A 115,343-nucleotide genomic window follows, 5' to 3' on the forward strand; every position below is an offset into this window, starting at 1 on the left:
TGTTGCCCCTAGGGCGTTTAAGCGGCTTTGCACCGATTGCACAGTAATCTGCGCTTGTCGGTAAGCATTTTCTGCCCGTTGGTAATCCTGCTTGGCGGAAATGCCCTGTGACCATAACTGCTGTTCACGTTGATAATCTTGACGTGCCAAATCCAAACTGGCTTGAGCCATCCGCAAATTGGCCTGTTGATCAATCAGTTCTGGGACGGACAGTACAGCTAAGGTTTGTCCTTTTTGTACGTTTTGACCAAGTTCAACATTCACCTGTTCCACATGCCCACCAAAGTTTGGCGAAATATGTGCTTGCTGATCGGTATTAACCACAAGCTTTCCAGGCAGAACGGTAACTTGAGACACCACGCCTTGTTGAGCTGAAGCGATTTGAATGCCTTGCTCTGTCAGTTGCTGTGCCGTCAGTTGAATTTCACCTTCCTCGGCATGTCCTTTTTCTGCCTCGGGTTCATCAGCATGTTCAGATTCTTCATGCGCATGTTCATCAGTGGTTGTATCTTTCGAGCTAAACCAAATTCCAACAGCGATGAGAAATGTAATGAGGAGCAAAAGCCCAATCATCAATGGCTGTGATATTTTTCCAAATTGGTTTTTTAGTTGCATATTATTGTGCTCCGCCAAGGATGAGGTCTTGTATTTGTGCGATTGAATTTTTACTGATTTGGCTATAAGCATCTGAACTACTGATCTGCTCATAGCTAGTACCGAGGCTGAGTGCTTCTGCGCTCAATGCAGTCTGCCAAGCTTGACGTAATAACTGCAACTGCCCAAGGCGTATGCTTTGCAGCTGTAAGTTGGCTTGTTGAATGTCGGTAATGGACAGCTTTCCCGCTTTAAAACCTTGCAGCGTGCGGACTTGCACTTGTTCTGCCAAAGACGTTTGTTGACTCATCGAACTAAACTGTTTATTTAGTCCTTTGAGTTCATGCATGGCATTGGCGATATCTAAAATTTGCTGTTTTAACTCACGCTGTTGCTGCTGATTCAACAGGCTTTGCTGACGCTGGGCCATCGGAATGCTGTATTGCTGACGGTTAAAAATATTCAGCGGAATATCCACGCCGACACCTAATGTGGTATCGCTACTTTCATTCGGTGCTTGGCTCCGTTTCATGCCGACATTTAAGGTCGGATTGGGACGTGCCTGCACTTTTAAACTTTCAATGTTTAAATTGGACTGTTGAATGTTCAGTGCATATAGCTTTTCCAACCAACCTTCAGCAATATAGCGCTGTACTGTGGCATCGCTTTGATCTGGCCATGGCATTGAGGTCGCATTGAGTTGAATATCGGCTTTGGTTTCGCCCCAAAGGTTTGAGAGTTGACGCTGTGCTACTTGTTCTGACAGTACCGCTTGTTGGTATAAGCGCTGCATATCCAAACTTTCGATTTGCGCACGTTCATAGTCAACCAAAGCAATACTGCCCGCCTGATAACGTTTTTTGGCACTGTCTAAATTGTTTTGACTCACTTTGAGTTGTGCTGCGTACAGCGATTTTTCAACTTGTGCCAAAGCCAACTGAGACCATGCAAATTTCACCACCAATTGGCTTTGTGCTGTCCACAGTTGTTGTTGTAACTGTCCTTGTTGCTGCGCTGTTTCTGCGAGTTTTTGATTAAGCTTACGCTGTCCAAAAACATCTAAGGGCTGACTGATGGCAATACTGAGCTCTTGATTGGTATTTGAACCCAAACCATCTTGATTGATATTTAAGCTAGGATTTTGCCATAGGCCACTGTTTTTGATGTTCAGCTCTGAAATGCTTTGACGCTGTTGCCCAATGTCGCTTTGGTTTTGATAGCGCTCTACTTTTGCTAAAGCTTCATCCAAAGTCTTGATCGGTTCGGCAAAACTCCATTGCATTGCGGCTGTTGTTATGCCCACAGCAAGGGCTTGGCGTATAAACGCCTTAAATTGATTCGACATGTTTTTTCCCACTAATTTTTAGAAGAAGTGGTGGGAAATGTTTTAGGCTACCCCACCATTAGCGGGGAAAGTTCAGGAGGAGGATGTTGCCCCAATAAATCAGGGGCTTGATAGGCATTGTGCCAAAAAAACTGCGGACGCTCACGAACTTCAAACGCGAGCGGCATTTGATAGTTTATTTCTTTCGGAATAATCAAATGTGCCATTGAAGGCAAATGATCTTGATGGTCTTGATGGTCTTCACCCAATTCAAACTGATCATTTGCCGTTTGAGTATGGCTATCGGCACTGCTTTGCTGGTGTGCCTTATCATCAGACACACACAAGGTGGTTTGATGATGCCCAAAATGAAAATTTTGTTGCGTCACGACTTGAGTTTTTTGTTCTTCATGGACGCAAAAAGCTGCCGCCACGTTCCAAAGACTTTGGAACATGAATAAAGCAACTAAGACGCTAATCCACGTGGTAGAACGCATAATGTCGTACTGAAATAAAGTGACGCTATTGTAAAGCCTAGACTAAGTCTAAGGTCAAGTCTTTTTTAATGACTATGTTCATGTTGGTGTGGATGGCATTCATCTTCTTCAATCTGCAAAGTCACTTGCGTAATCCCATGCTCATGCCCCAATAACTCCACAGCTTGGTGGTATAAAGCTCTCTGATCTACATCAGGTGCAATCAAATGCGCTGTTAAATGCACATTCTTAGAGGTAATGGCCCAAACTTTAAGCTGGTGAATACCTTGTACACCCTCTAAAGCCAGCAAATCATTGCGTAAAGATTCGATATCAATTTCACTTGGTACACCTTCGAGCAAAATATTGATACTTTGTTTCAGTAGCACCCAAGTTCTAGGTAAGACCCAAAAGCCAATCAACACCGCAATAACGGTATCTACCCACATCCAACCTGTGAAATAAATCACCAGTGCGCCAATGATCACACCCACAGAGCCCAAGGCATCACTGAGCACTTCAAGATAAGCCCCTTTCACATTTAAGCTGTCTTGACTGCTCGACACCAAAATCTTCATTGAAATCAGGTTAATGATTAAACCCAGAACCGCAACAACCAACATACCCAAGCTTTGAATTTCAGGTGGCTGACTAAAACGCTGATAGGCTTCATATAAAATGTAAATGGCTACCACAAACAACATCATGGCATTAAACAAAGCTGCCAAGATTTCAAACCGTTGATAGCCAAAAGTACGTTTATCATCGGCAGGTTTTTGCCCAATTTTGATGGCTGCTAAAGCAATCGCTAAAGCAGCGGCATCGGTAAACATATGCGCTGCATCGGACAGTAAGGCCAAGCTTTGCGTGATAAATCCTGCGACCACTTCTACAATTAAGAAGGTAAACGTCAGGGCAAGTGCGATGGTTAATTTCTTGGCATTTTTTGCAGTCACTTCAACATGACTGTGATCATGGTTATGAGAACCACTCATGTAGGACTCCTTATCATTTTATTTAACGGAATGCTTTAGCATTGAAATCGAAGCTTTTTTTAATTTAAAAATTACTCGATTTAGTATACTCGGTTAAAACAATAAAATCATCTTTCATGTGAATACGTCTTTATTTACGGCGTTTTTTCCCTGTCAAAAAGCTCATGGCCTGCGTATAGCCTGTTGGTGTAATACGCTGTACCAGATCGATAATTTTGGCATCTGTTCCAATTAAGACACGGCGCTCATCTTTTTTTACAGCCTTTAAAATGGCCTGTGCTGCCACATCTGGCGGGGTTTTAAGCATTTTATTGAAAGAACGGCTAGCACGCTCTGGGTTCATACCCAGCGCACGAATACTGTCACTCATTCGAGCACTATTGGCAATATTGGTACGTATCCCACCCGGGTGAACACAAGTTGCACTGACACCACAGTTTTCTAGGTCTAGTTCTTGGCGTAGTGCCTCGGTAAAACCACGGACAGCAAACTTTGTCGCATTATAGGCACTCTGAGTAGGTTGAGCAGTGAGCCCAAATAGACTTGAAATATTCACAATATGCCCAGAGCCACTTTGTTTTAAGTAGGGTAAAAAAGCTTTGGTTCCATACACCACACCCCAAAAGTTGATGTTGAAAATCCACTCGGCATCTTCATAGCTCAGACCTTCAACAGTACTCGCTAACGCGACCCCTGCATTATTAAAAACTAAATTGACCTGCCCGAAATCCTGCTCACACTGCTTTGCCCAATCCTCTACTGCTTTACGGTCTGAAACGTTCAGTTTTGTGAGCGTGACTGAAACAGGATAATCTTTGACGTGGTTTAAGGTTTCCGCCAAACCTTGTTCATTGAGATCACTGAGTGCCAAATGTGTACCTTGTTTAGCCAGTTGAATCGCCAACTGCTGCCCAATGCCTGAACCTGCGCCTGTGATCGCTGCCACTTTATTTTCAAAATTTTTCATAATGCTCTCTAAATATCGTTTTAAACTTAAACGCCATGCTGAAGGTTCAAGTACTTTAGTTCTACGCAGACAAGGTCTATTTTAGTTAATGTACAAAAATTACAGTCATGAATGAAATGATCATTTCTAATGATTCAGTATGTATAAAATTCATGAGTGGTATTTTAAATATAAGATCATTTTTAATTTTCTTGTATTTTCAAGTGATAGGACTCTGAAAACAAGTTACTGATATCTACATAGTGTGTCACATAGGCTTTAGACTATAACAGTCCTGAGCAATTCTGCTTCATCTGTTATATTTTTTTAATCTTGTTTTTGTACCTGTTTCATCAGTCGTTTGCTTTACATAATGTACTCATCACCTCAGTTGAGTGCAGTAACCATGAAAGATCTAGACTCAAAAAAACCAGCAAAATATGCAGATAGTTCAATTTCAGATAAAGCATTTAAAAACATGATTATCTGGTTCGCGATTTACTGTGGGCTTTTTTGTATAGGTGTGATTTTCTTTGTCGGTGCAGATCAAAACTACCTTCTTCAATAAGAATCTGAAGTTTGCTGCACTAATATCAACATCTAAATTCGGGCCTCAAAATTAAACTCCACGAGAAAATACACTTTGGAGATTAAACCTAGACATGGGTTTAATCTCTATTTTTTTGAGTTGAAGACTAGTAAAACGGCAGTTACATTACATTTTGAATGGTTAATGTCATTACAAATGAATGACAGGGGCTGTGTAAAGATCAGACTTCAAGCCCAAATCACTAAAAATGCAGCAACCACCACCAATACAATACCGAGATGTTCAGCACGTGCCAGCTTTTCTTTAAAGAAGTAGGCTGAAATCAACATACTAAAAATAATCTCAACCTGCCCCAAAGTTTTTACAATGGGCACTGACTGCATACTCATGGCACTAAACCAACCCAGTGACGCCAAAAAACTACATAAGCTGACACGAAATGTAAGTCCAATACGCTGCCACATGGCCCATAATGTTGCACGGCGAAATATACCCAAATACATTAAAAGTAAACAGCACTGTGTCCCAATCACCATTAAGAGCACCCAAGCTGCACGGTGAATAAACGGTAAATTATCTAGTTCTAAACTGGCCTCACGTACCAAGAGCGAGGTAATGGCAAAACATAAACCACTACCGATACCTATACACAAGGTTTGCACCGAAAAATCAGAAAAGTCCCGCCCTTTGGACATTAAAAAAACTGCGAAGCCTCCGACAGCAACCCCAAACCAGCCTAAAAGGCTTAAATGATCGGATAAAAAGAGCACGGCAATAATCGCGGCAAGTACTGCTTCACTTTTAGCAAGACCCACTCCAATTGCATAATTTTTTTGCTTAAAAAGCTGAACCATCAATGCTGTTGCTGCAATTTGGCTCAACGCCGCAATAAGCACATAGATAGCAAAACGGAGATTGAAATGGACGGACTCTGTCACAGGTTGGAAATGGTAAAGGCAACTGATGTAAATCAGTGCTAAAGGTAAAGCAAAGATGAACCGCGCTAGAGTCACTCCATAAACATCTACAGTAGTACTGAGTTGCTTTTGAAAAGCGTTGCGCCAAGCCTGCATGAAAGCGGCCATAAGCGTAAAAAGAATCCATGTTATTGTCATCAAGTACTCTATATACAGTTACTTACCTCACATAATGTAACCCGTTGATGGCAGCACATGTGCTTTATTTTCATGACTTATTCTTATGTGACAAATAACTTAAGTTCTGACGAAACTTCGACTATTGCATGACTTTCGCAACATTTCCTCAAAACTGAGTATCGAGCAAAACATAAAAAGCCGAAGGGGTTATCCTTCGGCTTCTATGTGAAATTTCACTTCGATCTATACATATCAAAGTGAAAACGGGTTATCACTTAAAGTATTAGAAGTTATAAATCGCAACCAAGTTCACACGGTTGTCTTCACCTTTTTTACTACCATTTGCCGCAGGTGCAAACGCTTCACGCTCACCGTAGACATACTCTACGCCAAGGCTAACAGGCTGAACTGGGCTATAGAATAAATTACCCCATGCCTGCCATAAGTTTTTATTGATTTTGGTATCATCAGCTACAGCATCAAGGTAGTCCTGATTTTTATCAAAAGTCATATAACCATAAGCCAAAGTACCACGTAATTTGTCATTAAACTTCTGTGTTAAACCGACAGTAATTGAGTAAAACTCACTTTGTTCAATACTTGTGCCTGTTGCAACTACGCCAGGGTTAGTAAAGGATACAAAGCTGCTATCGCCTTTAACATGGTAGTAGTCGGCTTTCACAGAAGTCACAGGGGTGATGTCAAATTTGGCACCAACACCTACGCCATACGCCCACTCTTCTTGATTTTGAATGCGTTTTTCATGCGCCATTGCACGCCCACTGACTGAAAGTGCATCATTAAACTTATGATTCAGTCGTCCTGTAAATGCTGGCATACGTTGGCTCATGCTGGCATCTTTCGGGTCTTCCACTGCCGCGACTAAGTTAGTATTTGGCGTAAATTTATGGGTATAACGCACTTGAGGTGTACGTTTAATTGAAGCACCCACATAAGCCAAAGCATCAATCGTTTCAGGGATGTAGTCTGGAGTCGCAAAGTTTGACCACGTTTGACCAATTAACCAGTTACCATAGTTTAAATACGCATGACGAATACGTAAATTATCAAGGTTTGCGCCGCCTAAAAAGTCGACCTCAATTTTGGCATTTAAGTTCTGATCGGCGACTGGCGCTTTAAAGTCCAAACCTAATCGCGTTGCTGAAAGGGTTGATCTTAAGCGATCGCTATTTTCAGCATTTCCTTCTAAAGGCACGCTATTGATTTGGTTATAGGGCATATCACGAGAGCCACCTTCGGCCTGATACGATGCGTCCGCGCGAACATTACCGTATAAGTTGAACTCTGCCCCACCTTTGGTCAAACCTAAACCCGTTTTTTCAACCGTTTTTGGCGTCGTCAACACTTGACGTTCAACAGCGCTCAATTGAACAGCTTGCTGCTGTTGTTGCTGAGTATTCTGTTGAAGCATTTGTTTTAACGCATTAATTTCATTTCTAAGTTGCTCAATCTCTGTCGTCGTATTGCTTTGTGCATGTAATGCTGCACTGCTTAACATCGATAAAGTGACAACTAAAGCGTTCTTCTTAAATTGTTTCATTTAACACGGGTCCTGTGTATTTAAGTCTGTCCTGACTTTTACTCTTTAATATTTAGCTCTCTTTTTCATCGCTGTTTTCTAACGCAATGCATTTCTTTTAATACTTTAAAATGAAACTTTTTATCGCATTAAAAATCGCGTTAAAAAACAACTTCTAAAAAGCAAATTGATTTTAACAATTCATACAGTTTTTGAAATGAGCCTACTACTAATGCACTAGACTCATGGGTTCAATATTATTTAATTGGATGTCGATTTAACTGCATCAAACACTTGTTTTGATTTGGTTTTTTCACCATCTACAGACACTTTCAAGTTGACCATAAACACTGCCAAAGCCGCAATTACACCAGGTATCGCAATCACGAGAAAATTCATTTGATGTGGCAACTCAAAAGTTAATAATGCACCTGTTAATACTGGTCCAACAATTGCGCCAATGCGTCCTATGCCTGAAGCCCAGCCCATACCTGTAGAGCGCACCGCAGTTGGATAGAACTGTGCAACAAAGGTATACAGTAGAATTTGTGAACCAATGGTTGCTGCGCCCGCAATTGCAATTAAACCGTACAGCACCATTTGTGGACTGTTGAAACCAAGTAGAATTAGTGCAATAGCACCCACGGTGAACATCGTCGTTAAAACTGGTTTTAAGTGGAAACGGTCTGCGAGCGCACCACCGCCAATCGCTCCAACCATACCGCCAATATTTAAAGCAAATAAGAAAATCATACTCGCACCAAGCGAATAACCTGCTTGAATCATTAGTTTTGGTAACCAGCTTCCAAGCGCATAGACCATGAGTAAGCACATAAAGAATGCCACCCAAAACATCATGGTGCTAAAGGTACGGCCTTGTTGGAACAATGCTTTTAATGGAGCATCATCACCAGCAACAGGTTCGTTGAGCTTAAATGTCGTTTCTGGCTGAATCGCTTGCTCAGGTGCAATTTTTTGCACAATTTCACGGACTTTTTCAGTTTCACCCTTTTTAGTCAGGAACATTAAAGACTCAGGTAAAAACTTCCAAAGAATCGGTAAAGCCAGAAATGGAATGATGGCGATATAGAACATGATTTTCCAACCATAGTCTGTTACCAACCATGCACCCAGTAAGGCTGATGTCATGCCACCAATAGCATAACCACTGAACATAACCGCAACGAGTGTGCTACGAATACGCTTCGGAGCATATTCAGTCATGAGTGCGACCACGTTTGGCATCACCCCGCCAATGCCAAGTCCCGCAAGAAAACGTAAAATCCCAAACTCAATAGGATTGCTTGCAAATGCGCCTAGAAAGGTGAAGCCACTAAAAATAGCCACACAAATCATAATGGTCTTTTTACGGCCTAGTTTGTCAGACAACGTCCCAAAGCTCATTGCACCGAACATCATGCCAAACAAAGCTGTACTCGCAAGTAAGCCTGCTTGTACTGCACTGAGTCCCCACTCTTGCATTAGAAGTGGCAACGCCACACCATAGATGACTAAATCATAACCGTCAAAAATAATAATCAGTAGACACCAAATGAGTACACTCCAATGAAAGGGCGTAAATTTGGCTTCATCGACCACCGTGTTGATGTTAACTGGATTTGTATTCACTTTAAGCCTCCTGCTTGCGAATGTTTGTTGCTGTGCACATTGCAGCAAAAGTAGCTTTCTTGTCCAAAACCGAATAACTCTATATTTATACCTTTAAGGTCGGTTAAGGTTTTTATTGTTTTAAATGAATTGCTTATATAAGCCATAATTTCAGTGAGAGACAGAAAATAAGCAAAACCAAGCGAAAATGACTATAAAAAAGCCATCCCCAAGGATGGCTGTAATGGCTCTATTTAAAATGTAGACGTTAAAAGTATCGTGAAATTTAAATCCCCAAGCTTAGATAAATGCACGGTCATATTTGATCGCTTCAAGGTCATAGACCTGGTAAATACAATCAAATAATGAACGAATGTCCTCGCTTTCATCCATGGAACGAATAGCCAGGAAAATGGGGCTAGTCGCTGCATCATCTAAGATTGGAATATAGTTCAAATGCGGCAGTTGAATGGTTCGTGCACTTTCTGGAACCACACAGATTCCTTCTCCAGCGGCAACTAACCCCAGTGCCAACTGTATTTCACGGACTTCTTTTAAATGTTTAGGTTCCAGCCCGTATTCTGAAAACAACCCTTGGACTTGGGTAGAAAAGTTTGGCTTGGGATGACTTGGATAAAGAAATAAGTTTTGATCGACCAAATCCGACAGGTAAATGCCTTGTTTTTGCGCTGTCAAAGGATGACTAGAATGTGCCGCTAACATCAACGGTTCTTCACGCAGTAAAACCCGACGCACAGCAGGATCTGAAATACGTAAGCGTCCAAAACCAACATCAATCCGCCCTTCTTTTAAGGCTTGAATTTGGTCTTTGGTACTCATTTCAATCAATTCGATTTTTAAATGCGGCTGCTGTTGGCGAAATAAATACACAATTTTAGGCAATAACCCATATAACAACGATCCCACAAAGCCCATGGTCACCGTTTTTTCAACCAAGCCTACACGCTGTGTCATGGCTTTGACTTCTTCGGCATTAGACAAAAGTTTAACCGCATGTTGATAGAAGAATTGCCCTGCTTCTGTGGTCTTGAGTGGACGGCTGCCACGTTCAAATAATTGCACCCCCAATTCAGCCTCCAGATTTTGTATCTGGCGGCTTAAAGGAGGCTGTGCAATGAATAATTTTTCAGCAGCTTTGGTAAAACTCTGCTCTTCTACAACAGCTACGTAGTAGCGGAGGTGTCTCAATTCCATGACTATTTATACCTTTAAGATATATTAAAATGCTAATTTGATCTTCGACAGTTCATATTTATTCTTTTAAGGTATATCACATCAGGTACACAACGCAAGGCTGCGCAGAGTTAAGATGTATAAATCTATAGAAACCTTACTCGTCGAAATCCCCACTATTCGCCCACACAAAATGGCGGTAGCGACTATGCAAACGCAAACGCTTGTCTTGGTGAAAATCAGCACTGAAGATGGCTTTGTCGGTTGGGGTGAAGCGACAACGATTGGTGGACTTGGCTACGGTGAAGAAAGTCCAGAAAGCATTAAGACCAATATTGAAACTTATTTTGCACCTTTATTGAAATCCCTTAAAGCTCCAAACATCGCACAAACCATGCGTGCTTTGAAAAAGAGCATTAATGGTAACCGTTTTGCCAAATGCGCAATTCAAACCGCCCTGCTAGATATCCAAGCACAACGTTTAGATTTACCCCTGTCTGAAGTATTGGGTGGGCGTTTGCGTGACAGCTTATCTGTGCTCTGGGTATTGGCATCTGGTGATACTGAAAAAGATATTGCTGAAGCTCAAAAAATGATTGAGGCAAAACGCCACAATATTTTCAAACTTAAAATTGGTTCACGCCGTGTAGAAGAAGATGTTGAACATGTTCTTGCGATTAAACAAGCACTGGGTTCAGACATTTCCATCCGTGTTGATGTGAACCGTGCCTGGTCTGAGCTAGATGCGATTAAAGGCATTCAACTGCTACAAAATGGTGGTATTGATCTGATTGAACAGCCGTGTGCGATTGACAACATTGATGCGATGCAGCGTTTAACACGACGTTTTGATCTTGCCATCATGGCGGATGAATCGCTCATGGGACCAAGCTCAGCCTACCGTTTAGCCAAAACCAATGCGGCCTCTGTTTTTGCAGTGAAAGTGGCTCAGTCTGGTGGATTAATTGAAGGTCATGAAGTCGCGAAGATTGCCAACTTAGCCGGTATAGATTTGTATGGTGGAACCATGCTTGAAGGTGCAGTCGGCACGATTGCTTCGGCACATTTGTTCTCGACCTTTGAAAATTTAGCTTATGGCACCGAGCTATTCGGCCCACTGCTGTTAACCCAAGATATTTTAAAAACCCCACTTCAATACACTAACTTCGCTTTGCATTTACCTCAAGGCAAAGGACTCGGTATTGAGTTAGATGAAAACAAGATTGATCAGCTGCGCCGCGCTTAAGCGACGTCTTAACCGTTTAGGAGTTATACATGCTTTTTCACGTACGTATGGATGTAAACATTCCACTGGATATGCCTGCTGAAACTGCCAGTGAAATTAAAGCAGTCGAAAAAGCATATTCGCAAGAGCTACAAGCTCAAGGCAAATGGCGACATATTTGGCGCATTACAGGTCAGTACTCAAACATCAGCATTTTTGATGTAGACAGCAATGAAGAGCTACACAACCTTTTGCAAGGTTTACCCCTGTACCCGTATATGAACATTGAAGTGATGCCTTTGAACCGACATCCATCGTCTATTCGCGAAGATGATCGCTAATTTAAAAAGATTTAATGCAGTTTAATCACTGGAACGTAATGAGTAATCCAGTGAAAGAAATTAACAAGGAGCGTGGCAGCTAGCTTTTCAACCTATTCATAAAGCCAGCCACCACACAGCAAACATACTTAAGGAGCAATAGTATGAATCGTCAACAGATTGATGCACTAGTCAAAACAATGAATGTGGATACAGCAACAGGCCCTGTAGACGCACGTACTCAACAAATTGTAGTTCGCCTATTGGGTGACTTATTCCAAGCAATTGAAGACTTAGATTTGAGTCAAACTGAAGTTTGGAAAGGCCTAGAATACTTTACGGATGCAGGCCAAGCCAACGAACTCGGGTTACTTGCAGCGGGGCTTGGCCTTGAGCACTACCTCGACTTACGTGCAGACGAAGCCGATGCCAAAGCAGGCATTACAGGCGGAACACCACGTACTATCGAAGGTCCTTTATATGTAGCTGGCGCACCTGAATCAGTTGGTTTTGCACGTATGGATGATGGTTCTGAAGAAGGCAAAATTCCGACTTTAATTATTGAAGGGACAGTGACTGATACTGATGGTCAGATTATTGAAGGTGCAAAAGTTGAAGTTTGGCATGCCAATAGCTTAGGTAATTACTCTTTCTTCGATAAGTCCCAATCAGACTTCAATCTACGTCGTTCAATCATTAGCGATCAAGATGGTAAATACATTGCGCTCACCACGATGCCTGTCGGTTACGGTTGCCCACCAGAAGGGACAACTCAATTTGTATTGAACAAGTTAGGCCGTCACGGTAACCGCCCTTCGCACGTACATTACTTTGTATCTGCGCCAGGCTACCGCAAGTTAACCACCCAATTCAACATTGAGGGTGACCAATACCTGTGGGATGACTTTGCATTTGCAACCCGTGAAGGCTTAGTGGCTACCGCTGTCGATATTACCGATGAGGCTGAAATTGCGCGCCGTGGTTTAACAGGTCCATTCAAACACATTCAATTCAATGTTGAACTGGTGAAAGACCAAGCGGCTGCACCATCAACTGAAGTTGAGCGTCGTCGCGCTAGCGCTTAATTACCCTTGGAACCGAAATAGCCACTGCAAAGTTGCATTTCGGGGACTTCCTCACTTTTGGAAAGTCGGAGAACGGACATGCCACGTATCCCAGTTATTAATACTAGCCATCTCGATCGTATCGATGAATTACTTGTCGACAACTTTGAAACAGGCGAATTCAAACTTCATCGTTCAGTGTTTACTGATCAAGCCCTTTTTGACCTAGAAATGAAGTATATCTTCGAGGGTAACTGGGTTTACTTGGCACATGAAAGCCAAATTCCAAATAACAATGACTATTACACGACGTATATTGGCCGTCAGCCTATTCTGATTGCACGTAACCGTAATGGTGAACTCAATGCCATGATCAATGCCTGTTCACACCGTGGTGCACAGCTTTGTCGTAATAAACGTGGCAATAAAGCAACCTATACATGCCCTTTCCACGGTTGGACATTTAACAACTCTGGCAAACTTTTAAAAGTTAAAGATCCAGCAGATGCAGGTTATTCAGACTGTTTTAACCATGAAGGTTCACATGATCTGAAAAAAGTTGCACGTTTTGGCAACTATAAAGGTTTCTTGTTCGGTAGCTTAAATCCAGATGTCCCCTCTTTAGAAGAATACTTAGGCGAAACCAGCAAAATCATTGACATGATTGTGGATCAGTCTGAACAAGGTCTTGAAGTTTTACGTGGCGCGTCTACCTACACTTATGAAGGCAACTGGAAACTCACTGCAGAAAATGGTGCAGATGGTTATCACGTTTCTGCGGTGCACTGGAACTATGCAGCGACCACCCAACAACGTAAAGAAAAACAAGCGGGTGACAACATCCGTGCTATGAGCGCAGGCGCTTGGGGTAAACAAGGCGGTGGTTCATACGGTTTTGACAATGGTCACATGCTGCTTTGGACACAATGGGCCAACCCAGAAGACCGTCCAAACTTCCCGAAAGCCAACGAATACTCTGAAAAATTTGGCGAAGCAATGTCGAAGTGGATGATTGAGCGCTCACGCAACCTTTGTCTTTATCCAAATGTCTATTTGATGGATCAATTCGGTTCTCAAATTCGTGTACTGCGCCCAATTTCAGTCAATAAAACTGAAGTCACGATTTACTGTATTGCCCTTGTAGGCGAAAACGCGGAAGCACGTACACGCCGTATTCGCCAATATGAAGACTTCTTCAATGCCTCAGGTATGGCTACACCAGATGATTTAGAAGAATTCCGTGCATGCCAAGCAGGTTACGCAGGCATTGAACTGGAATGGAATGATATGTGCCGCGGTTCAAAACATTGGATTCATGGCCCAGATGATGCTGCCAATGAAATTGATCTAAAACCAAAACTTTCAGGTGTGAAAACTGAAGATGAAGGCCTCTACCTTGCACAGCACCAACACTGGTTAGACATGATGAAAATTGCAATTGCCAATGAAAAGGCATTGGCTGTTGAAACTGCAAATGAACAAGGAGAAGTGGCATGAATGCTCCTACAACACTCAACACCGTTAGTATCGAACAAGTCAGTCAGTTTCTATATCAAGAAGCGCGTTTTTTAGATGATGAGCAATGGGATGATTGGCTTGCATGTTATGCCCCTTCTGCATCATTTTGGATGCCTGCATGGGATGACGACGATACCCTGACTACAGATCCGCAGTCTGAAATTTCACTGATTTACTACCCAGACCGCCAAGGTTTAGAAGACCGTGTGTTCCGGATTAAAACTGAACGCTCTTCTGCGACCATGCCAGACACACGTACTTGTCACAATGTGAACAATATCGAAGTGATTGAGCGTGATGGCGACAAAGTTACCGTCCGTTTTAACTGGAATACGCTGAGCTTCCGCTACAAAACCAGTTATAGCTACTTTGGTATGTCGCGTTATGAAATCGACTTTTCAGGTGAAAAACCACAAATTTTAAGTAAATACGTGGTACTGAAAAACGATTACATCAACCAAGTGATTGATGTTTATCACCTCTAAGTTTTAGCCACACATCCTTAGTATGCTTTCAGCCAAATGGAGTTTTGGCTGAAAGTTCCAAGTTTCAACGTTTTTAAAGGATATTCAGCCATGTCAAACCACAATGTTGCACTTCAATTTGAAGATGGCGTAACGCGTTTTATTACCGTGACTCAAGGTGAGTCTTTATCAGATGCCGCTTACCGCCAAAAAATTAACATTCCGCTAGACTGCCGTGATGGTGCATGTGGGACTTGCCGTGCATTTTGCGAATCTGGTAGTTATGACATGCCTGAAGAGACGTATATTGAAGATGCGTTAACACCAGAAGAAGCGGAACAAGGCTATATTTTGGCTTGCCAATGCCGTCCAAGCTCGGATGCCGTATTCCAAATTCAAGCTTCATCTGAAGTCTGCAAAACCGAAATTCATCAGTATCAAGGCACTTTAGTCGCTGTTGAAAACTTATCAGAATCGACCATTACTTTTGATATTCAGCTTGATGAAGGTCAACCTGACATTCACTTCCTTGCTGGTCAATATGTCAACGTCGGAATTCCAGAGACAGCAGAAACTCGTTCCTATTCATTTAGCTCGAAACCGGGCAACCGTTTAACTGGCTTTGTGGTACGTAATGTGCCGAATGGCAAAATGAGTAGCTTTTTAAGTAGTGCTGCCAAAACTGGCGACAAAATGACCTTTACAGGTCCATTTGGTAGCTTCTACCTGCGTAATGTGGTTCGTCCTGTTGTCATGCTTGCGGGAGGTACAGGTATTGCCCCTTTTATGTCTATGCTACAGATTTTAGAAGAAAAAGGCGCTGAACACCCTGTTCGTTTGGTGTTTGGTGTCACCAATGACTTCGACTTAGTTGCTTTAGAACAACTGGATGCACTTCAAGCTAAACTCCCATGGTTTGAATACCGTACTGTGGTTGCAAGTCCAGACTCTGCGCATGAGCGTAAAGGTTATGTGACTGGGCACATTGACAATGAATGGCTCAATGGCGGTGATGTTGATGTCTACCTTTGTGGTCCTGTCCCTATGGTTGATGCCGTTCGTGGTTGGTTAGATAGCGAAGGTGTAAAACCTGCAAACTTCCTGTTTGAAAAATTCTCTGCAAACTGATTGGGGCCACTTATCATGTCTGATCGTCAAAGATTTTTAAACAAAGTCGTGATTGTGACTGGTGCCGCTCAAGGCATTGGTCGCGGTGTTGCACTCCAAGTGGCGGATGAAGGTGCGCAAGTTGTCTTAGCCGACTTATCTGACTATGTCGATGAAACATTAGCAGAAATTGAAGCACATCAAGGCGATGCAATAACAGTCAAAACCAACCTTGAAACCTTCGCAGGTGCTCAAAGTGTTGTAGACAAAGCACTTGAAGTCTATGGCCGTGTCGATGTGCTCATCAATAACGTCGGCGGTGCAATTTGGATGAAACCTTTTGAAGAGTTTTCTGAAGAAGAAATCATCAAAGAAGTAAATCGTTCATTATTTCCAACGCTGTGGTGTTGTCGTGCTGTTTTACCTGAAATGATTAAAAATCAGAAAGGTACGATTGTAAATGTGTCTTCTATAGCGACTCGTGGCATTAACCGTGTGCCTTATTCGGCATCCAAAGGTGGGGTTAATGCCCTTACTGCATCACTTGCTTTTGAGCATGCCAAAGATGGGATCCGAGTGAATGCAGTTGCGACAGGTGGAACCGAAGCGCCGCCGCGTAAAGTGCCACGTAATGCAAATCCACTGTCTGAAAATGAAAAGTCGTGGATGCAACAAGTGGTCGATCAAACTATTGATCGTAGTTTTATGAACCGTTATGGCACGATTCAGGAACAAGTGAATGCGATTGTATTCCTTGCTTCAGATGATTCGTCATATATGACAGGTACAGTTGTTCCTGTCGGCGGTGGCGATCAAGGTTAATTGATTGTTACATTATTTTATATACAGGATCATGTCTGCATGGAGGCAAATGAATGGCTACCCTGTTTAAAACTTTGAAAGAAGATTGGTCTATTTCAGCCACTGTCGCAGGATTTTTGGCCGTGCTGATTTCCTATTCAGGACCACTCATTATCTTCTTTCAGGCTGCGCAACAAGCTCAGGTTTCCCCGGCCATGATGATTTCATGGATTTGGGGTATTTCTATTGGAGCAGCCGTGGCAGGAATCTTTCTTTCCATTAAGTTCAAAGTCCCTGTGATTACCGCATGGTCTGCGCCAGGTACGGCTTTATTGGTCACCCTGTTCCCGAATATTAGTCTGAATGAAGCTGTAGCCGCTTATATTACCTCAGCCGTGGTGATTTTTCTGATCGGGATCAGTGGTTACTTCGATAAATTATTGAAATGGATTCCGCAGTCAGTAGCCGCTGGAATGATGGCAGGTATTCTATTTCAGTTTGGTTTAGGTCTATTTAGTGCCACTAACAGCATGCCGATTATTGTGTTTAGCATGCTGTTTGTCTTTTTAGTCGCAAAACGAATTTCACCGCGTTATAGCATGCTTTGGGTACTGCTTTCAGGTGTGGCCTTGAGCTTTGGGCTTGGTGAAATGAATGCGGTGAGTTTAGATTTCCAACTTGCTATTCCTCAGTTCATTAGCCCTGAATGGACTTGGCACTCAACCTTAAACCTTGCCCTGCCTTTGATTTTAGTCAGCCTGACAGGACAGTTTTTACCGGGCATGGCCATCATGAAACTGAGCGGTTATGACATGCCTGCCAAGCCGATTATCACCACCACCAGTATTGCGTCTTTAGCTGTTGCATGTGTCGGCGGTATCACCATTGTTTTAGCGTCAATTACGGCTGCACTGTGTATGGGCAAAGATGCGCATGAGTTAAAAGAAAAGCGTTATATCGCAGGCGTTGCTAACGGCATTTTCTATATTTTAGGTGGTTTGTTTGCAGGCAGTATCGTTCTGCTCTTCAGCTTGCTACCGAAAGAGCTTGTTGCTGCTTTGGCTGGCTTGGCTTTATTAGGTGCAATTTCAACCAATATCGCTGTAGCCATGAAAGATGAATCTCAACGAGATTCCGCACTCATTACCTTTTTAGCTACAGCTTCAGGTATGCACTTTTTAGGTCTAAGTTCCGTTTTTTGGGGCATCGTTATTGGTTTAACTGCGCATCTAATTTTAAGTAAACGTAGTCCTGATATTTCAGCTTTAGCTTCAACTCCAAGCTCAAATCCAAGTTCCAAAAGTTAATAGGTACGCTGTGCCTAGGACAATATTATGATTGATAAAAGTTCAGCTTCTTTAACAGAAGCACTTTCGCAAATAAAGGATGGTTCCACCATCATGATTGGTGGTTTTGGTACCGCAGGACAACCTGCTGAACTGATCGATGGCTTAATTCAACTCGGCATTAAAGACCTCACCATCGTTAGCAACAATGCTGGTAATGGCGACTATGGTTTAGCCAAGCTACTCAAAGCGGGTGCTGTGAAAAAAGTCATCTGTTCGTTTCCGCGTCAGTCCGACTCTTGGGTCTTCGATGAACTCTATCGTGCAGGCAAAATCGAATTGGAACTGGTGCCTCAAGGCAACTTGGCTTGTCGTATTCAAGCCGCAGGTATGGGACTTGGTGCAGTGTTTACCCCCACTGGCTACGGTACCTTATTGGCTGAAGGCAAAGAAACCCGTCACATCGACGGGAAAGATTATGTGTTGGAATATCCAATCAAAGCCGACTTCGCTTTGATTAAAGCACAACAAGGCGACCGTTGGGGTAACTTGGTCTACCGCAAATCGGCACGTAACTTCGGCCCGATTATGGCCATGGCCGCAGGTGTAACCATTGCACAAGTGTCTGAAGTGGTGGACTTGGGTGAATTAGACCCTGAACACATCATCACCGCAGGTATTTTTGTTCAACACGTGGTACAGGTTCAACCTGAACCTGTTGCTGTGTAATCGGGAGAATATCATGAGCTATCAAAAACTCAGCCGTAACCAAATTGCAGAACGTGTCGCACAAGATATTCCAGATGGTGCTTATGTCAATTTAGGCATCGGTTTACCGACCAAGATTGCCAGTTACCTGCCAAGTGACAAAGACGTGTTCTTACATTCTGAAAATGGCTTATTGGCTTTTGGTCCACCACCTGAAAAAGGTCAAGAAGACCCTGAACTGATCAATGCAGGTAAAGAATATGTGACCATGCTGCAAGGTGGTGCCTTTTTCCATCATGGGGATTCTTTTGCCATGATGCGTGGTGGTCACTTAGATATCGCAGTATTAGGTGCCTTCCAAGTGGCAGCCAATGGTGACTTGGCCAATTGGCATACAGGTGCGCCTGATGCGATTCCCGCTGTCGGTGGTGCGATGGACTTAGCCGTTGGTGCCAAGAAAGTGTTTATCACCACCGACCATGTGACCAAACAAGGTGAACCAAAGATTGTGGCTGAACTGAGCTACCCAGCAACAGGTTTGAAATGTGTTGATCGCATCTACACCGACTTGTGTGTGATTGATGTCACCGCAGACGGTTTAAAAGTGATTGAGAAAGTCCACGGCTTAAGCTTTGCAGAATTGCAGGCAATGACCGGTGCAACTTTAGTGGATGCGACACTGTAAATTTCAGAAAAATTTGCTAGAGCTTATAGTCATCAACAACCTGTCGAGCGCTTTAAAAGTATTGTTTTTGCAACAGCAGTGGAAAATTGCTGTGAGTGAACAGGTTTTGTTGATGACAACGTTTTTGGTCACTTTTTTAAAAAAGTGACGAGAACGAGCTACTTCTATTTGACTGAACACGGTAAGACTCCGTCGTGACTAGATACAGTTGATCTGTCAGCAGAGTCCCGTTTTAAAGGACAAGATTAAAAATGAAAAATGCTTATATCATCGATGCCATCCGTACCCCATTCGGCCGTTATGCAGGTGGACTCGCTCCAGTGCGTGCCGATGACTTGGGCGCAGTGCCGATTCAAGCCTTAATACAACGTAATCCAAGCGTAGATTGGAGCCAAGTCGATGACGTGATTTACGGCTGTGCCAACCAAGCGGGTGAAGACAACCGTAATGTCGGACGTATGTCAGCATTGTTGGCAGGTTTACCAGTTGAAGTCCCAGCCACGACCGTAAACCGTTTATGTGGTTCATCCCTAGATGCCATTGCGATGGCAGCCCGTGCAATTAAAGCCGGCGAAGCAGATTTAATCATCGCAGGTGGCGTCGAAAGTATGTCTCGTGCACCTTTTGTCATGGGTAAATCAGAAACCGCTTATGGCCGTAGCCAGAAGATTGAAGACACCACTATGGGCTGGCGTTTTATTAATCCTAAGCTCAAAGCGATGTATGGTGTAGAGACCATGCCGCAAACCGCGGAGAACGTGGCACAACAATTTAATATTGATCGAGCCGATCAAGACCAGTTTGCCTTGGCGAGTCAACAGCGCACCGCAACCGCGCAAGCTCAAGGCTTTTTTACGCATGAGATCATCCCTGTGAATATTCCACAGCGTAAGGGTGATCCGATTGTGGTCGACACGGATGAACATCCACGTGCATCAACCACCTTGGAAGCTTTGGCAAAACTGAAGCCAGTCGTGACAGCAGAAGGCACCGTCACTGCAGGAAACGCATCAGGCATCAATGACGGTGCGGCTGCTGTACTGATTGCTTCAGAACAAGCGATTCAAGTGTACCAGCTTAAACCGCGTGCCAAAATCATTGCTTCAACAGCAGTGGGTGTAGAACCGCGCATCATGGGCTTTGCACCAGCACCTGCCATCAAAAAGTTACTCAAACAAGCCAATCTCACAATCGAGGAGATGGATGTGATTGAACTGAATGAAGCTTTTGCGGCACAAGCACTGGCCGTTACACGTGACCTAGGTCTAGCGGATGACACCACACAAGTGAATCCGAATGGTGGTGCGATTGCGATTGGTCATCCACTCGGTGCTTCAGGGGCACGTTTGGTGACAACTGCATTGAATCAATTGGAACAAACCGGTGGCACTTATGCCCTGTGTTCAATGTGTATTGGTGTTGGTCAAGGCATTGCCATGATTATTCAGCGGGTTTAACCCTTCTTCTGATCTGACGTGGTGTTTTTGCTCATAACACTTTTTGCTGATAACAACAGTGGAAACACTCAAAATTTTTAATGAATTAAGGAAAAGCATATGCCAAGTTTTACTTCAAATAATGCCGAAATTCACTATCAAACTTTTGGTGACCCAAAAAATCCCGCGATCGTTTTTTCAAACTCGCTAGGCACGAACTTCAACATGTGGAAACCACAAATTACTTTTTTCCAGAAAAATTATTTTGTGATTTGCTATGACACTCGCGGGCATGGCCGGTCTTCTGCGCCTCAAGGGCCTTATGATATTGAACAACTTGGTCTAGACCTGATCCATTTACTGGATCATTTAAACATTGAGAAAGCCATTTTTTGCGGTATCTCAATGGGCGGACTTACAGGTCAGTGGTTAGTCATTCATAAACCTGAACGTTTTCACCGTGCCATTGTATGTAATACCTCTGCCAAAATTGGCAATGAACAGGCATGGAATGATCGCGCATCATTAGTACGCACCCAAGGTTTAGAACCCATTGCATCAACGGCTGCGAGCCGTTGGTTTACCGAACCCTTTATCCAAAGCAACGCAGCAACTGTAGCAGCGCTTTCAAACGACTTAGGTGCTGGCAGCCCAGAAGGTTATGCGAGTTGTTGTGAAGCTTTGGCTAAAGCGGATTTACGTGAAAAACTCGAAAGTATTTACGTGCCTTTACTTGTTATTGCAGGGCGTAAAGACCCCGTAACAACAGTCTCAGATGCACAGTACATGGTGAATCACATCCGAAGTAGTGCCCTATTTGAAATCGATGCCTCTCATATTTCAAATATCGAACAGCCCAAAGCCTTCAATCAGGCCATCTTAGACTTTATTGCTTAATGATCTAGGTCTGAACTCAAAACAGCCCTACATGGGCTGTTTTTTTCGTACCTATCTAAAGAAAGCGATAGGAATGCTTAAAACTCATTATTAAAAATATGCTGGCTTTGGTTCATTCTATTTTTCCTCTTAAAATCATCAAAACTCAAAAATTGTATATAAAACAAACTGAAATTATTATGATTTCAAAATCATATCTTCAGAATTTCACTTATTGCCAATCCTAAACTCACTAGATCCCATCATGTATAGCCACATCTACCCAGTTAAAATGAGCAAAATAGCCAATCGTTTTGTTTTATAAATTTTCTCGCACAGCAAAAGCCAATACTCAACAAGAGGATATTTTTTCAGTACATTCCACTACTCAGCAATTTTTCTACAGTTTTTTGCTTATTTAACGGCAAAATTTTTCAGTGAAGAGGATGCTGAAAAACACCGTTAGAAACCTGAATTTTCCTTTTACTGTTTCAAGTTTTTCAGTTTTTTTCTAAAAGATCATGGCATCAGCTAAATAGACCTTAACAACAGACAAAAATGTCTATATACATTTCAACGTAACAAGTTGATGTTTTAATTGATGAAAGTGATATTTTTCAAGTTCAATATTGATCCAATAAAGCTGAGAAGCTGTATTGATCATGGTCGTCCAGCCAGCCAAAAGAGCTGGAATAAATTGATCAGATAATGCACATATACAAACCATATCAGACTTTAGTTTTATTTTGATATACAGTTTAGTCATATAAGAATTGATCTAGATCTGATGTAGCGTGAGCTACCGACTAAGAAGTCTGAGTTGCCCTCTTTTCAAGACTTGAGTTGTACCTGTGGCATAAAACGAAAACAAATCTGCTGCTTTTAGTCAATTTGGCTTACAATGTAAAAAAGAGTAATAATCCGAAAATTTGTAATCTTTTAACATTGCCAATTCCTTGCAAAATTTACATTATATTGCCGAAGTTTGGCACTAAGCATCTACGTCAATTCAAACAAACTATAAAAAAAATGTAGAACTTTATGCCATAATACGCAAACTTTGCAGCCATCTTGCAAAGATATATTGCAATTTATAAATGGAGCAAGCTAAATGAGTTCGACCATTTTGGTTATTCATGGACCGAATCTAAATTTGCTAGGAAAGCGCGAACCAGAAGTATATGGTTCTCTAACGCTGAACGACATCAATCAGCAACTCATTGCACAAGCTGAAAATGCTTCAATTTCTCTCGACACTTTCCAAAGTAATTGGGAAGGTGCCATTGTTGACCGTATTCATCAAGCCCAAGCGGATGGCGTCCAATTTATTATTATTAACCCTGCTGCACTCACGCATACCTCTGTTGCTCTACGTGATGCCCTGCTTGGTGTAGCCATCCCATTTATTGAAGTTCATTTATCAAATGTTCATGCGCGCGAAGCGTTTAGACATCATTCATATTTATCAGATAAAGCCGTTGGCGTTATTTGTGGCTTAGGTGCTCAAGGTTATAGCGCTGCGCTCAATTACGCTCTCACTAAAATTCAACCCTCTACGCAATCATAATTAGGAATACTGTCACATGGATATTCGTAAAATCAAGAAACTCATCGACCTGATGATTGAATCTGACTTACAAGCGATTGAAGTTAAAGAAGGCGATCAATCGATTGCACTGACTCGTCGTAGTCCAGTTGTTGCAGCTGGTGCTCCTGTTGCTATGGCAGCTCCTGTTGCTCAAGCTCCAGCGGCTAAAGCACCACGTGGTGCTGTAGAAACTTCTCCAATGGTTGGTGTGTTCTACGCGGCTCCAAGCCCAGGTGAAGCGCCATTTGTTAAAGTCGGTCAAACCATCACTGCTGGTGAAACACTTGGTATTATCGAAGCAATGAAAATCATGAACCCGATTGAAGCAACGCAAAGCGGCGTGGTTGAAGAAATTTTAGTGAAAAACGGCGAAGTGATCCAATTCGGTCAACCATTATTCCGCTACCGCGCGTAATAGACGGGGACTTATAATGTTGCAAAAAGTTTTAATTGCAAACCGTGGTGAAATTGCCCTGCGCATCACCCGTGCCTGCAAAACTTTAGGGATTAAGACTGTAGGAATCTATTCAGATGCCGACAAAGACTTAATGCACCTACGTTTTGTAGACGAAGCAGTATGTATTGGACCGGGTGCGAGCAGTGAAAGCTACTTGAACATTCCTGCCATTATTACAGCGGCTGAAATTTCAGGTGCAGATGCCATTCACCCAGGTTATGGCTTCTTATCAGAAAATGCTGAATTTGCTGAAATTGTAGAAAACTCAGGTTTTATTTTTATTGGACCACGCCCTGAACACATCCGTTTGATGGGTAACAAAGTTTCTGCGATTACTGCAATGCGTAAAGCAGGTGTTCCAACTGTACCGGGTTCTGCAAATGCGGTTACACCGCAAAATGCACTGGCTGAAGCTAAAGAAATTGGTTTCCCATTGATCGTGAAAGCTGCCTCTGGTGGTGGTGGTCGTGGTATGCGTATTGTAGAACGTGTCGACACCCTGCTTGAATCCGTTCAAGCCGCACAGCGTGATGCTGAAATGTGGTTTGGCGATGACACGGTGTATATGGAACGTTTTCTACAAACACCTCGTCACGTTGAAGTTCAAGTTCTTGCTGACGGTAATGGCCATGCGATTCATCTCTATGACCGCGACTGCTCTTTACAGCGTCGCCATCAAAAAGTGTTAGAAGAAGCGCCTGCGCCAAACTTACCTGAACAAGCACGTGCTGACATTTTAGAAGCTTGCGTAAATGCTTGTAAATTAATGCAGTACCGTGGTGCAGGTACATTCGAGTTTTTGTTTGAAGATGGTGAATTCTTCTTTATTGAGATGAATACACGTGTTCAAGTTGAACACCCTGTAACTGAAATGGTGACAGGTATTGACATTATTGAACAACAGCTCCGCATTGCTGGTGGCTTAGGTCTTGAAATTGAACAAGATCAAGTTGAAGTCAAAGGTCATGCGATTGAATGCCGTATCAATGCTGAAGATCCAACGACCTTCTTACCATCACCAGGTAAAATTGAGAATTTTTATGTGCCAGGTGGTGCAGGTATTCGTCTTGATTCACATATCTATCAAGGCTATAGCATTCCGCCATACTATGACTCGATGATTGCGAAGCTGATCGCACACGGTAAGGATCGTAAAACATCACTTGCTCGCATGCGTCAAGCGCTTGATGAAATGATTCTGACCGGTATTAAAACCAATATTCCATTGCATAAAGATTTGATTCTTCAAGATGAAAAATTCTGTGAACAAGCAATGGATATTCACTACCTTGAAAAGCATTTGTTAAAGCAAATTGAAGGAAATCAAGATAAATAATTGTCTTGATTCTTAAATAAAAAACCGCGATAAATCGCGGTTTTTTATTTATAAAAGAATTAATTAAGGCAGCACACGACGTAGTGTTGCAAAACATTGTTGTGCTTTATCATTGGCACAAAAATTAATGGTCGATGGACTTTGCCATTTCACAAAATACTGAGACATTTCACCAGTCTGATCTTCTTGAGACCCAGAACAATCCACTTGGTTATTGTCAAATTTGACCTGTAAAATCAAAGCAGGCAGTTGTACATTTTTATCGGTAGATGGCTGGTAATCATAAATTCCCGTGGACCATTCTTCCCCACTTTTAATCACAACATCACTATTACTTTTAAAATTATAGTATTCAACGCATTTACGATTATTTGGAATTTCCATTCCCCATAAGCCCACAATTTCAGGGCGAGTCGTTACACGAATATTATTTTGATTTGATGCTTGAGTATCCTCAGCCTGACTTGGTGTATTTGCCATAAGCACTGATGAAGTTAACATGAATAACATGCCGAGTAATGTTTTTTTCATACAAGCCATAATGTTTTTAAGCGTCTCACTAAATTAGCATATTTTGATTCAAAACATCATTTTATAACCATTTCATAACAATCTATTTTTTGTTATGGGTTGCAATCTTAATTTAACAAAACGATTTATTGTCAGTACTAGATAAATTCTCCTTTCAGAATCGAAAAAAGACCGCTTAAGCAGTCTTTTTTGTATTTCTTGATATTTGAGTTTAGGCTACAGGTGCCAGTGTAAACAGCACCTGACCTGTTTTTACCGTTTGCCCTTTTGCAATGGTAATGGCTTCAACCTTCATCCGCTCAGGTGCAATAATGGGAATTTCAATTTTCATGGCTTCAATCACGGCCAAAGTTGCCCCTTCTTCCACAATGTCTCCAGAGGTACATTCAATTTTCCAAATAGAACCCGGCATATGCGACTCTACTGCACAACCACCTTCAGGAATTTGAATTTCACTGTCATCTAAAACAGCATCTAGGCTTTCAGAAACATGTTCAGCCAAACCAGCCTCATGCCAGCGACGGCGTTCCTCTTCAAAGTTCGCTTGCTGTACCGCTTTAAAACTCGAAATGGATGCCGCATTTTCAATGAGGAAGTCATTATATTCTTTTAGGTTTAAAACCCCATCTTCTACGTGAAGCTTTAAGCGCCCCGCTTTAAAGTCTTCCCGCATTTGCATCAGTTCTGTTTCAGACACTTCATAAAATTTAATTTGATCAAAGAAGCGCAGTAGCCATGGTTTTCCTTGTTCAAAGTCTGGATTTTTGCGGTAACGACTCCACATTTGGGTTGTACGCCCAACAAACTGATAACCGCCCGGGCCTTCCATACCATAGACACACATATATGCGCCACCAATACCGACTGCATTTTCAGGCGTCCATGTACGTGCAGGATTATATTTAGTAGTCACTAAACGATGACGTGGGTCCAGCGGCGTTGCCACAGGTGCCCCCAAGTACACATCTCCCAAGCCCATCACCAAATAATTGGTGCTGAATACGATATCCTTCACTGCTTGCTTTGAGTCTAGCCCATTGATACGACGAATAAACTCAACATTGTCAGGACACCACGGCGCATCTGGACGTACTGTTTGCATATAACGTTCAGTCGCCAACTGAGTTTGCGAATCTTCCCAAGCCAAAGGCAAATAGACTGTGCGCGACGGGACTTCCATTGCGGTCACATCAGGCAATTCACTTTCTGCATGCTGTAAAAGGTCCAATAAATGTTTTTGATCTAGCACCAATGAATCAAAATGAATTTGCAGCGAACGAATACCCGGTGTTAAGTCTATAATCCCTTCTATACTTTGATCTTTGACCCATTGCATTAAAGCATGAATACGGAAACGTAAATTGAGGTCTAGAACCAACTCTCCATATTCAACCAGTAAATAACTGTTCCCTGCGGGACGATAAATCACATCAGGTCTAACGTTCTCACCTTTTTGGGCCGCTAAAACTGCATCTGAGAGGGTTTCCATTTCAGCATGAAAGCTTGGAGAAAATTCTACATTTTCAGTCGTATCTGCGGTTAACGCTGCGCTATATTTTTGATTCAATACTTGTGCTTGATCATAAGAAATTGGGATAAATTTAACTTTATCACCCGCTTTGAGCTGACCAATTTTCCATAGTTCTGAGCTGACCACCACCGCAGGACAAACAAAACCGCCTAAGCTTGGACCATCAGGCCCTAAAATAATTGGCATATCTCCAGTGAAATCAATCGCGCCAATGGCATAAGCATTATCATGAATATTCGAAGGATGTAGTCCTGCCTCACCACCATCGGTACGTGCCCATTCAGGTTTTTCACCGACTAAACGAATGCCTGTACGACTTGAGTTAAAGTGAATTTCAAATTCTTGCTCAAAGAAGCGCTCAATATCGCGTTTGGTGAAAAAGTCGGGCGCTCCATGTGGTCCATACATCACTGCAATTTGCCAAGTCTGGCTAAAGCTCGGCACCTGCGCTGCACCAAGTGCAACGGTTTCTACTGAAGTATAAGCCGTAATGGGCAACATATCTCCAATGAGTAAATTCCGTCCTGCATGACCACCAAACTGACCTAAAGTAAAAGTCGCTTGCGAGCCTAAATAGGCAGGTACATTGAATCCGCCTTTAATACCAATATAACTGCGACAACCTGTGGTGATTTTACCTGTTTTAAGAATTTGCCCTTTTTTAACATTAAGGGTCTGCCACATGGCAACGTCGACACCATCCAATGTCGCAAGCATGTCGCCACCCGTAATCACGATTTGGCTGTCACAATGGAATTTTAAAGTTGGGCCTTGTAATGTACATTCGAGCCCTGCGGTATTAAATGGATTTCCCAATAGTTGATTAGCAACATTTAACGATAGTGGATCAATCGCACCTGATGGTGGCACTCCAACATCCCAGTACCCCAAACGACCATTGACGTCTTGTATTGACGTTTGAATACCAGACTGTAATACCTCAACTTTTTGGGTTTTCCACTCAAAAGTATTTAAGAAACGTGTAGTCTGTGTCCCTGCTTTAAACACTTCACAGTCAATAATATTTTGTAAATACTCAAGATTGGTTTCAATTCCTGCCACTGAGGTTTTTGCCAAAGTATCGCTCATGGCCTGAATTGCACTTTCACGGTTTTCGTGAGTCACAATGATTTTGGCAATCATTGGATCATAAAAGGAAGACACGTTTGAACCTGTTTCTACCCATGTTTCATTACGCGCTTGCGGATCAAACTCGACATAAGTCAATAACCCAGCACTGGGTTGAAAATTCTTAATTGGATCTTCAGCATATAAACGGACTTGGATCGAATGGCCTTTAGGTGCAAGTGTATCTGTTGGCGCAGTCCAGTCACCGCTACCTAAAGTAACCATCCATTCCACAAGGTCTACACCAAACACTTGTTCAGTCACGCCATGTTCAACTTGTAGACGTGTATTCACCTCTAAGAAATAGAATTGCTGGGTGTCAGTATCCATCACAAATTCAACCGTACCTGCCGAACGGTAATTTACTGACTGCATCAGTTGAACCGCAATACCCTGAATATAAGTACGTTGTTCAGCATTTAAATGTGGTGCTGGAGTCTCCTCGATTACTTTCTGGTTACGGCGCTGTACTGAACAGTCCCGCTCTCCCAAAGCCAGAACCAAACCTTGGCCATCACCAAAAATTTGGACTTCAATATGACGCGCATTTTCCACAAACTTTTCTAAATACAAACCTGCATCTTTAAAGTTCGCTTGTGCCAAATAAGATACCGTTGCATAAGCATCTTTAAGCTCTGCTTCATTCCACACCAATCGCATACCAATACCGCCACCACCTGCGGTACTTTTCAGCATCAAGGGATAACCGATACGATTCGCCTCTACCAGTGCTTCCGCTTCATCTGCTAAAAGTTGGCTCCCCGGTAACAATGGCACGTTCGCCTGAATGGCTAGTTCACGCGCAGTATGCTTTAAGCCAAAACTCCGCATTTGCGCTGAATTCGGCCCTAGAAACACAATGCCCTGTGACTCACACAAATCACAAAACTTCACATTTTCAGACAAGAAACCATAGCCTGGATGAATGGCTTCAGCACCCGTTTCTTTCGCGACCTGTAAAATTTTTTCAATATTTAGATAACTTTGGCTGGCTGGACTATCACCAATAAATACCGCTTCATCGGCTAACGTTACATGTAAGGAATCACGGTCTGCTTCTGAATACACCGCAACAGACTGAATGCCTAAATTCTTTAATGTACGAATTACTCGGCAGGCAATTGCCCCACGGTTGGCGATGAGAACTTTTTTAAACATGCTGCTTACTCCTTGCCTTCACGTACAATCAGTTGAATTTGGGTCGGGTTATAGGCATTACAGGGGTTGTTCAGCTGTGGGCAGTTAGAAATCAGCACGATGAGATCCATCTCTGCTTGAATTTCAACATATTTACCCGGCGCCGATATTCCATCGTCAAACTTGAGATGCCCATCACTGCTCACGGGAACATTCATAAAGAAGTTAATATTCGGCCCAATATGACGAACATTTAGTCCATGCTTTTTCGCGATTGGGTGCAAAGCTAAAGCTGTCATAAAGTTATTACGGCAACTGTGCATCGGAAATGTGTCGTGTGCATAACGTACGGTGTTACTTTCACATGAACAAGCACCGCCTAAGGTGTCATGGCGACCACAGTTATCATCATGGATCGTGGCGATTTTGTTGCCATAGTTGGTATATAGAGCTGTGCCTTTTTCTAGATAAATCTGCTGATTAATGGCTAGAGTATCGGTTGCGCTGTAACGTTCTTCAGGATTGCTCGCAGAAATCAATAAAGTATCGACTGCTTGGTTGCCTTCGAGGTCAATAATGCGGAAATACTGCCCTTTCTGGACTTCACACATCCATGCCTCACCCGCTGGACAGACTTCATTTAAAACGGTTTGATCAAATGCTTGTAAACTGGTCATATGTATTCTCCTCGGGCTTAAGCAGCATCAAATGCGTAATAACGTGCGTTGTTTTGAAAACCGCGTTGGTTTTGTGGGCATGAATCACGACAAATATCGTGTGTTGCTAAAGCGGAGGCTTTGAATAAGCGCATTTTAATATCGGCAGGCTGATACTTTGCTGCTTGGCTCAAACCATGTGGCGCAGCAGATAAGAACACCAGACAGTCCATCTCAAAACGCAGTTCAATAGTTTGATGGGTATTATCGACATCGATATAAGATAAGTTGCCTGCATCATCAGGGCGAACTTTAGAGAATAGGTTGACCGTAGCTGACAGGTCGGCTTGACCTAATGAGAACTTGGTCATTTCAAGTAACAGGCTGTCGCGTCCACTTCGAAACATCTCATTTCGCGTATCTTGAAAAGTTTGAGTGCCGAATTGTTTTTGGATCTGTTCTGTGCGACTCGGACCACATAAGGCATCATTCCAACCATGATCATCGTGAACAATTGAAGCCATAACCCGACCTAAGTCCGAATACAACACATGCCCTGTACTTAGAAATGCCGTATGTTGTGCCTTTAGGCTATCTGGCATATTAAAACGTTCGAGCTTATTTTCGCTGTTGACACAGAAAAGAGAAACGTTGGCTTGTGCCCCCAAGGCTTTAAACTGTAAGACTGTGCCGCGTTGAATACGTCCAGACCAGTGATGCCCACCCGGTAAAAGTTCAGTCCATAGTGCGTTATCGTCGTGATAAGTTATTGTGCTCATGCGCTTCTGCCTAAATCGTAACTGTTTACCTCCCGGGCTTTTATCCCTCCGTGTAGCTCTTTCGAACCGTGAACTCTCGGTCGCAGACATACATAAAATAGATATGTATCGGAACCCTAGATCACTCTTTCAGATTAGATGATGCAAAGGCTGTGCCAATTTAGTATTACGATTTTTAAACTTCGTAATACTATTTATGAGCAATAAATGGGCACTTTAGATTTCAAGCACGCATATTTTTGCTATGCGCACTAAAAAGCATCAAACTTTAAGAATTACTTCATTAAAATTTCATGGAACATGTGACGCAGCCACTGATGACTGGTTTTGTGATGACAAGACATATGCCAATACTGCTTCACCCCATAACTTGGGAAGGCAATTGGTGCATTAAAGATTTTTAAATTGCCACGTGAAAGCAGCACTTCACTTAAATAATACGGGACTGTCGCAATCGCGTCGGTTTCTTGTACCACCAAGCCTACCCCTAAATAGCTCGGTAAACGCATTAAAATGTCACGTTTTAGTTCTAAATTGAGCAGTTCGTTTTCAATATGGTAATGTCCCATGCCTGCATCAATATCGATATGTGACTCAGCCAAGTACTGCGCTGTGCTGATACAGTCACCTGTCAAACGCGGATGATCTTTGGCGGCAATCACCACATAATACTGCTCAAACAGTTGCTGTTGATAAAAGCCATTTTCCAATTGTGGTAAAAAACCCAGCGCCAAATCAATCTCACCATTTGCCATTTGATAACTGGTTTCAGAGGTGATCGGACGGATATTCAAACGAATATGCGGCGCATGTTTCTTTAAGTATTGCGAAATTTTCGGCAACAACACCAAATGCGAAACATCGGTCATGGCCAAACTAAACTGTTGCTGCGAAGTGGCTTGGTCAAAATCAATCGTAAAGTTATTGATGATTTCAACCTTGTTTAAAGCCTCACTGACCAATGGAAATAATTGTTTCGACAGCTCAGTCGGCACCATTTCATTGCCAATCCGTAAAAATAGCGGATCATTATAATGTTGGCGAATTTTATTCAGAATGTTACTCACCGTCGGTTGACTCATTTCTAAATGATCAGCCGCCAGTGACACACTTTTAAACTTATAAACGTAAAAAAAGATACTGAGTAATTTACAGTCCAGTTCAAACACGAAAAAAATGTTCCTTATATGTATGTGATGGTAGACGATCCATCATCTACCCATTATAGCGATGATCCAATGCTCAAAACTTACTTTTACAGGCATCTAGGTCTAATATCAGACATTTCAGCAATAAAAGCACATTAATTATACCTTTAGCTGTACTGAACAATCGATGCTTTCCCTGAAAAGTTATGACGCATGATCTGCATGTATTTTACAAAATAAAAAAGGCCCGAATCAATCGAACCTTTGATGAAATCAACCATGCCGAATTATAGCTATTTAAATCATTTTCTTCACAGGCATAGCTAAGGATATTACAGCTTTAGTCTAGCAGCTCGACAGCAATAGCAGTCGCCTCACCACCACCGATACATAAAGCAGCTACACCCTTTTTCCCACCAGTACGTTTCAAAGCATGCAGTAAAGTCACGATAATACGTGAACCAGATGAACCCAATGGATGACCAAGTGCACAAGCGCCACCATTCACATTGACTTTAGCAGGGTCTAAATGAAAACTATCAATGGCAAGCATTGTGACCATCGCAAATGCTTCATTGACTTCCCACAGATCTACATCACCCGCAGACCAGCCTGCTTTGGCTAAAACTTTCTCAATGGCACCTACAGGGGCAATGGTGAACTCAGATGGATGCTGGGAATTACTTGCATAAGCCACAACTTTTGCCAATGGCTTAAGACCACGTGCGTCAGCAACTTCGGATGAAGTTACAACCAATGCCGAAGCACCATCCGAAATAGAACTCGAATTTGCCGCGGTAATCGTGCCGTCTTTTTTAAATGCCGGACGTAAAGTTGGAATTTTATCCACTTTGGCATTGAGCGGCTGTTCATCCTGATCAACCACAACATCGCCTTTACGGCTACTTACCGTCACAGGCACGATTTCATCTTTAAAGAAACCACCTTGAATCGCAGCAACCGCTTTATTTAAAGAACCAATGGCATACTGATCTTGCTGCTCACGGGTATAGCCTTTTTTATCTGCCATTTCTTGAGCAAGTACACCCATCGACAAACCTGTTTCAGCATCTTCTAAACCTTCTTGGAACATGTGATCGGTGGTTTTACCATGTCCCATACGGTAACCCGCGCGTGCTTTTTCAAGTAAGTACGGCGCATTTGACATTGACTCCATACCACCGGCCACCACAATTTCAGCTGAACCTGCTTTAATCGCATCAGCCGCTTGCATGACGGCTTTCATCCCAGAACCACAAATTTTATTGATGGTTGTTGCACCCGTTGAGTCAGGTAGACCTGCGATACGCATTGCTTGACGTGCAGGGCCTTGTCTTAAACCTGCTGGAAGTACACAACCAAAGATCACTTCATCCACATCGGTCGGCTGTAAGCCAGAACGGTTTAACACTTCTTTAATTGTCACCGCACCAAGTTCAGGTGCGGTACAGCTCGCCAGTGAACCTTGAAAACCACCCATTGCTGTACGTACACCGTCTACAATAACAATCATTTTCTATTTCATCCTTTTTCGCTGTTTACTTACTTTAAGCCCAATTAAAAGGCTTAAAGACATTCCCTATCTATTTTTTCATATTGCAAAGGGGTTAATCGTTTCAGATCTTATTTTAATGTTTTTCATAGTGCTACCGTCTCAAAGCGAGTCATCTATAAAGACATTAAAATAAACACACGTGAATAAGACATCTTTCCATACGACAGATGATCCATTTATCAACCCGCACTGCATTCGAGGCTTGAGCACTAAAGGTTCTCGTCTCTAAGAACACAGTGGCTATACTGACAATAGTGTAAAAATCACGAAAAAGGAATGCAATGGCCCAAATTTGATCTCTAGAGATCAAATTTATTGACAACGAAATGCGAAAATGTTCCTGAATTTATTTCTATTGTTGAACAAGTGGATATTTTTAAAACGATTGTAGTAATATCCAAGACCTTAGTTGCATTTTCATTTTCAACCAAGTTCAATAGCCTCTCTATAGTTCTCATGGAATACACTGGAATAAGCCAATGACTTCAGTACGCCAACAAAATTTTCTATTACGCAAAGAGAAAATTTTAGCCATGGCTGAGACTTTATTATTAGACAATAATCAAGACATCACCTTAAGCGAATTAGCAACGGAACTCGATATTGCGAAGGGTACGATCTACAAGCATTTCAAAAGTAAAAATCAACTTTATTTAGAGCTGATTATCTTGAATGAAACTCGCCTGCTAGAAATTTCTCAAAAGCATAACAATGATATTAAAACGTATGTTTCCGAATACATGCTTTATAATATGTTGAACTCGAACCGTACGATTTTACTGCACGTTATTGAAGAACGTTTAACCAATAATGAACGTAAACTCAAAGAACTTTTTGAGAAGCTCTACCAAATACGTGAACAACGTATTATCGAAATTAAAGACATGACCTCTGACTATTTAAAGTCTTTAGACAGCGCAATGTCCATTCGTGACTATTTATCTTATGTATGGACAGTGACCTACGGTGCGTCATTGTTACTCAATTCAACGCATTATCAAAAATCAATCGGTTCTCGTGAGCGTCTGATTAAACTGTATGTCAACCAAGCCCTCATGACACCTGATAAAATTTCACACGCAGCCCTTTAAGCTTCTAAACGGTATAAAAAAGCTAAACATTTTATGTTTAGCTTTTTTTTCATATATTTAATTAGTCTGCGGAAATATCTTCAAACAAAACTGAAGATAAATAACGTTCACCACCGTCAGGTAAGATTACTACAATGGTTTTACCTGCATTTTCAGGGCGTGCAGCAAGTTCAGCTGCTGCTGCCATCGCTGCACCACTTGAAATACCCACCAAAATACCTTCTTGACTTGCTGTTTTACGCGCCCAATCAATTGCTGTAGCAGCATCAATGGGCATCACTTCATCAACCAAGTCGAGGTCTAAGTTTTTAGGAATAAAGTTAGCGCCAATGCCCTGAATCTTATGTGGTCCAGGCGTCAAAGTTTCACCACGTTTGGTTTGATCAATAATCGGCGATTCAGCAGGTTCTACCGCAACTGAATACAAGGCTTGTTTTTTTACTTTTTCAAAATAGCTTGAAATCCCTGAAATCGTACCGCCCGTCCCGACACCAGCAACTAAAATATCAACTTTACCACCTGTTGCATCCCAAATTTCTGGGCCAGTGGTTGCTTCATGAATAGCTGGGTTTGCTGGGTTTTCAAACTGTTGTGGCAAAAAATAAGTTTCAGGATTTTCATCCAACAAACGCTGTGCTTCTTCTACCGCACCGCGCATCCCTTTTGCAGGATCGGTGAGAACCAAATTTGCGCCCAAAGCTTTCATCACTTTACGACGTTCGATACTCATGCTTGATGGCATAGTCAGGGTTAACGCATAACCTTTTGCAGCAGCAACAAATGCCAAAGCAATGCCTGTATTGCCACTGGTTGGTTCGACAATGTGCATTCCTGCTTTCAGCACACCGCGTGCTTCCGCATCCGCAATCAGCGCAGCCCCAATACGACATTTTACTGAAAATGCAGGATTACGGCTTTCAACTTTGGCTAAAACGGTGGCTGGACTTTGTATAATTCGGTTAATACGAACCAATGGTGTGTTACCAATCGCTTCTGCATTATTACTATAAACCGCTATCCCTAAATTATTAGGCGTTGGAAAAGCTGAGTCAGTACTCATACCAATGTTTCCTATGTTGTTTTTAATGATCCACTCATTATCATACCCTGATTTTTAAATGCAAACTGACATTTGGTTGGGCTTATGTTTTTATTTGATAAATAAATCACTTAAACAGAAAAAGCATGAGTTTTCCCATGCTTTTCTCCCGCGCGACCAGCTTAAACGAGCCTTACACTATTCCACTTTTCTAACTGTGTAACGGCCGCGCTAAAATCTACTTGTGCAGCCTGTTCTCGATCTGTTTTTAAGAACAGTTCTTGTGTCACTTGAAAAACAGGTGTTTTCATCTGTCCTTCTTCGGCCAGATCCATCGCAATACCAATGTCTTTTTGCAACAGGTTTAAAGCAAAAGTTTTTTGAAAAGTTCGGCTCAAAACTTTTTGCGCCATCACCGTTTCAGACATGATACTTTTACCACTGGAGTGATTAATACAACTCAATGCTCCAGCCAAGTCAACGCCTCGATTCTTCAAAATAGACAAACCTTCAGACAGTGCCCATAAATGCGTTGCCATGAGCGTATTGTTCACCGCCTTAACCGCAAAGCCTGCACCACTTTCCCCAACGTATTCAATCAGCCCTGCAAATGCCTGAATAATAGGTTTTGCCCTTTCAAATCCAGCGATATTACCACCCAACATAACCGTCAAAGTACCGCGTTCAGCACCAATGGTTTGACCCGAAACAGGTGCATCTAAGTAAATTACTCCACGTGCTGCCAAATCAGTGGAAATTCGCTGCGCAGACTCAGGCACGCCACTGGTACAATCCACCCATAAACTGCCAGATTTGGGTGGATATAACGCCATTAAAGCTTCAACATCTGCACTGGTCGGTAAGCATGAAAATATCACATCGGCTTGCATCGCTTGTTGGAGTTCAACCTGCAAAGTACCAAAAGTTTGCGCATGTGAAGCAGCTTTTTCCGCTGTGCGATTCCACACCCAAACAGGATGACCCAGTTTTGGCAAATGGGAGGCCATATGCCAGCCCATTGCCCCAAGTCCTATAAATGCAATATTCAGACTCAAAATGTACTCCTAACTGTGTGCAATAGTGCTATTGATTTGATCTGCTGATTTTTCTACGACTGGCTCTTTTTCACTGCCTCGGTTCAAGAAAAGATTAAGCAGAATGGCTGCTAGTGTTGCGGTGCCAATACCACCTAGGTCAAAACTCCCTATTTGTAAGCTGTAATTGCCTGTTCCCATAATCAAACACACGGCCCCAATCATTAAAGTACTGTTCTTGGTGAAATCAATTTTGTTATCGACCCAAATTTTTGCGCCAGCAACGGTAATCAAACCAAAAACCACAATGGATGCACCACCCAAGAGTGCAACGGGAATTGTACTAATCACTGCGCCAAACTTAGGAGAAAGCCCCAGTAAGATCGCAAATACACCTGCAAAAACAAAGATTGTGGTTGAATAAACTTTAGTGACTGCCATCACCCCAATGTTTTCAGCATAGGTGGTCATCCCTGTGCCCCCAACTGAGGCAGACAGTGTGGTACATACCCCATCTGCAAAGAAACCGCGTCCGATATAAGGAGACAAATTTTTCCCCGTCATCGCCGACACAGCTTTGAAATGTCCTAAGTTTTCAGCCACCAAAATAATCGCAACGGGTGCAATCAACATCATGGCGTTTATATCAAAGGTTGGGCTGTGGAAAGTTGGCAAACCAAACCATGCTGCTTGACCGACTTTTGCAAAGTCAATTGCAGTGCCAAAACCCATGACATTGGCGAGTAAGAAGTAAATAAAATAAGATGCAACTAAACCTAAAAGTAGCAGTAAACGGCGCACCATACCTTTGGTAAATACAGCAATGACACTAATACAAATAATCGTGATTAACGCCATCCAAGAGTCAAACTGATTGGCTGACACACTTTTGATCGCAACTGGTGCGAGGTGTAGGCCAATAATCATTACGATGGCACCTGTCACAATAGGTGGCATCAACTTTTCAATCCATGCCGTACCAGTGCGTATCACAACTAAACCGATTAACGCGTACAGCACTCCACACGCAATGGTTCCACCCAGTGCTAAAGAAAGATTTGGGTTTGCTCCAACACCTGTATAACCCGTAACTGCAACCACTGCTCCAATGAAGGCAAAGCTGGACCCCAAATAGCTTGGCATACGTCCACCGGTCATGAGGAAGAAGAGTATCGTACCAATGCCTGTAATGAAGATCGTTAGATTCGGATCAAAGCCCATCAGCAATGGGGCAAGTACGGTTGCACCGAACATGGCAAAAGCATGTTGCAACCCCAAAATAATGCTTTTTCCTGCGGGTAAATATTCATCTGTTTGCACAGGCATTGTATCTAAATCGCCTTGATAAGGCTTAAATTTTGGGAACCACGATTCTTTTGTTTGCATGGGTTTCCCCTCCTTGTAAAAGTAGGAATTTTTGAATTAGCACATTGGTAATGGCTCACAGTAACCACGGTTAAAATACATCAGCGCATTTAGTCCATAACTTTGCTTCATGGCTTTGACTTGGCAAAACAGCACGTCATGGCTACCTACAGACATAGTCTGTACCACTTCACAATCAAAGCTCACCAAGGCATCCTCCAATACAGGTGCATTGGTCAACAGTGTGGACCATGTGCCTTGAGCAAAACGTTCGGGCATTGGCGTTTTCCCCCCAAACAGATTAGATAAGTGTTGTTGCTGACTCGACAACGTGTTTACACATAACACTTGATTGGTTTTAAAAGTATCAAACACAGATGCTGAGCGGTTTAAACACACTAACAACGTTGGCGGTGTATCGGTCACACTACATACTGCCGATGCCGTAAAGCCTGCCTGACCTGCCCCCCCATCTGTTGTAATCACATTGACCGCAGCCCCCAGATTCGCCATACCTTGACGAAATGTGTGTTGATCCAACATTGCCTCTGGTGCTTTATGATTCAGCATGGTTTCAACTTGATCTTGATTCATCAGTTTTGCATTCATCGTATTCTCCATGCCCTAAAAAATCGTATATCAGGGCATTAAAATTTGATTATTCCACTTAAGCCACATGTGCAACCGAAGCGATTTCAACCAAAGCCTCTGGCTTGACCAGTCCAGTCTGTACGCAATAGCGTGCAGGTTTATCGTTTGGAAAATACTCGGCATATACAGCATTAATCGCGCCATAATCGGCCCAATCTTTCACAAAAATATGATTAAAAGTGACGTCATCCATTGTGCCTCCTGCAGTTGCAAGGACTCGTTTAATGGTTTCTAAAATATGTCGAGTCTGTGCTGCGGCATCACCAACATGAACGACGTTGTTATGTTCATCAAAGGCCAAGGTGCCTGATACATAAACGATATTGTCAGCCTTAGTTGCAGGTACAAATGGTGCAAGTGGTTTCGCTGTGCCTTCAGGCACAATAATTTCTTTAGGCATGAGGTTTCCTCTATCTTTCGTATGTATGACTTATGCTGTTTTTGCCAGTGTTTGACTGCTTGGGGTTTCAAAGGTGTTCACAAAACTTTGTGTATCAGACACCCAACCAAAAAAGGTTTTGATGTTATAGAGACTTGCTTCTTGCGCCTCGATAGGCCCAGCTTGATAGCACGCATCCTTAAGAGCGACCCCAAAATACTCCAAGAAAAAACCATCCCTTAAAGTCGACTCGACACAGACATTGGTCGCAATACCGACAAAAACTAAATTTCGGATTCCTCGCACCCGCAACATACTGTCCAACGCAGTATTAAAGAATCCACTATAGCGAGGCTTTTCTATGACTAAATCTTGTGGTTCAGGCTTGAGTGCATCAATCAACTCAAAATCCCAACCACCTTTTGCCAGTAGTTTTCCCTGCAGCTCTGGATTTTTGCGCATGGTTTTTAAAGCATTCGACTTATGGAAGTTTGGTGAATCACTCCCTCCTGCTTCACGATACTGATCATCCCAACCATTTTTAAAGTAAATCACCTGAATGCCAGCTGCATGTGCAGCAGTAATGGTTTTTTGAATGTTTTCAACCACAGGTTTGGTTTTAGATACATCAAACCCGGCCAAGTCCAAATAGCCACCTACTGAGGTATAGGCATTTTGCATATCAATCACAATCAATGCCGTGTGTTCAGGTGCTAAAGCAATATGTTCAGGTTCTGCTTTTAATGTTTTTGCTTGCAGACTTTGTTTTGTAAATTCTGCACAGACTATAGATTCATTCATGCGCTTTTCTCCAAAACAACGCGTGGTGCATCCGCTTCAACCACGATATGTTCACGGCATTTCATCAAAGGTTGTATACGCTGACCAAAGTCTTCGACCCCTTGAACAAAATCATCAAAGGTAAGCAAAATACCTTCAGTCCCCTGAATTTCACCAATTTCATCCAACATGTGAGCAACATGTTCAAACGAACCGACTAACGTTCCCATATTGATATTCACAGGCGAAACCGAGGATGCCATTTGGCGAATATTGGTATCTGTTCCAGATTTGGTATCTTTACCACCTTGGTTCATCAGCCAATTAATCGCCTCCATATCCGCACCAGCATTATATGTTTGCCATTTCGCATGCGCCTCTTCATCAGTTTCTGCAGCAATCACCATAAACAACACATAGGTTTGTACATCACGACCTGTTTTATCGGTTTGCTGTTTTAAACGCTCATTGATTTCTGCATAGGCTGTCGGTGTATTCAGCCCTTTACCGAAAACAAAGTTGTAATCGGCATATTTAGCAGAAAACTCAAGCCCTGTATCAGACTGACCCGCACAAATAATTTTCATGTCTGCTTGCGGACGTGGACTCACACGGCAGTCCTGCATAGTAAAATGCTCACCTTTAAAATCTGAACGACCTGTCGCCCAGAGTTCACGCAAAATTTCTACATATTCAGAAAGATATTCATAGCGCTGTACAAAGTATTCATCTCCTGGCCACATCCCCATTTGCGTATATTCGGGTGCTTGCCAGCCTGTCACGACATTTAAACCAAAACGACCATTTGAAATGGAATCAATGGTTGACGCCATTCGTGCCACAATTGCAGGCGGCATCACCAACGTCGCAGCTGTTGCATAGATTTGGATTTTACTTGTCACCGCAGCGAGCCCAGCCATCAAGGTAAATGTTTCTAGGTTATGATCCCAAAACTCTGTTTTCCCGCCAAAGCCACGCAGTTTGATCATCGACAAAGCAAAGTCAAAACCATAATGCTCAGCACGTTGAACAATTTTTTTGTTTAGTTCAAATGAAGGCATGTACTGTGGCGCGGTTTCCGAAAGCAGCCAGCCATTATTTCCAATCGGGCAAAATACACCTATTTTCATCTCGTTTATCCTCTACACTTATTTCATTATTCGCAGAACATCAAAGGCTAAATACAGCAAGACTTTTAACCTTTAGTTTGATAAAAATATATTTGCATAAGCTATGCCAACTATTATTTATTATTATTTTTCAATATATTAAATATTTTTAATTAATTTTATTTTTTACCAAAAAGTAAAATTAGTTTTTATTTTATGCACTATCTCTGTGAGGAGTGATCAATGATTGTGCGGTAAGTGATCCAAACTAGAGTTTTTATATTTTTAGCCTAAATAAAAAAGGTGTATAGATTTCAAAACCTATACACCTTCAATTTATAAAGCCAAATTAAACAATCGATAATCTAAACTAAACTTTCCAGCACTGTTAAAAAAGCCAACATTTCCTTATTCATCACGACTGTTTCGGTTACAGTCGCTGCATGAGCGCCCTGCTTTAAAAGAGTCAACTGTGCATGCGGAAACAACCGTTTTAGGTTTTGTGAGCGTTGGTAAGGCACAAGGAAATCATCTTGGTTTGCAATCAAATGCATCGGTATATTCTGCAAAGCGGCTCGTACCTCCTCGCTCAGTTCAAAGTCCATTAAAGCACTTAGCCGTCGCAATACATTTTCATGCGGTGGAAAGTTTTGAATTTGAAACTGTTCTTGTTTTTGAATACTTTCTATATTTGCTGAAATCCAAGCTGGTGGATATAAAAACAAGGCCTGTGCTTTGACATAAGCCTCTGTGCCTGCACATGTTAAAAGATTAATTCGGGTTTCAAAGCATTTATAGGTATGCGCATCTAACGTGTCCCACCCATTTAAAATCGTGATTGACAACATCTGATACTCGGTCGATTGGCATAAGGATGCCAACTCCGCACCAATAAAACCACCCAGTGCATGGCCGATAAAATGAAACCGTTGAATATGTTGTTGCTTTAAAATCAGCAAAAGCTGCTGGCCCAAATCGCGTATACAATAATCTGGTTTTAATAATGTACTGTTTTCATGGCAACCTTCTTGATCGTAAGTTAGGACATGAAATTTGGTTTGTAGGTCTTGAATTTGTGGCTGCCAAAACTGCGCATGTCCACCTAAACCCGATGATAAGACCACATAATCAGCATCATCTATATGGGATGGAAAAATTTGTACATTCATCTCAAAGTTTACTTTTTGGTCAAAAATATTATCTAGCAATAATTATGCCTTTTAATAAATGTTTGTATTTTTTAAATTTATAATGAATTTTTTAAAAAGCTCTGTAATTATGATTTTAATGCTCTATATGATAAAATATTCAAAGCTTATTATAAATAATCATAAAGAATGAGTTTTTAATTTAAAAAATCGGCTTAAATTATATAAATATAGAGAACTTAAGTAATATTTCGAATAACTAATTTTGATGTAAATATTAAGTATATATAACTTTAGCTAATATTTTATTTCACTAAAAGCCATGCATATTGGACTTGAAAAGACAGCATTATGAACGGCTTGGTTTTATACTAAGCACACAGTTGTTTTGTTTTATGAGTAGGTTTTAAATGAACACAGGACTTGAAATAACGTCTATGCGCGACTCTGCTGAAGTTGTTGTGAGTATTTTAAAATCTCTAGCCAATACTGATCGTTTATTAATTTTGTGTCATTTGTCGCAACAAGAACTGAATGTTTCTCAAATTGAAGAAATTACCGACATCAAACAGCCGACTCTTTCTCAACAATTAATGATGTTACGTAAAAGTGATGTGGTAAATACGCGCCGTGATGGTAAGCAAATTTATTACTCCATTAAAGATGAACGCATGATTGAAGTTTTAAATACTTTGTATAGCTTGTACTGCCCAAAACCACGTCTCTAAACCAAATCACTCTATATTTTCTGTGCTATGAAAACGAATGCTAAGACTTCTTAGCATTTTTTATGCATAATATATCTATATTTATGATTTAGATTGTTTTATGTCTGATTGGAATCGTCGTCTAATCCATTATCTCCCCGCATGGCAATGGCTCAAACACTATGACACGCCTACGTTTAAGTCAGATTTACTTGCATCTTTTATCGTTATTGCCATGTTGGTTCCTCAAGGCATGGCCTATGCCATGTTGGCAGGCTTACCGCCAATCACTGGGTTATATGCCAGCATTATCCCAATGATTATTTATGCCATCATTGGTGGCAGTCCCACACTTTCTATTGGCCCTGTTGCCATCATTTCGATGATGACCTTTGCGACTTTGAACTCGATGTTTGAAGTTGGTTCACCAGTTTATATACAAGCGGCATGTTTATTAGCCCTGATGGTCGGTGTCATTTCCCTGCTGTTGGGTTTATTTCGCTTTGGTTTCCTCATCCAACTGATTAGCCACCCCGTCATCCAAAGTTTCATTATTGCGTCTGCTTTGCTGATTGCGTTGGGTCAGTTGAAGTTTATTGTCGATCTACCTTTAAAAGCCAATAATATCCCCGAGTTTGTGGTAAGTGTTTGGCAATACATCAGTTTAACTCACATAGGTACGCTGTTGTTTGGACTGTGTGCAATCGCATTTTTAATTTATGCACCAAAGTTGCTGAATACTAATGCCTTAAAAGGTTTGTTCGGATCGACCGTATTACTTTCGCGTACTATTCCTTTATTTTTAGTGGTTGCCTCGATTGCCTTGGTCTATTTTTTCCAACTGCAAACGCTTGGAATCAAAACGGTCGGAATCATTCCATCTGGTATGCCTCCACTCGATATGCCGTATTGGAACTGGACTTTAGTTCTGCAACTTTTGCCAGGTGCAACTATGATCGCGATGATCAGTTTTGTTGAATCACTTTCCATTGCTCAAGCCACTGCTTTACAAAACCGAAGCCAACTCAACAGCAACCAAGAACTTATCGCTTTGGGGTTAGCCAATATCAGTGCAGGTTTCAGTTCGGCCTTTCCTGTAGCAGGCAGCCTTTCTCGTACTGTCGTTAATGCAGATGCAGGCGCTCAGACCCCTATGGCTGGTGTGCTCTCTTCGCTGTTGATTATTGTAGTGAGCTTATACTTTACAGGTTTCTTTCAGGACCTTCCTTTAGCTATTTTGGCTGCAACGATTATCGTCTCGATATGGAAACTTGTGGACTTTAAACCCTTCATCGAAGCATGGAAGTATTCCAAAGCAGATGGTATCGCGATGTGGATTACCTTTTTTGGTGTTGTCAGTATCGATATTTCAACCGGCCTGATCATTGGCATGATCTCAACCTTTATTTTGTTGCTTTGGCGGATTAGTCGGCCACATATTGCTGTGATTGGCTTGGTCGAGGGAACGCAACATTTTCGCAATGTTGAACGCCATCAAGTTCAAACCACGGCACAAGTACTGTCAATGCGTATAGATGAAAGCCTAACCTTCTTAAATGCCAATATATTGAAAGGCGAGCTGATCAATGCCGTGAGCCAACAACCTAAGTTAGCCCATGTGGTGATTAATTGCTCCAGTGTGAGTAGTATCGACTTGAGTGCTTTAGAAATGCTGGAAGATATTAATCTAGAATTGGCCAAGCAAAACATTCAGCTGCATTTGTCCGAAGTTAAAGGCCCTGTGATGGATCGACTGCAAAGCTCAAAACTATTGAAACATTTGAGTGGGAATGTCTTTTTAACTCACTATCAAGCCATTCAGACCCTTTCACCTCAGCTGCTTAAAACTTCATAAGAGACCGAATGTCTGCTTGCACTTTTTCAATATAGTGAGAAATATCAAGCAGGCATTTATGATAAAAATCCATTAAATATGTCATTTTTATGAATTAAAATGAATAATAAAAACTGGAATTACAACAACTTAATTTTTATATCTAAATATTTTTCAGTCAGTTAGCAAATTAGGTATAAAATGGCGCACTTAAAATCCGTATTTTGTCCTCGTAATTTCAACAAGGCGCCTCTATGTTTTCTGTTTTAGCGCGAATGAGTCTAGTTACTCGAATTATTATTGCCATTATTTTGGGTATTGGTGTAGCCCTTGTTTTCCCAGGCGTTGCACCTTATTTGAGCCTGCTAGGCGACTTATTTATTAAAGCGTTAAAATCTGTCGCGCCTGTACTTGTATTTGTCTTGGTTCTTGCTTCTATTGCAAATTTTAAAGTAGGTCATAGTGCGAATCTACGTCCTATCATCATCATGTATGCCGTGGGTATGCTACTGGCTGCTTTTTCAGCAGTTGCTGTCAGCATCGCTTTCCCAAGTACTTTGTTCTTAAATTTACCTGCAAATACTGACTTACAACCACCAAGTAGCTTGATTGAAATCTTTAAGAACCTGCTGCTGAGCTTTATTGCTAACCCTGTAACTGCCATTAGTGAAGCAAACTTCATTGGTATTTTAGCGTGGGCTGTGGCCTTGGGTGCTGCATTCCGTCATGCCAAAGACTCAACCAAAGACTTACTCAATGATACTGCACACGCAGTAAATAGCGTGATTCGTTTGGTGATTAACTTTGCGCCTATCGGTATTTTCGGTCTAGTGGCGGTAACCTTTGCAGAAACAGGTTTAAGCACATTAGCAAGCTATGCACACTTATTGGCGGTCTTACTCGGCACAATGGCTTTCGTTGCCTTAGTCATCAACCCGCTTATGGTTGCTGTGGTAACACGTAGCAATCCATATCCTTTGGTATTTCAGTGTTTACGTGAAAGTGGTATCACTGCTTTCTTCACGCGAAGTTCTGCTGCGAACATTCCTGTGAACTTAGATCTTGCAAAACGTTTGGGTGTTGCTGAATCTACAGCGAGTGTAGCCATTCCACTCGGTGCGACCATTAACATGGCCGGCGCCTCAGTGACTATTACCGTGCTTACACTGGCAGCAGTCAATACACTAGGTCTTAATGTTGACTTTACCACCATGATGATTTTATCTGTGCTTGCAACAGTTTCAGCTTGTGGTGCTTCTGGTGTCGCAGGTGGTTCTTTGCTGTTGATCCCTGTTGCGTGTGGACTGTTTGGTATTTCATCTGATATTTCAATGCAAGTGGTTGCAATTGGTATGGTGATTAGCGTACTACAAGACTCTACTGAAACCGCATTGAACTCATCAACTGACGTATTATTTACTGCAGCAGTTGACCGCGCTTCAAAATAATATATTGTAGAATCAGTATATTATTTCTTTTTTGAAGTTATGCCATTTCAACACTTACCACTTTGGATTCAACTGGGGGCATTCTTTCTTGCAGTCAATGCAGGAATGATTAATGTCTTAGGACTGGTGACTGTTTTACACCAGTCTGTTTCCCATATGACTGGTAATGTAAGTGTTTTGGCGATGTCGCTTGTACATTGGCAATCCGAAAGCATTTTATATTTGCTATTAGTAACTGTCTGCTATGTCATCGGTTCATTTTATAGCGGTGTAATTCTGGGAAATAGTCACTTTCGATTGGGACGCCGCTATGGCGTACCACTCACGTTAGTGGCTTTTTTTATTTTTCTGTGTTGGTTCTTTCTGCCTTATTTTCCACGCTATGCTTTACTCTGGGCCTGCGTCGCAATGGGTGTGCAAAATGCCATGGTGAGCCATTATAAAGGCACTATCATTCGCACTACACATTTATCGGGTGTCCTTACCGACCTCGGTTTAGCGCTTGGCTATCGAGTGCGCGGACTCGTGGTTGAGCGTCGGCGCGTAGTTTTACATCTTTTGATTTTAAGTGGCTTTTTGATCGGTGGACTCTGTGCAAGTTGGATGTATCCCTATTTAAAACTCAATTCTTTTTTAGTTCCAACAGCATTAAGCTTGATCCTTAGTGTTGTATATTGGATCATTTACTTTCGTTATCGTCGTTTTTAAACGCAGTTGTGGAATTCGCTATGGTAAAAAATGCATTACAGGCTCAGTTACTCAAAGCCGGTTTAGTTGACAACAAAAAGGCCAAAAAACTTTCTAAACAAGCAGTGCATGAGCAAAGAACAGGTCAAAGCAGTGAAGCTGAGATCAAGGCAAAAATTGCACAAGACAAACAGCAAAAACAGGCCAAAGATCAAGCTATTGAACTTGAAAAGAAAGCGATATTGCAAGAAAAAGAGCTCAAAGCGACGATCATTCAAATGATCACGCAGCATAAAATCCGGGATACCGACGGTGACGTGGCCTATCAGTTTATTGACGATGGCAAAATCAAAAAACAATATATCAATCAACAAATTTATAATGCCTTGGTTGCTGGTAGCCTCGTGATTGCACGTGATCATGAAAGCTATGCCTTCTTACCTAAAGCTTTAGCTGATCGTATTAATGCCAAACTTGAAGGCTTTATTATCGTAAATACCTCAGAGAAAAATGAAGCAGTCACCGATGAGGAAGATCCATACGCTGCATACGTGATCCCTGATGATCTCATGTGGTAATTATTGAGCCATCAGAAGCTTCCATATTGGAAGCTTCTTTTTTCCTAGTTCATTATAAAACTAATTCACCATTCCACTGACCTGACATATCCCAACCATCAACGAGCTATACTTCACGACATCCAAATAATGACTGAAAATCGAATCGAAGAGAGTAAATAAACAAGTCGTTGAAAACATGTATAAACTTAGTGACACAATTTGCTTAATTCGTATAGCTGATTACACTATTTGCAGTGTTTTAATCAAAAGAAGATCGCATTTTGGATAATTTTCATTTTATACAGAGTTTAAAAGACTGGTCGGATCAGTATCCTTGGATCGAAATGCTGACAGGATTCTGCATACTCATTTTAGTGGCTATACTGGCATATATTATTGCCAAGCATGTTGTGGTTCGTGGTATTCGGCATCTCATCACTAAGCTAAAATTTGCCAATCACGACATCATGTCGCAGCATAGCGTGATTCGTCGAATTGCGAACATTGTCCCAGCAATCGTCATTATGAATGGTATCGTCACCGTTCCTCACCTGTCTGCGAAAATGGTCAGCTTTGTCCAAATGGCGGCACAGGCCTTTATTTTCTTAACCATTGCGCTCGCGATTGGTGAATTACTGAATATCTTCAATTTAGTTTATCAACGCAATCCGAAGTCTAGAAATAAACCCATCAAAGGCTATTTACAGCTAATCAAACTGATTATTTTCATCGTTTGTGGCTTGATGATCTTAGGGACTTTCCTGAAAAAAGATGTATTCACCTTGCTGGCGGGTTTCGGTGCTATGGCGGCAGTGCTGATGTTGGTCTTCCAAAACACCATTTTGTCTTTGGTGGCTTCTGTTCAGATTTCATCCTATGACATGGTCCGCATTGGAGATTGGATTGAAATGCCATCCCTGAATGCAGACGGTGATGTCATTGATATGTCATTACATACCATCACCGTACAGAACTTTGATAAAACCTTTACCACAATTCCAACCAACAAATTGGTCACTGATACTTTTAAAAACTGGCGGGGTATGTCACAGGCAGGCGTACGTCGTATCAAACGCTCACTTTATATTGACCAAAGTAGCGTTCACTTTATGTCTGAAGCAGAACAAAGCAAACTTAAAGAGTTTTTATTATTAGACCAATATCTAGATCACAAGAGTACAGAGCTGATTGAGTTTAATCAGAAATTGAGCAATACATCTCCTTGTAATCAGCGACGTTTAACCAATATTGGGACCTTCCGTGCGTATGTTGAGCTGTACCTTAATCAGCATCCGAACATTTCAAAACACCAATCTTTAATCGTACGTCAGTTACAACCGACTGAAAAAGGCTTGCCACTGGAAATTTATGCATTTAGCAATCAAATTGCATGGAAAGATTATGAAGCGATTCAGTCGGATATTTTCGATCATTTAATTGCCATTCTTCCCGAATTTGGTCTCAAAATTTACCAAGCACCATCGGGATATGACATGCAAATCGCAATGTCAAACCCGTAATTTTTTCACTTTGGTATGCTAAAACCACTCTAGTTTTAGCATACTAAGGTCTTAAAAACGAAGAATAGGCATTTTAATATACGTTCTAAATCACCAACTCTAGAATAAAAATTATGAAAATACATAACATTAGTTTTTCAACAACTGTGTTATTTACCTTGTGTATTATGTAAGTTAATTATGTGATTATTTACATGAAATATACCTCAATATCACAATATCAACCTTTTCTCTTCATTAAATTAGCCACTCCTTTTCACTTTGTAAGACTTTCTAAAATGAATACTTTAAATAAATCTTTATGTGCCGCCCTTTTAGCTGTAGCAGCGACATCTTCTTTTGCAGCAGAAACTCAAGTTGTAGAAACCACTCAAGCTGCTGTTGCAACTGAAAATGCAGCACCTGCTTCAGAAGCTGCTGCATCTGATGCGGTTGCGACATCAGAAGCTCAAGCAAACTAATGCTTTAAGCATCTTGGGGGATTCATTTGATTGGATTCCCTTTCATCAACCATCTCTCTCAGACTTTTTATATCTATTCATCTACATTTCTTGCTATCCATACTGCTACAACATCGTTTAGCCTCTCTTAATTTACACAGACCACTGAGGTCTTTTCATGCTAAAATTTTCAAACTCTGCTTATTTATAAAACAAGTCATTACCTTATAAATGACTTATTTTTAGAAGGTTTTATTCATGTTCAAATGGTTTGAAAAACGTGTTGATCCCTATCCAGAAGAAGGTTTAAACCAACCTTTACCGACCACGTTCTTTCCGTTTGTATGGCAGGCCGCTAAAGGTGTACGTGGCTATTTGCTGATTTTGGTTTTATTCACGGCTGGTGCTGCCAGTTTTGAAGCCTTGTTTTATGCCAAAATTGGTGACTTAGTAAACTGGCTCAGTAAAAGCCAGCCAGAAACATTTTTAGCAGAACATGGTTCAAATTTAGTCCTTTTATTCTGTATTTTATTGGCCAATATTTTATTTGCCAGTTTACAGTCGATTATTAAACACCAAATATTATTTAGCACTTTTCCGATGCGTCTGCGCTGGCGCTTTCATAATTTACTGCTGAAGCAAAGCCTCGACTTTTTTCACAATGATTTTGCAGGAAGACTCTCCGCAAAAGTCATGCAAACTGCACTGGCAATACGTGAGTTCTGGGTTATTTTGGGTGACATGTTAGCTTATGTGCTCATTTATTTTGTCACAGTCAATTTGGTACTTGCCGCTATTTCCCCACTCCTAATATTGCCTTTACTGGTCTGGTTGGCGTTGTTTATCTGTGCTGCGTATTACTTCATCCCACGTTTGAGTAAAGTTTCAAATGAACAGGCTGATGCCCGAGCTGTGATGACTGGCCGTGTTACCGATGCTTATACTAATATTCAAACAGTGAAGCTTTTTGCCCATGCAGGACGTGAAAGCTTATATGCCAAATCCTCGATGCAGGAGTTCATGGTCACCGTTTATAAACAAATGCGTTTAGGTGCTAAGTATGAAATCAGTATCCTGTTTTTAAATATAGTACTGTACGCGGGCGTATTGGGCACTGCAGTTTGGTTATGGATGAATGGGCGAGTTGAACTTGGTGTTATTGCTGCTGCAACGGCTATGATTTTAAAACTGAGCAGTATTGCTGAATTTATCATGTGGCAAACCTCAGCACTTTTTGAAAGTGTCGGCACCATTCAAGATGGCATGAAAACCCTCGGTCGTTCGATCACGATTCAAGACAAACCTGATGCCAAAGACCTTGAAGTTAAACAAGGCATGATCGAATTTAAAGACGTAACTTTTGCGTATAACAGTAAAAATGTCATCGACAATTTAAACCTACGCATCCGAGCTGGTGAAAAAATTGGGATCGTGGGTCGCTCTGGTGCAGGAAAATCAACACTGATTCAACTATTGCTACATTTTTATCAATTGAAACAAGGTGAAATTTTAATTGATGGACAGAATATTGAAGATGTCACCCAAGACAGCTTACGTCGTAATATTGCCTTAGTGACTCAAGACACCTCCCTGCTACACCGCAGTGTTGCAGAAAATATTAAATATGGCCGTCCCAATGCCAGTGATGAAGAAATGTATGCTGCTGTACGTAAAGCCAAAGCCGAAGAGTTTATTCCTCAGCTGACTGACTTACGTGGTAAATCAGGTTATGAAGCCTATGTTGGTGAGCGTGGAGTGAAACTTTCAGGTGGCCAACGCCAGCGTATCGCCATTGCTCGTGTGTTCTTGAAAGATGCACCAATCTTAATTTTAGATGAAGCCACCAGTGCCCTAGACTCAGAAGTTGAAGCTGCAATTCAATCTAGCCTTGATGACCTAATGCAAGATAAAACGGTGATTGCGATTGCTCACCGTCTTTCAACCATTGCTCAAATGGATCGTTTGATCGTGCTTGATGAAGGTCGTATTGCAGAACAAGGGACACATGAAGAGCTGATTCAAAAAAATGGTATCTATGCGCACCTTTGGCAGCGTCAAACAGGTGGATTTTTAACGGAACAACATCCAATTAAAAAGAAAGAAGCCTAGTTTTACTTTCCGTCCTCAGCACGCTTAGATCATTATCATCAATGATTTTAGCGTGCTGATTTTGAAAAGATTTTACTTAACTTTTAGCATCATTTGCTGAGCCTTTATTTTTATCGAGAGTCTTATATTTTTGCTCAGAAATTTATGATATTTATAATATCGTTCCACTAAATAAGAAATGAAAAGGATACTGAATTGATATAGGCTTGGAGCATATTGTCCAACAATATGCTCCATGAATTTGAAATATTCATGCCAATATAACTTCAGTCAGAAAAGAAAGAAAAATGCAATGGATCGCGCATGAAAACAGTTTCACTTCGCCAAGATCAAGGAATTCCTGGTGTTTATGGCTTATTGTTGTTAGATGTTGTGTCTCGTTGGGGCTATAATGCAGAGACGCTATTTTCCCCTTTTCAACTCACGAGTGAACAACTCGCAGAGCCTGAGTTCCGCATACCCGTTCATACTGCCAATGAACTTGTGAAGTTGGCCAGCCGTCTCACTGGTGAGCCCACGCTTGGCTACCATCTAGGCACGCAAATGCGTATTTCAATTCATGGCTTCATTGGCTATGCCATTATGACAACTCATGATATTGGCGAAGCCTTGGTACTTGCTAACCGTTTTATTCAACTGCGCATGCCTTTTTTGCAGCTTTTCTTTTCCACCTTTGGCGAAAAAGCGACTTTACAATTACGCTGTGATGTCGATATAGAACCGTTGCGTACCGATATTGCGATCAGTATTATTTTTGGCATTGTTTCTATGAGCAAGGCGCTCACTGGCATTGAAAATCTGGCTGGGGAAATTGATTTCGATTTTCCAGAACCCGAAGGCTTTGATCGCTATCGTGCAAAGCTACCTAACCATAGTGTTCGCTTTGATCAACCACATTTACTTTTGAGTTTTGATAAGCATTATCTAGGCTTTAAAATGGTCAATGCTGACCCACTTGCAAGCCAAATAGCCATTAATCAATGTGAAGCTGAACTCTCAGCCATGGGCGAACGCCGAAGATTATCGATGCGTGTTCGTGACATTTTAACGCGCTCAGAACAACACTATTTAAGCATCGAGCACGTAGCTGACCTCTTACACATGTCTGATCGCACACTGAAACGCCAATTGGCTGCTGAAAGCACGTCTTTTTCTACTATTGTGGATGAAGTTCGTTACCGTCATGCCACGTCACTTTTGTCACGTACAGACTATAGCTTAGAGCAAATTGCGGACGAACTGGGATATAGTGATGTGGCAAATTTCAGCCGAGCCTTTAAGCGTTGGAGTGGACGCAGCCCAAGTAATTGGCGTAAAGATCCGTATTTATAGATCTTTTGTTTTGATAGAAAAGCATGTATAAATCATGCGAAAAATGATTTTTGTATTTTAAGGAGTTATTCATGAATCATCCTTCAGAATTGAAGTATGCGAGTACACATGAATGGGTGCGTATTGAAGGTGATCTTGTTGTAACTGGTATTTCAGACCATGCACAGGATGCCTTAGGCGATTTAGTCTACGTTGAAACACCAGAAGTTGGTCAACAAATCACTGCGGGCGAACAAGCGGGTGTGGTGGAATCTGTAAAAACAGCTTCTGATATTCATGCACCAGTTTCTGGCACCGTGGTAGAAATCAATGCCAATCTGGAAGATGATCCTGACTTCGTCAATGATGACCCCTACGGCAAAGGTTGGATTTATAAAATCAAACCAGACAATATCGCAGATGTAGAACAACTCCTTTCAAGCACAGCCTATGAAGCGGGTCTAAAAGCCTAGTATTCATATTTACGGCTCAAAAAATCAGTCTGCGGACTGATTTTTTAAAAAAATTATCTTATTCTGATAAATCAACTCGATATTTATATATTCACATCAATTAAATACCTAATTTATCACTATAATTATACTTTTCACGTGCATTATCTTATAATCTGGTTGTTTCAATTTCAAAGCCGTACCCTAGCTTCTGTATAAAATAATAACAACAGTTTACGTCCTGTAGCCTCATCTTCGAGCCAAGGGTTCTGCATGTCTGCTCTCAATACATCATCACTATGGAATAAGTCTTTTATTCTTTGCTTAGCGAACAATCTGTTTTTGTTCATCTTTTACTTTGCACAGACCTCAATCCTTCCAATCTATATTTTGAATGATTTGGGTGGAAGCCTTGCTCAAGCAGGCTTAGCCATGACTTTGTTCATGGCATCGTCTATCGCAGTTCGCCCTTTTAGCGGACTCATTATTGAAAAATTTGGCAATAAGAAAACGCTTTTTATCGCGAAAGCCCTATTTTGTTTGTTTTCCTTGGCCTATTTGTTTGCTGATAATTTACAACTTTTACTACTGATTCGTTTTCTACATGGCATTTGGTTCAGCATCGTCACCACAGTTGCCGTACCTATCGACAATGAGTTTATTCCAGAAAAACGTAAAGGCGAAGGCATGGGCTATTTTGTCATGTCCATTAATCTGGGGATTGTACTTGGGCCATTCCTCGGTTAAACTCTGATCCAGTCTGTATCCTATCCAATGGTCGCAGGGATTTTAGCGTTTAGTGTCTGTCTCGGTTTCTTGTTTTGCTTCTTTATCCCAATTCAGCAGACCACTCAAAAATTGACACCACCCGTGAAGCGCAAGCTCAATATCCATGACTTTGTTGAAACTAAAGCCTTGAATATTTCAATTATGGGCATGATCGTTTCTTTTTCCTATGCCAGTATCATGTCGTTCATTTCAACTTATGCAGAGTCTAAACATCTGCTGAACTATGCGAGCCTATTTTTTATCGTCTTTGCAATTTCCATGATGAGCCTACGCCCAATTACAGGCAAAATTTATGACCGTCGTGGGGCAAGTTATGTGATTTATCCAGCGATTATATTATTTAGCTTGGGGCTTATGATTCTCAGTCAGATTCAATCTCTGACGGGTTTATTGGTTGCGGCTGTATGCGTTGGCATGGGCTTTGGTTCTGCACAGCCTTGTCTACAAACTTTAGCTATTCAAGGTGCGGAAAAGCATCGGATTGGCCATGCGACCTCCACGTTCTTTACCATGTATGACTTAGGTATTGCTCTTGGCTCTGTATTGTTGGGTCTACTCATTTCTAAGCAAGGTTATAGCTTCACCTATTTATTCTGTGCACTGACAACCGTTTTAAGTTTATTGTTCTATGCCTTTATCGCGAATAGAAAGAAAACCGCTTAAAATATCAGTCCGTATGCGCATAGCAATGAACTTACGGACTCAGAAAATTAGGCGTCGGCCTTCTCTTCTTCAGCGTCTTTGGCTTTTTCAGCAACCGCTTGATCAAAAGACAAAGCACTATTTGAGTTTAACTGCGGGTTGGCACGACTACTCTTTAATTTAATCTGTAGACGTAATTCATTGACCGAGTCTGCATTTCGTAGTGCTTCTTCATAAGCGATTGCACCTTGATTGTATAAATCAAACAAAGCCTGATCAAAAGTCTGCATGCCTAACTCTCGTGATTTCGACATCACTTCTTTGAGTTCGTGGAAATTCCCTTTAAGTATCAAGTCTGACATCAACGGTGTATTGAGCATGATTTCCACTGCTGCTCGGCGGCCACGCCCATCTTCAGTTCGCACCAGACGCTGTGAAATAATCGCCTTCATATTGGAAGATAAGTCCATCAAAAGTTGATTGCGACGTTCGTCTGGGAAAAAGTTAATAATTCGATCTAAAGCCTGATTTGCATTATTGGCATGCAGTGTCCCCAGGCATAAGTGGCCTGTTTCCGCAAAAGCTATGGCATGTTCCATCGTCTCCGTGTCACGAATCTCACCAATTAAAATGACATCGGGCGCTTGGCGCAGAGTATTTTTCAAAGCATTGTGCCAAGAATGACAGTCCACACCCACTTCCCGATGAGTAATCATCGATTTCTTATGCTTGTGTACATACTCCACAGGGTCTTCAACTGTAATAATGTGCCCTGCCGAGTTTTCATTTCGATGATCAATCATGGCTGCTAAAGACGTCGATTTACCCGACCCTGTACCACCGACAACGAGGACCAAACCACGTTTTTCCATAATTACGTCTTTTAAAGACGTTGGAAGTTGTAACTTAGTGAAGTTAGGAATTTCCGCAGTAATCGTACGAATCACCATCCCCACATGCAGTTGCTGCTGAAAAACATTGACACGAAAACGCGAAACATTGGGAACGTTAATTGCAAAATTACACTCAAGCTCGGTTTCGAACTCCAATCGTTGCTTTTCGTTCATTAAACTATAAGCAAAGAGTTTGGTCTGATCAGATGGCAAATTTTGTTGACCCAATGGCTTCATGAGGCCCTGATGCTTAATACTTGGCGGAAAGTCTGCAGATATAAATAAGTCTGAACCACCATACTCAACCACTTTGCTGAGCATGTGAAACATCATCCGACGGGCTTCTTCTAAAAGTTCTGCAGAATACATAGTGTTCTCTAAAAATTAGTGCAAATAGCTGACTTTAAAAAGCATTTCTTTTCTTCAAAATACAATTTTTTATCGTGTTCTTTCAGGCTTCTGATTTTGCATAAGTTTCTGCTCTAGCTCAACCTAATTTATCGTTTGATAAATAATTTTTAGCTTATTTTTCAATTTATTATCTTCATTTATTGAACTACATCACAAAAAAAAGACCTTTCAATGAAAGGTCTTTTTGGCTGCGTTGATTAAGCACTACGTTGAACAGCGTGGCTGCGTAATGTGTCGGCAACCTCTAAAAGTACTTGCTCGGTTTTTTCCCAGCCTAAACAGCCATCCGTAACAGACTGACCATAGACCATGTCATCTGAAATTTTCTGATTACCATCAACCAAATGACTTTCAAGCATGACACCACACACATTGCTTTGCGTACGTTCTGCAACAATGCTACGCAATACATTAGGTTGATTGAGTGGATTTTTACTACTGTTACCATGACTACAGTCAATCACCAAAGCAGGTAATTCATCTTTGACTTTATCTTGCATATGACGAATATCGGCTAAAGCATAGTTAGGCCCCGAGTTTGCACCACGTAAAATCAAGTGTGGCTTCGGATTTCCTTGGGACTGAAGCATACATGCCATGCCTTGCTGCCCAATTCCCATGAACTGGTGAGGGTTTGATGCAGACTGAATCGCATCCAGAGCAATTTGAATTGAACCATCTGTGCCATTTTTGAAACCAATGCTAAACGGCATATGACTCGAAATTTCACGATGAATCTGCGACTCGCTGGTACGCGCACCAATAGCTCCCCATGCCAACAGATCGTCGAAATAAGCAGTCGCCATCGGGCTTAAAATTTCTGTAGCAATCGGCAAACCCATTTCAATAATCGCTAAATACAATGCTCGAGACTGCTCTAATCCCAACTGCATATTGGAAGATCCATCAAGTAAAGGATCGTATAAAAAACCTTTCCAGCCCACCGTAGTCCGTGGTTTTTCAATATAGGCACGCATTACGAAGAAAATCTGATCTGAAACTTTGGTTTGTAATTGTTTTAACTTTTCAGCGTATTCTAAAACCGCAATAGGGTCGTGAATGGAACACGGGCCTGTAATGACCATTAAACGATGGTCTTTGCCTTCTAATATATTTTGAATGGTTTGACGCTGTTCAGCAATTTGTAGTTTTAATGGCGTTGAAAGTGGCAACTGCGCTTTGAGTTGCTGCGGCAAACTTAAAAGTGTTTCTTGAACTGTCGTTTGAGTACTTTGTAGTGCAGTATTTAGAGCATTCATTGGTTTGTATCCTTTGGACTGTGGTGTTCAGTCCGATCTTTTATTTGAGCGTTATGGGTCTAATGGATTGCTGGGCTAAAGTCATAAATTGACTAAAGTAAAACCAATAAAAGTTGCTAAAGTATGAATAGTTAGTTGTTTTCATGAAGTACTCCAAAATTTATTAAAACAGCAGATATAAAAAAACCTGACCAGGGTTGCCGATCAGGTATTAACTAGGTGGGCAACCTCTTGATGCCCGAACGCGTTCAGGCAATTATCTAAATTGCCAGAAGTAATAATTTGCGTTAGAGATTACAGGTTGCTTTAACATTTTTATATCTTCAAAAAATATGTTATCTGAAATTTAAAATACGCTGATTTTTTTGCTTTTACAACACTTTTTTATACAAAAAATTCTGTTCTATTCCGTTTAAGCCTTTGCCTTTAACTTAATGGCCTATCATGTTTGAGTTCATGAGAACAGTCGCTATGAAGCCTAGTGTAGTTTTAGCAACTGCATTTCTGCCTGCTGAGCACAAACAGGTGGACTAAACAGATAACCTTGCCCAATACGACAGCCCATATCTCTTAACAGCTGCAATTGTGTTTCGGTTTCAATGCCTTCGGCAACGATATCCATTGATAAAATCGGGCCGAGTTTGGCTAACCCTTCGACAATGGCATAAATCGATTTATCATCACTTAAGCGTTGTACAAAAGAGCAGTCAACTTTAATAATATCAACAGGATAATCGCGCAAATGAGTAAGAGAAGAATGCCCCGTACCAAAATCATCCAGTGCTATTCGCACACCATTTGCTTTGAGTTTTTTTAAAGCACGAACCACATATTCATAGCCGCGTTCAGCCAAATGATATTCAGTAACCTCAATTTCAACAAATTTTGAGGGTATGCGGTAGGATTTGAGACGTTTTAAAAAGATCTCCGCAAAATTATCACGCATAAACTCAACAGGTGCTGCATTAATTGAAATGGGTACAATGTGTAAGCCTTTTGCCCACCATTCAGTAATCTGCTTGAAAACCTGATGCTGCATAATCTCACCAATACGGCTGGATAACTCATAATCATTAAAAGCTGCTGCGATTCGTGCAGGGCTTTGAATGTTATTTTGATCATCACGCCAGCGTAATAGCGCTTCATAACCAATAATTCGTTCTGAATCTAAACAGACTTTCGGTTGAAAGAAAGCCTCGATTGCAACATTACGAATAATTTGATGCGCACAATTAAGTTGTTCAGATTGTTCCCGTACCGCATTAAACATATCCTGATCAAACATGCGCATACCACCACGCCCTTGTGCTTTAACATCATTGAGTGCTGTATCGGCACACTTGAGTAGCTCACTGAGGTCATTGGCATCATCTGGATAGAGGCCACATCCAATACTCATGCCACCATTGATGTAGTTCCCCGAAAATGTGATGGGAATCTCGAGTTGTTGCAAAATCTGCTGGGCAATTTGATTGAGCTCACCTATATCCTGCACATTCGGAATAATCACACCAAACTCATCCCCACCAAGACGTGCCAAGAAAGCACGCCCTTCTAAAATTTGTTTTAAACGTTTCGATAAAATTCTTAAAAGATGGTCACCTGCGGCATAACCGAGTGTGTCATTGATGGTTTTAAAGTGATCTAAATCCATCAACATGACGGCTAACTTTTGTTTTTTATCACGTGCACTACTATACAGTTTTCTGATTTTTTCTTTAAACGCACGTCGGTTATTTAAACCGGTTAACTCATCACGTTCACTGCCTTGTTTTAATTTTTGTTCGGTGAGATATTGCAGCGTGATATCACGTGAAACACATAAAATACTCTGGGTCTTTCCGTCAACATCAAGTACAGGTGTCAGAACATTTTCCCAATAATAAACTTTTCCGACCGATAAACTCATGCCATTAAAACGGGAAATTTGGCCTTGGCCTGCATCATACAATGCTTTTTTGGCTTTTTTACGCACCGCAGGAGGCAAAAGTTCGACCCAAGACATACCAAAGTCCTTAACATCTGCACTTCCCAATAACATGACACATGCCGACTTATTCATATGTGTGACCGTGCCATCTGGCTCAACCACAATAATGCAGTCTACGCTGGCATTTAACATATCCGAATGCGCACGTAACAGCGCCAAAGACTCGATATAAATTTTCATGCCCTGATGAATATCAGTGCAACTCAGCTGAAATCCAGCCGTAGAGCGATCCATTTCACCTTGGACTAAGAACCAATGATACTGGCCCTGATGATTACGAATACGGCAGGTTTTTTCAAATGTGAGCTCGGCAATTATCGGTTGATGCAAAAATTCATCTAATGCTGGCGCATCTTCTAGATGAATATATTCGACCAAATTGAAGCTATCTGCGGATAAATCCATTCCTCCCACATACTGACGTAAGGGTAAATTTATATATTTGCAGAGGTCATTATGAATCCAAAAAAGCTGAGGAATAATATCAATCAGATGGTGGTCTTTTTTTGAAGTAGAACTCTTTCCTGCCTGTTGATCATAAGCAATATTTTTAGATTTATTCTTAGGCTGTGAATGGGTTCGAGACATAATAATTATCTGCAACTTAAACTTGCTGGTTTAGTCCATAACCAGACATATTGTTTAAAAAAGAAATCAAGCAAAGTCATGAAAAACAATAGACTTCCGTCATAAATCAAAAAACGTACAATTTATTTGATCTTAAATTAGTCAGCAAAATTATTTAATTCAAGAGATAATCCTTGGATGAAATTCAAAGATATTCAAAAATTATCAGACGTTAAGTTTCGTAGGCTTACCGGTGTTAGTTGGGCTACATTTAACCTCATGTTGGCCGAGCTAAATAAGCATTTACCTCGTCATATTGGTAAAGGACGACCGCATAAATTACCGTTGGAAGATCGTTTGCTCTTATGTATAGAATATTGGAGAGAATATCGAACATTTTTCCATCTTGGTATGAGTTACGGTGTATCTGAAACGAGTGCAATTCGTATCACACGTGTTATTGAAGATACCTTAATCCGTTCTGGAAAATTTAACTTGCCAAAACAACTTCCTAATCGAGATGAAGTGGATTGGGAAGTTGTTGTGATTGATGCAACTGAAATATTAGTTCAACGTCCAAAAAAAACAGAAGAAATGGTATAGCGGTAAAAAAAAGCGACATACCTTTAAATTTCAGCTATCTATGCACTATACAACAGGTGAAATACTGAGTGTATGTGGAAGTCATGGAAGCATGCATGATTTTAAAATATTTAAAAAAAGTATGAGGAAATTAAAATTTAAGCCCTTTTTTATCGTTGATAAGGGTTATTTAGGGATAAAGAAATTGGGTTTTGGATGCCTCATGCCATCTAAAGCAAAGAAAACTGAAAAACTAGATTCTGAATTAAAAAAGTTAAATAAAGAGATTGGTCGTAGACGAATTCAAGTAGAGCATGTATTTGGAAGGATGAAATGTTTTAAGATTTTATCTTGTGTATATAGAAATCGTCGTAAAAGATTAAACCTGCGGTTTAATTTACTTGCTGGCATATACAATTTAGATTGGGTGAAAGATAAACAATTAAATTGATTGAAAAATGATTTATGAAGGAAGTCTAATGAAAAACAATGAAAAAACAAAAAAGTAAATATAAGTATAATGACGCTGCGTGATTACCATCACAATATGCATCATATACAACTTATATAAGCGTATACCAATGAAAAATTGCAACTATTACACAAATTAGACAAATAACTGAGAGCCGTTTTCAATAGCAAATGAGCATGTATTTGAGCGACATAGCAAAGCTAAACAACTTTCACTGAAAAACCAATATTAACAATAATTTATTTTAAGTAAATGCCGACTATTCACATAATGATTAAATTTAATCCGACTTACACAAAGACATCATATAGAGGGATTTTACGCCCTACTTTTGTGCAAAAAAAGCAGAAACCTAATGGGTCAATATTATCCAATAAAGTTTCTGCTCTGGTACATGCTTGTGAGCTATGATTTAAAGATTTTTTTCTTCAATAAACTCAGATTGTGTTTCAGAAAAGACTGTGTAGGGTCACTTTTTTCATAACACTCATTTGGCAGTGAGTATTTAGCCAATTTCACCCAAACAGATGAAAACTGTTTGATAAAACTCGCTTCATTGTAATGAATTCCATACTCTGCACACAGTGCTTTAATTTTGGGAGCTACTTGCGTATAGCGATTGGCTGGCATGTCAGGGAAAAGATGATGTTCGATTTGATGACTCAAGTTCCCGCTTAAAATATGCAAGCCCTGTGTCCCACTAAAATTACTTGAGCCTCGAATTTGGCGCAGATACCACTCGGCCCGTGTTTCATTGTCAATATTGTCCATTTCAAAGTTTTCAGCATCTTCAGTAAAGTGACCATTAAAAATCACCGCGGATGCCCATAAACTACGAATAACATTGGCTACTGCATTTCCTGCAAAGACTGGTAGTGCATTTGGCCCAGCAATGATGGGAAAAAATATATAGTCCTTAATCACTTGGCGTTTCATTTTCTGCCTAAAATCATATGACTCTACCCAGACTTCGCGCCAAGTTTTTGTTTTATAGGCCACCACATCTTCTATATGAAGATTTTGTATACCAACGTACCATTCAAAAAACACCATTAACTGTGCAGCTAAAGGTAGATTCAGTAAAAAGCGAGGTTCCCAGACCTGTGCATCGCTCACACGGACTAAGCCATAGCCGACATCATGGTCCATACCAACAATATTGGTGTAGGTATGGTGGATATAATTATGCGTATGTTTCCAGTCGGGGCCTGTGGCCATAGTATCCCAGTCATAATTTGTCCCATTGAGACTTGGGTCATTCAACCAATCAAACTGACCATGCATGACATTATGCCCAAGCTCCATATTTTCTACGATTTTAGATACCCCTAATAAACCTGTGCCCAAAAGCCATACTGGAGGCAGCCATCCTGCAAACATCAGCATTGCACGTGCGCTTATTTCGCTATAACGCACAAAATTTCGGATTTTGTAAATATACTCAGCATCTTTTTCATTGAGACTTTCCATCACTTCACGACGGATCGCTTCAACTTTCGTACCAAACTCTTCGACTTGTGCAGGACTTAAATATTTGGATTTACTGCTTTCACTAAAATAAACGGGAAGATTCATATCTATACCTTCTTAAAGGTTGATCACAACAGGACTGACAGCCTGTGAAATGCATAATTTAATTTGTGTGTTATTGTTTTGATCAAGCTCGCCTGTGAGCAGATTCCGCACCACACCCTGAACTTTTGTACATGAACAAGTATTACAAATGCCCATACGACAGCCATGTGCGGGACGTAAACCCGCTTGTTCTGCACTGTCTAATAAATTGCTTTGGGCTTGAAACTGTTGCTGCGAACGTTGAAACGTGACCACTTGAGCGCTTTGGGTATGATCGACAACAATTTGAAAGTATTCGGTATGCAGATAGTCAACTAAGTTTAGAGCCTGATAAATTTCTGTCAGGCTTTGCATCATATTGGCAGCACCACAAGCATAGCATTCACGTTGTTCAAAACCTTCAATCTTTTGGCTAAGCAACTCTTGGCTCAGATGTTGTTTATGAGTCCGTGTATTGACATGATGGTATTTAAACTGCGGATAATGTTCAGTAAGTTGTTGCAGTTCTGCATGAAAGGCATCATCCCGCGTAAAGTAAATTAAATCGATATTGGAAACTGTTTGTGGGCGTTTTAATGCAGCCTTAATCAATGCGTAAATTGCGGTAATACCACTTCCCGAGGCAATCATCAGTGCAGAGTGAGGCTGACTTTTTAAAACAAATTCGCCCTGCGGTTTGGAAATTTCAACTACACTTTTTACAGGCTGTTGAGTGAGTGCATTTGAGACTTTGCCCTGTTGTTTAACAGCAATCACAAGATTGCCATTTTCTATAATCTCGACAATTGAATAGCTGCGCTGCCAACGTACACCAGCAATGAGTACTGTCACTAAGATACTTTGCCCAGCTTGATAGTCGGTTGCTTTAAAATGATGATTTGGCTGTAACTGCATGTACACAAAGTCATCTGACAAGTGATGCTTTGCAACAATCCGCGCTTTGGCTTTTTTCCATGCCCATAGCGGATTTACTTTTTCAGTCAGAAAATCGATGAAATCTTCGCGTACCCATTCGGGACGGTATTCAACATGCTTTCCCATAGTCACCCTCTGCTTTAGTTTATTTTTATACAAGTGTGCATTATTGAGACATCAAGATAAGGTGAGAACCTATTTTCGACTATGTCATAAAAGGACAAAATCTAACGAATTGACATTTTTTATCATTTTTGTCTAACAACATGAACAGTTTTGCCAATTCACTTTTCTTCTAATCAAAAACAAAAAAACCAAGCCGCAGCTTGGTTTTTTAAACATCTTACAGCGAATTAGTCTTCAAAATGAATCACAGTACGGATTGATTTTCCATCATGCATTAAGTCAAAGGCTTCATTGATTTTGTCAAGACCCATGGTATGCGTAACAAATGGGGCTAAACGAATGTCGCCAGTCATGGCTTCTTCAACCATACCTGGCAGTTGTGAACGACCTTTTACACCACCAAAAGCCGTCCCTTTCCAGGTACGGCCAGTGACCAGTTGGAATGGACGCGTTGAAATCTCTTGGCCTGCACCTGCCACACCAATAATCACCGACTGCCCCCAACCACGGTGTGCACATTCAAGTGCTGAGCGCATGACATTGGTGTTACCAATACATTCAAATGAATGATCAACCCCCCAACCAGTCATTTCAACAATGACTTCTTGTACAGGACGGTCATGATCTTTTGGGTTTACAAAATCAGTTGCTCCGAATTCTGCTGCTAATTTATACTTGTCAGGGTTCGTATCAACCGCAATAATACGGCTGGCTTTGGCTTTTTTTGCACCTTGTACAACTGCTAGACCAATACCACCTAAACCAAAGACTGCAACGGTATCACCCTCTTGTACTTTGGCTGTATTTTTGACAGCACCTAAACCAGTGGTCACACCGCAACCCAATAGACAAACGTGTTCAGGGTTAGCATCTGGATTGATTTTAGCCAAAGATACTTCTGCGACAACGGTATATTCAGAAAAGGTTGAACAGCCCATGTAGTGATAAATCGGTTGTCCATTATAAGAAAAACGCGTTGTACCATCTGGCATCAGACCTTTGCCCTGCGTCGCACGGACTGCAACACATAGATTGGTCTTGCCTGACTGACAGAATAAACACTCACCACACTCAGCCGTATACAGTGGAATAACATGATCACCCGGCTGAACGCTGGTTACACCTTCACCGACCTGAACTACGATACCCGCACCTTCATGGCCTAAAACTGCTGGAAAAACACCTTCAGGATCATCACCAGATAAAGTAAATGCGTCGGTATGGCATACACCTGTATGGGTAATCTTGACTAAAACTTCACCTTTTTGTGGTGGAGCAACATCAATTTCTACAATTTCCAGAGGTTGTCCAGGTCCAAAGGCAACAGCTGCACGTGATTTCATTTTCGCTATCCTTAACAGGTCTTTAACAGATGCGCTACAGTAACCGCTTTTTATTCTCTGTTTCAACCTATAACATGTGAAATATATAACTTATAAAAATTAGGTCTTTAAAAGAAATATGGCGATACCAACTCATTGTCGACCGCTGATTTTGCTGAGCACCGTTTTAACACTCGCGGGATGCCAGCTCGCCCCCAATCAGGCTAAGCCTTCAGCCCCTGTAGAGGTATATGCAGAACATTGGCTCAAGGGTCAAGATGCGTCTGCACAGCAAAAACAGGGACTTACGGCTTATTTGGCGTTGGATGAAGCATTTATGAGCATTGCCTCACGCTTACACTTGATACGAGAGGCCAAGCACAGTCTAGATGTCCAATACTATATTTGGGGAGATGACTTTATAGGCCATATGATGTTGCACGAACTGCTGAATGCTGCGGATCGTGGGGTGAAAGTACGTTTATTAATTGATGACCAAAACGGCACGGCACTTGATGAAACCTTCAAAAAGTTGGCCGCTCATCCCAACTTTGAAATCAAATTATTTAACCCTTACAAATACCGCCATTTACGTGTGATTGATTATGCTTTCCGCTTCAATCACATTAACCATCGTATGCATAACAAGCTGATCATTGCTGATGGGGCAATTGCGGTAACTGGTGGTCGTAATATCAGCAGTGAATACTTTGATGCCAGTGAAAAATTCCAATTTACTGATTTGGACATTTTATTTTATGGGCAAGCTGTAGAGCATGCTAACAGTGTATTTCTAAATTTCTGGAATGATGATCTCAGTTATACCATTCCCCAATTAGTGGGTCGTGGGACAAAAGAAGAACTGGCTAAATTAAAACAGCACTATGAAGCGGATGCCTTAGATAAAAATGTGATTGAACAGAAAATTGATTTGGCTCGGATACAAGTCGATTCAGAGCTGACTAAACATCCTGTTAACTGGGCAAAGGCTCATTTCATTGCCGATTCTCCCAATAAAATTCGTGGTGAAGCAAAGCCTGATGAAATCATTGTCAAACAAATGTTCGATTTGATGGGCAAGCCTGAAAAGCATATGGAGTTGGTCTCCGCATATTTTGTTCCAACCACAGCAGGTGCGGACTACCTTTCCAATTTGGCAAAAAATGGAACTCGAGTTCGAGTCTTAACCAATTCGTTATTGGCTAATGATGTTGCCATTGTGCATGCATTTTATAAAAAATATCGCCGTGGCTTGCTCGAAAATGGCGTCAAATTATATGAATTTAAACCCTATATCGAACGAGAAAAATACACATGGTATGAAGTGGCAACTGGGCATGTGATTCCAGCTAAAGGTCGAAGTTCCTCACGGCTCCATGCCAAATTTTTTGACATAGACGGAAAAGTCTTTGTCGGTTCGTTTAACTTTGACCCACGCTCAGCCCATTTAAATACAGAAGTGGGCTTAGTGGTGGAGTCAGATCAATTGCAAAATGCAATCTCACATAAGTTAGATGAATTTCTCCCACATATCGCTTATGAGTTAAAACTTAATCCTCAAGGCGATATCATTTGGCTTGAACATCAAAAAGATGGAAGTGTCATTGAACATCAAAAAGAACCCGAAACCACAAAATTTCAGCGTTTTATGATGAAAGCTGTATCATACCTACCTATTGAATGGATGATGTAATTACATGTGAATGACGTTATCCATATTCTCTAATGTACGATAGCTTTCTGTTTAGGCTGAATGTTTTGTTTTTTAGGCTCAGCTTAAAAATGCTTTATCTATTGCTATTTTTAATAAACAACTTTGAATATAAGACTCGAACAGAATAATTGGATCTGATACCTAAATTCATTCAAGGGCTTGAAAGGTTTTACTCAGTACACACTTTGATTTAACATGCAGCCCTCCTTTTTTATCTCTCCTTTATAAAGTTTAGTAATGCAATTTTTTGATTTAAGTCGTCAGTTTAATCTCAGCAATATTTTAACCTCCTACAAAACACTAGAAGATCTTGCTCGACAAGAATGGTTTCTAAGTAAAGTGCGTGTTGAACATGACTGCTTGAGTAACAATGACATGGTTGAAGGGCAAGTCGTTTTAAAATCCAATCAAAATATCCAAATCGAACTGGAGTGGCAAATCCAAGATACAGGCCATGAACTTTTGGTTCAGTTTAAAGGGATCGAAACAGCTGCAAGCGAAGAGACTTTTGTTTTGGTGAAAGGTGCACAATTGATCGATGAATCGCAACAGCCACTTTCGGCAGGTGCACTCAGCCTATGGATTGATGGAACATTATTTCCTATGCTGCCACAACTACGTAAACAGATTAAAGCTCGGCTTAATCTCTGGGACTATGTTGAGTACGAAGACTAAAGCAGACCAACCATCTACGAATGGCTGGAATATTCAGTCATGTGGATAATCCAAATAGTGACCTAAAGTAAGCCTATTTCAGAAAATAAGTTGTAATAAGCCTCGGCTTTTTTCTCTAAAGCCAAAGGATAGGCACGAGAAGAAGATGGCATCCGATAAAGCCTCAGATCTCGCCCAGCAAAATGTGTCTCGGACTTCATGCCAATTTGTGGTTTTAACGTACCTGTGGGCATAGACAGCATGAGCGTATCAGTAGCTTTATCGCCAGTGGTCATCACACTATGACATTCGGGCATTTTTTCAAGTAAATGTTGCACATTGGTTGGGTTAATAATGTGCAAAAACTTATCTGAAGCATTGCCTTTTTGGCGAATCACTTCATAGGCCGTATCAAAAATCGCAATGCCCCGTTCATTTAAAAATGTACGGATCTGTTGTTCTTTAAATGTCTTTTGCTCGATATTGAGAAAATAATTTTTATCTTGGAAAAAACACAAGCCAAATATTTTCCACATATCATTTTGAAAATTTGGATAGTAAAAGTCCATTTTCCAACGGGCCTTAGGCGGTGGAAAGCTGCCCAGCATCAATAATTTGGCATTAGCTGGCAGGAAAGGTTTAAGTGGATGTTTTTCAATTTCAACTGAATGTGTCATAAGCTATAAAAAATTTGTCTTTATTGTATTTTAAAAAGATTGGCGTATTTTTTCAGTCACTTGTTTACCCCAATACTGATAAATTTCTTTGCTCGGGTGAAAGCCATCCTCTGCCATATCCAAATTCAGATTTTTAAATTTCTCTAAATCGTATTCAATCCACTCCATCTGATTTTGCTGTGCGACAAATTGACCTAATTCTAAGTTCATCGCTTTAGCATATTGACCGAACAACCATGCAAGTGGGTTTGGAAGTGCAGGAAACTGATCCATCGGGGGAATACCAGATGCAATTGTTAGTTGTGGACTAAACTTATTTTTGAGTATTTGATAAAGCTGCTTCTGTTTTGCGATCCAAGCCTGCGGCGAAGTGAATTTTGTAATGTCATTTACGCCCACAGAAGTAATGATGACATCAAAATGCTGTGTCTCAAGCATTTGGATGGACCGAATGACTTGATCTGTAGTGAAGCCTGTCGTTGCTTGTAAATAAAATTGAATACTAAATTCTGATGACAGTTCTTTTAAAATTGAACCCAATAACGCATCATCTTGAACATTTACACCAACACCCGCCGCCGCTGAATCCCCCAAAATGAGCAAAGCAAGCGACTTACCCACGCCCTTTTGTCCAATGCGCTCTCCTTCGGGTTCAGCCAATCTTGGTGTATTTTTTTTGACGGCATAACCTTGAAATAGAATGACTGGAATCAAAGCCAGGGTATAAATTTTTAATCGCATATTCAGTGACTGGGTCTAAGCTAACTGAGAGATGAAAATAGTATACGTTGAATTGCACCGATACACAGACTTAAATATTTTTCAGAAATATTGCTGCAAAGTAAATAACATAACACCTATTAAATCAATAATTTATAAGACTTAATATTATTCTAACAATTTGAGTCTTTGTCTTCGGCTATTTTTCTAAGTGACAAATATAATCTACAACTTCACTTGCCATCATACTAAAGCGGCTGTTGGCAGGAACATCAAAACTTTCACCTGCATAATACAGAGTCATTTCAGTCTGTAGCCCAATTTTAACTTGGCATTGACCTGAAACAATTTCAATATGCTCCGCAACATGCGTTTCAAACGTCAGCGGTTGATCTGTAGGCAAAATAACCCCAAGGGTCTTTTGTGAACCATCTTCACATTGAATGACATGACTGATTGAGCGCCCACCAAAATGAACATTGGGCTTTTTTCTGACTGAAACAAAGTCGAATTGTGTGGACATCTTGATCACCTTTTTCTTCAATGCTACCTCGATTTTATGACCAACTCATGAATACACTCAAATGATCATCTGGAAATAGCAACATATGTTTAGAAGGCAGTGGCATAGTTAAAAATAAAAAGGCTGATTTACAGCCTTTTTATTTCAATCATTAACCCAGTTTATTGACCAATTTCAGTGGTAAAATTTTCATTGCTAAACCCAGTGGTAACCACGGCCATTTAGGAACATAGGCTTTTACAGGGGCTTTTTCAATTTCTGCGGCCAACAGTCGTGAACCTGTTTTTTCATCCACTTCAAAAGGTAGCGGTTTGGCACCCTCATTAATTTCTGTACGAATATAGCCAGGAAAAATAGTCGTGACTTTAATTGGGGTATTGAGCAGTTCTGCACGAATACCTTCAGCCAAATGTGCAACACCCGCTTTACTTGCACCATACGCTGTCAAATGTTTCGGCATACCGCGGACTGCACTCATAGACGAAATAACAACCAAATGCCCTGCATTTTGCTCACGGAAAATTTCAACTGCAGCTTCGCACTGCGCTAGAGCTGAAATAAAGTTGGTTTCAACCGTGGCTTTATTAATCGCAAAACTGCCTTTACCAATTCGACGTCCATCTCCAATTCCAGCATTTACAATCACACGGTCTAAATGACCAAACTCTTGTTTAAATGCACGAAAAACTTCAAATACTTGATCATAATTGGTCACATCTAAAACTTTAGGGATAACTTTTATTCCATACTTACTTTCCAGTTCCTGTTTTAGGCTTTCAAGGCGATCTAAGCGTCTTGCACAAATTGCCAAGTTATAGCCTTTTTGTGCAAATTCGCGTGCCATACCTGCACCAATGCCAGAACTTGCCCCTGTAATTAAAATTGTTTTAGCCATGTCTTAATCCTGTCCTTAGATCCATGTCAGTAAGTTTGAGTTTTCGGCTTTAATAAAATGATGTTCATTCAGACTTAAAAGCTGCGGTTCATTGCCCACCAGTCGTAATGTGGTCATGCTGCTGTTGGCAATAGCCCAATTAAGCGCAAAGGTTTTATTTGGACTTAAACCCAAAAGTTTGCCTGCAACCACTGAAATTACACCACCTGAAGTAAACACCACAGCATAGCGCGGTTTGCTTTGAGCCAGTTCATCACACAAATCTTGTAAAGCGACTTCAATTCGACTTTTAAACTCAGGCCATGATTCATCGTACTCATGGTGATAGTCGCCACCTGTCCATCGTTCAATTGCCCCTTCAAATATCTTGGCCAAATATGCACGTGGGTTCGACTCTTTAGCCACATCGGCTTTTAGTAAATGTGGCTCGTTAAAACGCGGTTCGTAATGAGCAAAGACTTGCTGATGATTGAACTCATTCCATGCAGAATCTGTTAAGACATCTACTTCAGGAAAGCATTCAGCCAAAGAAATACATGCCGTTTGCTGATGTCGCTGCATGGAGCCTGACACCACCACAGGCGCTTCTTTTAAGATCTGATCAAAATATTGACCCAAAATTTTGGCTTGAAGTTCACCATTGGGAGAAAGTTGATCATAACTTTCTGCACCAAAAGATGCTTGCCCGTGGCGAATGAAATAAATAGTGGTCATTTGCCTAATATTTCCTTCATTTTAATAATGTATTTTTGAGCAACTTCATTGGCTTCAATTTTCTGTAAACCAATCAATTTAAGTGCGCGAATATGGAGAGCGTGAATCAAAATCCAAAAATCTTTGAAAGCTGGGTTATTGGTCTGTTTATGGTGATAGCGATAATAAATTTGTTGGGCAATCACAGCTAAACGGAAAATGCCAAAGACTTCGTAAAAGGTCCAATTCTCGACGTCTAAACCCGTTTTTTCTAAATAATAATCGACCACTTCTTTACGTGTGAACATGCCTTTAAGATTTGTCGGTTGACGACGTGTCGCTTTAAAAAGTGCACTATCCGACTCTTCAACCCAATATGCCAAGGCCGAACCTAAGTCCATGAGTGGATCACCAAGCGTTGCCATTTCCCAATCCAAGACACCAATAATTTGTGTCGGATGATTCGGATCTAAAATAACATTATCAAAACGCCAATCGTTATGAATTACACAAGTTTTTGAGTCTTCTGGAATGTTATCCTTCAGCCACTTACGTACATATTTAAATGAAGGGACGTTAATGGTTTTGGCTTTTTCAAAACGAGCGTCCCAACCTTCCACTTGACGACGGCAGTAACCATCACCTTTACCAAGATTCTCAAGTTCTGTGCCTTGGTATGGCACTTGATGAAGTTCGATCAGTTTATCAATCACATTGATACACAACTCACGAACTTGGGCTTCTTTAAAATCTAGCTCTCTCGGTAAATTGGCACGTGGAATAATGCCTTCTACACGTTTCATCACGTAGAAGTCACAGCCAAGAACAGATTCGTCCTGACACAATGCAACCATTTCGGGAAGTACAGGATAAAAAGGGGTTAAATGCTTTTGCACATGATATTCACGTGCCATGTCATGTGCAGATTTAGCTTTGGTACCTTTGGGTGGGCGGCGTAGAATTAGATCGACATTGTCGTATTTCAATCTATACGTCCAGTTAGATGCACCGCCTGAGTATTGCGTGACTTCAACCTGCCCTTGTAGATCGACACCTTGTGCTTTGAGCCAGTTTTCTACGGCTACAGCATCCAGTTCTTCACCCGCCCGAACTGTTCCACCTACATCAATCGCTGACATTCTTTTTTCCCAAACTCTCAATCTTTTCTTTATAACTTAGAAGATCATCTATTTTTATTTCAAAACAATGAATTAAAGAGATGATCTTCTCCTCTATTATTTTTTACGACGCGTACTATAGCCACGTTTTGCCAGTTCTAATTTAGCAATCATGCCTTTATGGACTTCATCTGGCCCATCAGCCAATCGCAGTGAACGTGCTTGAGCGAAGAAACCTGTCAAAGGTGTATCACGCGACACACCTGCTCCGCCGTGAATTTGAATCGCCATATCGACCACTTTTTCAAGCACACTTGGCGCAACGACTTTAATGGCAGAGATTTCGGTTAACGCTGCCATATTCCCTAAAGTATCCATTTTATACGCAGCATACAAGGTTAATAAACGTGCTTGATCAATTGCAACACGTGCATCAGCCACGCGCTCTAGGTTTCCACCTAATTTTAAAATTTCTTTGCCAAATGCAGTACGACTCATACCACGATCGATCATCAATTCTAAAGACTTTTCCGCAGCACCAATACAGCGCATACAGTGATGAATACGACCTGGCCCTAAACGACCTTGGGCAATTTCAAAACCTTGACCTGCGCCACCAATAAAGTTAGAAATAGGTACACGAACATTACTAAAGCTAATTTCGCCGTGACCATGTGGAGCATCGTAGTCACCAAAGACTGGTAACATTCGTTCTATTTTGACACCAGCCGTTTCAACAGGCACTAAAACCATCGAGTGTTGATGGTGGCGATCTTTCGTTTCATCTGGTGTATGTGCCATAAAAATAATAATTTTGGCATTGGGGTCGCCTAAGCCTGAAGACCACCATTTACGGCCGTTTAACACAATTTCATCGCCTTCGATCACGGCTGTTGCTTGCATATTGGTCGCATCAGATGAAGCAACGGCAGGCTCTGTCATGCAGAAAACAGAGCGAATTTTTCCATCCAAAAGCTGCGTAAGCCACTCTTGCTTTTGAGCTTCAGAGCCATAACGCCACAATACCTCCATGTTGCCACTGTCAGGCGCATTACAGTTAAACACGGTCGGCGCAAGAAGACTTCGACCTGTGAGTTCTGCAATATGAGCGTACTCTTGAACCGATAGACCTTGACCCAATTCAGGACAAGGCAAAAACATATTCCATAAACCCGCAGCTTTTGCTTTGGCTTTGAGCGTTTCAAGTTGTGCGGGCCACTGCCATTTGGTCCAGTCGCCACCTTGGTTCAGTTCATGTACCTCATGCCAAAAGTCTGTTTCGATCGGCTCAATTTCGTTTTGAATAAATTGTTTGGTACGTTCTACATAATCTTGAGCACGTGCTGAAAGTTCAAACATGGCTGCTTCCTTCGATCTATTTTGATATTTTCGCTTTACATCAACATAACCTGAAAACTAATATGAACAAAATGATTTTATTTTATAGATCAGCATGAACAACATTCATAGTAAGTCACCCATTGATATGGGACTTTTTCATCGCATCGATATCAATTTATACCCACTTTTTATTGCGATTTATGAGCAAAAAAGTATTTCAAAAGCAGCTCAAATCTTGTCGATTACGCAGTCTGCTGCCAGTCATGCCTTGCAGCGTCTACGTAGCCATTTAAAGGATGATTTATTTGTTCGCTCTGGCAGCCAAATGCTTCCAACACCTTTTGCAGAACAAAATTATCTGATTATTAAAAATGCTTTAATTGCAATCCAAAGTATTTCCATGCAGCAGCAAAGCTTCGACCCGAACATGGTTCAAAGCCTAAAAATTGCGATTCATGATGAAATAGAACCGATTGTTTTCCCAAAGTTAGTCGCTCACTTTCAAAAACTTGGATTAAGTATTCAGTTTATGAGTAGTAAGCTTGACCGTAAAACAGTAGATGCTGATTTAGTTTCTCAACAAATTGATTTTGTGATTGATTTGGAACAAAACTTTGGCGATAAAATTCAATTTGAGAGCTTGGTCAAAGACCAGTTTGTGGCTTGTACTCAGCTCCAGCAAATCAATGCTGAATTGTATTTGGCTGCACCGCATATTGGTGTGTCATCAAGGCGAACTGGTGTTTTGGTTGAAGATGTTCATTTAAATCGTAAGCAACTGTCTAGGCAGGTTTTTTTGCGTTGTCAGCACTATTCCACTGCGCTACAAATTTTAGAGCAATATCCAAATGCAATTTTAACGATTCCTCAAAATATTTTGAGCCATTTGCATGTTTCCCCTCTACTCAATATTTTTGATGTTCCTGTGAAACTGCCGCAGATGAATATTGGAATTTATTGGCATAAAAATTTAACTGAAAATAAAAGACACCATTTTTTAAGGAACGAAATTTATAAAATTTTTGCTTAGGCTATTTTTTTATCTCATAAATCCGCTTAGGCTATTGCTAGATAAATTATAAATTCACGCAACTCGACTAGTTATTGGCTTTTTTACTTCGTTAAAAATTTGTTCCAGTTTACTTGTTTAATTAAACATCTATTTTCTTATGAAAAATAAACACTTGGTATCACTTAAAGCATTTTAAATAGTGTATCTGCCATACAATGTCTTTTTGATATTTTTATTTTCTATTGCTCTCCTCTATGTTTGATCACCTGTCCAATAGCTGGCTCATCGGTATTGGCTTCGTCCTTTGCCTGATACTGGTATTTACTTTTTATAAAATACAAAATGCTCTCAGCCAATTTCTCCATCCCTTTAAAAAAGGTAAAACCTATTGGTGTCGAATTACGGCTATAAGTGATGGTGATACGCTAACATGTTATCGCTTTAACTTTCGACGCTCTGAAACCAAATTACGCTTTGCCTATATTGATGCGCCTGAGTCCACTCAAAGCTATGGGCCTGAATCCAAACGCTTAATCAAAAAAATGGTTTATCGGAAAGTGGTTCGTGTTCGCATTACAGACATTGACCGTTACGGTCGTTGTGTAGGTGAAATCTACCGTTTTCGGAGAAGTATGAATGAGGAGATGGTTAAACGTGGTGCAGCATGGGTCTATGAGGACTATATTAAGGATAAAAAGCATTTAAAACATATGAATGCTTTACAAAGTCATGCGAAAAAGCACAAGAAAGGTTTGTGGCGCGGCACCCGCCCTATTCGCCCGAGTGACTACCGCAAAATGAAGAAGTAGTCGACCTGTAAAAAACTCAGCCTAAAAAAAGCCGCTCCATCGTGTAGAGCGGCTTTTTGATTAATTATTTGAAGACTTTAAAGCGTACAGCATCATCCACAAAGCCTTTTTCTTTGGCTTCCCCCTCAACCGAGCCGAAGACCAGTTGTGCACGCAGTTTCCAACTTGCAGGCACATTCCACTCAGCATGGACTTCTTCATCTACAATTGGATTGTAATGCTGTAAAGATGCACCTAACCCTAAGGTATGTAATGCAGTCCAAGTTGCAAACTGTGCTATTGCAGTTGAATGCTCTGCCCATACTGGGAAATTTTCAGCATAAGATGGAAATTGCTCTTGTAGACCCTGAATTACATCCAGATCTTCAAAAAATAAAACTGTACCTACACCTGCTGCAAAACTGGCCATTTTTGCCGTTGTTTTAGCCGCACTTTCTTCATCTTTAGCATAAGACTTCAGTTTTTCAGCCACAAAAGTCCAGAACTTTTCATGTTGCGTATTAAATAAAATCACCGCCCGAGATGACTGTGAATTGAACGATGATGGGCTTTGTTTAATGGCAGTTTGAATCAAATCAGTTAAAAATTCAGGGCTGTACTCGACCTTTTTACCAATGGCATAAATGGTACGACGCTTTGTGATTAAGTCGATGAACTGATTTGACATATTATAAAATCCTTACGGCTATAGTGTGAATGATGACGCAATGTATCAAGCAATATTAATTCCAATATTTGACCAAATAATAAAATTTAGTGCTTTAGATGCAGTTTAAATACTTTCTTATGCTCGCAAATACATAGTTTTGCTATCGATATAAAAAATCCTCCATTTGGAGGATTTTTTGAATGACTTAAAATTTAGCTTCTAAGACTTGAGTGGAAATTTTATTTTTCCATAAGTCACGAAGAACAGGTAAATAGAACTTTTCACCCAGTTCAACCAATTCTGCATCGATCAATGCATGAATCTCATGCATAAATAAATAATCAAGTTCAACTGTTTTCAACTGTTGCTGTGCTTTTGCAAAGTCTTTGCGTTTTTGTTGTGCACGTTTCACTAGAGCATCGGCAAAATCTTTATCTTTAAACTGTTTGATCGCGTTTAAGCGTAATTCAATCACGCCCCAACCACTCAACAACAGTTTGAAAAGTTCAAAGTCAGTCGTGGTTGATTCCCATGTCATTTCTTCAAGATTTTCATTTTCAGGTAGAACAGGAAGTAATAACTCCATAACACTTGGGAAAATCTTTTTGAAATTTAAAACAAATTTAACAGGATGTTCACCCGGATAATCGTTAAATTGCACGTTTTTCTGAACATCTGTCAAATAAATATCAAGCATGGTAACTCATCAGCAGTTTATCTTTAGTCGACCATTGTACCGACTTCACCCAAAGATAAAAACTGCTGATGTTCATTTGCTCTTTAGTTGAGCATCTGGACCAAGGGCTATTTTACATTTGGGGAAATCATTTGCTCTGGACGTACCACTTCATCAAACTGCTCAGCCGTGACTAAGTTCAACTCTACGGCCACCTGTTTTAACGTTTTCCCTTCTTTATAGGCTGTTTTGGCAACTTTCGCTGCATTTTCATAGCCAATCACTGGGTTTAAAGCCGTAACTAACATCAATGAGTCATGTAAGAAGTGATCAATTTTTTCACGGTTTGGTTCAATACCCACTGCACAGTGATCATTAAAACTATTACATGCGTCACCCAAAAGCTGAATCGACTGCAACAAATTAAACGCAATCACTGGCATGAATACATTCAACTCAAAATTACCCGATGCGCCCGCAACATTAATCGTGGTGTCATTGCCTAAGACTTGAGCCACCACCATGGTCATCGCTTCACTTTGAGTCGGGTTCACTTTCCCCGGCATAATACTTGAGCCTGGTTCATTTTCAGGAATACGTAACTCGCCAAAACCACAACGTGGGCCACTTGCCAACCAGCGAATGTCATTGGCAATTTTGTTCAAGCTTACCGCAAGCGTTTTTAATGCACCTGAGGCAAACACTGCTGCATCACGCCCAGCCAATGCTTCAAATTTATTTGGTGCAGTCACAAAAGGTAGCCCTGTCAACTGTGCCAGTTGCTCTGCTGATTTTTCTGCATAATCAGGATGAGCATTCAATCCTGTACCTACAGCCGTTCCACCTAAAGGCAGCTCATACAAGCCTAAAAGTACTTGTTGTAAACGCTTTAAGCCGTGATCGAGCTGAGAAACATAACCGCTAAATTCTTGGCCTAAGGTTAAGGGTGTCGCATCTTGTAAATGAGTTCGACCAATCTTAACGATGTCTGAAAATGCTTGAGACTTTGCAGCTAAAGTATCTCGAAGCTGTGTCACCGCAGGAATCAGTAATTCATTGATCTGGATACTTGCTGCAACATGAATCGCCGTTGGGAACGAGTCATTGGTCGACTGAGCACGATTTACATGATCATTCGGGTGTACAGGTTTTTGTGCGCCTAAAGGATTGCCGAGTTTCTGATTGGCGATATTGGCAATCACTTCATTACAGTTCATGTTGCTTTGTGTGCCTGAACCAGTTTGCCATACCACCAAAGGAAACTGACTATCCCACTGCCCTGCAATCACTTCATCCGCAGCACCGACGATGTATTGCGCCAATTCTTGTGGAATTTGGTTGAGCTCAGCATTGGTTAATGCTGCTGCTTTTTTCACTAAGCCCATGGCACGAATCATTGGACGTGGTAGACGTTCACTGCCAATTTTAAAGTTTTGGAAACTACGCTGAGTTTGAGCACCCCAAAGTGCTTCACTCGGTACTTCAACTTCGCCCATCGTGTCATGTTCAATACGTGTTTGCATTTTAACCTCTTCCTTTTTAACTGAATTGCAAAATGATTATTTTGCGCTTGTTTTCCTTATTTTAATGATTAAGCAAAAATATGTAAATGATAATTGTTATCAGTAAATTAATTAACGGCCATCTAAATTTTGTTGGTAGAAACGCCATCCATCTTCAAGGGTCTGTTCTAAACTGCGCTTCGCTTCCCAGTGTAAAATGTTTTTCGCTTTACTACACTCGGCTGCGACCTGATCTAATTCCACGATGTGCGAATCCTTCACATCGACTGTAGCAATATCACTTTGCGTCACGCTTTCAACTTTTTCAATCAACTGCTGTATCGACACACTTTGACCTGCAATATTAAAGGCTTCACAAGCAAACTGTTGGGTGCTTAACCATTGTAACGAAGCCGCAATCGCATCACAGGCATCGAGGATATGTAAAAAACTACGCTCTACGGTATGGTCTGTGGTTTGTGCACTTTTTCTAAGTTCAATATGATCACGCTGTTTTGCAGCGACTTGCATCAACAGTGGAATAATATTTTTCGGTAAAGGCGGGAATAGTTCTCCGAGCATCGCATTTTCAAATGCACCAGCGACATTGCCCATTCTTAAAATTGCAATTTTCCATTCATTATCCGTTTTTGCTGTATCTCGAATAATTTCTTCGACCATTTGCTGCGACTTGATATACGGGTTTGGATAGCCGAAATTCAGCTCCAAATCTTCTTCTAGATGTAGGCTGGATTCACCATAGACCGCAAGACTGGAAAGATGAACCAAAGTTCGGACACCTGTGCGCTGCATGGCACGCAGTAAACTCATGATACAACTGACATTGTCATTATAGTATTCCAAAGGCTTCAATACAGATTCTTCAAGCGATTTAAAACTTGCTGCATGCACCACCGCATCGATGGAATACTGCTCAAAAACTTTGTTTAAAGCAGGCGTATTTCGTATATCAATTTTGACAAAAGGCACGTACATGCCACTAATAAATTCTAATCGTTCAAGAGTTTGCAAGTTCGCATTGGATAAATTGTCTACAATAATGACCTCTTGCCCATGCGCCATAAAGCTCAAAGCAATATGAGAGCCTATAAAGCCTAAACCACCAGTCACTAAAATCATTGTATACTACCTTTTTATTATGAAGTCCGAATGTACCAAGCAAGATTTGGACATTCCTCTAGTGAAGTTTGATGAGTACTTTATTACTAATTACCTCCGCACCGAGTTCAATTCATGCATGGCATGCTCTAGGTTTAGCGCAAGCACTGCATGGGAAAAATGAACCCTTTCGAGTGTTTTTCTACCAAGATGCTGTTCAAGTTGCCAATGCCCTGCAATGGGTACCTGACGACCAACGGAATCTATGTTCTGAGTGGCAAAAACTCGCAATTCGCCTACCCGTTTGTGTAAGTGCAGCTTTGGCCCGAGGAATTACCGATGCCGAAAATGCACAGCGTCATCAGTTAGCACAGCATAATCTTGCTACAGGTTTTGACTTGGTAGGCCTAGGGGAACTGGCCGATGCCGTTCAATCTGCAGAGCGCTTAATTCAATTCTAAGTGCTAAGTTTTCAAGAATTTGTTGCTTTTAAAAGGTATATTGTGTGAAATCTGTACTGGTTATTTTAACCCAAGCCAATTTGAACTCTTTGCAAGTGCATGAAAGCCTGTCTGCAACCATGGTTCTTGCAACTTTTGGCTGTGAAGTCAAAGTCTTATTACAAGATGCTGCACTCAGCTTATTAAACAATGCTCAATCATTTGAACCCTTAAAACATGCTTTTAAACTGGCTTCAAACATGGTTGATAGCTTTGAGTTTTATGACTTAAGCCCAATTTGGATTGAAACCAAGAATCAAGCTTCTGCTTTTGTTCAACAAACCGAGCAAGAAATAGAATGTGTTGAACTCAATGCCAATTTAATACAGCAGTTTGACCATGTATTGTATTGGTAAGGAAACAATTATGAGCAAAACACTTTATCTCGTGCAGTCTCCATTTTCCGCGACGGAACAAGTGCTGAGTAAATTACAAAACCTCTATCAATCAGGGGATGATGTGGTTTTAATGGGTGATGCAGCCCTGTATATACAACATACTTTTATTCAGCAGCTAGCTTGTGTATTTGTGCTTGAACAGGATGCTGAAAATATTGCTGCTATCCATTCGAGTAACCTAGAAACCATCAGCTATGTTCGGTTTGCTGAGCTATGCTTAAGCCATAGTCGTTGTATCAATTTAAAATAATTTTGAGTGTTTAGATGAATTTAGAATTAGACCAAGATGGTCATTTGGTTGATTACACCATTTGGAATCAAGAGGTTGCAAAAGAGCTAGCAAAATCTTTAGAGCTTGAATTGACTGATTGGCACTTTGAAATCCTCATGGCAGTGCGTCAGTTTTACCAACAGTTTGGACACTCACCTGCAACACGTCCGCTGATTAAGTTTTTAATGAAAACAGTCAGTGCAGACATCAATAATGCCATACTGCAAGAAAAGTTTAATACTGGGCTTGTAGCGCGCCATCTGAGTCGTTTGGCAGGCGTGCCAAAACCTGCAAACTGTTTATAAACTTAAGCTTGTTTAACGTCTGATTGAGCAGCTAAAGCATCGACATAAACCTGTGTCGGTATCGCTTTGATGTCTTTGGAATGTATGGCATCACCACATTCGTTACAAACCAAATATGGCTGAATGCTATGCCCGCAGGTTTTATGGATAAATTGCACGGGACGACCTAAGCCCTCGTCCATCCATTGATCGGCCCATGTTGCCATGGACATCAGCACAGGGTATAAAGCCAAACCTTTTTCAGTCAAACAATATTCAAAGCGCTCTTGACGATCTGTATAGGGTCTTTTCTCCAAAATATCATGTTCAACCAAACGCTTTAAACGCTCAGAAAGCACATGACGAGTGACACCCAAATTTTGTTGAAAACTTTCAAAACGGCGTGCACCCAAGAATGCATTTCGTAAAATCAACATCGTCCACCGATCGCCAATCACCGACAGCGTTCGTGCAATTGAACACGGTTGTTCTCCGATCTCATCCCATTTCATTGTAAAAAACCAAGTCTCTCTTAGGTCTAACGTTAAAAGATTTAAGACCATAAGAAAAGCCCTTTTTACCCAGCTTTTCTTATGTTGTTTTCACATTTTAGTCGGCTCAAAGACATCTGAACGTCATGAAGACTTAAGCACAGCTCATTTCAGCCTTTTGAGGTTGGTCATGGATCATAAAGTCTTCCATTCCCAGCTCACCTTTTTGATATTCATTGAGACGTTTTTGAATGACATAATACAGCGCCTTTTTGTGTGCTTTTGACAGGTTCATCTGTTGAAGTTGCTGCTTCAGATGCCCTAACAATACATCCACAGGCTGGCTCTCTTCTTCCATCAAATACAGATAGCCAAAAATCGCACCACTTAATAGCGCTTCAAAAGAAAATCCGTTTGAAACATTGTACGCGACCGATGAAAATACACGTTCAAATGCACTCAACTTACGCAGTGGATCACGCCCAACCCGACTACATGGGTCTTTATAGGCATACTGGCAAGATTGATCAAAACTTCGGGCTAAACGCGTTAAATCATTTTTGCGTTTTGGCAGATAGTGCGCCAGACCTTGCGTCACTTCTGCAAGCAGTTTTTCAACATAATACTGCACTCGCGGATCGCCCATCGCTACACCAATGGTCTGATGCCCGAGTAGGCTGGCATACCACGCAGTCATGGCATGTACGCCATTCCATAAGCGGTTTTTAATAAGTTGAATATCTGAAATTTGATCTACCAAGATCATTTGACGCATTTTACTGAGTAAGGGACTTTTGTTTTCCACATAGATTGGCATATCCATTTCAGCATTGAAAAGAATTAAATCCATATGCTGTAAAATATGACTCGGTTGGAAATTTTGTCTTAAATCTTCTACATATTCACTGGCACGGCGTTCTTGATCTACGCTGAGTTTACTGACATCTTCAACTTCAATTTGATTACTCTCGTCATCAAGTTGATATTGCTTAAAAATATTGTATTTAATGCACAGTTGACGATATAGATTTTTATCGCTCAGCTTAGATACCATACGGTTCACAACCGTATCGCAGAAATAGTGCTGCTCTAAAATAAAATCAGCAACAGCATGGTCTGTTAATTCTACCAAGGCTTTACGTACCTGCTCTAGAACCAACTGCTTGGCACCAATTTTATTTAAGATAATTAACAGCGTCAGTGGAGTTTGAACTTGCTCATCTTGCGCCAGATAGCGTGCATAGAGGCCCTGTGCAATGGTTGCAGCTTCACTGGCTAATGCATTTTCAACTAAACAAATCGCAATTAAACTCGACTCGACGTACATGGCATGCATCTGCTGTAAGTCTTCAGCATCAATAATATGCATATTTTCAATACGCTCATCATAAGACACTTGCCCATAACGTATGCAATATGCGCCAAAAGCATTTACGGCTGAACGGTATAAACTGTTACGTGTAGACGCATAGATTTTTTTAGGACGCGTATAGCCATCCCAATGCGACAGGATTTGTGCAATATAGCCTCCGCCAATGGCACCAAACCCATGAATCCCCACAGTTAGTTGATTTAAAGTTTGAGGAAAGCTTTCTTGTAAATTAGGCATTTCCAGATGTGAGCTGTAGATATCTAATTCTGTTAGATAGTCATACATATTTTCAAAATAATAATTGGCATGTGCCAACATGCTTGCATTGGGTTCTTTAATATCTTTAAACAGTACACAGATGCCCCCAGCATCATGTGCCGAGCGGATACCATTTTCAGAGTCTTCAAACATGAAACACTGCGCAGGTTCGAGGTTCAGTTTTTGCGCTGCACTTAAAAAAATTTCAGGATGTGGTTTCCCCTTTTCAACCTCATCACCACAGACCAAAACATCAAAAAACTTATAAACATTGGCATTGATTAAATACTCTTCAGCAATCGCTCTTCGGCTAGAAGTCGCCACGGCCATACGTAATCCTGCTTTACGTAAGCGTTCTAGAACTTGTACCAAACCTTTTTTAATCGGCACACCATATTGGCGCACTGTTTCTAATTCTAATTCATCTGCTCGCTTACGAATCTCTGCATAGGGAACTTCCTGTCCATATTGCTTTTGCGCCAAGGCTTCCGCACTTCGAGCGCTTAAGCCTAAACATGCCATAAGGTAGGCATCTGAAAACTCGACCCCAATTAGCTCTTTGGATGCCTGTTTCAAGGTTTGAAACCGTAAACGTTCGGTATCAAACATTGTTCCATCCATGTCAAAAAGCGCACCGTGCACAATATCATTCTTAAATTTAAACATTTAGCCTCCGTTTTTATGTTTGCACTTAGACTATACAAAAATCGGGCACAGAGACTTTGATCTGATTTTATGAAACATTTTTGTTTAATTATTGATCAATAAATTGGCATTTAGGCATTTTTTTGTAAGCATAAGGTAATCTTAGGTAATCAGAACGTAATCAAAGTGATCATTTTTTAATAAAGCGTGTTTGAAGATGAAATATCTAAAAATGAATTTGATCTTTATATTCATCAATGATCGATAACCATGCACGTGTTGCAGGATTCATCACCACGGTTGAATTCCATGCCATATTTAAGTTCCACCGCAAGCTTGGTTGTTCCACTAGACTGACGCTGAATTTTGCGCGATCTAACTGCTCACAATAAATTTGCGGCAATAAAGCAATACCGACACCTGACTCGACCATTTTGGCAATAAAGTCCCACTGGCTACTTTTGCATAACACTTTGGGTTCAAAACCAGCCGCCATCGCCGCATCTAGAATCACATGGTTTAAAGTAAAGGTGTCTGCATACAGTAAAAATGACTCTTCTTTAAGTTCAGCAAACTGTACCACATCGCGCTTTCTCCACTGTGAATCGTAGTTGGAAAGCAAACACAACGGTGAATCGATAATTTGAATGCCTTGAATGCTGGGTTTTAACTCGCCCAATAAAATCCCAACGTCAATTTTTTTGGCCAAAATGGCTTCTTCAATGCCTGTTGCACCGACTTCTAAAAAGTTCAACTCAATGTTGGGATACAATTTGTGAAATTTAACAATTAAGGAACTCAACAATACTGAGCCTAAAGGTGGCAACCCCAATCTCAGCACACCTTGTTTCAACCCACGAATTTGATCTGCTGCTTCAAAGATCTGTTGCTCCTGCTGCAAAATCTGCACGGCATGTAGATAAACTTGTTCTCCCATATAGGTCAGTTTGACTTCTCGCTTGCGCCCTGCTTCACCTTTATGAAATAGAGGCAGTCCTATCTCGTCTTCTAATTGTTTTAAAGATTTACTAATAGTGGGTTGAGTCACAGATAGTTCCTCCGCAGCAAGACTAAAACTGTGACTTTTCACCAGCTGCACAAATATTTTTAGCGCTTTAAAATCCAAAATTATTCCAATTAAGCATAATTATTATTTTATTATTCATAATTACAAGATCAGGTCAAACTTAAAATAACACCAACAACTTATACCCTGTGGTCTTCCAATGCTTTCGTTCAAATTGCCTTATCGTTCTACTCTTCAAGTAGCTTTGCTGATTGGGATTTGGTATATCGGAACGCTGATACAAGTCGCCCTGTCTTTACCGATATCAGGTGGGGTCGTGGGTCTAACGCTTTTACTTATTTCTCTGTTAGCGGGTCTATTTAAGCTGGACTGGGTTAAGTCGGGTTCGGATTTACTTTTAGCTGAACTGTTGTTGTTTTTTATTCCTTGTATTATTGGCTTAATCAAATATAAACATCTTTTTCTTACCCAAGGTTGGCAACTGGTTTTATCTATTGTCCTTGGGACCATTTGCGTGATGACCTGCACTGCCTACTGTGTTTTCTTGGGCTTTAAGCTTGAAGCCAAGTTTCAAAAAAAGTCCAAGCAGTCACATCAGCTGAAAAGTCAAATTTAAGGAACGATCATGCATATTCATTTCGTTGCCTTGATCTGTTTTATCGGAACGGTACTGGCCTATCTTTGGGGTAAAAAGTTTTATCAGAAACACCCGTATGTATTGCTCTCACCAGCGATTTTTATTCCCTGTCTGATTATTTTGTGTCTAGTGTTTTTCAACATTCAGTATGACAACTATATGTACTACAGCAAATGGTTAGTCTGGATGTTAGGCCCTGCAACGGTCGCGTTTGCCATTCCGATTTATGAATATCGCAAAGTCATTCAACAGCATGCTTTTTCAATTGCTTTAGGCATAATCGTGGGTATGTTGGTTGGTGTAGTCAGCTCTTTTTACTTGGCACGTTTATTCCATTTCGATGCTGCAACCAGTTATAGTTTGATGAGCCGCTCTATCTCTACCCCTTTTGCCATGGAGGTCACTCAAGCCGTCGGAGGCTCAGTCGAGCTGGTGATTTTATTCACTGTGATTACGGGGATCGTTGGTGGACTCTTGGCCAACACCGTATTACTTGTTCTAAAATTGGATTCTAAATTTGCTCAAGGTGCGTCATTAGGTAGTGCCGCACATGGTTTTGGTACCAGTACTGCGTTCAGACGTCATAAAGAAGAAGGTGTCGCGGCCTGTCTCAGTATGGTTTTGGCAGGTATTTTCATGGTGCTGTTTGGCCCAAGTTTAATTCACGCTGTCGTTTATCTTCTTGGTTAAACACCATCAATAAAGGATCTCATGCCACACTACTGAGATCCTTGTTGGCTTGTATGTGTTTAAAGCTAAAGTACAGCATCAGCCCCGTCATCAACGCCAATAGAAAATAATAGGGTAAATGTTGATTCCATTGATATAAGCCTGTACTTAGTAAAGGTGCAAAAACGAAACTCAGTGCTTGCGTAGCTGTGCATAAACTGGCAATTTTAGTTTGTAGCGTGGCTGGTGCGGTTTGGGCTGCCCCTGTGGTAAAAGCTGGAATTAAACAGGCCACGGCGATGCCGTAAAAAACATAAGCCGCTTGGAAAGTCCAAATCTGACCAGCACTCAGTGAAAGTAATAAACCTAAAACCATCGTCACAAGACCGATCCAAAGTAATTGTTTAATTGACCATTTAAACCATTTTGAAATCGCCAGTTGCATCAAAACGAGCGCTATCCCCACAATCAATGAACACTGAGAAAAATACACTGCACTCTGATACGTGTCGAAATGGAATCGATCTTGGATATAAAAACCAGCAGTTAAATTCAGGGTGACAATCGCGACATATAAGCTAAAACCCAGCAATAACCAAATCCCTAACTTTGACCATTGCAGCTTTTCTGTAGACACGTCTTGTAATTTAGCTGTGGTTTCGTCCCATTCTTGTGTCTGTGATGCTTGCTTTCCTTGAAAGCCTAGTACAATCCAAGCAGCCATACTCGTTAGAATAGCCACTGCGCCCCATAACGGTGTCAACATGCTCCATGTCAGCAATAATGTCGTCGCTAAAGGACCTATCACCACGCCTAAACTGTTCAGCGCGCCAAACTTCGCCATATTCTGGCTACGTTCCTGTTCACTGTGAAAAGCCGTCATGACATAACTTTGCAGCGCAATTTGTGGCATCGCCATAAAAAAGCCAGTACTGGCACGGGTCAATATCAATAAACTAAACAAAGCAGCAAATGAAATGGCATAACTCAGCCCATAACTGAGTACCGCCGCAAATAAGCCCCAAGTGATCGCCATACCGATAAAACCGATACTTAACAATTGATAAATGCTGATTTTTTGAGTTTGTTTAGAAATATAAATAGCTGAGATGGCCATCACCAAAGCACCAGCCGAAACCAACGCTCCACCTTGCAGTTCCGTCAAGCCCAGTTGCCGAATAAACGGCGCAAGTAAAGGTAAAATCATCGAAAAACAAGCGCCATTGGCAAGGCTGCCTGCAATAAAGATTTTGTTATTGCTATTCATTTTATTATTTAAACCATTTCTTAAAGCAAGATTACAAGGCAAAGAGGTAGCTGAACGCTACCTCTGGTTGTGCAATTAGTATTTTAATGTGTAGCTCAAACCATAGGTTCGACCTTGAGCAGCTAAGCTTGAAATAGCACCATAAACTGACTCCACCGCTTGACTATAGACTGATTTGTAGTCCGTATTCCAAACGTTATACACACCAAAGCCCACAGTACCAGGACCTGCTTTTGCATTGGCTATTACATCCATCGTTGCAAAGCCTTTAATTTCAGCAGGAACCGTTGAACCGTATTTTTCAGCATCTTTTTTGGCTTTATCTGTACCACCAATAGCGAGTGCTTGAACACGCAGGCTCATATCGTTGTAAAACTGCCACTCAGAAAATGCTGTACCTTTCAGTGGTGCAACACGAATTGCGTCTAGCTCTTGCCACTTTCCTGCGGTATTTTTAAATTGTCCGCGGGTGTAGGCCATGGTTCCACCCACTGTCCAATTTGGCTGTAGTCGATATGACAGATTTCCTTCAACACCATAAACGCGTTCATCGGTATCTAGTACTTCAATCGTGTAGTTGGGACGGCCAAATTTTAAACTTTTATCTGAGTCATTATAGAAAGTGGTGACACTCGCATTTAAACCGTTTGCAGCTTGTACACGCCAGCCCAGCTCATAGTTATTGACTTTAATTGGATCAATGGTTTGACTATTCACAGTAAAACTTGCGGGTACATCACGAAGCATACGTTGAATATCAGGTAAATTTGATCCTTGAGAAAAGTTTGCAAAAACTTGTTGAGCATCCGTTAAGTGATAAAGTGCGCCAAAATTAAATAATGTCGCATCATGCTTTACCTTACCGCCATTTAAAGTTTTGGCTTGGTAGCCTGGCTGCAAGTCCGCTGTAATTGCCTCCATATACGGCGTCGACTTATCTACTTGGCTTTCTACACGCTCATAACGTACCCCTGCTTTTAAACCTAAACGATCCGTTACATCAAAGTCCGTTTGCACAAAAGTACCCAACTTTTCTGTTTCTACATCAGGTCCAAAGGCATAATAATTAAAAGGTTTATAATTTAGCCCGTTGCTGGCAACAAATGCAGCACTATCATACATTTGAATATTTTGTTCATCTTGTTCATTTTCATAATCAATGCCGTAGCTGAGTCCCAAATTGTGACCATTTAAATCAAACTGTTTCTGCAAAGCAACACGCGCACCGTACACATCAATATCTGTTTCCGATTGATAAACGAGGTATAAACCGCCACCCATGGCTTGAGCTGAAGGAAACCAACGTGCCTGTTCGTTACGATAATACGCTTCGGCATTTAAGGTATGACCCAATACATTTTGATTTTCATACTGTGTATTAAACGAATAGCGTTCAGTTTGAGGTTGAGTCTCAAGTTGCATGCCTTTAACTGCAGCAAGACTGGCTGTATAAGTCGGGTCTCGTTTTACATAAGCTAAATTTGGACCATAATCAGGCCCATACTCACTGTCTTGTTCATCATTAAAATATTGTGCACCAAAACTTAAACTTTGTTCATCTGAAATATTCCACGTCAAACGACCATTGAGGTCCAATGTGTCCGTATCTTGGCGGTCAGTCTGCGCAACCTCAGGTCCTATGCGGTTGCCATGGCTATCCTGAATTTCACCGCGTGTGGTATAACTTGCACCGAAAGCTCCTTGCAATGCACCTTGATTAAATAAGACACTTTGTGATGCTTCATAGGCCATAGCATCTGATTTAAAGTTATTACCCGCCGTCACCCCAACTTTAGTTTCAAAGCTAATTGGGTCTTGACCACCACGTTTAGTAATAATATTAATAATCCCGCCCGTTGCTCCAGAACCATAAATACTGGTCGCCCCTGAAACCACCTCAATACGTTCAATCATTGACGGTTGAATGCTATTTAATTGGCGCGAACCATCGCGATAACCTGTTTGTGGTACACCATCAATCATGTACTGCACCACTCGTCCACGCATGGTCATGCCATAGTTTGAGGTTGTTCCGCTACTCGGTGTAAGAGATGGAACCAATGTTCCCAAAATATCTGCAATGCTCTTGCCAGCATTGGCCTGTTTTTCAATTTCAGCTTGATCGATGCTATAAACTGTGCCCGCAATGTCCGCAATACTCTTTGCAGAGCGGGTTGCTGTCACCACAATCGGTGCAAGTTGTGTGGTTTCTTTTTGTTGGGCTTCAACACCGCTTGTCTGACTTGCTGAATTTGTTAGAACGTTATCTTGAGCATATAACTGTGTACATACAGCCAGTGTTAAACAAGTCAACTGCATAGGTAACATAAAACGGTTCATTTCTTTGTCCTTTTATTAAATTTCTTGATTCAACAGTTTTTGTTGAGTTTTTTGATGACGTGCAATGATGTATTGGCTCAGTAGTACACTGACTACAGACGCAACCGCCAACACCACATAAAAATTGCCATAGCCAAGTGATTTGGCTAAAAATCCCGATGTAGCTCCCCCAATGAAATAAACCAGTAGCTCAAAACACACCAAAATGGTGAAGTCCGTGCCTGCCTGTTCTTTAGAACTGCTCTGCATGAAATAGGCATAGAGTGAAGTCATTGCGACATAACGAATCGCAAGCATAACAATGACAAATCCCCCCAAGAGCAAATGCCAATGGTTTAACCAGCCCAAAACAATGGCTGCGCCAATCACCCCATACAATGCTGTTCGGCACCACCCCGCCCAAATAAGCAACTGAGTAGCTTGCAACTTTTTCAGAAGAAATGCTGCCGTAACGGCAGCGAGCAAGCCCACGCCTGCGCCAATCACAGACATCAGCACCCCAATTTGGGCAAGCGTCCATTTTTGGTCAATGAGCATCGGATTGAGCATCGCCATTGCAGGTGCTTCAACCACGCGATAGCACAAAATCAGTGCTAAGGCAGATAAAATTTCAGGTCGTTTAAAAGCACGGATTAAGCTAGGCGCTTGTTTGGCAATATTTGTCTGTTCGTTTGTATTTTCTTGAATATAAAAAACAGCAAACATTGTTAAAGCGGTCATGAGCGCTAAACATACCAATGCACTTTCCCAGCCATAGTACTGGTAGAGCCACAGTGTAGCTGCGCCCCCCAACATACTCCCCAAAGCGACTCCTATACTCTGAGCCATACTGCCTAGGCGGTAATCAGACGCTGAAAAAGTTTCTACGGTATAACCATCTATGGCAATGTCTTGGGTCGCCGCAAAGCTTGAAATCCACAAGCCAATCACAACAAACACCGCGAGGCCGTAAGAGAACTGGGTAAAGGCCAAGGCCAATACCCCAAGTACCAAGGCTACTTGCGTAAAGAGCAACCATGTTTTTCGTTTACCTAACTTTTTGATATAAAGCCGGTCGATGAGTGGCGCCCATAAGAACTTAAACGCCCATGGAATATAAAGCAGCGACAGCATTCCAATCCAACGTAAATCTACCCCCTGATGTCGTAAAATAGCGGGCAATGCCACATTGTAAAAATACAAAGGCAAGGCATGTGCCAGATATAAAACAATGACAACAGCTAAGCTCAAAGCTGAGATTTGGCGTGTTGCTCTTTGTGTATTTAGGTTTTGCATATCCACCTCTGCACTGCCCATTGCAGTGCATCAGAATGATCAAGTGTGACGTAGTAAGGCACCCGCCATGCAGCATGCAGTGAAGGTGTATTCAGTCGTTGTTGATCGGTTGGGTCTTGTGCAATTCGAACCAGACCCAAGCAGTATTGAAAAAAAAGTTGTTTGTATTTTTTGTACCAAACCGCTTGCAGTTGACGGTATTCCTCAGGAAATTCCGTACCGATATCGGTTTGCATGACCAAAACAAAGTTCTGTTTCTTTAATAAAAAACGTTCAACTTGACTGAGCCATTGTTCAAATTCGGCAACAGTGACATGCGCTGAAAAGCGCATGTCCATGATTTGTATATGTTCTGAGCTATAGCTCATGTAAGTTCCTCAGTCCTATTGAGTGGGTTATGGTTTTGCATAAATGCATTTGAATCAGTTAAATACCCTCCAAATTTTTCATAGAATTTTTGTTTAAAGCAGTAATACAACATGGCCGTTTTTTCAGGCATTGGGATCAAGCGCTGCGCCTCATAGCACATTTCTTCCACTACTGCGGCATAAGGTTTAACGGTGTGGTCAGGCTCCCCGACAATTTTGTCGGAAGGTGCATTTTCAAAAATATAAAAACCTAATAGCCGCATCACTGGACGCAAGTAGCCTTTACCGAAAGCCGACTTTTCACCAAACAATAAATGCCAACCGAGGTCTAAATCATCACCATCGTAATAACGTCCTAGACGGTCACGCTTACCTTCATAGATTTCGGTATAACCCACATCCTGTCCATCCACCCCAACGATCAACAAACGGTGATGGTCATCGACCAGCATTTTTTCAAAATACACCGCGAGATCAATTTCAGACTTATTCAGCTGCCATTGTGGAATAACATGAGGCTCATGCATCCATTTATGTAACAGTGCTAAGTCCTGCGGATACTGTACTTGGCGCAAGTAAAATTGCGTCTCATTCTCATAGTATTCGTAAAAATCGGGAAGTTGCTGTGAAAGTGTTTTCATATGGTAGCCTGCTAAATTTTTTGGTTTTTTATGATGCGATACGCCTTGTGGTTGTATCGTCAGTTGATTTAGATACCTGCTCTGACCATCGTTTTAAGGTTTCAGGGCTGACAGGATTGGCAATTGGATCTAAAAATACAGGGACAGGACGTTCTGCTTCATCGTTATAACTTGTGGTAAATAGACGCACTCGGTTTAAACAAATTTTTTCAAATTCGGCTCTAAACATGGCAAATTTTTCAATACGTTCTGCCAACTCCGGATGCTCCTGATGGAAAGCATCAATGACCGATGAAATGGTCTGCCAAAATTCAACTTCGCTATGCTCAGGGTGGTCTTGTAGAAATACATTACAGATATAGCGGTAATGCACCATAAGCAGTCCAGTGAAAATAAAATGGCTGAGTTCATGCGCAGGATGACGCAGTAAAATTTGCCCTTCGATAGGTAAACTTGCCAATTCTGGAAAGTCTTCATCAACCAAATTGATATCATCAATAAAGTCTTTCAGCACCATTTTCTGCGGTACGCCATTGGCATGAATGAGCATGGTATTTTCCCCATGTGGAGAAAAAGCCAAGCCATATTTGTACAAGCAGATTAAGAGTGGAGTGACCGATACCTCGGCAAAGCGTTTTAACCACTGTAATGGACTCAAACCCGACGCCTGAATCAACACGGCTAATATCGACCGTCCGTTGATGTCTCGATGTAATAAAGCCGCTTGAGAAAGTGCCTGTTCACCTGTTCCAATCACTGGATCTACACTTTCACGCCACAAACACCCAAACAGTTCTTTAAATTGATACGGCGCGCCGTCAATCTGATCAAAACAAGGCTGATGAATGGTCAAGGTTGCCACTTCACCTAAGAATGCAACGCCAGACTGTTTCAAGTCTGGATCTTGAGTTTGAATCTGCTTTAACCAAGCTGTGACGGCTGGAGCTGCTAAATTTCGTTTAGACGGCAACCCACGATACACCGCAGTATTGAAGATACTGACAGGCAATTTGACATAATGACGCTCAGGCTGACTGATGTTGCAAAGCGTACGAATCGACTGCATAGGTACATAGTCATCTTGCCCAACGCCTAGTTCAATAATGCGCCGATCCACGATTTCATTGGCATAGGTTGGCACTAACCATTGATGCCACTGCCATGCATGTACTGGAATGAGGAAATAATCACGACAAGAGCAACCTCTCTCATGTAATTTTTGTTCAAAATTTGCGAGTTCTTCTGCACTTAACTCATGTTGATAAAGTCTCCCTGCTTGCCACTCCTCGGTGGAACGGAACTCTGCCAAATCACGATGCACCGCGAGCCACAGCACTTTGACCGTTGGTGAAAGTTCAGGAGCGGCACTTAAGTAGTCGTCATAACCAAAACCCATACGACCTTTACTCATAATCAACCACGGATGACCACGGAGCATACCTTCAATTTCATGATGCGATGCCGTCAATGCCGCTTCACTGCTTAAACGACTTTCATCAAATAAATGCGCCTCGGCTAACCATGTATTGTTCATTTCTTTGATGAGATATGCCTTGGTAAAAGGCTTCACTTCGGTTTGATTTGAAAACGCGCGAATAAAAGTATGTAAGTTCCATGCAGGCAGGTCTTCAGCCACGCTCAACTCACGTACTGAACCCTCCTCAATCTGCCAATGTCCCAATAAATAGTTTTGTGCTTTAAAAGTATAGGTTTGATCATCCAACGTCAGCTGGTAACGATTGTTCTTTAAATCGGTCACTTGAATAATTTCTTCATATAAAAATTCAGCAATCGCCATTTCAATTAAGCGCTGTCCTGCCAAACGCCACTGTTTCTGATTCACTTGAAGTTGTGCAAAGCTCATATGATTTTCTCGAATGTATAAGGCTGCATAGAGGGATGTGCCCCTGTTTGTATTTTGCGCTGCTCAATATTTTTTGATTTAGGAATCGATGGTGCTAAAGCAGCTGTTCGTGTAATAGATGTGTCATTCTGCACATACATTTCAGGGTTCTGCTCAGCGTTGAAATGCTGAAAGGTCTCTTCATTGCTGTCCAGCTCATACAGCTGATAACCCAATAGTTGATTGGCAATGGTTGCAGCACGAAATGCGCCTAGGCCTAAATCTGGTGTACCTACGCCATGACTGTGCATTTCTTGGTTTTGCACATAAATTTCCCCCATTGCTGTATGTTGCAAACGATAGTCTTGTCTCACCTTCCAACGCCCCGCTTGATCTGTTGTAATCAAGGGCTTTAAGTATTTTAAAAATGAAAACTCAGGGCTGTAATAACCTGTAGATGCCACAACAAAATCAACATCCATATAAAAACGTTGCTTGGTTACCGTATGTTCAAGGCTCAAGCGAATGTGCTGACTTTCCAGTAGTTCAGCATTAAGCAACTGAATTTGTGCATGCAAATGTGTTGCTTGTGTAGCAGAGGCAATACTACGATGGTAAAGTTTTTGGTAAATCTCACGTATGGTTTTGGCACTAATGCCTTTGTACAGCAAGCTTTGATCTTTCAACTGCGCTGCTTTTTGTGTTTCTGAAAGTCTATAAAAATGTTGGGTATAGTTTGGACTAAAATGTTCCAATCCCAATGGTGCATATTCCATCGGGAAAAAACCGTTGGAACGTGTCAGCCAATGCAGCTTAAAGTCAACTGTTGGTACACAGTCATGTTGATACTGCTGATCGAATAAATCTAAAAAGACTTCAGCCGAAGACTGTCCTGAGCCTAAAACTACGACATTGCCTTTGAGCTTGTCCTTTTTATGGATTAAGTAGTCTGCTGAATGAATACATTTTTCAGGCACTTGTTGTTGTAACTTACGCAGACATTCAGGTAGATAAGGCTGGTTGCCCGAACCAATCACCAAGTTTCGACACAAGTAACGAATAAAACGCCCGTCTTGCTCAACCACCACCTCAAAACCTTCGCTTTTGGCATAAATGGCCTTCACCGTCGATTGGTACTGTATATGACCCAGTTGATCTGCCACCCATTGGCAATAATGGTTATATTCACGGCGCGGAATATGAGGCTGCTCAAGGAAGTAGAACTTATATAAGCGCTGCTGTGATTTTAGGTAATTCAAAAAACTCAACGGACTGGTCGGATCGACCATCGACACCAAATCAGCCATGAATGGAACTTGCAAGACCGTATTGGGAAGTTGCATACCTGCATGCCAGTCGAACTGCGCTTTTTTTTCAAAAAAAAGATAGTGCAATTCTGTCTTTTCATGCAACAAACTGGCTAGGCTTAAGTTAAATGGCCCAAGGCCAATCGCAATAAAATCAAGCATAGAGAGCATCCTCTTGTTTGATATATAGCGGATTGGCTAACTGAATATAGACAGACTGATTTTCAACGGGTGCAATCAATTCATCCAGTTCATATAAGCGAGTCAGTAAGTTACCCTTATAAGGCAGCGTCGGTTGATACAACAGACTTTGAATCAAACTACTCTCTGGATATTGCTTCAACAGGTCAAAGAGGTGTTGCTGTAAAACAGACAGTAAATCTTGCTCACTAACAAAACCTGTTGCACCGATGGCATTGATGATGCCAAACAAGGTATTGCCAAAGAAATAATAACTAAAGCGCTCATCGACAAAAGTCTTTGAACCTACCGCATGGGCCTTATCATGCAGTTCTGGAAATTGTTGTAAAATTTCATCTGCGAGTTCTTCGATATAATAAAAACCTTGGTTGTCCCGTAGCCATAGCCACTGTGGCCAGCCATCTTTCAATTCAACCAAGACATTTTGCTGATGTGACTCAAAGGCCATACCATAACGATGGTAGACGTACATGAGTGGGCTCAGACTGATGTTCAAAAAGGTCTTAAACCAATCAAGTGCGATTTTCGCCTTATCCTCCAACTTTTGTTGAGATGCAATCTGATCAAATAATGCATTAAAACGATTACGTTCTTCTACGGGATGATCCTGACACAATGAAGCAATACACGTGACTTGCTGTTCGGGAGTAAACGGCTGATCACGTACAATACAAATCGTTTCATCGATGATTTCACCATCCAACTGAAGAGCAATCCATGCAGGATCATTGACCGCTTTTAGGCTTGGACATTGTTTTAAGATACTTTGCCCTAACTCACTGTGCCAAAGCCGATGCGTCATTTCACCGCGGTGACATTCTTTTGCTAAATTGACGCGAATAGAGTTGGTAATCATCACTGAAAGTGAAGGTTTCAGCATCCACGGCGCGTTAAAACTCGCCAAAGTACGTACAGAAGTGGTTGGTGAAAATATCCATGCTTTTTCGCCCAAATCGATGATTTTCAGTTTAGCTTTTAAACTTTTAAACCATACTTTGCTTTGCAAATAGCGGGCTTGCCACGGATGCAGAGGTAGCAGTTTGTAATGTGCATATGCAGCTAAGGTTTCAAGTTCCGATTCAGACAAATGCCATTTGATTTCTTGTTTAAGTTGTATTGAAAAAACCTGCTCAAGCGCTGTTCCTTCTGCAATATATTCAGATGCCACCAGCCAATAATGCAGTTGGGTCTGACCACAAGCTTCTGGTGAATATTTTTGCCAGTCCTCATGGACAAAACCTGTTCGGCTTTTCGGTGCTGGATGCATGCTATGACCTAAAATCAAAGCCTGTTCAGACTCTATAAAACTTTGCTTAGCCTGTACGAGTGCATCAAAATCCTCTGCCCGAATATTTAAAAACTGTTGTAATGCATCACGACTTTGAATCCAACGCTCAACCAAGGATGCAGCATCGACATGGCCTTCGGATTGTTGCACTAACTCTTCGAGTAGCAGACTGACCATGGCTGCTGCGCTAAAGTTAAGCTTTTGGCCTTTTTGAAAAATTTGCGGTAAATCCGCAATACGATGTCGCCCAACACGACTGACATAGCTCAACGGAACAAAAAGCTGTGCTTGGATTAAACTAAGCGGCAAAGATAACAGCGTCAAACCTTGGCTAAACGCGAGTTGAGTTGAATTTTGTTGATACTTCTCAAACAAGCTTACCTTGCCTGTTTCTTGTGAGTATGCATTGACAAGATGCTGCATCGCCAAGCGATTGGCTAGCTCTTTCATCTGACCATTTCCTCTTTTTAAAGCTTATTCCAAGCTCATTTCATGTAATTATGTTTCTTAAAGGTGTTCACGTTGGCCAACGCTGCAAAAATCATGTTAATAGTAATTATTATCATTTATCTTTGCAATTTTGTTTACTTTTGGAAATATACGCACTACACCAACATATATTATTGTTTTTTAATAATTTTAAACATTTAATCAGTTTTTCTAATAAAGCCTATACGAAATTACACCATAGCTTTAAATGATAGTTTATGAATTTATAATTGATTCGAACTATAAAATTTCCCTATATTTCATAAGGAAAAGCCCATTCAGGTGACTGAATGGGCTTTCATTTGTGCTCAAATTAATACTCAAAAGAGCTCAAGGCTTAAATCAAATAGGGACGAAGAAGTGAAGACTTCAATGTTCTTTATTGATCCAGTACATCAGCAAAAGTAGCTGAAAGTACTTTTGCTAAATCCTGTGGTTTTAAACCGATATCTAAGCCGCGCTTCCCCCCACTGACATATAGTTTCTCCAACTGTTGTGCGCTTTGATCGATCACGGTTTTTAACCTTTTTTTCTGTCCAACAGGACTAATCCCACCGACCAAATAACCTGTCAGTCGTTCTGCATCTTTAGGGTCGGACATTTTTAGTTTTTTTGCCCCCACTGCCTGTGCAACTTTTTTCAAGTTTAACTGATGGTGTACAGGAAGAATCGCAACAAAATAGTTTTTTTCATCGGTCACTAACAGTGTTTTAAACACCTCTTCGACACGTAGATTTAATTTTTCTGCGGCTTCAAGCCCAAAGCTTTTTGCATTGGCATCATGTTCATATTCATGAATAGAAAAATCGATTTTATTGGCTTTTAAAAGTTTGGTTGCAGGTGTCATTTCTGTTCAATATATTCACTACATACTCAGCATTATATGCCTATTCAAAAAGAAAGTTTAGCGGTACGCCTATCATGATCATCGAACTTACAGGCACTCAACCAATCAATGACTGTAAGTTCGATGTAAACTATGTATGCAGCTTGTTATCGCTGAAATATCACAGTTTAGTCAGCACTTAATCCAAATTTTTTGAAGATTTGAGCACGGCGCTTTGGCAAGATATTGGCTTTGGTCAAATCACCTTCGTAATGATCAAACACTCGTTGATCCATCATTTTAAACCACAGCTTTGGAATTAACGCTGGAATTAACATCGTGGCATAACCACTCGGTAGCTCAGGGGCTTCATCAAAATGTCTTAAGGCCTGAAATGGGCGGGTTGGATAGGCATGATGATCTGAATGGCGTTGTAACTGGTATAAGAATAAGTTAGTCACAATGTTGTTATTATTCCAGCTGTGTTCTGGCATGGTTCGCGCATAGCTGCCATCTTCTTTTTGGCTACGCTTTAAACCATAGTGTTCGATATAATTAATAATTTCAAACAGACTCACGCCATAAAATGCTTGTGTCACCAGATATGGCGTCACTTTTTTACCAAACAATTTCAACATGACTGCATGAAAACCAGCACTCATCGCCCATCCATGAAACAGTTCATTTTCTTTGGAGAAGAAAGACAGACCTTTTCGTTTTAGGCGTTTATGTTCAATTTCAACAGCCGACTTCAACCCGCCGAAAACGGTACGCGGCCAAAACTCATAAAAAGTCTCCCCCATTTTCGATGAAGCAGGGTCTTCTGGTGTTGCAGCACGTTTATGATGCCCATAAGGGTGCTCAATGCGGAAATGGTTGTAGACCAACGGCGCTAAAGTCATATGCGACCAATAATGATCTGATTTTTTAGGACGGTGGCACAGCTCATGTGCTGTATTCACTGCTACTCCATTAATTGCCCCCATAGAGACACCCAGTAATATTTGGTCGAGCATCGATACATTTTGGCGAGTCACCACATAACCTGCAAACAAATTGGCTGCCATTTGTAGCGGAATGAACAATTTCACTATACGGTCATAGTACGGGTCATTTACCAAGACCTTAATTTCATCATCCGAAGGATTATTTTCATCTGCACCGACCAGACCATCTACCGCAGGAATAATGACATGCAGTAACAGCGGCCCACCCAAAGCGAAGATTTTCTTAGTGGGTTTCGGGCCAAAATGATAGCCCGCTAAAATGCCCATGCCAATCACAGGAAGCCCAGGACTCAATAACCAGCCAAAACGCTTTTTATCGATCCCTGCTGCATTTTTGACGACCACGCTAGCATTCGTCATTTTCACTGATGCATTCATTACCATTCTTCCAATTTTCTTGTTATGCCTTTATATTTCTAGAAATGGGACATAAAGAACAGTTGCTAACGTCCAAGAAAACAGCGTAATCGTCCTTGGCCTGAAATGACTTAAATTGACCCTAAATCAAATATTAAGCCTAAGATATAAAGACTAGAAATCGTAAAGTATGGATGCTTTAAGTAAAATTTTTGAAGATATACACCTCAACCAATCTGAGTACCTCTACCTTAAACCTCATGGTGAGTGGGCTTTTCGCTATACCGAACAATCAACCATGATGGCCTATGCGGTACTTCAAGGACAACTCACTATTTGTTTAGATGCTAAACAAATTATTGTTGCTGAAGTGGGCGACTTGATCTTACTGCCTTCAGGGCCAAGTCATGAGTGTCGCTCCTCAACTACCGACCAACTGTTAGAAGTATTCAATATTTCTGACTTATTTGCCCAAAACCAACACAAAGAAGTCTCTTTTGGTAGTGATGCGACACAACAAAAAACCGTGATCTTGGCCTTACATGCACATATGGACCCCATTATGGCGCGTCCTTTAGTACAGGCCTTACCCGCATTTATTCACCTTCAACACAAAGATCTCAGCACGGTTCCTGAATGGTTGCAAATTGGGCTGCAGTTTCTCGCTCTAGAAGTCCAACGTATACGCCCAGGCCGTGACAAAATTTTGGATCATTTGGTGAGTATTTTATTAATTGAATGTGTGCGTGATTATATTGATGCGCTGCAAGACTCGAACAATTGGCTGAGTGCTTTATCTCATCCTGAACTCTCCAATGCCCTTGCTAAAATTCATGCGGAACCTGCACAGCCTTGGACTGTTGAGTCCCTTGCAGAACAGTGTTGTATGTCACGGTCTAAATTTGCCACATTGTTTAGCCAAATTTTAGGCACAAGCCCTTTGGCTTATTTGCAACAACACCGTCTGCGTTTAGCCGCCCAATACCTGCGTAATGGACAAGGAACCATTCAGCAAATAGCACATAGGGTAGGTTATAACTCAGAAACGGCTTTTAGCCAAAGCTTTAAACGACAGTACCAAATGAGCCCAAGTCAATATAGAAATAATCCAAACCCAACTTAACGTGCCCGTCCTTAATGGTTTAATAGTAATCTTCTCTCAGCTTATGTTTTTGTACGTCGAGATAAATACCTTGAACTTGCAGACAAAGATTAGCATCTTGTGAAAATCACACTATAATATCCCGCATCCTTGCTAGAGATGGCTTCAAACCACTGCTTGTTTGTTCTTTTTCGCTCTAGCCACACTTTTTTAAGTCCAGTTTTCATCCGTGATTCGGCTTATTTTTCAATATTTTATCTCTTATATGTCCATGCTGACATATAAGAAAATTTAGGTGCCAGCATGGAAATCAAGGTTAATTATCTCGATAATCTTCGCCAAGAAGCGAAGTTCGATGATTTTACAGTCATTGCCGATCAACCGATTCGCTACAAAGGTGATGGCTCTGCACCCGGTCCATTTGACTATTTTTTAGCATCTTCTGCGCTTTGCGCGGCTTACTTTGTCAAAGTGTATTGTTTGGCACGTGACATTCCAACTGACAACATTCGTTTGTCACAAAACAACATTGTTGACCCTGAAAACCGCTATAAACAAATCTTCAAAATTCAAGTTGAGCTCCCAGCGGACATTTCAGAAAAAGATCGCCAAGGCATTTTACGCTCTATCGACCGTTGTACGGTTAAGAAAGTAATCCAAACAGGCCCTGAGTTTATTATTGAAGAAGTAGAAAGCATTGATGCCGATGCACAAGCCCTGCTTATTCCAAGCCTTGCTTCTGAAAGCAGCACCATCATTGCAGGTAAAGACCTGCCTTTAGAAGAAACCATTGCCAATATGTCAGGTATTTTGGCTGGTCTGGGCATGAAAATTGAAATCGCTTCTTGGCGTAATATTGTGCCAAATGTGTGGTCTTTACATATTCGTGATGCTCAGTCGCCAATGTGTTTTACCAACGGTAAAGGCTCAAGCAAAGAAAGTGCATTAGCTTCTGCGCTGGGTGAGTTCATTGAACGTCTGAACTGTAACTTCTTCTATAACGACCAGTTCTGGGGTGAAGACATTGCCAATGCCGAATTTGTGCATTATCCAGATGAAAAATGGTTCATGCCAGGTCCAAATGGTGAAATGCCTGAAGGTGTACTGGATGAGTACACCCTTGAAATTTATGACCCTGAAGAAGAACTGTTAGGTACGCATTTATACGACACAAACTCAGGGAAAGCTGAGCGTGGTATTTGCTCTTTACCTTTTGTTCGCCAGTCTGATGCGGAAGTGGTTTACTTCCCATCAAACTTGATTGAAAACTTGTACCTTAGTAACGGCATGAGTGCAGGAAACACCTCAGCTGAAGCACAAGTACAGTGTTTATCTGAAATTTTTGAGCGTGCCGTAAAACGTGAAATTTTGGAAGGTGAACTGACCCTGCCAGATGTACCACAAGAGGTTTTAGCGAAATATCCTAGCATTTTAGCGGGCATCCAAGGTTTAGAAGAGCAAGGTTTCCCTGTATTGGTGAAAGATGCCTCTCTAGGTGGTCAATACCCTGTAATGTGTGTGACGTTAATGAACCCGCGTACAGGTGGTGTATTCGCCTCTTTCGGCGCACACCCAAGCTTTGAAGTTGCGCTTGAGCGCAGCTTAACTGAGCTACTTCAAGGCCGTAGCTTTGAAGGTCTGAACGACTTACCTCGCCCAACATTTAGCTCAAATGCGGTCACTGAACCCAATAACTTTGTTGAGCACTTCATTGACTCAAGTGGTGTGGTGTCATGGCGCTTCTTTAGTGCCAAATCAGACTATGACTTTGTCGAGTGGGACTTTACCAATCAAGGCCAAAACTCAAATGCTGATGAAGCTGATGCACTGTTCGGTATTTTGGAAAATATGGGCAAAGAAGTCTATATGGCCATTTACCAACATTTAGGCGCAACGGCGTGTCGTATCTTGGTACCGGGTTACTCAGAAATTTACTTGGTTGAAGACTTGGTTTGGGATAACACCAACAAAGCGCTACTTTACCGTGAAGACATCCTCAACTTACATCGTTTAGGCGACGAACAGCTTGAAGCGCTGGTTGAACGTTTAGAAGAATGTGAGCTAGACGACTATACTGAAATCAAGACTTTGATCGGGGTTGAGTTTGATGACAATACCGAATGGGGTCAATTGACTTTGCTTGAACTCAAACTACTCATCTATCTTGCATTAGAGCAGTTTGAAGAAGCGAAAGATTTGGTTGAAGCATTCTTACAATACAACACCAATACCGTTGAACGTGGTCTGTTCTACCAATGCATGAATGTCGTACTCGAAGTAATGTTAGATGACGACATGGAACTGGAAGAGTATGAAGCAAACTTCCGCCGTATGTTCGGTGATGAACGTATGGATGCGGTAATAGGCACAGTTGAAGGTCGTATTCGTTTCTATGGTTTAACAGAAACCAGTATGAAACTTGAAGGTTTGGACCGTCACTTACGTTTAATCGACAGTTATAAAAAGTTACACGCTGCTCGTGCTAAAGCCGTTGGATTAAAACCTTAAAATAAAAAGAAACAACCCAAATACGTTTGGGTTGTTTCTCACTGCACTATCACGATGTCTTAAAGAGAATTAATCTAAAATATTTAAAATCGCCTCAACAGGATTTTCACTATTACCTGCAAGTAACTGTTTATGCATGGTAATGTGCTGCATAGCCTGAATCTGTGCTGTTTCTATATTCATTAATTTTTCAATTTCAGCCGCCAATTTCTCAGGTGTTGCATCTTTTTGAATTAATTCTTGTATCACTTTCTTGCCCGCAATAATATTCGGCAATGAATAATATTGAATCTTGATCAAGAATTTCACCACATGATAAGTGAGCCAGTTCAACTTATAGAAGGTTACCATTGGTCGGTGTAACAGCATAGCTTCCAAAGTTGCTGTACCTGAAGCCAAAGCTACAATATTAGCGGCGTTCATAACTTGACGCCCAATCTTCGACTCGGTGCCTGAGTTTTCAAGCAAGTCTATTTGATCGACCAATGCTTTTGGATACTGAGTAAGCAAAGCTTCGATTTGTTGCTTACGTGCATCATTGATTGCTGGTATCACAAAGCGATAGTTTGGATATTTGGCGTAGAGCAATTTTGCAGCATCTAAAACCAGTGGACCGAGCTTTTCAATTTCACCACGTCGACTTCCCGGCAATAAGGCAATATGCCTTTGGGTCAGATCTAAACCCAGTTCTTCTTTGGCTTGTAAAATTGGGTTTTCCAAAGGCAATTGGCTCGCCAAGGGGTGTCCTACAAACGCAGCAGGAACATCCCATTTTTTATAAAATGCTTTTTCAAACGGAAATAAACACAATACCAAATCAATTGAGGCTTTGATGCCATGAACCCGTCCCTGACGCCATGCCCAAACGGAAGGACTAACATACTGCACGGTTTTTATGGGCAGTTGTTTTTGTTTTAAACTTTTTGAAAGGCGCAGATTAAAGTCTGGCGCATCAATCCCAATAAACACATCGACAGGATGGGCTGTCCATTTCTCTACCAGCCCATCACGTACAGCAAAAAGCTTTTTAATGTCTTTAAGAACCTCAACCAGCCCCATGACCGACAAGATATCCATCGGATAAAAGCTCTTGAAACCCTCTGCAATCATTTGCGGGCCACCAATACCCTCAAATTCTGCATCAATTCCTTGCTCACGAAAACTGCGAATAAGTTTAGCACCTAAAGTATCACCCGATACTTCACCCACTACGATTCCAATTTTAAGTTTCCGATTTTGCAAAGCATTATTCCTTATTTTTCAACCCATGCATCATAACATAGCGTCTTTTGGGATGGGTATTGGTCGAGTCTTTCTATTTATGCTGCAGATATAAAATGAGTGACCTATTTGACTCATATAAAAAGTACGAAAAAAGGCGAGTTAATTTAAATTTTCGATCATTTAAATATTGCACAGGATACCTATTAGAACATAGAATTACTGAGAATCATTATCGTTAATTCTATCTATGCTTTGTTCCTCAAGTTACACTGCTCAATCTCACTATTTTAGTATGTAGACTGCTTAACTCGTGATAGAGATAGCTTTGCTTAAATATTAAATTTAGGTTCGATGCTTAATGAGTACAACGTTAAGCCCCTTTATGACTTCATTCATGTGATCTTTATGCCCCTAAGTCAGCTTAATTACCCTATAACCGTTATGTTTCGGTTTTTGATCGCATTTGGCTTAGGCTATTTATGTACATCCATGTTATCAGAACTGCTTACCCTTAGTTTTCACCTTCACTTCGCTAAAGCAGAATCCATTTATTTGGCGGCTTTTCTATCTCTTATTTTCTTTACCACTTTTGTCATTGTAAGCTTTTGTGCTCAATCCCTGAAAAAGTTAAGCGCTTCAACCATTTCGCTTTCCCTTTGCTTTTTTGTATTGCTGAAGTTCGTAGGTTAAACCATGCAAAAATCTGTTCGCCAATCAATGGCATGGCTACACTCTTGGCTTGGACTAACACTGGGATGGTTATTATTTGCCATTTTTTTAACAGGTGCTGCGACCTATTACCGTCATGAAATAAATTTATGGATGCAACCTCAATTTGCCACCATGCAGGTCAAACAAGACACTGCGATGAATTCGGCATATCAATACTTACAAAAAAATGCTGCAGATGCGCAAAGTTGGTATATCGGCGTAGCTAGTCCGAGTTCACCTGTTAATAAAATCTACTGGCAAAAGGCCGATGGTGGCTACGAAAATAAGACTTTGGATGCGAACACGGGTGAAGAAGTCACCTTATCTGCAACTCAAGGCGGTGAGTTTTTCTATGGCTTTCACTATCAGCTGTATGGTGTGCCCTATTTTATCGGTAGGCTTTTGGTCACTATTGCGGCCTTCTTAATGTTGATCATCCTCATTTCAGGCATCATCACACACAAAAAGATATTCACCGAATTTTTTACCCTAAGAGCCTTCAAGGGTCAACGCTCGTATCTAGACTTTCACAATGTCACCTCTGTTATTGCTTTGCCTTTTTTCCTGACCATTACATTCACTGGTTTAGCCATTTTCTTTTATCTCATTCTTCCCAATGGCATGAAGAAACTTTATCCAGAGCAACCGTTCCAATATTTTGATGAAATTAGAAATATTAGCATCAGCTCTGAGGCTAAACCGACACCTGCTACGATGCGACCGATTGAGTACTTCATACAACAATCTGAGCAGCGTTGGGGGAAAACAGAGATTGACAATATTACGGTCAAACATCCCAACGCCAATATCGCTCAGGTGAACTTGGTTGAGTCAACTGACCGAAGCATCATGCGAAACCAAGCCCAACTCAGCTTTAACGGCGAATCTGGTGCCCTGCTCGGTGACACTCGGAACAATAGCGCAATTGCCACGCTCAATAATGGAGTCTATGGTTTACACATGGCACACTTTGCGCAGCCCTTATTACGCTTTGCGTTATTCTTCTCAGGGCTTTTAGGCTGTGCCATGATTGCGTCTGGACTTTTACTCTGGAGCTTAAAACGTCAGTTACAAAATAAGAAACAAAGTTTCCACTTTGGACATTATGCGGTTAACCGCTTAAATACGGCTGCCATCATTGGCTTGCCGATTGCAATGCTCAGTTATCTTTGTGCAAATCGTTTACTTCAGTTAGAAGCAGGTCAACCCAACTACGAAATCTACGCATTTTTCGGCACTTGGTTACTCAGCTTAGTCATTGCATTGCTCACTCCACAGCAACACCTTTGGAAAACTCAACTGAAAGTCTTCATTTTACTGGCTGTATCTTTGCCTATTTTCAATCTTTACTATTTAATCAGCCACCAATATGTGCATAACTTGAATGAATATTGGTTATTCTTGCGAGTTGATCTTATGATCTTCATCCTTGCGATATTGACTATTTTCTTACATCAAAAAATCCAGCCCATTCAACAAAAAGCTGTACAAAAAATTCAGAAAAAATATGCCAATACTGCGGTTCAGGAGTCCAATTCATGATCTACCTGATTGCAGGACTTCTCATCACTTTCGCGTGCTATGTATTATTTCTGGTGAGCGATAAGCAGCGCCCTAAAACTCAAAAGTCACGTTGGGCCAAGTGTGCAGAACATTATCAAATCTGCCGATATCTGGCTTTTGGTGTACTGGCCGCGACATTAATTTTATTGATTCAATTCACGGGTCGCGGTGTGGGGAGTGTCAGTTTATTTGTATTTGCAACCCCGATACTTTTTATACTGATTTTAAGCATCAATGACTTAAAACCCAAAAAAACAGCTCAATCTAAGTAAGTATTTACTCTACAACTCACACACTTTTTTATTTCGATCATGAGCCAAATAAAAAGGTATGTAAATATATGAGCCAGAACAATTGCAACAGAATTTTAGAGACTAATCAAAATCATTTAAGTTGAAGCACCGTGATTTTTAGTTATAACACGCTAAATAATAAGCACTTTTATAGATATTTTCACGGGGCAAACATTGCGTTCAGCTTTAGATTGGTCACAACAAGAAATCATCATACCCTTTCAACAGCTCTGCAGTTGGTCGAAGCATCATTTTGGCTGGACACTTTTTATTTCCCTCATTTTCAATTTGCTTGTATTTATTTGTTTCCCAAGCAGCTGGATCCCCACTCAGATTCAGAGTAAAACCTTTGATGAAATCACCGTTGAAATCAGTAAAGGACGAATCAGCACGTTGAAATTTAAACAACAGCATCATTTATGGATCGCAAACTGCGCATTGATGGGAGAACCTGTTCAAACACTATGTGACCAGTCATCACATCGTCACCAATTTACGGCAAAGCAGGTCGAGGTTTACTATTTTGAGCATATTTTTTGGAACCTAAAAAATGCAAAAAAGGAGGCATTTATTCATCAGATCACATTAGCTGATCCACGTCAGCAACACTTAGATATGACAGATAGCTCGACCGCAGCGGATTTTGAGCAATGGAAAAAGCATCAGCTAGCCCCTCTTTATATTTTACGAACACTCATAGGTTTCAATCTATGGTGGTTGCTGACAATTGTAGGCTTAAAAATAAAAGCACGGATACAGCTCAAACAATAACTCCTATATCTCTTTTTAGAATAAGTAAATCAACAATCAAGACAACGACTTATATGAAAACGTCATAAGATATGCACGTTTTTTGATATTTTGGCATATAACAATGTTTGGTCCACTCGAATTTATTCTCGCAGGTGTTTTAGTCGGTTTTTGTGTGGGAATTACTGGTGTAGGTGGTGGTTCATTAATGACACCGATCCTCATTAGCCTTTTCAGAATTGAACCTCACATTGCCATTGGTACAGACTTGCTCTATGCCGCAATTTCAAAATTCTGTGGTTCATTTGTACATGCAAAAAAACTAAATATTGTGTGGCCAATTGTGCTTTGGCTTGCAATTGGCAGTATTCCAGCTTCCTTTGCAACGCACTGGGTACTCGACAACTATTTGAGCCAATCTACCCACTACAAAGCCGTGCTCACTATGGTTTTAGGCTTCATGTTGACCATTACAGGTTTATCAATTGTCTTCCGTAATCAAATTGAAAAATTTTTCAACAAATTACGTAAAGATGAGCTCCCAGACATGACCGAAGACTTAGAAAAAGTTCAGCTTCAAACCAGCAATAAACGTAAGTACATTGTGATGATGGGTGTGGTTCTTGGGGTCTTCGTGACACTGTCATCAGTTGGTGCAGGTGCTTTCGGAATCATGGCTTTGGTCATTATGTTCCCAAATCTACCAATGATTCGTATTATTGGTTCTGACGTTGTGCATGCGGTGTTACTTACTTTCGTTGCAGGTATGGGTCACATGACTTCAGGCAACGTCGACTTCCACCTCCTTATGTGGTTATTGGTAGGGTCTATTCCAGCAATTATTATTGGAACACTGATTACTTCACGTCTTCCTGAAAAAATCATCCGTAAAGTGTTGGGTATTACCCTGTTCGCGCTGGGTGTGAACTTCATGTTGAATCCGATCAAAGCCAAACCAGTGAAGCCAGCCGAAACTGTTCAAGTCATTCAAATTTCAACAGTTAAGAATGCCTCAGTGTAGGCATTCTGATTTAAAATAAACCTAAGATTCATCACTTTTTTTTCAAAGATTCATTCGACTTTTTTATAACCTTTTATCAGCTAAACCGTGTTATATTCAGCTTATAAAGCAACTTAATACGATCGAACCAGTGACGGCAATGAATACTCTACAGTCAAACTCTATTACCCAAAACGACATCGATGACGTGAATTTACAAAGCATTCATCCGCTAGTTACCCCAGCGGAATTAAAAACTGAATTGCCTCTCACTGAGTCTGCATATCAAACTGTACTTCACGGTCGTGAAACGATTCGCAATATTTTAGATGGTAAAGACAAACGCATTTTTGTGGTGATTGGCCCATGTTCAATTCATGACCCAGTTGCTGCTCACGAATACGCAGACCGTTTAAAAGTTTTAAGCGATAAAATTAAAGACTCAATCTATATCGTAATGCGTGTTTATTTTGAAAAACCACGTACCACTGTGGGTTGGAAAGGTCTAATCAATGACCCTGACATGAATGACTCATTCAACATTGAAAAAGGTTTACGCATTGGTCGTAAGCTTTTGGTTGAGTTAAATGAAAAAGGCTTGCCGTGCGCGACCGAAGCACTCGATCCAAACTCACCACAGTACTACCAAGACTTAATCTCTTGGTCAGCGATTGGTGCACGTACGACTGAAAGCCAAACGCACCGTGAAATGTCTTCTGGTCTTTCTTCACCCGTAGGTTTCAAAAATGGTACAGATGGTGGCTTAACTGTTGCAACCAATGCCATGCAGTCGGTGAAACATGGTCACCACTTCTTGGGTCTAAACAACCAAGGCCAAGTGTCTGTTATTCGTACTTCAGGTAACCCGTATGCACACGTGGTACTTCGTGGTGGTAACGGTAAGCCAAACTACGATGCTGGTTCTGTAGCAGAAGCAGAAGCAGCATTGGCTAAAGCGAAAGTCAGCACCAAAATCATGATTGACACCAGTCATGCAAACTCGAACAAAGACCCGTTCCTTCAACCACTTGTTCTGAAAAATATTACCGAACAAATTATTGATGGAAATAAATCTATTATCGGCATTATGGTTGAAAGTCACCTTAAAGGTGGTCGTCAGGAAATTCCTGAAAACCTATGCGATCTTGAATACGGCAAGTCAGTAACCGATGGTTGTATTGACTGGGATACCACAGAAAAGGTATTACTAGAGATGCACGAAGCACTCAAAGACGTTTTACCGAACCGTTAAGTTTTTAAAACGCCATCTTCGGATGGCGTTTTTCATTCTAAGATTAAGAAATAATTATGAACGCTATTGAAACACACTTAAGCCAAACACTTAACTTTCAATTTATCCACGAGCATTTGTTTACTTCTGGACAACCGACTGCTGAGCAATTACAGCAAATTAAAGAGTATGGCGTAAACACGGTCATCAATCTTGCGCTCAGTAATAGCAATAACTATTTAGCCAATGAAGATCAAATCTGTTTAGAGCTCGGTTTGAACTATATACAAGTGCCTATTTCGTGGGATACACCGTCTGATGATCAATGTTTATTGGTCTTAGATATGATTGATCATTTGGTTCAAGAACAAACCATTTGGGTCCATTGCTCAGAAAATTATCGCGTCAGTAGTTTGATGTATTTATATCGTCAATATTATATGAATATCGATATGCCAACCGCACATGAAGCCATGCATCAAATTTGGGAACCGAATGACACATGGACAGGTTTGGCGCATGCTGTTGCCTTACAACTTCAAGGTCGTAAAGCGACACAAGAATTGAAGCTGGCTATGATCAATCCTGATCATTTTGCATGAGAAATCAGCACTGTAGCTGTAGATAAAATACCTTCCTGACGACCCGTAAAACCCAGTTTTTCCGTGGTCGTTGCTTTGATGCTAATCTGTGTGATTTCAACATCAAGAACGTCTGCAATGCTTTGGCGCATCGCTAAATTATGCGGTGCCAACTTCGGACGTTCACATGCCACAGTAATGTCAGCATTATTTAACTGATAACCACGATCTAAAATAAGCTGATAGACATGGTTGAGTAATACTCGACTGTCTGCCCCTTTAAAGCGAGGATCGGTATCGGGAAAGTGCTGACCAATATCGCCTAAAGCCAACGCACCCAATAATGCATCTGTTAAAGCATGCAAAACCACATCACCATCTGAATGTGCTTTTAAGCCGTGTGTATGTGGAATTTGAATACCTGCCAGTGTGACAAATTCACCCTCTTCAAAAGCATGTACATCTAGTCCCTGTCCAATTCGAATATGTGCAACCATGCTCAGTTTCCTTTAAGAAATAAATGATTGAAATCTTGTATTCACGCTTTCTCTTTCGCTATAGTTACAAGCAGCGCAACATAGTGAAAGTATAAGCGATCATGCTGTTGAAAACCGACATAAAACTTATGAAAAAATTTAGTATTTTAGTGTGTCTAAGTTGTCTTTGTACCAGCTTTAGTTATGCTCAAGTCATTAACTGTGATGATCCGACCTCGTCTAGCCTTAAAAAGATCTGTAGCGATCAATTTAAAGACATTCGACAAAAATTAGACACACAATCAATGACTGCTTTTTTAATCAGTGATGCGCCGCAGCGTTTATTGGTCGATACCCATCAGCTATGGCTAAACCGCCTACAGCAATGTAAATCCTTAGCATGCTATCAGCAGCAAATGGACTTCCGAATTGATGATCTGAACTTCTACACATCATTAAATCAAAGTTTGACGCAACACTATTTAAAGTTTGAACATGGGGCCATTGCCAAACAACCTGTGCACCTACAAGTGCATCAGCTGTCTAAAGATAAAATTAAGATCGAAGGTGTTGCATATCGTAGTCCCAATAACCGCATAGAAACCCAAACCATTTCATTTTTGGCCTATACCACACCCGATCAAAAGCAAAACATCACGGACAATGAAAACAACTGTCACTACCAGTTCAACTTTCAAAAAGCCATTCTTTCTGTAAAAAGTGAAAGTAAAGCATGTAATCGTTTTGTTGGTGTGTACCGTGTTTATGACTAAGCTGTTAAACAAATCAAAATAATGGACATCGGGAGGCTAAAGTGGTGCAAGTACTCAAGCAATGCTGCAACCTCCTAGAACAAAAAAAATTGACCATTGCTTTTATCGAAAGTGCCAGTTCAGGTTATCTATCCAGTCAATTTTCGATTTATAAACATAGCGGAGCTGACATTTTGTTGGGTGGACTGGTGAGTTATGACCCCAGTATCAAATGTGAAATTTTAAAGATTGACGCTGCACTTATTCAGCAATATACAGCGGAGTCGATTGAAGTCACTGAAGCTATGGCACTTCACGGGCATCGACTATTTCGTCATGCCGATATTATTGTCTCCTGTACAGGGTTGCTCAAACCTGGTGGAAGTGCGACGCCTGAAAAACCAGAAGGCACCTTTTATATTGCCATTCATTATCAAAACAGTTTAAGTACTTACCATTATTTACTGCTAGGCAGTGCACTCGAGCGACTTGATCAACTTACGAAAAATGTCGCTCAAATGGTCATTGAACGTGTTCAAAATGCTTAAATCTTTACACTAAATTTGATTTTTCTACATTTTGAACCCTTAAACTGAACCATAATCAATAAAAATGTGAAGCGCCTTGTGATGATGAAAATAATCCATCCGCTAGTTTTCAGCACCTTATTTTTTTCAAGCCACAGTTTTGCAACTGTAGGTGGACCACAAAATATTGAAGTTTTAGGACTCGACCAAGCTGATCAAAAAATTTATGTGATGCGACATTATTTAGATGGTCGTGGTCGTTTGCCACAATTGTATTATTATCAACTTAACAGGGCTTTGTTGCACAAACCTATCTCTAAAGGCTTATTCCACAATATAATTCTAAAATGAATAAGCCCACACCTAAAATCTATCGTACAACCAATTGGTCTTCTTATAACAGTGCATTAATAAATCGAGGAAATCTCTCAATTTGGTTTGATCCCAAGACTCAATGGTACGCTCAACCCAAAGGTAAACATGGTCGAAATCAAACTTATTCAGATACAGCCATCCAATGCTGTTTAATGATCAAATCCTTATTTCGTCTTTCTTTACGCATGGTCACTGGCTTTGTGCAAAGTCTCATTCATCTTTGTAGATTAGATTGGACAGCACCAGACTATTCCACCATCTGCAGAAGACAAAAGCATATTGATATTGCAATTAACTATCAAAAAAGCAGTAATGGTCTCCAGCTACTCGTCGATTCTACTGGCTTAAAGTTTCTAGGCGAAGGTGAATGGAAGCGTAAGAAACACCAACCTGAATATCGTCGCCAATGGCGTAAACTTCATATTGGTATAGATGCTGAAACCCTTCAAATACGCGCTATTCAACTCACTACAAATAATGTGAGTGATTCACAAGTGCTTGGTGATTTACTCGATCAGATTCCACAAGATGAGCAGATTGACTCTGTCTATACTGATGGGGCTTATGACACCAAGCAATGCCGTCAAGTAATTGCAGACCGACAAGCACATGCGGTGATTCCGCCAAGAAAAAATGCGAAACCTTGGAAAGATACAAAGACCAGCTCGCTAGAGCGAAATGAATTACTTCGAACAGTTAAACGTTTAGGAAGAACAATATGGAAAAATTGGTCAGGCTATCATCGCAGAAGTCTGATAGAAACCAAGATGCATTGCATCAAATTATTAGGCGATAAACTCCGTGCGAGAAACTTTCAAAGCCAAGTCAATGAGATTCATGCACGTGTGGCCGTATTAAATAAATTTACAGATTTAGGTCGACCTCACACCCAAGTTGCCACTTAAATTTAGATAACTTGGAAGAAGTTTAGCTTTTGAATGTTTGTGCAACAAAGCCCCCCGCATATGTAAGCCCTACTATGTACAGACCAAAGGTAAAGTTGAACGCTTTAATGAATACCTCAAATCGAGACTATATTAATGGCTCAACTAACACCATCTGACGCTGCTATCGGATTCCCTAACCGCTCTGAGGATCAACTACAGCCTAAAAAACTGGCAAGCACTCTGGCCGCTATCTGGTTGATGGTAACTTACCAATCAACATAAGAAGCATTGCTTCATAAGGGATCTAAAATCAGATGTGTTCCAGGGCCTTGGGACGTAATAACTAGTTATTTGCTGGCTCGATGAGCAGTTGTCAGCGAGCAGCTAATATCATACACCTGATTCAGTCAGCAAAGCTGAATGGACTGGATCCGCATGCCCAATTAAGTGATGTGCCGAAAAGGTTGCCGATACATAAAGTGACCCAGATTGAAGTATTACTTCAACACCGATGGAAACCCAACTCAAATTAAAAAAAGCTATGGGGTTTAGCGAATGCTTACAGAATAATGTTGATTTAAGCTGCTTACCATTTGCTTACCAGAATCTAAAAACAAAAAAACCACTTAGGATTAGTACACCTAAGTGGTTGTTTTATATGGTGGGCCCAGACAGACTTGAACTGTCGACCAACGGATTATGAGTCCGCTGCTCTAACCAACTGAGCTATAGGCCCTAATATACTGAATTTGTTATATATCAACAAGTTCAGGCGAAATGAATACTAGCGAAGATTTTTTCAAAAGACAAGCTTTTTCATACATGGTTGTACACTATCCAAACAATCGGGAAAATTTAGATCATCAAACTGACATATCAGGTCTTTCACGATCTTTGAGTTACATACTAAGACTCAAAAGTACTTATAAATACTAGAATAATAAAATTTAATTAAATTGGATAAAAACTAAATACCGGCTTTTTCTTTTTTTCGTGACTCAATGAAAAACTCAACAATTGACCAAATAACCACCAAAACAAAGAGAACGATTGCACATAAAAAAGTCGGAAGATAAGCCATTTTAACAATCCTGAACTTTGTTAAACCAAAGTTAAAGTGTGAAAATGCACACTTTAGTCTTAGACCAAAGTCTAATCTGTCATTTCGTTTATGAATAGTGGTATTTTCATTTTCACCATATTTATTTTCTATTTGATTAGATTTAAAACATCTTAGTGTTCTATTTTTACCCTCTCCTTGTTCAACTGATGAGGATTCAAAACGACTCATAAAAGTGGTAAGTGCAATCAAGTAGGACTTGACTCAAATCGCAAACAAGCAGACATTAGCCTCTTTAAAAAACACTTGTATTTTTATGCTCATGTTAAAAAAATTCATTGGTGAGTCTGCGTTTAAACTCGCAGGCTGGAAATATCATGTAGAACCAAACGTTTTGGAAGATAAGCAAGTCATTATTGGATTTGAACATACTTCTATGTTGGATGCTGTCTTGTCACTGGCGATTTTTCAAATCTACGATATGAAAATCCATACTCTGATTAAAAAAGAATTATTTAAAGGGCCAATGAAGCCCATACTCGAAGCCATTGGTGGTATCGCAGTCGATCGTAAGTCAAATAAAGACATTGTGTCTCAAATGGTTGAACACTTTAGCCAAAATGAAAAATTCAATTTAGTCATTGCACCTGAAGCGACACGTGCCAAAACAGGTGAAGTACGTAAACCTATTCGTACTGGATTTTGGCATATTGCTAAAGCAGCAAATGTCCCTATTGTGCTGATGTACGCGAACTCAAAAACTAAGCAAGGCGGTATTTTTGGAAAAATCTACCCAACAGACCTAGATCATGACTTAGTGCTTATTAAAGCACTTTATAAAGAGCATGTTGGTTTAGATATTGAGATTCCTGAACCTAAGACTGCTGCACAATAAGGTCGTTTAATTAACCTAAAAGAATGTGAAAACCCTATTCTTTTAGGTCTCTGTGAGTGTTTCCCAACAGTTAATTTTTAAAGTGAACTGCCTCATAGGGTAAATTTTAAATAACTGGCTTTATTTCAAACAATTTTAATTCTTTTTTTGTTTGTTCAGGCGATTTTCAGAAAAACACCTACTTTCGCATAAAAAAGTGCTTATGGTAGAATTTGCACAATTTGATAGGCACAAAGCCAATCTACAAGGAGCATATTTCGCATGGCGGGTCATTCCAAGTGGGCCAATATTAAGCATCGTAAAGCAAAACAAGATGCTAGCCGTGGTAAACTTTTTACCAAATTTATTCGTGAATTAACAACTGCTGCAAAGCTTGGCGGTGGTGATGCTGCAAGCAACCCACGTCTTCGTGCAGTTGTAGAAAAAGCGCTTTCTGTAAATATGACACGTGACGTCATCAACCGTGCAATCCAACGTGGTGCCGGTGGTGAAGATAACGATGATTTAAAAGAAATTACCTACGAAGGTTATGGTGTTGGTGGTGTTGCAGTTATTGTGGAAACCATGACTGACAACTTAAACCGTACTGTACCGGATGTCCGTCACTGTTTCTCAAAAACAGATGGTAACTTAGGCACAAACGGTTCAGTTGCTTTCTTGTTCACAAAGCGTGGTGAG

General features: G+C 40.9%; 108 protein-coding genes, 1 tRNA gene, 4 pseudogenes and 1 riboswitch (2 of these 114 only partly in view). Of the genes and pseudogenes, 56 read left to right on the plus strand and 57 right to left on the minus strand.

What is annotated here, in order from left to right:
* From ACFN7Z_RS08705 to ACFN7Z_RS08725, 5 genes are all read right to left on the minus strand, one after another.
* On the minus strand, window positions 1–615 hold the 5' portion of the coding sequence (locus tag ACFN7Z_RS08705) for an efflux RND transporter periplasmic adaptor subunit (protein ID WP_010326687.1). It extends 612 nt beyond the left edge of the window; only the first 615 of its 1,227 coding nucleotides appear in the window; it begins with the start codon at window positions 613–615; its stop codon lies off the left edge, out of view.
* A gap of 1 nt (window position 616) precedes the next feature.
* On the minus strand, window positions 617–1,939 hold the full coding sequence (locus ACFN7Z_RS08710) for a TolC family protein (protein WP_004693168.1): 1,323 nt from the start codon (window positions 1,937–1,939) through the stop codon (window positions 617–619).
* 47 nt (window positions 1,940–1,986) lie between these two features.
* Window positions 1,987–2,415 carry a cation efflux protein, CzcI-like gene (locus ACFN7Z_RS08715; RefSeq protein WP_004693170.1) on the minus strand — a complete coding sequence of 143 codons (429 nt, stop codon included), beginning with the start codon at window positions 2,413–2,415 and terminating at the stop codon, window positions 1,987–1,989.
* Between the two features lie 65 nt (window positions 2,416–2,480).
* Window positions 2,481–3,389 (minus strand): cation diffusion facilitator family transporter, encoded by a 909-nt coding sequence (locus ACFN7Z_RS08720; RefSeq protein WP_004693172.1) that lies wholly within the window; start codon window positions 3,387–3,389, stop codon window positions 2,481–2,483.
* Between the two features lie 130 nt (window positions 3,390–3,519).
* Window positions 3,520–4,356, minus strand: coding sequence for an SDR family oxidoreductase (locus tag ACFN7Z_RS08725; RefSeq protein ID WP_010326685.1), 837 nt, complete (start codon window positions 4,354–4,356; stop codon window positions 3,520–3,522).
* A gap of 385 nt (window positions 4,357–4,741) precedes the next feature.
* On the opposite strand from ACFN7Z_RS08725, the gene ACFN7Z_RS08730 reads away from it, so the two are divergent.
* A complete protein-coding gene (locus tag ACFN7Z_RS08730) occupies window positions 4,742–4,903 on the plus strand; it encodes a hypothetical protein (protein ID WP_004979714.1) in 162 nt (53 codons plus the stop codon).
* 209 nt (window positions 4,904–5,112) lie between these two features.
* On the opposite strand, the gene ACFN7Z_RS08735 is transcribed toward ACFN7Z_RS08730, so the two are convergent.
* The 4 genes from ACFN7Z_RS08735 to ACFN7Z_RS08750 form a co-directional block, all read right to left on the minus strand.
* A complete protein-coding gene (locus tag ACFN7Z_RS08735; RefSeq protein ID WP_058951991.1) occupies window positions 5,113–6,000 on the minus strand; it encodes a DMT family transporter in 888 nt (295 codons plus the stop codon).
* A gap of 265 nt (window positions 6,001–6,265) precedes the next feature.
* Complete coding sequence (locus ACFN7Z_RS08740) at window positions 6,266–7,543, minus strand: DcaP family trimeric outer membrane transporter (RefSeq protein ID WP_130235431.1); 1,278 nt, start codon at window positions 7,541–7,543, stop codon at window positions 6,266–6,268.
* Window positions 7,544–7,783: 240 nt separating this feature from the next.
* A complete protein-coding gene (locus ACFN7Z_RS08745; protein WP_130235430.1) occupies window positions 7,784–9,151 on the minus strand; it encodes an MFS transporter in 1,368 nt (455 codons plus the stop codon).
* Between the two features lie 279 nt (window positions 9,152–9,430).
* On the minus strand, window positions 9,431–10,345 hold the full coding sequence (locus ACFN7Z_RS08750) for a LysR family transcriptional regulator (RefSeq protein WP_130235429.1): 915 nt from the start codon (window positions 10,343–10,345) through the stop codon (window positions 9,431–9,433).
* A gap of 115 nt (window positions 10,346–10,460) precedes the next feature.
* Between ACFN7Z_RS08750 and ACFN7Z_RS08755 the strand changes: the two genes are divergently transcribed.
* The 15 genes from ACFN7Z_RS08755 to accC all read left to right on the plus strand — a co-directional run bounded on the left by ACFN7Z_RS08755 (window position 10,461) and on the right by accC (window position 25,195).
* Window positions 10,461–11,570, plus strand: coding sequence for a muconate/chloromuconate family cycloisomerase (locus tag ACFN7Z_RS08755; protein WP_130235428.1), 1,110 nt, complete (start codon window positions 10,461–10,463; stop codon window positions 11,568–11,570).
* 29 nt (window positions 11,571–11,599) lie between these two features.
* Window positions 11,600–11,890 (plus strand): muconolactone Delta-isomerase, encoded by a 291-nt coding sequence (gene catC, locus ACFN7Z_RS08760; protein ID WP_130235427.1) that lies wholly within the window; start codon window positions 11,600–11,602, stop codon window positions 11,888–11,890.
* A 143-nt stretch (window positions 11,891–12,033) separates the two neighbouring features.
* Entirely contained in the window at window positions 12,034–12,954 is a 921-nt protein-coding gene (catA, locus tag ACFN7Z_RS08765) for a catechol 1,2-dioxygenase (protein WP_130235426.1), read from the plus strand.
* A gap of 78 nt (window positions 12,955–13,032) precedes the next feature.
* Complete coding sequence (gene benA, locus ACFN7Z_RS08770) at window positions 13,033–14,430, plus strand: benzoate 1,2-dioxygenase large subunit (protein ID WP_130235425.1); 1,398 nt, start codon at window positions 13,033–13,035, stop codon at window positions 14,428–14,430.
* Entirely contained in the window at window positions 14,427–14,936 is a 510-nt protein-coding gene (gene benB, locus ACFN7Z_RS08775) for a benzoate 1,2-dioxygenase small subunit (RefSeq protein ID WP_010326678.1), read from the plus strand. Before benA ends, benB begins: the two co-directional genes overlap by 4 nt.
* Before the next feature lie 90 nt (window positions 14,937–15,026).
* The gene (gene benC, locus ACFN7Z_RS08780; RefSeq protein WP_010326677.1) at window positions 15,027–16,043 is read left to right on the plus strand and encodes a benzoate 1,2-dioxygenase electron transfer component BenC; all 1,017 of its coding nucleotides are present in this window, start codon (window positions 15,027–15,029) and stop codon (window positions 16,041–16,043) included.
* A gap of 15 nt (window positions 16,044–16,058) precedes the next feature.
* The gene (benD, locus tag ACFN7Z_RS08785) at window positions 16,059–16,844 is read left to right on the plus strand and encodes a benzoate diol dehydrogenase BenD (RefSeq protein WP_010326676.1); all 786 of its coding nucleotides are present in this window, start codon (window positions 16,059–16,061) and stop codon (window positions 16,842–16,844) included.
* A gap of 53 nt (window positions 16,845–16,897) precedes the next feature.
* The gene (gene benE, locus ACFN7Z_RS08790) at window positions 16,898–18,130 is read left to right on the plus strand and encodes a benzoate/H(+) symporter BenE (RefSeq protein WP_010326675.1); all 1,233 of its coding nucleotides are present in this window, start codon (window positions 16,898–16,900) and stop codon (window positions 18,128–18,130) included.
* Between the two features lie 27 nt (window positions 18,131–18,157).
* On the plus strand, window positions 18,158–18,838 hold the full coding sequence (locus tag ACFN7Z_RS08795) for a 3-oxoacid CoA-transferase subunit A (RefSeq protein ID WP_010326674.1): 681 nt from the start codon (window positions 18,158–18,160) through the stop codon (window positions 18,836–18,838).
* A gap of 13 nt (window positions 18,839–18,851) precedes the next feature.
* Window positions 18,852–19,502: a 3-oxoacid CoA-transferase subunit B gene (locus ACFN7Z_RS08800; RefSeq protein WP_010326673.1), complete on the plus strand. Its 651-nt coding sequence runs from the start codon at window positions 18,852–18,854 to the stop codon at window positions 19,500–19,502.
* Window positions 19,503–19,753: 251 nt separating this feature from the next.
* The gene (gene pcaF / locus ACFN7Z_RS08805) at window positions 19,754–20,959 is read left to right on the plus strand and encodes a 3-oxoadipyl-CoA thiolase (protein WP_010326672.1); all 1,206 of its coding nucleotides are present in this window, start codon (window positions 19,754–19,756) and stop codon (window positions 20,957–20,959) included.
* A 99-nt stretch (window positions 20,960–21,058) separates the two neighbouring features.
* Entirely contained in the window at window positions 21,059–21,835 is a 777-nt protein-coding gene (gene pcaD, locus ACFN7Z_RS08810; protein ID WP_010326671.1) for a 3-oxoadipate enol-lactonase, read from the plus strand.
* A 1,090-nt stretch (window positions 21,836–22,925) separates the two neighbouring features.
* A complete protein-coding gene (gene aroQ, locus ACFN7Z_RS08815; protein WP_010326669.1) occupies window positions 22,926–23,381 on the plus strand; it encodes a type II 3-dehydroquinate dehydratase in 456 nt (151 codons plus the stop codon).
* Between the two features lie 16 nt (window positions 23,382–23,397).
* Window positions 23,398–23,817 carry an acetyl-CoA carboxylase biotin carboxyl carrier protein gene (gene accB / locus ACFN7Z_RS08820; protein WP_010326668.1) on the plus strand — a complete coding sequence of 140 codons (420 nt, stop codon included), beginning with the start codon at window positions 23,398–23,400 and terminating at the stop codon, window positions 23,815–23,817.
* Between the two features lie 16 nt (window positions 23,818–23,833).
* Window positions 23,834–25,195, plus strand: a complete 1,362-nt coding sequence (accC, locus tag ACFN7Z_RS08825; RefSeq protein ID WP_005399493.1) for an acetyl-CoA carboxylase biotin carboxylase subunit — start codon at window positions 23,834–23,836, stop codon at window positions 25,193–25,195.
* A gap of 63 nt (window positions 25,196–25,258) precedes the next feature.
* On the opposite strand, the gene ACFN7Z_RS08830 is transcribed toward accC, so the two are convergent.
* The 6 genes from ACFN7Z_RS08830 to ACFN7Z_RS08855 form a co-directional block, all read right to left on the minus strand.
* Window positions 25,259–25,726: a hypothetical protein gene (locus ACFN7Z_RS08830; protein ID WP_010326667.1), complete on the minus strand. Its 468-nt coding sequence runs from the start codon at window positions 25,724–25,726 to the stop codon at window positions 25,259–25,261.
* 211 nt (window positions 25,727–25,937) lie between these two features.
* Window positions 25,938–29,543, minus strand: coding sequence for an urea carboxylase (gene uca / locus ACFN7Z_RS08835; RefSeq protein ID WP_010326666.1), 3,606 nt, complete (start codon window positions 29,541–29,543; stop codon window positions 25,938–25,940).
* A 5-nt stretch (window positions 29,544–29,548) separates the two neighbouring features.
* The gene (locus tag ACFN7Z_RS08840; protein WP_010326665.1) at window positions 29,549–30,199 is read right to left on the minus strand and encodes an urea amidolyase associated protein UAAP2; all 651 of its coding nucleotides are present in this window, start codon (window positions 30,197–30,199) and stop codon (window positions 29,549–29,551) included.
* Between the two features lie 17 nt (window positions 30,200–30,216).
* Entirely contained in the window at window positions 30,217–30,957 is a 741-nt protein-coding gene (locus ACFN7Z_RS08845) for an urea amidolyase associated protein UAAP1 (protein ID WP_010326664.1), read from the minus strand.
* 27 nt (window positions 30,958–30,984) lie between these two features.
* Window positions 30,985–31,088: riboswitch (guanidine-I (ykkC/yxkD leader) on the minus strand.
* A gap of 144 nt (window positions 31,089–31,232) precedes the next feature.
* On the minus strand, window positions 31,233–32,126 hold the full coding sequence (locus ACFN7Z_RS08850) for a LysR substrate-binding domain-containing protein (RefSeq protein WP_010326663.1): 894 nt from the start codon (window positions 32,124–32,126) through the stop codon (window positions 31,233–31,235).
* Window positions 32,127–32,445: 319 nt separating this feature from the next.
* Entirely contained in the window at window positions 32,446–33,618 is a 1,173-nt protein-coding gene (locus ACFN7Z_RS08855; protein ID WP_010326662.1) for a thiolase family protein, read from the minus strand.
* A 521-nt stretch (window positions 33,619–34,139) separates the two neighbouring features.
* Between ACFN7Z_RS08855 and ACFN7Z_RS08860 the strand changes: the two genes are divergently transcribed.
* Window positions 34,140–34,751, plus strand: coding sequence for a TetR/AcrR family transcriptional regulator (locus ACFN7Z_RS08860; RefSeq protein WP_004693224.1), 612 nt, complete (start codon window positions 34,140–34,142; stop codon window positions 34,749–34,751).
* Window positions 34,752–34,812: 61 nt separating this feature from the next.
* Here ACFN7Z_RS08860 and cysK read toward each other — a convergent pair whose 3' ends face one another.
* From cysK to rutD, 8 genes are all read right to left on the minus strand, one after another.
* Window positions 34,813–35,811: a cysteine synthase A gene (gene cysK, locus ACFN7Z_RS08865; RefSeq protein WP_010326661.1), complete on the minus strand. Its 999-nt coding sequence runs from the start codon at window positions 35,809–35,811 to the stop codon at window positions 34,813–34,815.
* Window positions 35,812–35,972: 161 nt separating this feature from the next.
* Window positions 35,973–36,809: an NAD(P)-dependent oxidoreductase gene (locus ACFN7Z_RS08870; protein WP_010326660.1), complete on the minus strand. Its 837-nt coding sequence runs from the start codon at window positions 36,807–36,809 to the stop codon at window positions 35,973–35,975.
* A gap of 45 nt (window positions 36,810–36,854) precedes the next feature.
* Window positions 36,855–38,210 (minus strand): pyrimidine utilization transport protein G, encoded by a 1,356-nt coding sequence (gene rutG / locus ACFN7Z_RS08875; protein ID WP_159151521.1) that lies wholly within the window; start codon window positions 38,208–38,210, stop codon window positions 36,855–36,857.
* A 36-nt stretch (window positions 38,211–38,246) separates the two neighbouring features.
* The gene (gene rutF, locus ACFN7Z_RS08880; RefSeq protein WP_228127605.1) at window positions 38,247–38,783 is read right to left on the minus strand and encodes an NADH-dependent FMN reductase RutF; all 537 of its coding nucleotides are present in this window, start codon (window positions 38,781–38,783) and stop codon (window positions 38,247–38,249) included.
* Window positions 38,784–38,856: 73 nt separating this feature from the next.
* The gene (gene rutC / locus ACFN7Z_RS08885; protein ID WP_010326657.1) at window positions 38,857–39,240 is read right to left on the minus strand and encodes a pyrimidine utilization protein C; all 384 of its coding nucleotides are present in this window, start codon (window positions 39,238–39,240) and stop codon (window positions 38,857–38,859) included.
* Window positions 39,241–39,270: 30 nt separating this feature from the next.
* Window positions 39,271–40,020 (minus strand): pyrimidine utilization protein B, encoded by a 750-nt coding sequence (rutB, locus tag ACFN7Z_RS08890; RefSeq protein ID WP_010326656.1) that lies wholly within the window; start codon window positions 40,018–40,020, stop codon window positions 39,271–39,273.
* Window positions 40,017–41,129, minus strand: coding sequence for a pyrimidine utilization protein A (gene rutA / locus ACFN7Z_RS08895; protein ID WP_010326655.1), 1,113 nt, complete (start codon window positions 41,127–41,129; stop codon window positions 40,017–40,019). Before rutA ends, rutB begins: the two co-directional genes overlap by 4 nt.
* Before the next feature lie 344 nt (window positions 41,130–41,473).
* Entirely contained in the window at window positions 41,474–42,277 is an 804-nt protein-coding gene (gene rutD, locus ACFN7Z_RS08900; protein ID WP_029575017.1) for a pyrimidine utilization protein D, read from the minus strand.
* 389 nt (window positions 42,278–42,666) lie between these two features.
* On the opposite strand from rutD, the gene ACFN7Z_RS08905 reads away from it, so the two are divergent.
* The 11 genes and pseudogenes from ACFN7Z_RS08905 to ACFN7Z_RS08955 all read left to right on the plus strand — a co-directional run bounded on the left by ACFN7Z_RS08905 (window position 42,667) and on the right by ACFN7Z_RS08955 (window position 54,776).
* Window positions 42,667–42,984: a helix-turn-helix transcriptional regulator gene (locus tag ACFN7Z_RS08905; protein WP_004693230.1), complete on the plus strand. Its 318-nt coding sequence runs from the start codon at window positions 42,667–42,669 to the stop codon at window positions 42,982–42,984.
* A 100-nt stretch (window positions 42,985–43,084) separates the two neighbouring features.
* On the plus strand, window positions 43,085–44,818 hold the full coding sequence (locus tag ACFN7Z_RS08910; RefSeq protein WP_010326652.1) for a SulP family inorganic anion transporter: 1,734 nt from the start codon (window positions 43,085–43,087) through the stop codon (window positions 44,816–44,818).
* Window positions 44,819–45,051: 233 nt separating this feature from the next.
* Entirely contained in the window at window positions 45,052–46,245 is a 1,194-nt protein-coding gene (sstT, locus tag ACFN7Z_RS08915; RefSeq protein ID WP_004979798.1) for a serine/threonine transporter SstT, read from the plus strand.
* 39 nt (window positions 46,246–46,284) lie between these two features.
* Complete coding sequence (locus ACFN7Z_RS08920) at window positions 46,285–46,953, plus strand: YoaK family protein (RefSeq protein WP_010326651.1); 669 nt, start codon at window positions 46,285–46,287, stop codon at window positions 46,951–46,953.
* 20 nt (window positions 46,954–46,973) lie between these two features.
* Window positions 46,974–47,510 (plus strand): DUF2058 domain-containing protein, encoded by a 537-nt coding sequence (locus ACFN7Z_RS08925; protein WP_005399509.1) that lies wholly within the window; start codon window positions 46,974–46,976, stop codon window positions 47,508–47,510.
* Window positions 47,511–47,773: 263 nt separating this feature from the next.
* Window positions 47,774–49,012 carry a mechanosensitive ion channel family protein gene (locus ACFN7Z_RS08930; RefSeq protein ID WP_010326650.1) on the plus strand — a complete coding sequence of 413 codons (1,239 nt, stop codon included), beginning with the start codon at window positions 47,774–47,776 and terminating at the stop codon, window positions 49,010–49,012.
* 278 nt (window positions 49,013–49,290) lie between these two features.
* Window positions 49,291–49,473, plus strand: coding sequence for a hypothetical protein (locus ACFN7Z_RS08935; protein WP_010326649.1), 183 nt, complete (start codon window positions 49,291–49,293; stop codon window positions 49,471–49,473).
* A 237-nt stretch (window positions 49,474–49,710) separates the two neighbouring features.
* Window positions 49,711–51,561 (plus strand): ABC transporter ATP-binding protein, encoded by a 1,851-nt coding sequence (locus tag ACFN7Z_RS08940; RefSeq protein ID WP_010326648.1) that lies wholly within the window; start codon window positions 49,711–49,713, stop codon window positions 51,559–51,561.
* Window positions 51,562–51,864: 303 nt separating this feature from the next.
* The gene (locus ACFN7Z_RS08945) at window positions 51,865–52,893 is read left to right on the plus strand and encodes an AraC family transcriptional regulator (protein ID WP_004693238.1); all 1,029 of its coding nucleotides are present in this window, start codon (window positions 51,865–51,867) and stop codon (window positions 52,891–52,893) included.
* Window positions 52,894–52,964: 71 nt separating this feature from the next.
* Window positions 52,965–53,345: a glycine cleavage system protein GcvH gene (gene gcvH, locus ACFN7Z_RS08950; RefSeq protein WP_058951997.1), complete on the plus strand. Its 381-nt coding sequence runs from the start codon at window positions 52,965–52,967 to the stop codon at window positions 53,343–53,345.
* A gap of 252 nt (window positions 53,346–53,597) precedes the next feature.
* Window positions 53,598–54,776, plus strand: a pseudogene (locus tag ACFN7Z_RS08955) (MFS transporter).
* Between the two features lie 47 nt (window positions 54,777–54,823).
* Here ACFN7Z_RS08955 and ACFN7Z_RS08960 read toward each other — a convergent pair.
* Window positions 54,824–56,017, minus strand: coding sequence for a PilT/PilU family type 4a pilus ATPase (locus ACFN7Z_RS08960; RefSeq protein WP_010326644.1), 1,194 nt, complete (start codon window positions 56,015–56,017; stop codon window positions 54,824–54,826).
* A 239-nt stretch (window positions 56,018–56,256) separates the two neighbouring features.
* Window positions 56,257–57,318 carry a 3-deoxy-7-phosphoheptulonate synthase gene (locus ACFN7Z_RS08965; RefSeq protein WP_010326643.1) on the minus strand — a complete coding sequence of 354 codons (1,062 nt, stop codon included), beginning with the start codon at window positions 57,316–57,318 and terminating at the stop codon, window positions 56,257–56,259.
* Between ACFN7Z_RS08965 and ACFN7Z_RS08970 the strand changes: the two genes are divergently transcribed.
* On the plus strand, window positions 57,297–57,410 hold the full coding sequence (locus tag ACFN7Z_RS08970; protein WP_157843581.1) for a hypothetical protein: 114 nt from the start codon (window positions 57,297–57,299) through the stop codon (window positions 57,408–57,410). The two genes, ACFN7Z_RS08965 and ACFN7Z_RS08970, sit on opposite strands and share 22 nt — an antisense overlap.
* A 386-nt stretch (window positions 57,411–57,796) precedes the next feature.
* Here ACFN7Z_RS08970 and ACFN7Z_RS08975 read toward each other — a convergent pair whose 3' ends face one another.
* Entirely contained in the window at window positions 57,797–59,896 is a 2,100-nt protein-coding gene (locus tag ACFN7Z_RS08975) for an EAL domain-containing protein (RefSeq protein ID WP_130235421.1), read from the minus strand.
* Between the two features lie 258 nt (window positions 59,897–60,154).
* Here ACFN7Z_RS08975 and ACFN7Z_RS08980 point away from each other — a divergent pair, with 258 nt between their 5' ends.
* On the plus strand, window positions 60,155–60,478 hold the full coding sequence (locus ACFN7Z_RS08980) for an IS5 family transposase (protein WP_032031561.1): 324 nt from the start codon (window positions 60,155–60,157) through the stop codon (window positions 60,476–60,478).
* Window positions 60,479–60,515: 37 nt separating this feature from the next.
* A pseudogene (locus ACFN7Z_RS08985) lies at window positions 60,516–60,908 on the plus strand (transposase family protein); the annotation flags it as partial.
* Window positions 60,909–61,334: 426 nt separating this feature from the next.
* Here the strand turns inward: ACFN7Z_RS08985 and ACFN7Z_RS08990 are convergent.
* The 3 genes from ACFN7Z_RS08990 to ACFN7Z_RS09000 all read right to left on the minus strand — a co-directional run bounded on the left by ACFN7Z_RS08990 (window position 61,335) and on the right by ACFN7Z_RS09000 (window position 64,888).
* Window positions 61,335–62,504, minus strand: coding sequence for an acyl-CoA desaturase (locus tag ACFN7Z_RS08990; RefSeq protein WP_159151519.1), 1,170 nt, complete (start codon window positions 62,502–62,504; stop codon window positions 61,335–61,337).
* A 12-nt stretch (window positions 62,505–62,516) separates the two neighbouring features.
* Window positions 62,517–63,545: a flavin reductase family protein gene (locus tag ACFN7Z_RS08995; protein WP_159151518.1), complete on the minus strand. Its 1,029-nt coding sequence runs from the start codon at window positions 63,543–63,545 to the stop codon at window positions 62,517–62,519.
* A 227-nt stretch (window positions 63,546–63,772) separates the two neighbouring features.
* Entirely contained in the window at window positions 63,773–64,888 is a 1,116-nt protein-coding gene (locus ACFN7Z_RS09000) for an S-(hydroxymethyl)glutathione dehydrogenase/class III alcohol dehydrogenase (RefSeq protein WP_087013053.1), read from the minus strand.
* Between the two features lie 118 nt (window positions 64,889–65,006).
* Here ACFN7Z_RS09000 and ACFN7Z_RS09005 point away from each other — a divergent pair, with 118 nt between their 5' ends.
* Window positions 65,007–66,560, plus strand: coding sequence for a phospholipase D family protein (locus tag ACFN7Z_RS09005; protein WP_159151517.1), 1,554 nt, complete (start codon window positions 65,007–65,009; stop codon window positions 66,558–66,560).
* A gap of 258 nt (window positions 66,561–66,818) precedes the next feature.
* Window positions 66,819–67,256 (plus strand): hypothetical protein, encoded by a 438-nt coding sequence (locus tag ACFN7Z_RS09010; protein ID WP_159151516.1) that lies wholly within the window; start codon window positions 66,819–66,821, stop codon window positions 67,254–67,256.
* A gap of 62 nt (window positions 67,257–67,318) precedes the next feature.
* Here ACFN7Z_RS09010 and ACFN7Z_RS09015 read toward each other — a convergent pair whose 3' ends face one another.
* The 7 genes from ACFN7Z_RS09015 to ACFN7Z_RS09045 form a co-directional block, all read right to left on the minus strand.
* Complete coding sequence (locus ACFN7Z_RS09015; protein WP_159151515.1) at window positions 67,319–67,912, minus strand: uracil-DNA glycosylase family protein; 594 nt, start codon at window positions 67,910–67,912, stop codon at window positions 67,319–67,321.
* Between the two features lie 30 nt (window positions 67,913–67,942).
* Entirely contained in the window at window positions 67,943–68,653 is a 711-nt protein-coding gene (locus ACFN7Z_RS09020; RefSeq protein WP_010326634.1) for an SGNH/GDSL hydrolase family protein, read from the minus strand.
* Window positions 68,654–68,831: 178 nt separating this feature from the next.
* Window positions 68,832–69,155 carry a pyrimidine/purine nucleoside phosphorylase gene (locus tag ACFN7Z_RS09025; RefSeq protein ID WP_010326633.1) on the minus strand — a complete coding sequence of 108 codons (324 nt, stop codon included), beginning with the start codon at window positions 69,153–69,155 and terminating at the stop codon, window positions 68,832–68,834.
* Between the two features lie 151 nt (window positions 69,156–69,306).
* The gene (locus ACFN7Z_RS09030; protein ID WP_005399526.1) at window positions 69,307–70,050 is read right to left on the minus strand and encodes an SDR family oxidoreductase; all 744 of its coding nucleotides are present in this window, start codon (window positions 70,048–70,050) and stop codon (window positions 69,307–69,309) included.
* Window positions 70,051–70,065: 15 nt separating this feature from the next.
* The gene (locus ACFN7Z_RS09035; protein WP_010326632.1) at window positions 70,066–70,764 is read right to left on the minus strand and encodes a histidine phosphatase family protein; all 699 of its coding nucleotides are present in this window, start codon (window positions 70,762–70,764) and stop codon (window positions 70,066–70,068) included.
* Entirely contained in the window at window positions 70,761–71,882 is a 1,122-nt protein-coding gene (locus tag ACFN7Z_RS09040; RefSeq protein ID WP_010326631.1) for a phosphotransferase family protein, read from the minus strand. Before ACFN7Z_RS09040 ends, ACFN7Z_RS09035 begins: the two co-directional genes overlap by 4 nt.
* Before the next feature lie 96 nt (window positions 71,883–71,978).
* Window positions 71,979–73,220, minus strand: a complete 1,242-nt coding sequence (locus ACFN7Z_RS09045) for an acyl-CoA dehydrogenase family protein (protein ID WP_010326630.1) — start codon at window positions 73,218–73,220, stop codon at window positions 71,979–71,981.
* 94 nt (window positions 73,221–73,314) lie between these two features.
* Between ACFN7Z_RS09045 and ACFN7Z_RS09050 the strand changes: the two genes are divergently transcribed.
* Together ACFN7Z_RS09050 and ACFN7Z_RS09055 are read left to right on the plus strand one after the other, a co-directional pair.
* Entirely contained in the window at window positions 73,315–74,232 is a 918-nt protein-coding gene (locus ACFN7Z_RS09050; RefSeq protein ID WP_010326629.1) for a LysR family transcriptional regulator, read from the plus strand.
* Between the two features lie 236 nt (window positions 74,233–74,468).
* Window positions 74,469–75,023 carry a thermonuclease family protein gene (locus ACFN7Z_RS09055; RefSeq protein ID WP_004979847.1) on the plus strand — a complete coding sequence of 185 codons (555 nt, stop codon included), beginning with the start codon at window positions 74,469–74,471 and terminating at the stop codon, window positions 75,021–75,023.
* A 64-nt stretch (window positions 75,024–75,087) separates the two neighbouring features.
* Here ACFN7Z_RS09055 and ACFN7Z_RS09060 read toward each other — a convergent pair whose 3' ends face one another.
* From ACFN7Z_RS09060 to ACFN7Z_RS09075, 4 genes are all read right to left on the minus strand, one after another.
* Window positions 75,088–75,690: a nitroreductase family protein gene (locus ACFN7Z_RS09060; protein WP_010326628.1), complete on the minus strand. Its 603-nt coding sequence runs from the start codon at window positions 75,688–75,690 to the stop codon at window positions 75,088–75,090.
* A 187-nt stretch (window positions 75,691–75,877) separates the two neighbouring features.
* Window positions 75,878–76,369, minus strand: coding sequence for a hypothetical protein (locus tag ACFN7Z_RS09065; protein WP_010326627.1), 492 nt, complete (start codon window positions 76,367–76,369; stop codon window positions 75,878–75,880).
* 107 nt (window positions 76,370–76,476) lie between these two features.
* The gene (gene fumC / locus ACFN7Z_RS09070) at window positions 76,477–77,871 is read right to left on the minus strand and encodes a class II fumarate hydratase (RefSeq protein WP_010326626.1); all 1,395 of its coding nucleotides are present in this window, start codon (window positions 77,869–77,871) and stop codon (window positions 76,477–76,479) included.
* 111 nt (window positions 77,872–77,982) lie between these two features.
* Window positions 77,983–78,990: an NAD-dependent epimerase/dehydratase family protein gene (locus ACFN7Z_RS09075; RefSeq protein ID WP_010326625.1), complete on the minus strand. Its 1,008-nt coding sequence runs from the start codon at window positions 78,988–78,990 to the stop codon at window positions 77,983–77,985.
* A 71-nt stretch (window positions 78,991–79,061) separates the two neighbouring features.
* Here ACFN7Z_RS09075 and tusD point away from each other — a divergent pair, with 71 nt between their 5' ends.
* From tusD to ACFN7Z_RS09095, 4 genes are read left to right on the plus strand one after another with little or no spacing between them, the layout of a single operon-like run.
* Window positions 79,062–79,430: a sulfurtransferase complex subunit TusD gene (gene tusD / locus ACFN7Z_RS09080; protein WP_010326624.1), complete on the plus strand. Its 369-nt coding sequence runs from the start codon at window positions 79,062–79,064 to the stop codon at window positions 79,428–79,430.
* A gap of 44 nt (window positions 79,431–79,474) precedes the next feature.
* Window positions 79,475–79,825, plus strand: coding sequence for a hypothetical protein (locus tag ACFN7Z_RS09085; RefSeq protein ID WP_010326623.1), 351 nt, complete (start codon window positions 79,475–79,477; stop codon window positions 79,823–79,825).
* Window positions 79,826–79,835: 10 nt separating this feature from the next.
* Complete coding sequence (locus ACFN7Z_RS09090; protein ID WP_010326622.1) at window positions 79,836–80,117, plus strand: DsrH/TusB family sulfur metabolism protein; 282 nt, start codon at window positions 79,836–79,838, stop codon at window positions 80,115–80,117.
* A gap of 14 nt (window positions 80,118–80,131) precedes the next feature.
* A complete protein-coding gene (locus tag ACFN7Z_RS09095; protein ID WP_004979945.1) occupies window positions 80,132–80,443 on the plus strand; it encodes a TusE/DsrC/DsvC family sulfur relay protein in 312 nt (103 codons plus the stop codon).
* 2 nt (window positions 80,444–80,445) lie between these two features.
* Here the strand turns inward: ACFN7Z_RS09095 and ACFN7Z_RS09100 are convergent, their stop codons facing one another.
* The 3 genes from ACFN7Z_RS09100 to ACFN7Z_RS09110 form a co-directional block, all read right to left on the minus strand.
* Window positions 80,446–80,934, minus strand: coding sequence for a helix-turn-helix domain-containing protein (locus ACFN7Z_RS09100; RefSeq protein ID WP_010326621.1), 489 nt, complete (start codon window positions 80,932–80,934; stop codon window positions 80,446–80,448).
* Window positions 80,935–81,067: 133 nt separating this feature from the next.
* Window positions 81,068–83,209: a bifunctional mannitol-1-phosphate dehydrogenase/phosphatase gene (gene mtlD, locus ACFN7Z_RS09105; RefSeq protein WP_395441637.1), complete on the minus strand. Its 2,142-nt coding sequence runs from the start codon at window positions 83,207–83,209 to the stop codon at window positions 81,068–81,070.
* A gap of 205 nt (window positions 83,210–83,414) precedes the next feature.
* Complete coding sequence (locus tag ACFN7Z_RS09110; protein ID WP_005399541.1) at window positions 83,415–84,314, minus strand: LysR substrate-binding domain-containing protein; 900 nt, start codon at window positions 84,312–84,314, stop codon at window positions 83,415–83,417.
* A gap of 100 nt (window positions 84,315–84,414) precedes the next feature.
* Between ACFN7Z_RS09110 and ACFN7Z_RS09115 the strand changes: the two genes are divergently transcribed.
* Both ACFN7Z_RS09115 and ACFN7Z_RS09120 read left to right on the plus strand, forming a co-directional pair.
* Window positions 84,415–84,831 carry a CidA/LrgA family protein gene (locus ACFN7Z_RS09115; protein WP_010326619.1) on the plus strand — a complete coding sequence of 139 codons (417 nt, stop codon included), beginning with the start codon at window positions 84,415–84,417 and terminating at the stop codon, window positions 84,829–84,831.
* A gap of 9 nt (window positions 84,832–84,840) precedes the next feature.
* A complete protein-coding gene (locus ACFN7Z_RS09120) occupies window positions 84,841–85,542 on the plus strand; it encodes an LrgB family protein (protein ID WP_010326618.1) in 702 nt (233 codons plus the stop codon).
* A gap of 19 nt (window positions 85,543–85,561) precedes the next feature.
* Here ACFN7Z_RS09120 and ACFN7Z_RS09125 read toward each other — a convergent pair whose 3' ends face one another.
* The 10 genes from ACFN7Z_RS09125 to ACFN7Z_RS09170 form a co-directional block, all read right to left on the minus strand.
* Window positions 85,562–86,788: an MFS transporter gene (locus tag ACFN7Z_RS09125; protein WP_010326617.1), complete on the minus strand. Its 1,227-nt coding sequence runs from the start codon at window positions 86,786–86,788 to the stop codon at window positions 85,562–85,564.
* A 75-nt stretch (window positions 86,789–86,863) separates the two neighbouring features.
* Entirely contained in the window at window positions 86,864–89,128 is a 2,265-nt protein-coding gene (locus ACFN7Z_RS09130; protein WP_159151483.1) for a TonB-dependent receptor, read from the minus strand.
* Window positions 89,129–89,143: 15 nt separating this feature from the next.
* On the minus strand, window positions 89,144–90,403 hold the full coding sequence (locus ACFN7Z_RS09135) for an MFS transporter (RefSeq protein ID WP_159151482.1): 1,260 nt from the start codon (window positions 90,401–90,403) through the stop codon (window positions 89,144–89,146).
* Window positions 90,391–90,771 carry a hypothetical protein gene (locus ACFN7Z_RS09140; protein ID WP_078389738.1) on the minus strand — a complete coding sequence of 127 codons (381 nt, stop codon included), beginning with the start codon at window positions 90,769–90,771 and terminating at the stop codon, window positions 90,391–90,393. The genes ACFN7Z_RS09135 and ACFN7Z_RS09140 overlap by 13 nt, the downstream gene beginning before the upstream one ends.
* Window positions 90,768–91,412, minus strand: coding sequence for a GNAT family N-acetyltransferase (locus ACFN7Z_RS09145; protein WP_159151481.1), 645 nt, complete (start codon window positions 91,410–91,412; stop codon window positions 90,768–90,770). Before ACFN7Z_RS09145 ends, ACFN7Z_RS09140 begins: the two co-directional genes overlap by 4 nt.
* 28 nt (window positions 91,413–91,440) lie before the next feature.
* Window positions 91,441–93,276, minus strand: coding sequence for an IucA/IucC family siderophore biosynthesis protein (locus ACFN7Z_RS09150; RefSeq protein WP_159151480.1), 1,836 nt, complete (start codon window positions 93,274–93,276; stop codon window positions 91,441–91,443).
* Window positions 93,273–94,724 carry a lysine N(6)-hydroxylase/L-ornithine N(5)-oxygenase family protein gene (locus ACFN7Z_RS09155; protein WP_159151479.1) on the minus strand — a complete coding sequence of 484 codons (1,452 nt, stop codon included), beginning with the start codon at window positions 94,722–94,724 and terminating at the stop codon, window positions 93,273–93,275. The genes ACFN7Z_RS09150 and ACFN7Z_RS09155 overlap by 4 nt, the downstream gene beginning before the upstream one ends.
* On the minus strand, window positions 94,717–96,501 hold the full coding sequence (locus ACFN7Z_RS09160) for an IucA/IucC family siderophore biosynthesis protein (RefSeq protein ID WP_130235411.1): 1,785 nt from the start codon (window positions 96,499–96,501) through the stop codon (window positions 94,717–94,719). Before ACFN7Z_RS09160 ends, ACFN7Z_RS09155 begins: the two co-directional genes overlap by 8 nt.
* Before the next feature lie 418 nt (window positions 96,502–96,919).
* Window positions 96,920–97,387 (minus strand): Cys-tRNA(Pro) deacylase, encoded by a 468-nt coding sequence (gene ybaK / locus ACFN7Z_RS09165; protein WP_010326609.1) that lies wholly within the window; start codon window positions 97,385–97,387, stop codon window positions 96,920–96,922.
* A 167-nt stretch (window positions 97,388–97,554) separates the two neighbouring features.
* Window positions 97,555–98,751, minus strand: coding sequence for an alkane 1-monooxygenase (locus ACFN7Z_RS09170; RefSeq protein WP_010326608.1), 1,197 nt, complete (start codon window positions 98,749–98,751; stop codon window positions 97,555–97,557).
* 169 nt (window positions 98,752–98,920) lie between these two features.
* Here ACFN7Z_RS09170 and ACFN7Z_RS09175 point away from each other — a divergent pair, with 169 nt between their 5' ends.
* Together ACFN7Z_RS09175 and ACFN7Z_RS09180 are read left to right on the plus strand one after the other, a co-directional pair.
* Window positions 98,921–99,853 carry an AraC family transcriptional regulator gene (locus ACFN7Z_RS09175; protein ID WP_010326607.1) on the plus strand — a complete coding sequence of 311 codons (933 nt, stop codon included), beginning with the start codon at window positions 98,921–98,923 and terminating at the stop codon, window positions 99,851–99,853.
* Window positions 99,854–100,135: 282 nt separating this feature from the next.
* The gene (locus ACFN7Z_RS09180) at window positions 100,136–102,340 is read left to right on the plus strand and encodes an OsmC domain/YcaO domain-containing protein (RefSeq protein WP_010326606.1); all 2,205 of its coding nucleotides are present in this window, start codon (window positions 100,136–100,138) and stop codon (window positions 102,338–102,340) included.
* Window positions 102,341–102,409: 69 nt separating this feature from the next.
* Here the strand turns inward: ACFN7Z_RS09180 and lpxB are convergent, their stop codons facing one another.
* A complete protein-coding gene (gene lpxB, locus ACFN7Z_RS09185; protein WP_010326605.1) occupies window positions 102,410–103,582 on the minus strand; it encodes a lipid-A-disaccharide synthase in 1,173 nt (390 codons plus the stop codon).
* Window positions 103,583–104,257: 675 nt separating this feature from the next.
* On the opposite strand from lpxB, the gene ACFN7Z_RS09190 reads away from it, so the two are divergent.
* The 6 genes from ACFN7Z_RS09190 to ACFN7Z_RS09215 all read left to right on the plus strand — a co-directional run bounded on the left by ACFN7Z_RS09190 (window position 104,258) and on the right by ACFN7Z_RS09215 (window position 109,714).
* Window positions 104,258–105,817, plus strand: a complete 1,560-nt coding sequence (locus ACFN7Z_RS09190; RefSeq protein ID WP_010326603.1) for a PepSY domain-containing protein — start codon at window positions 104,258–104,260, stop codon at window positions 105,815–105,817.
* Window positions 105,814–106,110: a hypothetical protein gene (locus ACFN7Z_RS09195; protein ID WP_010326602.1), complete on the plus strand. Its 297-nt coding sequence runs from the start codon at window positions 105,814–105,816 to the stop codon at window positions 106,108–106,110. Before ACFN7Z_RS09190 ends, ACFN7Z_RS09195 begins: the two co-directional genes overlap by 4 nt.
* A gap of 195 nt (window positions 106,111–106,305) precedes the next feature.
* Window positions 106,306–106,902 (plus strand): hypothetical protein, encoded by a 597-nt coding sequence (locus tag ACFN7Z_RS09200; protein WP_029575011.1) that lies wholly within the window; start codon window positions 106,306–106,308, stop codon window positions 106,900–106,902.
* Between the two features lie 103 nt (window positions 106,903–107,005).
* Window positions 107,006–107,902 carry a sulfite exporter TauE/SafE family protein gene (locus ACFN7Z_RS09205; protein ID WP_130235409.1) on the plus strand — a complete coding sequence of 299 codons (897 nt, stop codon included), beginning with the start codon at window positions 107,006–107,008 and terminating at the stop codon, window positions 107,900–107,902.
* A 139-nt stretch (window positions 107,903–108,041) separates the two neighbouring features.
* Window positions 108,042–109,133 (plus strand): 3-deoxy-7-phosphoheptulonate synthase, encoded by a 1,092-nt coding sequence (locus tag ACFN7Z_RS09210; RefSeq protein WP_010326598.1) that lies wholly within the window; start codon window positions 108,042–108,044, stop codon window positions 109,131–109,133.
* A 56-nt stretch (window positions 109,134–109,189) separates the two neighbouring features.
* Window positions 109,190–109,714 carry a protein tyrosine phosphatase family protein gene (locus ACFN7Z_RS09215; protein WP_010326597.1) on the plus strand — a complete coding sequence of 175 codons (525 nt, stop codon included), beginning with the start codon at window positions 109,190–109,192 and terminating at the stop codon, window positions 109,712–109,714.
* Here the strand turns inward: ACFN7Z_RS09215 and ispF are convergent.
* Window positions 109,702–110,190, minus strand: coding sequence for a 2-C-methyl-D-erythritol 2,4-cyclodiphosphate synthase (gene ispF / locus ACFN7Z_RS09220; RefSeq protein ID WP_010326596.1), 489 nt, complete (start codon window positions 110,188–110,190; stop codon window positions 109,702–109,704). The two genes, ACFN7Z_RS09215 and ispF, sit on opposite strands and share 13 nt — an antisense overlap.
* Window positions 110,191–110,291: 101 nt before the next feature.
* On the opposite strand from ispF, the gene ACFN7Z_RS09225 reads away from it, so the two are divergent.
* From ACFN7Z_RS09225 to ACFN7Z_RS09245, 5 genes and pseudogenes are all read left to right on the plus strand, one after another.
* Window positions 110,292–110,942: a hypothetical protein gene (locus tag ACFN7Z_RS09225; protein WP_029575009.1), complete on the plus strand. Its 651-nt coding sequence runs from the start codon at window positions 110,292–110,294 to the stop codon at window positions 110,940–110,942.
* Window positions 110,943–110,986: 44 nt separating this feature from the next.
* Entirely contained in the window at window positions 110,987–111,469 is a 483-nt protein-coding gene (locus ACFN7Z_RS09230) for a CinA family protein (protein ID WP_010326594.1), read from the plus strand.
* An 84-nt stretch (window positions 111,470–111,553) separates the two neighbouring features.
* A pseudogene (locus tag ACFN7Z_RS09235) lies at window positions 111,554–111,784 on the plus strand (aminotransferase); the annotation flags it as partial.
* Between the two features lie 11 nt (window positions 111,785–111,795).
* Complete coding sequence (locus ACFN7Z_RS09240) at window positions 111,796–112,728, plus strand: IS5-like element ISAha1 family transposase (RefSeq protein ID WP_004637176.1); 933 nt, start codon at window positions 111,796–111,798, stop codon at window positions 112,726–112,728.
* A gap of 148 nt (window positions 112,729–112,876) precedes the next feature.
* Window positions 112,877–113,243 (plus strand): annotated as a pseudogene (locus ACFN7Z_RS09245) (transposase domain-containing protein); the annotation flags it as partial.
* A gap of 126 nt (window positions 113,244–113,369) precedes the next feature.
* On the opposite strand, the gene ACFN7Z_RS09250 reads toward ACFN7Z_RS09245, so the two are convergent.
* Window positions 113,370–113,446: transfer RNA gene (locus tag ACFN7Z_RS09250), tRNA-Ile, on the minus strand.
* Between the two features lie 231 nt (window positions 113,447–113,677).
* Window positions 113,678–114,001: a hypothetical protein gene (locus ACFN7Z_RS09255; RefSeq protein ID WP_035330454.1), complete on the minus strand. Its 324-nt coding sequence runs from the start codon at window positions 113,999–114,001 to the stop codon at window positions 113,678–113,680.
* Window positions 114,002–114,092: 91 nt separating this feature from the next.
* Between ACFN7Z_RS09255 and ACFN7Z_RS09260 the strand changes: the two genes are divergently transcribed.
* Entirely contained in the window at window positions 114,093–114,665 is a 573-nt protein-coding gene (locus ACFN7Z_RS09260) for a 1-acyl-sn-glycerol-3-phosphate acyltransferase (protein WP_029575008.1), read from the plus strand.
* Between the two features lie 261 nt (window positions 114,666–114,926).
* Window positions 114,927–115,343 carry the 5' portion of a YebC/PmpR family DNA-binding transcriptional regulator gene (locus ACFN7Z_RS09265; protein ID WP_010326591.1) on the plus strand. It continues 333 nt past the right edge of the window, so only the first 417 of its 750 coding nucleotides appear in the window; it begins with the start codon at window positions 114,927–114,929; its stop codon lies beyond the right edge, outside the window.

The organism is Acinetobacter sp. P1332, assembly GCF_044057475.1.
GTDB classification, from domain to species: domain Bacteria; phylum Pseudomonadota; class Gammaproteobacteria; order Pseudomonadales; family Moraxellaceae; genus Acinetobacter; species Acinetobacter johnsonii.

Coding starts and splice junctions, on each gene's coding strand:
- ACFN7Z_RS08925 (WP_005399509.1), top strand. CDS start 46,974: ATGGTAAAAAATGCATTACAGGCTCAGTTACTCAAAGCCGGTTTAGTT.
- ACFN7Z_RS09125 (WP_010326617.1), bottom strand. CDS start 86,788: ATGAATAGCAATAACAAAATCTTTATTGCAGGCAGCCTTGCCAATGGC.
- ACFN7Z_RS09135 (WP_159151482.1), bottom strand. CDS start 90,403: ATGCAAAACCTAAATACACAAAGAGCAACACGCCAAATCTCAGCTTTG.
- ACFN7Z_RS08855 (WP_010326662.1), bottom strand. CDS start 33,618: ATGATTGTTATTGTAGACGGTGTACGTACAGCAATGGGTGGTTTTCAA.
- ACFN7Z_RS08800 (WP_010326673.1), top strand. CDS start 18,852: ATGAGCTATCAAAAACTCAGCCGTAACCAAATTGCAGAACGTGTCGCA.
- pcaD (WP_010326671.1), top strand. CDS start 21,059: ATGCCAAGTTTTACTTCAAATAATGCCGAAATTCACTATCAAACTTTT.
- ACFN7Z_RS09060 (WP_010326628.1), bottom strand. CDS start 75,690: ATGTCAAATCAGTTCATCGACTTAATCACAAAGCGTCGTACCATTTAT.
- ACFN7Z_RS09095 (WP_004979945.1), top strand. CDS start 80,132: ATGAATTTAGAATTAGACCAAGATGGTCATTTGGTTGATTACACCATT.
- ACFN7Z_RS09045 (WP_010326630.1), bottom strand. CDS start 73,220: ATGTTTGAACTTTCAGCACGTGCTCAAGATTATGTAGAACGTACCAAA.
- rutF (WP_228127605.1), bottom strand. CDS start 38,783: ATGAATCAAGATCAAGTTGAAACCATGCTGAATCATAAAGCACCAGAG.
- ACFN7Z_RS08945 (WP_004693238.1), top strand. CDS start 51,865: ATGAAAACAGTTTCACTTCGCCAAGATCAAGGAATTCCTGGTGTTTAT.
- ACFN7Z_RS08715 (WP_004693170.1), bottom strand. CDS start 2,415: ATGCGTTCTACCACGTGGATTAGCGTCTTAGTTGCTTTATTCATGTTC.
- ACFN7Z_RS09025 (WP_010326633.1), bottom strand. CDS start 69,155: ATGTCCACACAATTCGACTTTGTTTCAGTCAGAAAAAAGCCCAATGTT.
- ACFN7Z_RS09255 (WP_035330454.1), bottom strand. CDS start 114,001: ATGAGTCGTTTTGAATCCTCATCAGTTGAACAAGGAGAGGGTAAAAAT.
- ACFN7Z_RS09205 (WP_130235409.1), top strand. CDS start 107,006: ATGTTTGGTCCACTCGAATTTATTCTCGCAGGTGTTTTAGTCGGTTTT.
- ACFN7Z_RS09195 (WP_010326602.1), top strand. CDS start 105,814: ATGATCTACCTGATTGCAGGACTTCTCATCACTTTCGCGTGCTATGTA.
- ACFN7Z_RS09000 (WP_087013053.1), bottom strand. CDS start 64,888: ATGAAATCACGTGCAGCTGTTGCCTTTGGACCTGGACAACCTCTGGAA.
- mtlD (WP_395441637.1), bottom strand. CDS start 83,209: ATGTTTAAATTTAAGAATGATATTGTGCACGGTGCGCTTTTTGACATG.
- ACFN7Z_RS08725 (WP_010326685.1), bottom strand. CDS start 4,356: ATGAAAAATTTTGAAAATAAAGTGGCAGCGATCACAGGCGCAGGTTCA.
- ACFN7Z_RS09040 (WP_010326631.1), bottom strand. CDS start 71,882: ATGTCAGCGATTGATGTAGGTGGAACAGTTCGGGCGGGTGAAGAACTG.
- ACFN7Z_RS09010 (WP_159151516.1), top strand. CDS start 66,819: ATGCAATTTTTTGATTTAAGTCGTCAGTTTAATCTCAGCAATATTTTA.
- benC (WP_010326677.1), top strand. CDS start 15,027: ATGTCAAACCACAATGTTGCACTTCAATTTGAAGATGGCGTAACGCGT.
- ACFN7Z_RS08830 (WP_010326667.1), bottom strand. CDS start 25,726: ATGAAAAAAACATTACTCGGCATGTTATTCATGTTAACTTCATCAGTG.
- ACFN7Z_RS08730 (WP_004979714.1), top strand. CDS start 4,742: ATGAAAGATCTAGACTCAAAAAAACCAGCAAAATATGCAGATAGTTCA.
- rutC (WP_010326657.1), bottom strand. CDS start 39,240: ATGCCTAAAGAAATTATTGTGCCTGAAGGCACAGCGAAACCACTTGCA.
- ACFN7Z_RS08935 (WP_010326649.1), top strand. CDS start 49,291: ATGAATACTTTAAATAAATCTTTATGTGCCGCCCTTTTAGCTGTAGCA.
- ACFN7Z_RS09145 (WP_159151481.1), bottom strand. CDS start 91,412: ATGAAAACACTTTCACAGCAACTTCCCGATTTTTACGAATACTATGAG.
- benD (WP_010326676.1), top strand. CDS start 16,059: ATGTCTGATCGTCAAAGATTTTTAAACAAAGTCGTGATTGTGACTGGT.
- ACFN7Z_RS08735 (WP_058951991.1), bottom strand. CDS start 6,000: ATGACAATAACATGGATTCTTTTTACGCTTATGGCCGCTTTCATGCAG.
- ACFN7Z_RS09035 (WP_010326632.1), bottom strand. CDS start 70,764: ATGACCACTATTTATTTCATTCGCCACGGGCAAGCATCTTTTGGTGCA.
- ACFN7Z_RS08905 (WP_004693230.1), top strand. CDS start 42,667: ATGAACACAGGACTTGAAATAACGTCTATGCGCGACTCTGCTGAAGTT.
- sstT (WP_004979798.1), top strand. CDS start 45,052: ATGTTTTCTGTTTTAGCGCGAATGAGTCTAGTTACTCGAATTATTATT.
- ACFN7Z_RS09260 (WP_029575008.1), top strand. CDS start 114,093: ATGTTAAAAAAATTCATTGGTGAGTCTGCGTTTAAACTCGCAGGCTGG.
- catC (WP_130235427.1), top strand. CDS start 11,600: ATGCTTTTTCACGTACGTATGGATGTAAACATTCCACTGGATATGCCT.
- ACFN7Z_RS08920 (WP_010326651.1), top strand. CDS start 46,285: ATGCCATTTCAACACTTACCACTTTGGATTCAACTGGGGGCATTCTTT.
- ACFN7Z_RS09225 (WP_029575009.1), top strand. CDS start 110,292: ATGCTGTTGAAAACCGACATAAAACTTATGAAAAAATTTAGTATTTTA.
- ACFN7Z_RS09115 (WP_010326619.1), top strand. CDS start 84,415: ATGCTTTCGTTCAAATTGCCTTATCGTTCTACTCTTCAAGTAGCTTTG.
- uca (WP_010326666.1), bottom strand. CDS start 29,543: ATGTTTAAAAAAGTTCTCATCGCCAACCGTGGGGCAATTGCCTGCCGA.
- benE (WP_010326675.1), top strand. CDS start 16,898: ATGGCTACCCTGTTTAAAACTTTGAAAGAAGATTGGTCTATTTCAGCC.
- ACFN7Z_RS08795 (WP_010326674.1), top strand. CDS start 18,158: ATGATTGATAAAAGTTCAGCTTCTTTAACAGAAGCACTTTCGCAAATA.
- ACFN7Z_RS08940 (WP_010326648.1), top strand. CDS start 49,711: ATGTTCAAATGGTTTGAAAAACGTGTTGATCCCTATCCAGAAGAAGGT.
- aroQ (WP_010326669.1), top strand. CDS start 22,926: ATGAGTTCGACCATTTTGGTTATTCATGGACCGAATCTAAATTTGCTA.
- rutG (WP_159151521.1), bottom strand. CDS start 38,210: ATGCAAACAAAAGAATCGTGGTTCCCAAAATTTAAGCCTTATCAAGGC.
- accB (WP_010326668.1), top strand. CDS start 23,398: ATGGATATTCGTAAAATCAAGAAACTCATCGACCTGATGATTGAATCT.
- ACFN7Z_RS09100 (WP_010326621.1), bottom strand. CDS start 80,934: ATGAAATGGGATGAGATCGGAGAACAACCGTGTTCAATTGCACGAACG.
- tusD (WP_010326624.1), top strand. CDS start 79,062: ATGAGTACTTTATTACTAATTACCTCCGCACCGAGTTCAATTCATGCA.
- ACFN7Z_RS09155 (WP_159151479.1), bottom strand. CDS start 94,724: ATGCTTGATTTTATTGCGATTGGCCTTGGGCCATTTAACTTAAGCCTA.
- ACFN7Z_RS09180 (WP_010326606.1), top strand. CDS start 100,136: ATGGAAATCAAGGTTAATTATCTCGATAATCTTCGCCAAGAAGCGAAG.
- ACFN7Z_RS08740 (WP_130235431.1), bottom strand. CDS start 7,543: ATGAAACAATTTAAGAAGAACGCTTTAGTTGTCACTTTATCGATGTTA.
- ACFN7Z_RS09015 (WP_159151515.1), bottom strand. CDS start 67,912: ATGACACATTCAGTTGAAATTGAAAAACATCCACTTAAACCTTTCCTG.
- ACFN7Z_RS08870 (WP_010326660.1), bottom strand. CDS start 36,809: ATGGGCTGGCATATGGCCTCCCATTTGCCAAAACTGGGTCATCCTGTT.
- ACFN7Z_RS08845 (WP_010326664.1), bottom strand. CDS start 30,957: ATGAGCACAATAACTTATCACGACGATAACGCACTATGGACTGAACTT.
- ACFN7Z_RS09215 (WP_010326597.1), top strand. CDS start 109,190: ATGAACGCTATTGAAACACACTTAAGCCAAACACTTAACTTTCAATTT.
- ACFN7Z_RS09030 (WP_005399526.1), bottom strand. CDS start 70,050: ATGGCTAAAACAATTTTAATTACAGGGGCAAGTTCTGGCATTGGTGCA.
- ACFN7Z_RS08860 (WP_004693224.1), top strand. CDS start 34,140: ATGACTTCAGTACGCCAACAAAATTTTCTATTACGCAAAGAGAAAATT.
- ACFN7Z_RS09170 (WP_010326608.1), bottom strand. CDS start 98,751: ATGAATGCATCAGTGAAAATGACGAATGCTAGCGTGGTCGTCAAAAAT.
- ACFN7Z_RS08990 (WP_159151519.1), bottom strand. CDS start 62,504: ATGAATCTTCCCGTTTATTTTAGTGAAAGCAGTAAATCCAAATATTTA.
- ACFN7Z_RS09210 (WP_010326598.1), top strand. CDS start 108,042: ATGAATACTCTACAGTCAAACTCTATTACCCAAAACGACATCGATGAC.
- ACFN7Z_RS09130 (WP_159151483.1), bottom strand. CDS start 89,128: ATGAACCGTTTTATGTTACCTATGCAGTTGACTTGTTTAACACTGGCT.
- ACFN7Z_RS09240 (WP_004637176.1), top strand. CDS start 111,796: ATGAATAAGCCCACACCTAAAATCTATCGTACAACCAATTGGTCTTCT.
- fumC (WP_010326626.1), bottom strand. CDS start 77,871: ATGCAAACACGTATTGAACATGACACGATGGGCGAAGTTGAAGTACCG.
- ACFN7Z_RS09075 (WP_010326625.1), bottom strand. CDS start 78,990: ATGATTTTAGTGACTGGTGGTTTAGGCTTTATAGGCTCTCATATTGCT.
- ACFN7Z_RS08995 (WP_159151518.1), bottom strand. CDS start 63,545: ATGGGAAAGCATGTTGAATACCGTCCCGAATGGGTACGCGAAGATTTC.
- ACFN7Z_RS08960 (WP_010326644.1), bottom strand. CDS start 56,017: ATGTATTCTGCAGAACTTTTAGAAGAAGCCCGTCGGATGATGTTTCAC.
- ACFN7Z_RS08980 (WP_032031561.1), top strand. CDS start 60,155: ATGTTGGCCGAGCTAAATAAGCATTTACCTCGTCATATTGGTAAAGGA.
- ACFN7Z_RS09160 (WP_130235411.1), bottom strand. CDS start 96,501: ATGAAAGAGCTAGCCAATCGCTTGGCGATGCAGCATCTTGTCAATGCA.
- ybaK (WP_010326609.1), bottom strand. CDS start 97,387: ATGACACCTGCAACCAAACTTTTAAAAGCCAATAAAATCGATTTTTCT.
- ACFN7Z_RS09020 (WP_010326634.1), bottom strand. CDS start 68,653: ATGCGATTAAAAATTTATACCCTGGCTTTGATTCCAGTCATTCTATTT.
- ACFN7Z_RS09175 (WP_010326607.1), top strand. CDS start 98,921: ATGGATGCTTTAAGTAAAATTTTTGAAGATATACACCTCAACCAATCT.
- benB (WP_010326678.1), top strand. CDS start 14,427: ATGAATGCTCCTACAACACTCAACACCGTTAGTATCGAACAAGTCAGT.
- ACFN7Z_RS08975 (WP_130235421.1), bottom strand. CDS start 59,896: ATGTCTCGAACCCATTCACAGCCTAAGAATAAATCTAAAAATATTGCT.
- rutA (WP_010326655.1), bottom strand. CDS start 41,129: ATGAAAATAGGTGTATTTTGCCCGATTGGAAATAATGGCTGGCTGCTT.
- ACFN7Z_RS08910 (WP_010326652.1), top strand. CDS start 43,085: ATGTCTGATTGGAATCGTCGTCTAATCCATTATCTCCCCGCATGGCAA.
- pcaF (WP_010326672.1), top strand. CDS start 19,754: ATGAAAAATGCTTATATCATCGATGCCATCCGTACCCCATTCGGCCGT.
- accC (WP_005399493.1), top strand. CDS start 23,834: ATGTTGCAAAAAGTTTTAATTGCAAACCGTGGTGAAATTGCCCTGCGC.
- ACFN7Z_RS08755 (WP_130235428.1), top strand. CDS start 10,461: ATGTATAAATCTATAGAAACCTTACTCGTCGAAATCCCCACTATTCGC.
- benA (WP_130235425.1), top strand. CDS start 13,033: ATGCCACGTATCCCAGTTATTAATACTAGCCATCTCGATCGTATCGAT.
- ACFN7Z_RS09090 (WP_010326622.1), top strand. CDS start 79,836: ATGAGCAAAACACTTTATCTCGTGCAGTCTCCATTTTCCGCGACGGAA.
- ACFN7Z_RS08710 (WP_004693168.1), bottom strand. CDS start 1,939: ATGTCGAATCAATTTAAGGCGTTTATACGCCAAGCCCTTGCTGTGGGC.
- rutD (WP_029575017.1), bottom strand. CDS start 42,277: ATGAATGTACAAATTTTTCCATCCCATATAGATGATGCTGATTATGTG.
- cysK (WP_010326661.1), bottom strand. CDS start 35,811: ATGAGTACTGACTCAGCTTTTCCAACGCCTAATAATTTAGGGATAGCG.
- ACFN7Z_RS09050 (WP_010326629.1), top strand. CDS start 73,315: ATGAACAACATTCATAGTAAGTCACCCATTGATATGGGACTTTTTCAT.
- ACFN7Z_RS09140 (WP_078389738.1), bottom strand. CDS start 90,771: ATGAGCTATAGCTCAGAACATATACAAATCATGGACATGCGCTTTTCA.
- gcvH (WP_058951997.1), top strand. CDS start 52,965: ATGAATCATCCTTCAGAATTGAAGTATGCGAGTACACATGAATGGGTG.
- ACFN7Z_RS08750 (WP_130235429.1), bottom strand. CDS start 10,345: ATGGAATTGAGACACCTCCGCTACTACGTAGCTGTTGTAGAAGAGCAG.
- ACFN7Z_RS08720 (WP_004693172.1), bottom strand. CDS start 3,389: ATGAGTGGTTCTCATAACCATGATCACAGTCATGTTGAAGTGACTGCA.
- ACFN7Z_RS09005 (WP_159151517.1), top strand. CDS start 65,007: ATGGCGATACCAACTCATTGTCGACCGCTGATTTTGCTGAGCACCGTT.
- ACFN7Z_RS09150 (WP_159151480.1), bottom strand. CDS start 93,276: ATGAGCTTTGCACAACTTCAAGTGAATCAGAAACAGTGGCGTTTGGCA.
- ispF (WP_010326596.1), bottom strand. CDS start 110,190: ATGGTTGCACATATTCGAATTGGACAGGGACTAGATGTACATGCTTTT.
- ACFN7Z_RS09120 (WP_010326618.1), top strand. CDS start 84,841: ATGCATATTCATTTCGTTGCCTTGATCTGTTTTATCGGAACGGTACTG.
- ACFN7Z_RS09190 (WP_010326603.1), top strand. CDS start 104,258: ATGCAAAAATCTGTTCGCCAATCAATGGCATGGCTACACTCTTGGCTT.
- catA (WP_130235426.1), top strand. CDS start 12,034: ATGAATCGTCAACAGATTGATGCACTAGTCAAAACAATGAATGTGGAT.
- ACFN7Z_RS09055 (WP_004979847.1), top strand. CDS start 74,469: ATGTTTGATCACCTGTCCAATAGCTGGCTCATCGGTATTGGCTTCGTC.
- ACFN7Z_RS09065 (WP_010326627.1), bottom strand. CDS start 76,369: ATGCTTGATATTTATTTGACAGATGTTCAGAAAAACGTGCAATTTAAC.
- rutB (WP_010326656.1), bottom strand. CDS start 40,020: ATGAATGAATCTATAGTCTGTGCAGAATTTACAAAACAAAGTCTGCAA.
- ACFN7Z_RS08965 (WP_010326643.1), bottom strand. CDS start 57,318: ATGAATGCTCTAAATACTGCACTACAAAGTACTCAAACGACAGTTCAA.
- ACFN7Z_RS08840 (WP_010326665.1), bottom strand. CDS start 30,199: ATGACCAGTTTACAAGCATTTGATCAAACCGTTTTAAATGAAGTCTGT.